The organism is Desulfovibrio biadhensis (genome assembly GCF_055388615.1).
This window is the reverse complement of the sequence record NZ_AP042477.1, coordinates 855544-970886: the sequence shown is the minus strand read 5'-3', so window position 1 is coordinate 970886 and position 115343 is coordinate 855544. Positions and strand designations below refer to the sequence as shown.

General features: G+C 56.3%; 89 protein-coding genes, 1 pseudogene and 1 riboswitch (2 of these 91 only partly in view). Of the genes and pseudogenes, 48 read left to right on the top strand and 42 right to left on the bottom strand.

Annotation, left to right across the window (positions count from 1 at the left end; all coding sequences use genetic code 11):
• Positions 1-724, bottom strand: the 5' portion of a protein-coding gene (locus ACZ5EH_RS04325) for an IMP cyclohydrolase (protein ID WP_464276908.1). The gene continues 554 nt to the left of window position 1, outside the view; 724 of the gene's 1278 nt are visible here — the first part of the coding sequence; its start codon is at positions 722-724; its stop codon lies off the left edge, out of view.
• Between the two features lie 151 nt (positions 725-875).
• Between ACZ5EH_RS04325 and ACZ5EH_RS04320 the strand changes: the two genes are divergently transcribed.
• Positions 876-1304, top strand: coding sequence for a hypothetical protein (locus tag ACZ5EH_RS04320; RefSeq protein ID WP_464276907.1), 429 nt, complete (start codon positions 876-878; stop codon positions 1302-1304).
• Between the two features lie 165 nt (positions 1305-1469).
• Here ACZ5EH_RS04320 and ACZ5EH_RS04315 read toward each other — a convergent pair.
• Both ACZ5EH_RS04315 and ACZ5EH_RS04310 read right to left on the bottom strand, forming a co-directional pair.
• A pseudogene (locus tag ACZ5EH_RS04315) lies at positions 1470-1706 on the bottom strand (transglycosylase SLT domain-containing protein); the annotation flags it as partial.
• A 12-nt stretch (positions 1707-1718) separates the two neighbouring features.
• Positions 1719-2678: a transglycosylase SLT domain-containing protein gene (locus tag ACZ5EH_RS04310; RefSeq protein ID WP_464276906.1), complete on the bottom strand. Its 960-nt coding sequence runs from the start codon at positions 2676-2678 to the stop codon at positions 1719-1721.
• Positions 2679-2950: 272 nt separating this feature from the next.
• Here ACZ5EH_RS04310 and ACZ5EH_RS04305 point away from each other — a divergent pair, with 272 nt between their 5' ends.
• Entirely contained in the window at positions 2951-4234 is a 1284-nt protein-coding gene (locus ACZ5EH_RS04305) for an adenylosuccinate synthase (RefSeq protein WP_464276905.1), read from the top strand.
• Positions 4235-4314: 80 nt separating this feature from the next.
• The gene (locus tag ACZ5EH_RS04300) at positions 4315-5235 is read left to right on the top strand and encodes a DNA polymerase III subunit delta' (protein ID WP_464276904.1); all 921 of its coding nucleotides are present in this window, start codon (positions 4315-4317) and stop codon (positions 5233-5235) included.
• Positions 5236-5378: 143 nt separating this feature from the next.
• On the opposite strand, the gene ACZ5EH_RS04295 is transcribed toward ACZ5EH_RS04300, so the two are convergent.
• Positions 5379-6737 carry an SPOR domain-containing protein gene (locus ACZ5EH_RS04295; RefSeq protein WP_464276903.1) on the bottom strand — a complete coding sequence of 453 codons (1359 nt, stop codon included), beginning with the start codon at positions 6735-6737 and terminating at the stop codon, positions 5379-5381.
• A gap of 120 nt (positions 6738-6857) precedes the next feature.
• Positions 6858-7325, bottom strand: coding sequence for a LexA family protein (locus tag ACZ5EH_RS04290; protein WP_464276902.1), 468 nt, complete (start codon positions 7323-7325; stop codon positions 6858-6860).
• A gap of 53 nt (positions 7326-7378) precedes the next feature.
• Here ACZ5EH_RS04290 and ACZ5EH_RS04285 point away from each other — a divergent pair, with 53 nt between their 5' ends.
• Together ACZ5EH_RS04285 and ACZ5EH_RS04280 are read left to right on the top strand one after the other, a co-directional pair.
• Entirely contained in the window at positions 7379-8161 is a 783-nt protein-coding gene (locus ACZ5EH_RS04285) for a cobalt transporter (RefSeq protein ID WP_464276901.1), read from the top strand.
• A 23-nt stretch (positions 8162-8184) separates the two neighbouring features.
• Positions 8185-8745, top strand: a complete 561-nt coding sequence (locus ACZ5EH_RS04280; RefSeq protein WP_464276900.1) for a hypothetical protein — start codon at positions 8185-8187, stop codon at positions 8743-8745.
• 12 nt (positions 8746-8757) lie between these two features.
• On the opposite strand, the gene ACZ5EH_RS04275 is transcribed toward ACZ5EH_RS04280, so the two are convergent.
• Complete coding sequence (locus ACZ5EH_RS04275; protein ID WP_464276899.1) at positions 8758-9957, bottom strand: heterodisulfide reductase-related iron-sulfur binding cluster; 1200 nt, start codon at positions 9955-9957, stop codon at positions 8758-8760.
• A gap of 236 nt (positions 9958-10193) precedes the next feature.
• On the opposite strand from ACZ5EH_RS04275, the gene ACZ5EH_RS04270 reads away from it, so the two are divergent.
• From ACZ5EH_RS04270 to ACZ5EH_RS04240, 7 genes are all read left to right on the top strand, one after another.
• The gene (locus tag ACZ5EH_RS04270) at positions 10194-10946 is read left to right on the top strand and encodes a TetR/AcrR family transcriptional regulator (protein ID WP_464276898.1); all 753 of its coding nucleotides are present in this window, start codon (positions 10194-10196) and stop codon (positions 10944-10946) included.
• A gap of 84 nt (positions 10947-11030) precedes the next feature.
• Positions 11031-12119 (top strand): efflux RND transporter periplasmic adaptor subunit, encoded by a 1089-nt coding sequence (locus ACZ5EH_RS04265; RefSeq protein WP_464276897.1) that lies wholly within the window; start codon positions 11031-11033, stop codon positions 12117-12119.
• Entirely contained in the window at positions 12116-15289 is a 3174-nt protein-coding gene (locus tag ACZ5EH_RS04260) for an efflux RND transporter permease subunit (protein ID WP_464276896.1), read from the top strand. Before ACZ5EH_RS04265 ends, ACZ5EH_RS04260 begins: the two co-directional genes overlap by 4 nt.
• A 763-nt stretch (positions 15290-16052) precedes the next feature.
• Positions 16053-18536, top strand: a complete 2484-nt coding sequence (locus ACZ5EH_RS04255) for an autotransporter outer membrane beta-barrel domain-containing protein (RefSeq protein ID WP_464276895.1) — start codon at positions 16053-16055, stop codon at positions 18534-18536.
• Between the two features lie 339 nt (positions 18537-18875).
• Positions 18876-19784: a hypothetical protein gene (locus tag ACZ5EH_RS04250; RefSeq protein ID WP_464276894.1), complete on the top strand. Its 909-nt coding sequence runs from the start codon at positions 18876-18878 to the stop codon at positions 19782-19784.
• 56 nt (positions 19785-19840) lie between these two features.
• On the top strand, positions 19841-21391 hold the full coding sequence (locus tag ACZ5EH_RS04245; protein WP_464276893.1) for an autotransporter outer membrane beta-barrel domain-containing protein: 1551 nt from the start codon (positions 19841-19843) through the stop codon (positions 21389-21391).
• Positions 21392-21526: 135 nt separating this feature from the next.
• Positions 21527-22009, top strand: coding sequence for a hypothetical protein (locus ACZ5EH_RS04240; protein ID WP_464276892.1), 483 nt, complete (start codon positions 21527-21529; stop codon positions 22007-22009).
• A gap of 91 nt (positions 22010-22100) precedes the next feature.
• Here the strand turns inward: ACZ5EH_RS04240 and ACZ5EH_RS04235 are convergent, their stop codons facing one another.
• A complete protein-coding gene (locus tag ACZ5EH_RS04235) occupies positions 22101-24236 on the bottom strand; it encodes a methyl-accepting chemotaxis protein (protein WP_464276891.1) in 2136 nt (711 codons plus the stop codon).
• 775 nt (positions 24237-25011) lie between these two features.
• Here ACZ5EH_RS04235 and ACZ5EH_RS04230 point away from each other — a divergent pair.
• Positions 25012-25506, top strand: coding sequence for a C-GCAxxG-C-C family protein (locus ACZ5EH_RS04230; protein ID WP_464276890.1), 495 nt, complete (start codon positions 25012-25014; stop codon positions 25504-25506).
• A gap of 9 nt (positions 25507-25515) precedes the next feature.
• Here ACZ5EH_RS04230 and ACZ5EH_RS04225 read toward each other — a convergent pair whose 3' ends face one another.
• The 4 genes from ACZ5EH_RS04225 to ACZ5EH_RS04210 are packed head-to-tail and all read right to left on the bottom strand — an operon-like array spanning position 25516 to position 29335.
• Positions 25516-26196, bottom strand: coding sequence for a LutC/YkgG family protein (locus tag ACZ5EH_RS04225; RefSeq protein ID WP_464276889.1), 681 nt, complete (start codon positions 26194-26196; stop codon positions 25516-25518).
• Positions 26189-27616: a lactate utilization protein B gene (locus ACZ5EH_RS04220; RefSeq protein WP_464276888.1), complete on the bottom strand. Its 1428-nt coding sequence runs from the start codon at positions 27614-27616 to the stop codon at positions 26189-26191. The genes ACZ5EH_RS04225 and ACZ5EH_RS04220 overlap by 8 nt, the downstream gene beginning before the upstream one ends.
• Positions 27616-28392 (bottom strand): (Fe-S)-binding protein, encoded by a 777-nt coding sequence (locus ACZ5EH_RS04215; RefSeq protein ID WP_464276887.1) that lies wholly within the window; start codon positions 28390-28392, stop codon positions 27616-27618. The genes ACZ5EH_RS04220 and ACZ5EH_RS04215 overlap by 1 nt, the downstream gene beginning before the upstream one ends.
• Positions 28393-28435: 43 nt before the next feature.
• Entirely contained in the window at positions 28436-29335 is a 900-nt protein-coding gene (locus ACZ5EH_RS04210; RefSeq protein ID WP_464276886.1) for a tRNA (adenine-N1)-methyltransferase, read from the bottom strand.
• A 375-nt stretch (positions 29336-29710) separates the two neighbouring features.
• On the opposite strand from ACZ5EH_RS04210, the gene ACZ5EH_RS04205 reads away from it, so the two are divergent.
• The 5 genes from ACZ5EH_RS04205 (at position 29711) to ACZ5EH_RS04185 (ending at position 35227) form a co-directional block, all read left to right on the top strand.
• Positions 29711-30739, top strand: coding sequence for a radical SAM protein (locus ACZ5EH_RS04205; protein ID WP_464276885.1), 1029 nt, complete (start codon positions 29711-29713; stop codon positions 30737-30739).
• 60 nt (positions 30740-30799) lie between these two features.
• Positions 30800-32260, top strand: a complete 1461-nt coding sequence (locus ACZ5EH_RS04200) for an Rne/Rng family ribonuclease (RefSeq protein ID WP_464276884.1) — start codon at positions 30800-30802, stop codon at positions 32258-32260.
• Between the two features lie 57 nt (positions 32261-32317).
• Positions 32318-32905, top strand: coding sequence for an epoxyqueuosine reductase QueH (locus tag ACZ5EH_RS04195; protein WP_464276883.1), 588 nt, complete (start codon positions 32318-32320; stop codon positions 32903-32905).
• A 19-nt stretch (positions 32906-32924) separates the two neighbouring features.
• Positions 32925-34100: a radical SAM family heme chaperone HemW gene (hemW, locus tag ACZ5EH_RS04190; protein ID WP_464276882.1), complete on the top strand. Its 1176-nt coding sequence runs from the start codon at positions 32925-32927 to the stop codon at positions 34098-34100.
• A gap of 158 nt (positions 34101-34258) precedes the next feature.
• Positions 34259-35227, top strand: coding sequence for a chemotaxis protein (locus ACZ5EH_RS04185; RefSeq protein WP_464276881.1), 969 nt, complete (start codon positions 34259-34261; stop codon positions 35225-35227).
• 83 nt (positions 35228-35310) lie between these two features.
• Here ACZ5EH_RS04185 and ACZ5EH_RS04180 read toward each other — a convergent pair whose 3' ends face one another.
• Entirely contained in the window at positions 35311-36624 is a 1314-nt protein-coding gene (locus ACZ5EH_RS04180) for an ADP-ribosylglycohydrolase family protein (protein ID WP_464276880.1), read from the bottom strand.
• Between the two features lie 275 nt (positions 36625-36899).
• On the opposite strand from ACZ5EH_RS04180, the gene ACZ5EH_RS04175 reads away from it, so the two are divergent.
• The 9 genes from ACZ5EH_RS04175 (at position 36900) to ldhH (ending at position 51488) form a co-directional block, all read left to right on the top strand.
• Complete coding sequence (locus ACZ5EH_RS04175) at positions 36900-37568, top strand: histidine phosphatase family protein (RefSeq protein WP_464276879.1); 669 nt, start codon at positions 36900-36902, stop codon at positions 37566-37568.
• Between the two features lie 366 nt (positions 37569-37934).
• Positions 37935-40583 carry a hybrid sensor histidine kinase/response regulator gene (locus ACZ5EH_RS04170; protein ID WP_464276878.1) on the top strand — a complete coding sequence of 883 codons (2649 nt, stop codon included), beginning with the start codon at positions 37935-37937 and terminating at the stop codon, positions 40581-40583.
• A 99-nt stretch (positions 40584-40682) separates the two neighbouring features.
• Positions 40683-42128, top strand: a complete 1446-nt coding sequence (locus ACZ5EH_RS04165) for a sigma-54-dependent transcriptional regulator (RefSeq protein WP_464276877.1) — start codon at positions 40683-40685, stop codon at positions 42126-42128.
• A gap of 449 nt (positions 42129-42577) precedes the next feature.
• Positions 42578-44290 (top strand): L-lactate permease, encoded by a 1713-nt coding sequence (locus tag ACZ5EH_RS04160; protein WP_464276876.1) that lies wholly within the window; start codon positions 42578-42580, stop codon positions 44288-44290.
• A gap of 71 nt (positions 44291-44361) precedes the next feature.
• Positions 44362-45741, top strand: a complete 1380-nt coding sequence (locus ACZ5EH_RS04155; protein ID WP_464276875.1) for an FAD-binding oxidoreductase — start codon at positions 44362-44364, stop codon at positions 45739-45741.
• Positions 45742-45750: 9 nt separating this feature from the next.
• A complete protein-coding gene (locus ACZ5EH_RS04150) occupies positions 45751-47055 on the top strand; it encodes a (Fe-S)-binding protein (RefSeq protein ID WP_464276874.1) in 1305 nt (434 codons plus the stop codon).
• A gap of 202 nt (positions 47056-47257) precedes the next feature.
• Entirely contained in the window at positions 47258-48502 is a 1245-nt protein-coding gene (locus tag ACZ5EH_RS04145; protein ID WP_464276873.1) for an acetate/propionate family kinase, read from the top strand.
• A 198-nt stretch (positions 48503-48700) separates the two neighbouring features.
• On the top strand, positions 48701-49324 hold the full coding sequence (locus tag ACZ5EH_RS04140; RefSeq protein WP_464276872.1) for a lactate utilization protein: 624 nt from the start codon (positions 48701-48703) through the stop codon (positions 49322-49324).
• A gap of 1 nt (position 49325) precedes the next feature.
• Entirely contained in the window at positions 49326-51488 is a 2163-nt protein-coding gene (gene ldhH / locus ACZ5EH_RS04135; RefSeq protein WP_464276871.1) for an L-lactate dehydrogenase (quinone) large subunit LdhH, read from the top strand.
• 221 nt (positions 51489-51709) lie between these two features.
• On the opposite strand, the gene mltG is transcribed toward ldhH, so the two are convergent.
• The 4 genes from mltG to ACZ5EH_RS04115 are packed head-to-tail and all read right to left on the bottom strand — an operon-like array spanning position 51710 to position 57945.
• Positions 51710-52726 carry an endolytic transglycosylase MltG gene (gene mltG / locus ACZ5EH_RS04130; RefSeq protein ID WP_464276870.1) on the bottom strand — a complete coding sequence of 339 codons (1017 nt, stop codon included), beginning with the start codon at positions 52724-52726 and terminating at the stop codon, positions 51710-51712.
• A 3-nt stretch (positions 52727-52729) separates the two neighbouring features.
• A complete protein-coding gene (ruvX, locus tag ACZ5EH_RS04125) occupies positions 52730-53179 on the bottom strand; it encodes a Holliday junction resolvase RuvX (RefSeq protein ID WP_464276869.1) in 450 nt (149 codons plus the stop codon).
• 10 nt (positions 53180-53189) lie between these two features.
• Entirely contained in the window at positions 53190-54332 is a 1143-nt protein-coding gene (locus tag ACZ5EH_RS04120; protein WP_464276868.1) for a glycosyltransferase, read from the bottom strand.
• A gap of 22 nt (positions 54333-54354) precedes the next feature.
• Positions 54355-57945, bottom strand: coding sequence for an FAD-binding and (Fe-S)-binding domain-containing protein (locus ACZ5EH_RS04115; RefSeq protein WP_464276867.1), 3591 nt, complete (start codon positions 57943-57945; stop codon positions 54355-54357).
• A gap of 379 nt (positions 57946-58324) precedes the next feature.
• On the opposite strand from ACZ5EH_RS04115, the gene ACZ5EH_RS04110 reads away from it, so the two are divergent.
• The 3 genes from ACZ5EH_RS04110 (at position 58325) to ACZ5EH_RS04100 (ending at position 62874) form a co-directional block, all read left to right on the top strand.
• Positions 58325-59515, top strand: a complete 1191-nt coding sequence (locus ACZ5EH_RS04110) for a BMP family lipoprotein (RefSeq protein WP_464276866.1) — start codon at positions 58325-58327, stop codon at positions 59513-59515.
• Positions 59512-62571, top strand: coding sequence for a response regulator (locus ACZ5EH_RS04105; protein WP_464276865.1), 3060 nt, complete (start codon positions 59512-59514; stop codon positions 62569-62571). The genes ACZ5EH_RS04110 and ACZ5EH_RS04105 overlap by 4 nt, the downstream gene beginning before the upstream one ends.
• Before the next feature lie 141 nt (positions 62572-62712).
• Positions 62713-62874 carry a hypothetical protein gene (locus ACZ5EH_RS04100; protein ID WP_464276864.1) on the top strand — a complete coding sequence of 54 codons (162 nt, stop codon included), beginning with the start codon at positions 62713-62715 and terminating at the stop codon, positions 62872-62874.
• 69 nt (positions 62875-62943) lie between these two features.
• Here ACZ5EH_RS04100 and ACZ5EH_RS04095 read toward each other — a convergent pair whose 3' ends face one another.
• From ACZ5EH_RS04095 to ACZ5EH_RS04085, 3 genes are all read right to left on the bottom strand, one after another.
• Positions 62944-63315 (bottom strand): iron hydrogenase small subunit, encoded by a 372-nt coding sequence (locus ACZ5EH_RS04095; protein WP_464276863.1) that lies wholly within the window; start codon positions 63313-63315, stop codon positions 62944-62946.
• A gap of 10 nt (positions 63316-63325) precedes the next feature.
• The gene (locus ACZ5EH_RS04090; RefSeq protein WP_464276862.1) at positions 63326-64591 is read right to left on the bottom strand and encodes a [FeFe] hydrogenase, group A; all 1266 of its coding nucleotides are present in this window, start codon (positions 64589-64591) and stop codon (positions 63326-63328) included.
• A 178-nt stretch (positions 64592-64769) separates the two neighbouring features.
• Positions 64770-65366, bottom strand: coding sequence for a hypothetical protein (locus ACZ5EH_RS04085; RefSeq protein WP_464276861.1), 597 nt, complete (start codon positions 65364-65366; stop codon positions 64770-64772).
• Between the two features lie 473 nt (positions 65367-65839).
• Between ACZ5EH_RS04085 and ACZ5EH_RS04080 the strand changes: the two genes are divergently transcribed.
• From ACZ5EH_RS04080 to ACZ5EH_RS04045, 8 genes are all read left to right on the top strand, one after another.
• Positions 65840-66082 carry a TM1266 family iron-only hydrogenase system putative regulator gene (locus tag ACZ5EH_RS04080; RefSeq protein ID WP_464276860.1) on the top strand — a complete coding sequence of 81 codons (243 nt, stop codon included), beginning with the start codon at positions 65840-65842 and terminating at the stop codon, positions 66080-66082.
• 19 nt (positions 66083-66101) lie between these two features.
• Positions 66102-67523 (top strand): [FeFe] hydrogenase H-cluster radical SAM maturase HydG, encoded by a 1422-nt coding sequence (gene hydG / locus ACZ5EH_RS04075; RefSeq protein WP_464276859.1) that lies wholly within the window; start codon positions 66102-66104, stop codon positions 67521-67523.
• A 29-nt stretch (positions 67524-67552) separates the two neighbouring features.
• The gene (locus ACZ5EH_RS04070; RefSeq protein WP_464276858.1) at positions 67553-67882 is read left to right on the top strand and encodes a hypothetical protein; all 330 of its coding nucleotides are present in this window, start codon (positions 67553-67555) and stop codon (positions 67880-67882) included.
• On the top strand, positions 67833-69284 hold the full coding sequence (locus tag ACZ5EH_RS04065; protein WP_464276857.1) for an aspartate ammonia-lyase: 1452 nt from the start codon (positions 67833-67835) through the stop codon (positions 69282-69284). The genes ACZ5EH_RS04070 and ACZ5EH_RS04065 overlap by 50 nt, the downstream gene beginning before the upstream one ends.
• Positions 69281-70321, top strand: a complete 1041-nt coding sequence (hydE, locus tag ACZ5EH_RS04060; protein WP_464276856.1) for a [FeFe] hydrogenase H-cluster radical SAM maturase HydE — start codon at positions 69281-69283, stop codon at positions 70319-70321. The genes ACZ5EH_RS04065 and hydE overlap by 4 nt, the downstream gene beginning before the upstream one ends.
• Positions 70321-71523, top strand: a complete 1203-nt coding sequence (gene hydF / locus ACZ5EH_RS04055; protein ID WP_464276855.1) for a [FeFe] hydrogenase H-cluster maturation GTPase HydF — start codon at positions 70321-70323, stop codon at positions 71521-71523. The genes hydE and hydF overlap by 1 nt, the downstream gene beginning before the upstream one ends.
• A gap of 125 nt (positions 71524-71648) precedes the next feature.
• The gene (locus ACZ5EH_RS04050) at positions 71649-73610 is read left to right on the top strand and encodes an autotransporter assembly complex protein TamA (protein ID WP_464276854.1); all 1962 of its coding nucleotides are present in this window, start codon (positions 71649-71651) and stop codon (positions 73608-73610) included.
• Complete coding sequence (locus tag ACZ5EH_RS04045; protein ID WP_464276853.1) at positions 73610-78112, top strand: translocation/assembly module TamB domain-containing protein; 4503 nt, start codon at positions 73610-73612, stop codon at positions 78110-78112. The genes ACZ5EH_RS04050 and ACZ5EH_RS04045 overlap by 1 nt, the downstream gene beginning before the upstream one ends.
• Here the strand turns inward: ACZ5EH_RS04045 and ACZ5EH_RS04040 are convergent.
• From ACZ5EH_RS04040 to ACZ5EH_RS04025, 4 genes are all read right to left on the bottom strand, one after another.
• On the bottom strand, positions 78106-79437 hold the full coding sequence (locus tag ACZ5EH_RS04040) for a YihY/virulence factor BrkB family protein (RefSeq protein WP_464276852.1): 1332 nt from the start codon (positions 79435-79437) through the stop codon (positions 78106-78108). The genes ACZ5EH_RS04045 and ACZ5EH_RS04040 overlap by 7 nt on opposite strands.
• Positions 79438-79439: 2 nt before the next feature.
• Positions 79440-80312: a mechanosensitive ion channel family protein gene (locus tag ACZ5EH_RS04035; RefSeq protein WP_464276851.1), complete on the bottom strand. Its 873-nt coding sequence runs from the start codon at positions 80310-80312 to the stop codon at positions 79440-79442.
• A 153-nt stretch (positions 80313-80465) separates the two neighbouring features.
• The gene (locus ACZ5EH_RS04030) at positions 80466-81440 is read right to left on the bottom strand and encodes an alpha-ketoacid dehydrogenase subunit beta (protein WP_464276850.1); all 975 of its coding nucleotides are present in this window, start codon (positions 81438-81440) and stop codon (positions 80466-80468) included.
• A 10-nt stretch (positions 81441-81450) separates the two neighbouring features.
• Positions 81451-82431: a thiamine pyrophosphate-dependent dehydrogenase E1 component subunit alpha gene (locus ACZ5EH_RS04025; RefSeq protein ID WP_464276849.1), complete on the bottom strand. Its 981-nt coding sequence runs from the start codon at positions 82429-82431 to the stop codon at positions 81451-81453.
• A 317-nt stretch (positions 82432-82748) separates the two neighbouring features.
• On the opposite strand from ACZ5EH_RS04025, the gene ACZ5EH_RS04020 reads away from it, so the two are divergent.
• Together ACZ5EH_RS04020 and ACZ5EH_RS04015 are read left to right on the top strand one after the other, a co-directional pair.
• Positions 82749-83159, top strand: a complete 411-nt coding sequence (locus tag ACZ5EH_RS04020) for a phasin family protein (protein WP_464276848.1) — start codon at positions 82749-82751, stop codon at positions 83157-83159.
• Positions 83160-84812, top strand: a complete 1653-nt coding sequence (locus tag ACZ5EH_RS04015) for an ABC1 kinase family protein (protein WP_464276847.1) — start codon at positions 83160-83162, stop codon at positions 84810-84812.
• A gap of 202 nt (positions 84813-85014) precedes the next feature.
• Here the strand turns inward: ACZ5EH_RS04015 and ACZ5EH_RS04010 are convergent, their stop codons facing one another.
• Entirely contained in the window at positions 85015-85224 is a 210-nt protein-coding gene (locus ACZ5EH_RS04010) for a hypothetical protein (RefSeq protein ID WP_464276846.1), read from the bottom strand.
• Between the two features lie 38 nt (positions 85225-85262).
• Positions 85263-85472, bottom strand: coding sequence for a hypothetical protein (locus tag ACZ5EH_RS04005; RefSeq protein WP_464276845.1), 210 nt, complete (start codon positions 85470-85472; stop codon positions 85263-85265).
• A 223-nt stretch (positions 85473-85695) separates the two neighbouring features.
• Positions 85696-85796, bottom strand: a riboswitch (cyclic di-GMP riboswitch).
• A 130-nt stretch (positions 85797-85926) separates the two neighbouring features.
• On the opposite strand from ACZ5EH_RS04005, the gene ACZ5EH_RS04000 reads away from it, so the two are divergent.
• Together ACZ5EH_RS04000 and ACZ5EH_RS03995 are read left to right on the top strand one after the other, a co-directional pair.
• Positions 85927-87567 (top strand): glycosyltransferase family protein, encoded by a 1641-nt coding sequence (locus tag ACZ5EH_RS04000; protein WP_464276844.1) that lies wholly within the window; start codon positions 85927-85929, stop codon positions 87565-87567.
• Between the two features lie 82 nt (positions 87568-87649).
• Positions 87650-87946, top strand: a complete 297-nt coding sequence (locus ACZ5EH_RS03995) for a hypothetical protein (RefSeq protein WP_464276843.1) — start codon at positions 87650-87652, stop codon at positions 87944-87946.
• 62 nt (positions 87947-88008) lie between these two features.
• Here ACZ5EH_RS03995 and hpt read toward each other — a convergent pair whose 3' ends face one another.
• The 4 genes from hpt to ACZ5EH_RS03975 are packed head-to-tail and all read right to left on the bottom strand — an operon-like array spanning position 88009 to position 91842.
• Positions 88009-88539, bottom strand: a complete 531-nt coding sequence (gene hpt / locus ACZ5EH_RS03990; protein ID WP_464276842.1) for a hypoxanthine phosphoribosyltransferase — start codon at positions 88537-88539, stop codon at positions 88009-88011.
• A gap of 53 nt (positions 88540-88592) precedes the next feature.
• A complete protein-coding gene (locus ACZ5EH_RS03985) occupies positions 88593-90425 on the bottom strand; it encodes a chloride channel protein (protein WP_464276841.1) in 1833 nt (610 codons plus the stop codon).
• Positions 90426-90479: 54 nt separating this feature from the next.
• Positions 90480-90926, bottom strand: coding sequence for a CoA-binding protein (locus tag ACZ5EH_RS03980; RefSeq protein ID WP_464276840.1), 447 nt, complete (start codon positions 90924-90926; stop codon positions 90480-90482).
• A 49-nt stretch (positions 90927-90975) separates the two neighbouring features.
• Positions 90976-91842, bottom strand: a complete 867-nt coding sequence (locus tag ACZ5EH_RS03975; RefSeq protein ID WP_464276839.1) for an MBL fold metallo-hydrolase — start codon at positions 91840-91842, stop codon at positions 90976-90978.
• Between the two features lie 288 nt (positions 91843-92130).
• Here ACZ5EH_RS03975 and ACZ5EH_RS03970 point away from each other — a divergent pair, with 288 nt between their 5' ends.
• Positions 92131-93411 (top strand): enolase C-terminal domain-like protein, encoded by a 1281-nt coding sequence (locus ACZ5EH_RS03970; protein ID WP_464276838.1) that lies wholly within the window; start codon positions 92131-92133, stop codon positions 93409-93411.
• 108 nt (positions 93412-93519) lie between these two features.
• Positions 93520-94365 (top strand): MBL fold metallo-hydrolase, encoded by an 846-nt coding sequence (locus ACZ5EH_RS03965; RefSeq protein ID WP_464276837.1) that lies wholly within the window; start codon positions 93520-93522, stop codon positions 94363-94365.
• A gap of 120 nt (positions 94366-94485) precedes the next feature.
• Here the strand turns inward: ACZ5EH_RS03965 and ACZ5EH_RS03960 are convergent, their stop codons facing one another.
• A complete protein-coding gene (locus ACZ5EH_RS03960) occupies positions 94486-94644 on the bottom strand; it encodes a hypothetical protein (RefSeq protein ID WP_464276836.1) in 159 nt (52 codons plus the stop codon).
• A 461-nt stretch (positions 94645-95105) separates the two neighbouring features.
• Here ACZ5EH_RS03960 and ACZ5EH_RS03955 point away from each other — a divergent pair, with 461 nt between their 5' ends.
• A complete protein-coding gene (locus tag ACZ5EH_RS03955; protein WP_464276835.1) occupies positions 95106-95438 on the top strand; it encodes a hypothetical protein in 333 nt (110 codons plus the stop codon).
• An 11-nt stretch (positions 95439-95449) separates the two neighbouring features.
• Here ACZ5EH_RS03955 and ACZ5EH_RS03950 read toward each other — a convergent pair whose 3' ends face one another.
• The 4 genes from ACZ5EH_RS03950 to ACZ5EH_RS03935 form a co-directional block, all read right to left on the bottom strand.
• Entirely contained in the window at positions 95450-96298 is an 849-nt protein-coding gene (locus ACZ5EH_RS03950; protein ID WP_464276834.1) for a DUF4405 domain-containing protein, read from the bottom strand.
• A 142-nt stretch (positions 96299-96440) separates the two neighbouring features.
• Complete coding sequence (amrB, locus tag ACZ5EH_RS03945; RefSeq protein WP_464276833.1) at positions 96441-97646, bottom strand: AmmeMemoRadiSam system protein B; 1206 nt, start codon at positions 97644-97646, stop codon at positions 96441-96443.
• 88 nt (positions 97647-97734) lie between these two features.
• A complete protein-coding gene (locus ACZ5EH_RS03940) occupies positions 97735-100389 on the bottom strand; it encodes a response regulator (protein WP_464276832.1) in 2655 nt (884 codons plus the stop codon).
• 112 nt (positions 100390-100501) lie between these two features.
• Positions 100502-101155: a LysE family translocator gene (locus ACZ5EH_RS03935; protein ID WP_464276831.1), complete on the bottom strand. Its 654-nt coding sequence runs from the start codon at positions 101153-101155 to the stop codon at positions 100502-100504.
• Positions 101156-101413: 258 nt separating this feature from the next.
• Here ACZ5EH_RS03935 and msrB point away from each other — a divergent pair, with 258 nt between their 5' ends.
• Entirely contained in the window at positions 101414-102538 is a 1125-nt protein-coding gene (msrB, locus tag ACZ5EH_RS03930) for a peptide-methionine (R)-S-oxide reductase MsrB (protein WP_464276830.1), read from the top strand.
• 81 nt (positions 102539-102619) lie between these two features.
• Here the strand turns inward: msrB and ACZ5EH_RS03925 are convergent, their stop codons facing one another.
• From ACZ5EH_RS03925 to miaB, 8 genes are all read right to left on the bottom strand, one after another.
• A complete protein-coding gene (locus ACZ5EH_RS03925; protein WP_464276829.1) occupies positions 102620-103030 on the bottom strand; it encodes a DUF1987 domain-containing protein in 411 nt (136 codons plus the stop codon).
• Complete coding sequence (locus ACZ5EH_RS03920; RefSeq protein ID WP_464276828.1) at positions 103027-104256, bottom strand: response regulator; 1230 nt, start codon at positions 104254-104256, stop codon at positions 103027-103029. The genes ACZ5EH_RS03925 and ACZ5EH_RS03920 overlap by 4 nt, the downstream gene beginning before the upstream one ends.
• A 14-nt stretch (positions 104257-104270) precedes the next feature.
• Complete coding sequence (locus ACZ5EH_RS03915; protein ID WP_464276827.1) at positions 104271-107852, bottom strand: hybrid sensor histidine kinase/response regulator; 3582 nt, start codon at positions 107850-107852, stop codon at positions 104271-104273.
• A gap of 243 nt (positions 107853-108095) precedes the next feature.
• Positions 108096-110276 carry a PAS domain-containing hybrid sensor histidine kinase/response regulator gene (locus tag ACZ5EH_RS03910; RefSeq protein ID WP_464276826.1) on the bottom strand — a complete coding sequence of 727 codons (2181 nt, stop codon included), beginning with the start codon at positions 110274-110276 and terminating at the stop codon, positions 108096-108098.
• Complete coding sequence (locus tag ACZ5EH_RS03905; protein ID WP_464276825.1) at positions 110276-110662, bottom strand: DUF1987 domain-containing protein; 387 nt, start codon at positions 110660-110662, stop codon at positions 110276-110278. Before ACZ5EH_RS03905 ends, ACZ5EH_RS03910 begins: the two co-directional genes overlap by 1 nt.
• Before the next feature lie 332 nt (positions 110663-110994).
• Positions 110995-111645, bottom strand: coding sequence for a histidinol phosphate phosphatase domain-containing protein (locus ACZ5EH_RS03900; RefSeq protein WP_464276824.1), 651 nt, complete (start codon positions 111643-111645; stop codon positions 110995-110997).
• Between the two features lie 7 nt (positions 111646-111652).
• Complete coding sequence (locus ACZ5EH_RS03895) at positions 111653-112147, bottom strand: bifunctional nuclease family protein (protein WP_464276823.1); 495 nt, start codon at positions 112145-112147, stop codon at positions 111653-111655.
• Positions 112141-113565 carry a tRNA (N6-isopentenyl adenosine(37)-C2)-methylthiotransferase MiaB gene (gene miaB / locus ACZ5EH_RS03890; protein WP_464276822.1) on the bottom strand — a complete coding sequence of 475 codons (1425 nt, stop codon included), beginning with the start codon at positions 113563-113565 and terminating at the stop codon, positions 112141-112143. The genes ACZ5EH_RS03895 and miaB overlap by 7 nt, the downstream gene beginning before the upstream one ends.
• 349 nt (positions 113566-113914) lie before the next feature.
• On the opposite strand from miaB, the gene ACZ5EH_RS03885 reads away from it, so the two are divergent.
• On the top strand, positions 113915-114952 hold the full coding sequence (locus ACZ5EH_RS03885) for an ABC transporter ATP-binding protein (RefSeq protein WP_464276821.1): 1038 nt from the start codon (positions 113915-113917) through the stop codon (positions 114950-114952).
• A gap of 122 nt (positions 114953-115074) precedes the next feature.
• Positions 115075-115343 carry the 5' portion of a hypothetical protein gene (locus ACZ5EH_RS03880; protein ID WP_464276820.1) on the top strand. 229 nt of this gene lie beyond the right edge of the window, so only the first 269 of its 498 coding nucleotides appear in the window; it begins with the start codon at positions 115075-115077; the stop codon falls past the right edge of the window.

Sequence of the window (115343 nt, the reverse complement as noted above, 5' to 3'; positions counted from 1 at the left end):
TGGCTGCCAGGATGCGGTTGCGGAAGGAGAACTGGGCTACGATGCCGCCATCGATCAACGATTTCAGTTCAAGAAAAGGTTCGCCGGCAAGTTCTTCGAGCTTGCCCAGGCCCGGAATACGCAAAATGCGCAGGTTTTTGCTCTTTTGCTTAAGGAGCTCAAGGCTGCCTTCTTCGTAATCAGGGGCGGCGACAACCTCAAAGTAGGCTCTGGTCAGCAGTTTTGCCGTTGCCGTATCCAGGGGGCGGTTGACCACAACGGTGCCGCCGAATGCTGCGATGCGGTCGCTCATGAAAGCCTTGTCCAGCGCAGTGGCCAGGGACTCGTCCCATGCGGCGCCGCAGGGGTTGTTGTGCTTCAGGATGACGCATGCAGGCTTGGCGCTCAGGTATTGCAGGATGTTGGCGCCATTGTCCACGTCCGTGAGATTGATTTTGCCGGGGTGCTTGCCGGCCTGGAGCATGTGCTCTTCACTGATGGCGGCGACCAGTCCTTTTTCCGGAGAGCGGAAGCTGATACCATCGAGTTCGAGACCGCCCCCTACCAGTGTGTAGAGCGCGGCGGGCTGGTCCGGGTTCTCGCCATAGCGTAGACCGCGTTCTTCACCGTCGATTGTCCACGTTTTTTTGGCGAAACGGAGTTCCTGATCTCCCAGGAGGATGCGCATGTCCTGGGGGAAGGGGTCTTTCTGCAGGGTCTTGTAAATTTTTTTCAAATCGCTCATGCTTTCCTCCTGGCAGCGCATGGTGGCTCAGCGCGTATTGACGAATTTTTAAGGTTAGGCTGCTTTGGCTCTTTTTTCAAGAGCGCCCTGTTATGTCCGGCAGGGGCTTGCCGGGCAAAAGGCTGCGATATTTTTAAGGAGACGCAATTTTATGGAAAAAGTGCTCGAAAAGCTGGCGCGCCAGCTCAACGCCTATGATGAAGCTTCACTAATGGCCATGTGGGAGAAATACGCCCAGCAGGTGCAGGAATTCGAGCCCACCAAGCGCTGGGAAGAAGCTGCGTTGGTATTCGGCATGATTCAAGCGCTGCGCTGGAAAAATCAGCTTTTCAACTACAATTGGGCGCAGTCTGCGCGCCCCTCAGGCGAACGCCCCAAGCTCAGCGTGCCGGAACCGCTGGTGGACAGCGAGATGATGGAGCGCCCGCGGTCTCCCCGCAATGGTGAGGAATCCACCTCAGGAGAAGGGTCTGGGAGCCGGGGGAGCGTCGCCGATGGCGACGGAGCCTCCAGCGAAAGCGTCAAGCAGCGGGCCAAGGTGCTCCGCTTCCGGCCGCGAGAGTCTGACGATACCGTGTAATATGTAGTAATAATAGCGGATACTGTCCACAAAGCGCACGGCTTCGCGTCCGCGGCAGGTGCCATGTTTGACCATGTCGCCATAGCGCTTCTTTTCCAGCAGAGGGTACACTTCTTTCAGGTCGCGCCAGGTTTTTCCTGACATTCCCAATTGCCGGGCAAGGTCGATTGCGTCCCGCAGGTGCCCCGGCCCCTGGTTGTATGCCGCCAGTGTGAAGAACCAGCGGTTCCAGGGATCCAGCCCCAACGGTTCGAGCTTCTCGTACACCATGGACAGGAATTCACTGCCTGCGCGGATGCTTTCCGCCGGGTCGTAGCGGTTGGCCAGGGCAAAGTGCTGGGCCGCGGCTGACGTGAACTGCAGCAGCCCCTTTGCGCCGGTGCGGCTTTTGGCCCTGGGGTTGAAGCGCGACTCCTAGTAGATCAGCGCCGAGAGCAACAGCGGGTCGACATTCTCCCGGTTGGCGTGTTCTGCAATGAGGGGGGCGTATGTGGGCAGCTCAGACGCGACAATCTCGTACAGCGCTCCAAGCTCGTTGTAGGGTGTTTTCTCGGGAAAAAAGCCGAAGTAGCGCTCGTTGAGCTCCGCCAGCCTGGTTTGGGTTGCCTGATTTTTCCAGAAGGCTTGCAGCTTTGTGGCGATACTTCCGGAGCCGGAGCGCCACAGCCAGCGACAGGGAACTACTTGCGGTAATATCTCGGCGGGGCGAAGGTTTGGATAGAACGGCTGCCACTGCTTGAAGCGGATGTCTGAAAGCACCGCCATGGGCGCCGTGCCTGCATTCAGGCTGTTCAGAACAACCGGCAGTCCAAAGCGCTGGGGTACGAAGGTCAGGGACGCATGCTGTACTTCCGGCAGCACGCCCGCCAACTCGCCTTTTTCTGGAATGGCGGTCTGCACCAGCACATGTTCCGGCAGGGGGGGCATGTTTTCCGCAACGGGGGGGATTGCAGGCGCAGTCTCATGCATTTGGATCAAAACGGGCTGAGACCATGCGTACACAGGCCCTTCCGTGATGTCGGTAACGTCTCCGTCCACAAGCCCGGAACCGACCAGCAGGTCGGCCGTGCCCTGCCTGAGGGCTTTCAGGGCGCTGGCCGTGCTTTCGGCCTTTTGCCATTGTACTTTGTACCCCGAAGTACGGGCGAAATAGGTCACGAGATCGTGCTCAAACCCTTTGCCGTAAGGTGACAGCGAGCTGTTGACCCGCTCTTGGCCAAGGGCAATGACCCTTATGACGTGCTGGTCAGTGGCGACGGTTGCGGGTATCATATTTCGGTGTGTGCGTTGCAAATGCCAGCCGCCAATGAAGATGGCTGCAATTGCCGCAAGCACCAGAAACTCGCGAAAGTCGCGTTTGACAAATGTATACATAAAAACTCGATTTGTTTTGTGCCGAAAAAAAGCAGGGACTTGAAACTGGATGTGATCAGGCGGCCAGGGCGGCCGAAAAGCCCCGTGGCGCATGGCCTGGAGCTGGTCTTTTCCCGCGGGGCGAATAGTCCCTGCACAACCGGGGGGAGGCACCGAGGCCCCGGCAGGTCTTGACTTTTTACGTGCCCGTATTTTAGGACACGATGCCCTTTCAGCGCTGGAGGGCGCTGCTGGCTACGACGGGAAGATTAATTTGGCAGAAGGAGAAAGGAATGTCAAACATCGTTATCATGGGCGCCCAATGGGGTGACGAGGGCAAAGGAAAGGTCGTCGACCTGCTTACCAGTAAGGCCGACGTCGTCGTGCGTTTCCAAGGTGGAAACAACGCCGGTCATACTTTGGTGGTAGGGGGCGAAAAATGCATCCTTCACCTCATTCCCTCGGGCGTGCTGCATAAGGACAAACAATGCCTCATCGGCAACGGCGTTGTCCTCGATCCTTTTGTCTTCTGCCGTGAGATCGACGGCCTGGCTGAAAAAGGCATTGAAGTCGGCCCTGGCCGGCTGGTTATCAGTAAAAAAACCCACATCATCATGCCTTACCATCGCGCACTGGACGGCGCCCGTGAAGGAAGCATCGCCGCTGAGAAGAAAATCGGCACCACGGGCCGTGGCATTGGTCCCTGCTATGAGGACAAGATGGCCCGCGTGGGGATTCGCGCCGGCGATCTGGCCAACCCCAGCCTGTTGCGCAGTAAGATCATACACGCGCTCAAGGAAAAAAACGCCCTGCTGGAAGGACTGTACGGTGAGGCGCCGCTGGACCCCGAAACCGTGTTCCAGGAAGTGATGGAAGTCGCCGACCGCGTGGCCAGCTATCTGGGCGACGTGTCGCAGGCTTTGCAGGACGCCATGTCTGAGGACAAGACGGTGCTTTTTGAAGGCGCGCAAGGCACCTTGCTGGACATCGATCACGGCACCTACCCGTTTGTGACCTCCTCCAACACGGTGTGCGGCAACGCATCTGCCGGCGGCGGTTGCGGACCGCGCAGCCTGCATAGGATTGTGGCGGTGGTGAAGGCCTACACCACCCGTGTCGGTTCCGGGCCGTTCCCCACGGAGCTTTTTGACGCGGATGGCGAGCACATGCAGCGCACGGGCGCTGAATTCGGCGCCACCACGGGGCGCAGGCGTCGTTGTGGCTGGCTGGACGCCGTGCTGTTGCGTGAAGCGGCCCGTCTCAATGAGCCTACTGAGATCGCCCTCACCAAGCTGGATGTGCTCAGCGGTCTGGATGAGCTGAAAATTTGTGTGGCCTACGAATATGAAGGCCAGCAGGTTTCGTTTCCCCCTCAGGAAGAAAACTCCCTGGCAAGTGTGACCCCTGTCTACGAGAGCATGCCAGGCTGGAAAGAAGATATCAGCGCCGTACGCGCTTGGGACGATCTGCCCGAAGCCGCCCGCAAGTATGTGGAACGCATCGAAGCGCTCACCGGCGTCACCGTCGGGTTGATCTCCGTTGGCCCGGACCGCGAGCAGAACGTCGCCCGCGGATAAGGCGCAGAAGTTTTGCGGGGGAGAGGCTTTCTTAGTAAAGTGTCTCCCCCAGAAAACAAAAATACTAGCCGGGGTGTAATGTGGCGAAGCGTGCGGCTGCAGAAGCGGCAGACGAGTGCCGCAGCTTACTGAGTCTGGAGGAGGCGAGGAGTCTTCTTGCGGGCGAGGAACGCGTGCGTAGCATTCTTTCCCGACTGCTCAATGCCCCCCCGCAGGTGCTGCTTATAGAAGGGGGCACTCCGTCCGCACGTCTTGCAGTGGCCCAGTTCTGGGCCTGTGTGCTCAACTGCCATCAATCATCGCTTAAGGGCCCATGCCTTGAATGTTCGGTATGCGGGCAGATGTTGCAGCGCGCCCACAGGGACATGTTCTTTTTTGACGGCTCTGCCGCCAGCATCAAGATCGACGAAGTACGCGAGCTGCGTCGTGTGCTGGGTGAGCCGCCGCGTGAAGCGCAATACCGACTGGCCATCTTTCATGAAGCCCAGGCCTTGGGCATAGAGGCGGCGAACGCCCTGCTCAAGTCCCTGGAGGAGCCGCGCCCCAGCACGCGTTTTGTGCTTTCCGCACCGCAGCGGGAGCGGCTTCTGCCCACACTTGTCTCGCGTTCCTGGACCATAACGCTGTCATGGGGTGACCCCGTGACCCGCAAGGAAGACGAGGGTGTTGCCGAATGGCTGACAGCCCTGGCCGGCGCTGCTCGCGACGGCAGAGGGTGGATGTCTCGTACACAGGGACGTGGTGCTGCGGACAGGAATATGGCGCAGCAGGTCTTTCTTGGCTGTCAGCGGGCGGTGCTCAAAGGCACATTGCGGCAACAGGGGGCGTTGCAGGACCCGCCCGCTCCTTTGGAGGCGTTCATGGCCGACTGCCTGGACCCAGTACGCCTGCGCCGGCTTGACGAAGCCCTTGCGCAGGGCGCCATGGCCCTGGATTACGGAGCAAATCCCACCCTTTGCCTGGACTGGCTGGCCGTTACCCTCTACCGCATAGCGCACTGATCCTTTCGCTGCGAATACCATTACACAACGTAAGCATTGTCTCTCGACAAAGGGGCGCGGCAGGCGGATGCCACGCCTGGCCGTTTTTGTATGGGGTATAAAAAAGCCGGAAATGCAGGCGCATTCCCGGCTTTGTGGCAGGGTCAGTTCTTTTGCTGCAGGATGATCATGTCGGTGAAGTTATAGGTCTGGATCAGGCGCTCCTTGGCTGCGCGGGCTGACTTGAGATCTGCAAAGGGGCCGAAAAGCACCCTGTGCCAGATGCCGCGGGAGCCGAGATTGACTGAAGCGGTATAGGCCGAAAGCCCTTTTTGGCGCAGGTCGGTAACCCGGGAGTCCGCCTGCCCCTTGGTTTGCCATGAGCTTTCAAGGATGGTGAAGCGGGTGGCCCCGGCCGGCAGGGCATCCACCGTGCCCAGATCGGTTTTCTCCCCTGGGCCCGGCGCCACAACGGGAGGCGATTTCAAGGCCTCTTTGTCATCTTCCGCCGCATGTTTGGCGGCCAGTTCCTCTATGGTCGGCTGCTTTTCCGCCGTGGTTTGGGCTTTGTCCGCTTCAGGGGCGGCAGTCTGCTCCTCGTTTGCAGTGTTTGCGTCTGGCGTCGTTGTTTCACTTGCCGGGGCTTTATCTGCCTGAGCGGCATTGGGGATTTCAGAGCTCTTTTCTTCCGGCGCCGCCTTTTCGGACGCCTTGGCGTCAGGGGCTTCTGCACCCTTCTCTGTGTCAGGCTGGCCGGCAGACTCGTCAACTGACTGGTCGGCAGACTGGTCGGCAGCCGGGGTGGCTTCTGCATTTGCCGGGGGTGCAATGTCCTGCTCCGCTACCGCGTCTGAGTCCTTGGCCTTGTCTTCTTCCTGTGCTGTCTCGGGCTTGGGAGATTCGGTAACGGCCGTGGCGGCTTCCTTGTTCTCGGGGTCGAGAACGGCGGGGGTCATTTTGCTGGCGCGAGCATGGGCGTCGCGCAAAGTGGATACGACCAGTTTTTCCTTTTTTTTACCCCCCAGGTCCAGCGCTTTGTCATGCAGTTCCTTGGCAAGTTCGGTCTTGCCCCGCACATGATAAATGGCTGCCAGAAATGCGTAGGGAACCCAGTGTTTGGGTGCGAGTTCGCGGGTTTCTTCAAAGTAGCGCACGGCATCGTCGAGCTTGCCGATTTGAAAGGCGGACATGCCTGCGCCCTCGTAGGCAATGGCAAGTTCAGGGCTGGCTTGTATGGCTGCCTTGAATTGCTCCAGTGCGGTTTCCCATTGGTCCTGGGCAAAGTAGGCGTATCCCTTGCGGTAGGAGACCGAAGCGATGTCGGCGCCGTCCTTCAGGGCCAGATCATAGTGTTCGATGGCCTTTTGAAAGTTGCCCTTTTGGAAAAGCGCGTCCCCTACACGCTCCTGGTCGGTCGTAATTTCAGGGGGCGTGGGCGATTTTGGCTTTACGCAGCCAACCAAAAGAGTCGCCAACATCAGGGCCAGCGTGGGGTACAAAATATGTTGCGCGCGCAGTGCCATGGTGTCCTCTCTCGTTCTTGCCCGTATCAAAGGGCTCTATAATCTTTTTCCTGGCGATGGCCGCCCCGTGCATTTAGGGAGAAAACGGCCGGCAATAGCAGTCTTTTGTCCAGCAGGGACTCAGACCTTATGGATTACGTGGGTAACCACGCCCCAGACTTCGAAGCTTGCCTCGGCGGTCACCTCGATGGCGTCATAGTCCGGGTGTTCGGGGGCAAGAAACAGCCTCTCCCCCTGTTTTCTGATACGCTTCACCGTGAGTTCGCCGTCCAGCGCAGCAATGACGATGCGGTTGTTTGTCGGCTCCAGCGCCCTGTCCACGATGAGAATATCACCCGTGTGCAGCCCTGCATCGCGCATGGAATCACCGCAGACGCGAACAAAAAAGGTTGCTTCCGGATGTGATATCAGGTGTTCGTTGAGATCGAGTGTCTTGTCGATGAAATCATCTGCAGGGGAGGGAAAGCCGGCGGCCACTGTGGCCAGGTACATGGGCAGATGACAAGGACTGCCGGGCTCGAAACCCAGAATTTCTAAATTTCGCGATATGATGGGGCGCCCCTTGCCGTCTTTATCTGATGGATGCATAACCCTGTCTACGCATAACGTGAGTTTTTCTCCAGAACTTTTTTAGAGTATCCGTGGAAACTATGCAAGTCATGAATGACCGTGAAGACCTAGTGGACAATATAACTGCACTTGCCCCGCGCGGCGGTGGCAAAAAATTGGGGCGCGCCTTGCGTGAATCCGACCCCAGGGTCAAGTTGCTGACTTCCCTGGTGTTGGGTGTCTGCATCTGGTATTCCGGCACGCTGGGGTTGGTGTTTTTTGCATGTATGCTGGCAGTGTTGCATCTTTTTTTCAGGGCGCAGGACCGTTTGAACTGGACGTTAGTGCTTGCCGGCGCGAGCTTTGCTTTTTTCTGGACCCTTGCCGCGTGCGGCATGGCGTATTGGGAAGGGGCGCCCCTGGGCGCCGCCCTGCAACAAGGTGGAGTGCTTGGTGCGCGCCTGCTGCTGTTGCTGCTGTTGGGGCTGGGCGTGGCCATGAGTAGTTCCACCAGGCAGCTTGGGCTGGCCATGGCGTGGGGAATGCGCCCCCTGTTGCGGGAGAGGGCGTGGCAGACCGCCCTGGCCATGTCATTGATGGTTCACTACCTCCCCCAGACCCTGAACACATTGCTGGCCGTGAAGCGAATGGACAGATTGCGCGCCCCAAAGCGGAGCGTGTGGGTGCGGCTGGGGCTTATGGCGCAGACATGCTTGCGGGTTCTTGCCCAGAACACCTGGAAACAGACCGTAGCTCTGGCTGTACGCGGGCAGGACGCCCCTGAAGCATGGGAAGCTGACTTTACGCCGCAGCCTCTGGCCTGGTGTATGGGAGGGGCGCTTACAGTCCTGGGGCTGCTGGCTGCGTTTTTATGATGCTGTTGCAACGGGGAGAAGCAATGAAAGTCCAATGGTTGTGGCGGATGGTGTTGTTGATTCTTTTTTGTCTGCCGGCAGGGTCTGCGTGGGGCAGTAGCGTGGACGGTCTTTTTGGCGTGCCCCTGGATGCCCCGTGCGCTGTCTGCGGGGAAGGGGAAATAATGGCTGCGGAAGAGGCTTCTCCTTTGTTTACGCGCTACAGCATTACGCCCCCTGAACCGGAGCAGGGATTTGAATTGTACCAGGTGCGTACTGCCCCGTTTGGCAAAGGCGGGAGCGCTACCGTGGTGGATGTCTCTGCCGTCGCCATGCACAAGGACGAGGCCGCAGCAAAACAGGTCTTTGATACGCTTAGGCAGCGGTTTACCGAACAGTTGGGCAAGCCGGAGATCAAGGATTCCTATAATGCTACGTCTGCATTTTTCAGGGTGAAAGGGTCTGACCGGGTGGTGACACTGCTGCTGCGCGAGGACGATATGCAGAGCGCGTGGCAACGCTCCTGGGTGGTTTTTATCAATGCCATGGACAGGGGCGTGTTTGGCAAGGCGATAAAAAAGGCCCGCAAAAGCGGGAGCGATTGAAACCGCCCCTTGCTATGTTTCCTGGTCGTTTGCGTTCTTTTTTACGGGAAATCGTGAGAACTTGGGGCGTTTTTTGAGCGCCGCCTTGATGCGTAGCCGGTTCAGATAGGTGAAGGGGGCGCGGGATGTGCGCTCCTTGCCGGCCATTGTCTTTTCCGGGAAAAAGAGCAGGTCCAGGATATGGTGCGCCTCCATGCGGCGCTTGAGAAAAAGCGTACACCCGGCGCAATAGGCGATGACCGGGCGCCCCATGGCTTCCTGCTCGCGCAGCATGGTCCAGTTTTCTGCAAATTCCGGCATCATGTGACTCACTGAGCCGCCTTCGCCACAGCATACGGTTTTTTCACCCTGGTGCGGCATGCTCTGGAGCTCCAGCCCCATGGTCGTGATGAGCTCTCGCACTGCTTCCGGCGTGCTGGGGCGCTCCCGCAGGGGGCAGGGGTCGTGGACGCAGACAGTGCCGTCGACCTGCTTTTCAGGCTTCCATTTATCACGCAACAGTTCATAGACCATGCGTACTTCCAGGGGGGACCCGTACTGTGAAAAGACCTTGTAGCAGTTCGGGCAGGCCGTGAGGACCCTGCGAACGCCCTGCTCCAGGAGCATTTCCCGTAACGCCTGAAAACGGGGTGAGAAAATCTGCTCCAGCCCCAGGTCGTGGGATGGCTTGGCGCAGCAATCCAGAACTACCCCCAGGCTGGGGATGTGACTTTCCAGCCACTGATGCAGGCTGTTGAAGAGCAATGGCTTGGCCCCCGGCAGGGTGCAGCCGGGAAAGAACACCGTATCGCACGCCTCGGGCAGGGCGCACAGGCTGAAACGTGGTGAAGCCCCCCGCGCTTCGTAGCCAAGAATGCGTTTATGCTGCGGCAAAGGGCCACCCCAGCGACGAACCGCCTCGCGCCGCATTTCCAGGAACATTTTGGCAGGGGTTGCCCCGAACTTGCACTGTGCGCTGCATAAGCCGCACAGATGGCAGGCAAAGGGCATGGCAAGATTTTCCGGATTGTCAGGATCAAAACGCAAAGCGATTTCCAGCGGGGTGCCATAGGTGCGCAAAAAGGCGCAGTCCTTCAGGCATTTTTTGCAGGAGGTACACCCCTTGGTCATGGCCAGGAGCTCTTGCTCCAGCCCTTGCCCCACGCGCCCTAGCGCTACAGGTTTCAGGTCCTTGTTTTTTTTCCGGTCATTGGTTGGAGCGTCCGTCTCCATGGCATCCCCACTGCGAGCATTGGCTTGCTTCAGGCGTTCTGTGCTGTTTCCTGGCTAAAGCATGTGTTTTATCGAACTTTTCGATACCAGACATAGAAGGCTGAGACAAGAAAAGGTATGCCTGAATACCTGCTGCAGGGCACAAATATTGGTGTTGACATGGATTCAAACGGTGATTAAATCGACGATTCAAACATCGATTAAAACAAGTTTACAGTTCCGAGGGTATTTGACGGATGATGAAAGCAGGACAGGGAACGGGCAGGATGCCTGACCAGGAGAATGGCGCGAGCGGCGTAGGCCATGGCGACCACGCGAATGGTGAGGATAACAACCACAATACGCGAGAGCGTATACTGCAGGCGGCCCGGGAGGTCTTTCTGGAGCGTGGTTTTGCCAAGGCCACCATACGGGAGATTTGCAGCCGCGCAGGGGCCAATGTCGCAGCAGTGCACTATCATTTCAGCGACAAGGACGGCGTTTACAAAGCCGTGCTCGACGCCCTGGTGCTGGAGGGAATGCAGCGCTATCCGCAGAACATGGGACTGGGGGAAAACGCAACTCCCGAAGAGCGGCTGCATGCCTACATATCTAGTCTCATGCACAGGGTCCTGTTGGGCGGAGGAGATGACTTCGAACGCCAGAGTCGGTTGTTGTCCGAGGCGATGGTGACGCCTTCGCCGTTTTTGGACGATCTGGTGGAATGGTATATTCGCCCCAGCGTGCGTGAGCTGTGGGAAATCCTGCGCGAGATTCTTGGCGAAGATATCAACGAAAAGGTGTTTCTTGCGTGCAGCGCCAGTGTTTTGGGGCAGTGTCTGCATTATTTCTTTACGCGCCCCATACTGGATAGAATGCGCACCGGTCTCTACGAGGGGCCGGAGGATGTGGACCGGCTGGCCCGCCACGTGACCCGTTTTACCCTTGGAGGGATACGGGCCGTGTTGGAAGGGGAAGCCGAGGCGTCCTCACAGGAAGGCGCTGCCTAGTGTAATGTCCGTAAATACTGCGGACGCTTGTATGGATAAATAGACGGTGTGTGATGCGTTGTTCACCGGAGAAAAGGATGTGACATGTCTCGTAATATAGTGGCGTATATGCTGTTGGCCTTTCTGTTCGCAGGAAGCGTTTCCGGATGTGGGCAGGCCAATGGCGCGGATGATGACAAGAAAAGCGAAGTGGCTGCCCAGGACACTACGTCGGCTGCTCCTGCCCGTGCTGCGCGCAAGGAGGTGCTGGTAGAGGTGGAGAACGTGGCGCCCCGTGCACTGCGCGATATTCTCACCTTGCCGGGGCAGACTGAGGCGCTGCATGACGTAACGCTTTCTTCCGAGCGTGCTGGCAGGGTGGAGTGGATTGGCCCTACAGAAGGGGACCAGGTGAAAAAGGGCGAGGTGCTGGTCAAGATCGATCTGGCCGTGCTGAGTGCGGCCTTGGACCGCGCCCAGGCCGAGTATGATCTGGCCATGGCCACGGTCAAGCGCAGGCGTACGCTGTTTGCGGACCGCGTGCTTTCTCAGGAGGAGCTGGACCAGGCCGAGACAGAGGTGTTGAAGACCGAAAGCGTTATGCGCACCGCCAAGGTGGAGTATGAGCAGGGGATTGTGCGCTCACCCATTGGGGGCAGCGTTGAGGATGTGATTGTGGATCCCGGCGAATACGTGAAGCAGGGCGATCCCGTGATTTCTCTGGTGAACATAGAAACGTTGCGCATCAATGTGAACGTGCCGGAAATGGATGTGCGCTACATTAAAAAGGGCGACAAGACCCGTGTTACCGTGGACGCGTACCCTGAGGAACGCTGGACTGGTGAAATAGATTTTGTGGCGCACAAGGCCGACCCCGCCACCAAGACATTCAAGGCGCGGATAGTGGTGGACAATGCCGATAAGCGTATACGCCCCGGCATGATAGCACGCGTTCGCTTTTTGCGACGGCTGATCCCCGACGCGCTGACGGCGCCGCTGTTTGCCGTTTTGGACAGGGGGGGCGAGCAGATGGTGTATGTGGTTGAGGACGGCATTGCAAAGGCTCGCCAGGTGGAGCTTGGAGTCATCGATCGTGACCGCATACAGATTCTGAAGGGGCTGGAAATAGGCGATGCGCTTATAATCGCGGGGCAGAATCAGGTGGAAGAAGGCATGGCGGTGACTACGAAATGATCATCAACCACGCCGCCGTAAAACGGCAGAGCACCGTGCTGGTGCTTCTGTTGTTCATCATCATTGCCGGCGCCTACAGCTACGCCACATTGCCGCGCGAATCCTCCCCCGACATCACCATACCCTATATCTTCGTGACCACGACCTATGAAGGTGTGGCGCCGGAAGATATGGAAACGCTGATCACCATACCCATCGAACGCAAGCTCAAGGGGCTTTCGGACGTGGAGGAGATTCGCTCCATTTCTGATGACGGCAGTTCGTTCATTGCCATCAAGTTCCTGCCAGCGGTGGATATTGACGACGCCCTGCAAAAGGTTCGCGACAAGGTGGACCAGTCCAAGCAGGATCTGCCCCCGGAACTGGAGGACGATCCGGTCATCACCGAAGCCAACTTTTCCGACATTCCGATTATCAATGTGGTGCTCTCCGGACCATTCAGCCTGAAGCGTTTGAAAACCTTTGCCGAGGATTTCGAGGACCGTTTCGAAGGCATCCAGGGTGTGCTGGACGCAGAGATCGTTGGCGGTCTGGAGCGTGAAATCCACGTGCTTTTCGATCTGGACCGGGTGGAATTCTACAATATGCCTGTGCAGAGTGTGATCACCGCCCTTTCGCAGGGCAACGTGAATATGCCCGGCGGCAACATGGATATCGGCGAGGCGCGGTACCAGGTGCGCGTGCCCGAGGATTTTCAGAATCCGGCGGAAATAGACAATATCGTGGTGTTTGTGCGGGACGGCAAGCCCGTGTATCTGCGCGATGTTGCAGTGATTAAGGACGCCAACAAGGACCCGGACAGCAAGAGCCGCATCGACGGACGTCAGAGCGTGACGCTGCAGATCAAGAAGCGCAGCGGTGAAAATATCATCGCCATCACGGATGAATTGAAGCGTGAAGTGGAGGAAATGCGCCCCTTGTTTCCGCCGAATCTGGAGATTGATCTGACGGCGGACCAGTCGGACGACATCCGGTTGATGGTCAAGGATCTGGAGAACAACATCCTTTCGGGTCTGCTTCTGGTGCTTGCCGTGGTGCTGGTTTTCATTGGGGGGCGCTCCGCTTTGTTTGTTGCGTCGGCCATTCCCTTGTCCATGCTGATAACCTTTGCCTTGCTGTCTGTGTTCGGCATCACGCTGAACATGGTGGTGCTGTTTTCCCTGACCCTGGCGCTGGGCATGCTGGTGGACAACGGCATCGTCATTGTGGAGAACATCTACCGCCACATGCAGGAGGGGAAAAGCAGGTGGGACGCGGCCATGATTGGGGCGGACGAAGTGGCCTGGCCTGTTATTACCTCCACCCTGACCACTGTAGGCGCATTTTTGCCCATGATTTTCTGGCCCGGCATCATGGGCGAGTTCATGTCCTTTTTGCCCAAGACAGTGATTTTGTCCCTGTTCGGCTCCTTGTTTGTGGCCTTGGTGGTGAACCCTGTGCTTTCCGCCAGATGGCAGACCGTGAAAACGGGATCGAATTTTACGGGTGCTGTGGATGGGGGCAACCTTTCCTTTACCAAGCGGATGTACAAGGGGCTTTTGCTCTGGTCTCTCAGGCACAGGATTCTGACGGTGCTTTTTGCCTTTGCCTTGCTTGTGGCTTCTGCGGTTTGCTTCGGCAAGTTCGGCAAGGGCGTGGAATTCTTTCCTGACGTGGAGCCCAAGCGCGCGTATGTCACGGTGAAGGCAGCTGTGGGCACCAACCTGGAGACTTCCGACAAGCTGGTGGCCCAGGTGGAAGAACTGGCCATGCAGTATCCGGACATCGAGCACGTGATCGCCAACCCGGGCAAATCTGCGGGGGATACCTTTGCTCAAGGTGGCGGCGGCACGCATCTTTCCAGCGTTACCTTGATATTCAAGGACCTGCACGACCGCTCTCGGCCTTCTTCGGCAATTATGGCGGAAATGCGGGAAAAGCTGGCCGCGCGCATAAAAGGCGCAGAGGTCCAGGTGGAAAAGGAAGAGGAAGGACCGCCTACAGGCAAGCCCGTAAACCTGGAAATCTATGGCAAGGACATCCACGAGCTGGGGCAGCTTGCCCAGGATATTCGCAAGCGCATGGAAGATATTCCGGGCCTGGTGGACATCAAGGACAACTTTGTTTCCGGCAAGCCCGAGATCACCGTGGATGTGGACAAGGAAAAGGCCGCCATCATGGGCCTGGATACCTACCAGGTGGCCTTTACGGTGAAAACCGCCATCAATGGCGCAAAGGTGGGCGTCTACCGGGAGGGCAAGGACGAGTACGACATTATTGCCAAACTGCCCGAAGAAGACAGGCAGTCGGTAAAGGCCCTGCAACGGCTCACCGTGTCTGGCCCCAATGGCGAACCTATCCCATTGACATCCTTGGCGAATGTGCGGGTGAGCAGCGGCCTTGGCGGCATCAACCGCATCGATCAGAAACGTGTGGTGACCATCTCCGCCGATGTGGCGACAGGGGTTTTGGCCAACGATGTCATTCCTGTCATCCAAAGACGCCTGCAGGACATCGCCTGGCCCAGGGGGTACTCCTACGCCTTTACAGGTGAGCAGCAGGAACAGGCAAAGGCCCAGGCGTTTCTGGGCAAGGCATTCGTAGCCGCTGTGTTCATTATCTTCCTGGTTCTGGTTACGCAGTTCAATTCGTTTGTCACACCCTTCATCATCATTACGTCCGTGGCCCTCTCACTCATCGGCGTATTCCTGGGGCTCCTGGTCACAGGGACGGCTTTTGGCGTGATAATGACCGGTGTCGGGGTCATTTCCCTTGCCGGGGTGGTGGTGAACAACGCCATTGTGCTCATCGACTACTTCAACCAGCTGAAGGCGGAAGGCATGGAGGTGCGCGACGCCCTGGTGCGCACGGGCCTTACGCGCTTTCGTCCCGTGATGTTGACGGCCATAACGACTGTTTTGGGACTGTTGCCCATGGCAACAGGCATCAGCTACGATTTCATAGGCCTGCAATGGGACGTGGGGGGTGAGTCTTCACAATGGTGGGGCCCCATGGCCGTTGCCGTGATCTTTGGTTTGGCCGTGGCCACGCTTTTGACCCTGGTGGTCGTGCCTGTGCTCTGCTCTCTGGCGGAAAGCATGACTGCCAGACGCATACGCAAAAAGGCCCTTCGCAAAACCAAAAGAGAAGCAAAACGCGCCAAAAAGATGAAGCCTGAAGCAACAAACTAATCTTTTTGTTTCCTTCTTTTTTAGTATAGTTGCATGAGGGCCCCGCAAGGGGCTCTCATTGTTTTGTGAGCAGCCGGACTTACTGGAATAGGGAGCATGTCCTGTCGCAACAATGACTGTTGCATTTTTCCGGTAAAAACTGTGAATAATGCATAAAACTGCGAAAAAGGTAATTGCACCCCCGTCTGAATTTGATTACCCGTTTGATACATTCTTAAGTGGAAATGCCTCATTGAAAATTTGCGATCCTGATTCTGTGAAATGCGTATTGTGCAGTATATGGAAAGAACGTCGCGTTATTCCAGCAAAGAATAAGGTACCATTCATGTATAAGCTCATTTCTATTTTTGTCATTATTTTTGCTTTGTATTCTAATATGGCGTTAGGAGCTGTAGAAACAATAGATGGTAAGAATAGTGACTGGTACGGAACTGTAGACGATGATGTATACACGACTACAGGGTATGTCATGGGTGAAGTGGACATGACGCAAGGTGGGTCTGATGTCATCATCGTCACAGAAACAGGTGGCGTTTCAGGGTCAATAACTTGTGGCTATAGTATGTATAATGAAGTATACAACGGTGGCTTTGTTCTCGGTATAGCAGGTGGAACTAATAATATAGTAAATGGTGTTTCTGGTCATAATTATATAATCAACACGGGAACTGCTTTTGGAATCGACGGTGTGCAAAATACGGCTCAGAATGCAAGCGGTGGGTCAAACATTCTCATCAATAGAGGGCAAGAAGCCTCTCTGTACATGACTGGCAGTACTAATACTGGAAATGGGGCGAGCGGTGGTTCGAATAGTGTCACCAATGAAAGATTGGCCCTGGAAGTTATCGGCACTTTGAATAACGGTGCCAATTCTTCCGGTGGGGAGAATACCGTACGCAATACCAGTGCAGCCAAGGCAGACGAACTTATCGGGAGTAATAATCTGGGAGCCAACTCAACAGGGGGGAGCAATGTCGTCATCAATGAAGGGACGACATTCAATGCCATAGGAACAGTGAACGACGGCGCCGGTAGTAGTGGGGGGAGCAATACTATCAGAAACAGCGGAACTGTTACCAACGGTATTTACGGCAGTGAAAACACGGGCGTCAATTCCAGCGGCGGCGGCAACACCATCATCAATTTGTCTGGGGCTTACGTCACCAATAATGCGGGAACGACCTACGCCATTCTGGGCAGCGATAATGTTGGCGACGGAAGTAGCGGCGGCTCCAACATCATCATCAACTACGGAACCGCAGAAGACCTCGTAGGCAGCTACAATTACGGTGCCAACTCGTCGGGGGGCAATAACCTTATCCAGAATTTTGGCACCGTCACCGGTGATATCTGGGGGACTTGTAATGACGGCGCCGGTAGCGCTGCGGGCGCAGGCAACACCATCTATAACGCCAGCTATGTGGGCGGTAATATCTACGCCGGCGATGATGACGACCGGGTTGTCATTGTGGCCGGCTCTACGATCGGGGGGAGTGTTGATGGCGAATCAGGGAGCGATACCCTGCAGTTTTCCAACGCCGGATCGCAGAACGGAAGTCAATTCGTTAACTTCGAAGCGTTAGAGGTGACTTTTGGTTTTACTGCGCTTTCCGGATCCCTTGCCATAGCAAACAACTCCACGGTCAGTGCCGGCTTGGCCGTTAATGGCGCTCTTACCACCCCTCTGATGACGGTTACGTCCGAAGGTGTTTTAGGCGGTACGGGCACTGTGGTGGGGAATGTAATCAGCCAGGGAACCATCGCCCCCGGTAATTCCATAGGCACCCTCACAGTGAATGGAGACGTGACCTTTGCTGCCGGCAGCAGGCTGTTTGTCGAGCTCGATACCGACGGTACAAGCGATGTGCTGCACAGTACCGGCACGATAGCCATTAACGGGGGCACTCTCGGCATTGACCTTGAAAAACAATTGCTGCTGCGGACCTACCAATGGACAGTGATGACGGCCGATACCGCAATCACAGGCGTTTTTTCGGATCATGATCTCTCCTCCCATACGCTACGTGTTGATGCCACCTACACGGCCAATGCATTGCAGCTCTCCATCTCCCGTGTCGCCAGCTACAGTTCGCTGGCGCTTACCAGAAACCAACGCGCTGTCGCCAACTCCCTGGACGCCATTCTGTACGAGGCAAACAGCGATATGGCCGATCTGCTCGTGTATCTCGATTTCGTGGGCGATCTTGAAACCATACGAGACGTGTATGACCAGCTCAGCCCGGAAGCCTATCTCGGCGTGTTCAATACCTCCATGGCCACCATGCTGCTGCTGGACAGGTTGAACATGAGCCGGGCGCAACAGCTGCGCAGCGGTGATTCCAGAGCCGCTCCCAATGCCGCTGTAGCAACAGCTCCCGGCGATGCCATGGGCATCAATGCGGGCGCCCCAATCGATGCCGACGCCCGTTGGAGCGTGTGGGGCAAGGGGCTGGGGTCCTGGAGCGAGACTGAATCAGAAGATGACTATATGGGCTACGAGGTGCAGACGGGCGGTTTTGCCATGGGGGTGGACGGCCGTGTCCTGGACTGGCTCACCATAGGAGCGCAGTTCGCCTACACGTCAAGCGACATCGACTGGGACCGCGACAGTCTGAACGGTGTGCAATACGGCAAGCACGTGGGCGTATCGGCCAGCGCAGATTACCTGGGGGCCTACCTGGATGGAGCGTTCAGCTATGGCTACCTGCACAACCGCGTGCACCGCGGATTGGCTTTTGCCGGGAAGCAGGCCGACGCAACTTATGACATCCACGCCCTGCTTGGGCGTATAGGGGGCGGGTACGATTTCACCGTAGGCGACGCCACCTTCGGCCCCATGGGCTACTACACCTGGCTGCACCTGGACCAGCCATCTTTCAAGGAAGACGGCGCCGGCCCCTTTAATCTGCACATGGACAGCCTGGAGCAGAACTACAGCACCACACTGCTCGGGGCGCAGGGCAACTATCGCCTAACCTTTGAGCAATTTTCCCTGCTCGCTCGCCTGAGCGCAGGGTGGCAGCACCAGTTCAATGATTCCCCCGACTTGACCGCACGTTTTCAGGACTATCCCGGGGCAGCCTTCTCCACCGCCACAAGCGACCCCCAGGCCGACGGGTTGCTGCTCCAGGCCGGACTGACCCTGGTGGCGAATGAGAGCTTCACAGCCTCCCTTGACTATACGGGGCAACTTGGCGAGCGGGACCAGAGCCACTCCCTTGGCCTGAGCATGGGCGTGCGATTTTAAACAGTACCGGCACTGTTTATTTTATAGGGAAATACGTTGTGAAGGGGCGCAACAGGTCTGTATCAGGCTTGTTGCGTCTTGTTTTATGGTGCTTGAAGTGTGGCGTCACATTTACTGCCATTCAGAACGCAATTGCAGGCTGAAAATGAGTTTGCTAACATACAGTAGGTACACACTAATTGAATCGTGAACCAATGGATATTTAAAAAAGGCTGTGCGTATTATTTGGGCATGCAGATTTTGCAGGTACTCTGTGTTCAGGGAGAGTAGTTCTGTATAAATATATATACCGCAAGGGGGGTGCGGTGTTTTCTGGTCTAAAAGGCATAAGGTGGCACGGTGAGAATTTTCATAATCATTTATATAGTGTTTTTTACGTTTAATCCGTCTATGTTGCTTGCTGACGATTTTGTTAACAATAATAACATGCCCTCGAATTGGGGTCCGAATGGGAGCGGCAATACATGGACAAACAACAATATCGTTTTAGGAAGTATAATCGCATCGATACCATCTTTTGGTGATTTTGGTGGATTTAACACTATCACTAATAATGGCACTGCATGGGATGTTTATGGTTCATCTTTGCCCAACGATAGTTCATCTGGGGGTGGTAACTTAATTGTTAATTATAACGAAATTCATGGAGACGTCTTTGGAGTGTATAACACAGGATCATCGAATTCAATTTATGGCAGTAAAATAGTGAACCATGGCACTATTGATGGAGATGTGTATGGAAATGCCAATATGTTCCCGGAAGCTGCTATTGGCGGCGATAATGTGATTGAAAATTATGGAAAAATAGGCGGCAGTGTGTATGGTATATATTCCATGTTCTATGCCAGTGGCTCAGATGTCGGCAATTCCATTATTAATGATGGTGAAATCGTTGGTAGTATTAAAGCTGGGATGAAGGATGATACGGTAACCATCAAGTCCCATTCCAGTGTAGGGGGATATATTGATGGGGAGGACGGTGATGATACCCTGCAGTTTGAAAGTGCTGGTGAACAGAATGGCGACCAATATCTCAGTTTCGAACATCTTGAAGTGGTAGAGGGAGACAACACGATTACAGGAACTCTCAACATAGCATATGAGAGCACGATTGACAGTGATGCGTCCCTTACTGTTGCAGGCGCACTTGATACAACGAGCATTAACAACTACGGGACACTTGTCAATGGTGGCGTTATTACGGGAACTGTCAAAATTATGGATCGTATACAAACGATGGTGAATTGACCGGTACGCTTTTCAATTATGGAGAATTCAACTCAGACAATATTTTTATCGGAGACATGACAAACGATGGAACCTTGCGGGGCAACGGTACATACGTTGGCGCTTTCACCAATTCCGGTACCATTTCTCCGGGCCACTCCATCGGCACCATCACCGTCAACGGCAACGCCATATTCGAGGCCGGCACAGTATATCAGGCGGAACTGGCGGCCGACGGCACCAGCGACCTGATCGATATATCCGGCACCGCCACCATCAACGGGGGCACGCTCTCCCTCGTTTTTTTGGAGGGGGCAGACACCAGTAACATGGTGTGGACCATCCTCACTGCGGACGGTGGTGTTTCCGGCGAGTTTGACACGATGCAAAGCTCCTTGGTGTTGGATATCAGCGTAAATTACCTGGCCAACAGCATTACTGTGAACGCTGTAAGAACAATGAGCTATGTGGAGCTGGCCGATACCCCTAACCGGCGTGCAATTGCCGGAGCTCTGGATGCGATTCGCCCCATGGCTGTGGGTGATATGGCGACGTTTCTGGGTAATTTTGATTTTATAACCGATCTGGACCAGGCCCGACGCGTTTTCGACCAGCTCAGCCCGGAAGCCTATCTCGGCGTGTTCAACACCTCCATGACCACCATGCTGCTGCTGGACAGGTTGAACATGAGCCGGGCGCAACAGCTGCGCAGCGGTGATTCCAGAGCCGCTCCCAATGCCGCTGTAGCAACAGTTCCCGGCGATGCCATGGGCATCAATGCGGGCGCCCCAATCGATGCCGACGCCCGTTGGAGCGTGTGGGGCAAGGGGCTGGGGTCCTGGAGCGAGACTGAATCAGAAGATGACTATATGGGCTACGAGGTGCAGACGGGCGGTTTTGCCATGGGGGTGGACGGCCGTGTCCTGGACTGGCTCACCATAGGAGCGCAGTTCGCCTACACGTCAAGCGACATCGACTGGGACCGCGACAGTCTGAACGGTGTGCAATACGGCAAGCACGTGGGCGTATCGGCCAGCGCAGATTACCTGGGGGCCTACCTGGATGGAGCGTTCAGCTATGGCTACCTGCACAACCGCGTGCACCGCGGATTGGCTTTTGCCGGGAAGCAGGCCGACGCAACTTATGACATCCACGCCCTGCTTGGGCGTATAGGGGGCGGGTACGATTTCACCGTAGGCGACGCCACCTTCGGCCCCATGGGCTACTACACCTGGCTGCACCTGGACCAGCCATCTTTCAAGGAAGACGGCGCCGGCCCCTTTAATCTGCACATGGACAGCCTGGAGCAGAACTACAGCACCACACTGCTCGGGGCGCAGGGCAACTATCGCCTAACCTTTGAGCAATTTTCCCTGCTCGCTCGCCTGAGCGCAGGGTGGCAGCACCAGTTCAATGATTCCCCCGACTTGACCGCACGTTTTCAGGACTATCCCGGGGCAGCCTTCTCCACCGCCACAAGCGACCCCCAGGCCGACGGGCTGTTGCTTCAGGCCGGGCTGACCCTGATGGCACGCGAATACTTTACCGCGTCCCTGGATTACACGGGGCAAATAGGCGAGCGTGACCAAAGCCACTCCCTTGGGCTGAGCATGGGGGTGCGGTTCTAGCACCGCCAGCGCCCTTCGCCCTAAAATGCGTGTGCGAAAACACACGTCTTTATGCACGCTTGTGGTCGCATACAGAAGGGCCTATTTCTGTTGTTTCATCATATTTATGGCAGCGTTCATGGTGGAGGCGAATAAATGCGTGGAAATGACAGGAACATGGCGGCATTGATAGATAAAGCCATTGCCGTGGCCCTGCTTGCCCATTCCGGCGCTGTGGACAAGGGAGGCAGCCCGTACATTTTGCACCCCTTGCGGGTAATGCACAAAATGCAGACACCAGAGGAGATGGTGGTCGCCATTCTGCATGATGTGGTCGAGGATTCGAACATTACCCTGGAAGTGCTGCAAGAGCAGGGCATGCCGTCCGACATTATCACCGCCTTGGATCACCTCACCAGACGAAAAGGCGAAACCTACGCAGCCTATCTGCGCAGATGCGCGGAAAACCCCTTGGCTCGTACTGTTAAGCTGGCAGACTTAAACGATAATATGAATTTGAAGCGCATTCCTGTCCCCACGGAACAGGACGAGCAACGCATTGAGCGCTATCGCAAGGCCCGCGCCTTTCTTTTGCAGCTCGACGTGCGCTACGCCATTGATAACCCCCTTTACGAGTAAGTTTCCCCTATTCGAGGGCGCACCAAAAAGAAAACCCGGGGCATGCACATGTGATGCGCGCCCCGGGCAGTGTAGGTTTGGTGGAGGATGGCTATTCCTCGCCCGAGACCATTCTGTCGATCAATGCCTTGAGGTTCATGGCCTGGTTGGAAAGCTCCGTTACGGCCTTTGCGGCCTGCCCCATGGCTTGGGACGTTTCTGAAGAGATGGAGCTTACCTCTTCAACGGAGCGGCTGATTTCCTCGCTGGCTGCAGATTGCTCCTCTGCTGCGGTGGCTATTGTCTGCACCTGGTCATTGACGTCTTCCACAAAGGTCACGATTTCATGCAACGATTTGCCGGAATCAGTGACCAGCTTGGTGGCTTCGGCTATTGTGGTGACACTGCGCTCCACGTTGTGCACCGTCTCTCGGGTCCCGTCCTGAATGCCTCTGATGGCGTCGCCCACTTCCTTGGTGGCGGTCATGGTTTTTTCCGCCAGCTTGCGCACCTCGTCGGCAACTACGGCAAACCCGCGGCCTGCTTCCCCCGCGCGCGCCGCTTCAATGGCGGCGTTCAACGCAAGCAGGTTGGTCTGGTCTGCAATGTCGGAAATGACGTTCATAATCGCGCCGATACTTTCAGCCTGATTGTCCAGCTCGCTCATATTTTGCTTCATCACCAGAGACTGTTTCTGGACTTCATCTATCTGCGTCACGGCTTGCTGTACGATTTGCGCGCCATTCTGCGCTTTTTCTCTCGTGTTTCCCGTGGCCTGTGCGGCGGAGGCAGCGTTGTTGGCAACTTCCATAACCGAAGCGGTCATCTGCTCCATTGCCGTTGCGGCTTCGCTGGACCGCTGGGTTTGCAGCTCTGCGCCTCGGCTGGATTGCTCCACCTGGGCGGAAAGTTGCTCGGAGGCAGAGGTCACGACCTCAATCACACTTTGCAGTTCTGCGGCGGCTTTATGGATGGCCTGTCGGCCAGCTTCGGCGCGTTGGCCTGCTTCTTCAGCCGTAATCCTGGCTTCGTCTGCGGCTTTGGCGGCGCGGTCGGCTTCTTCGGATATGTAGGCAGCTTCGTCCATGCGTTCCTTGAGGCTCGTCACCATGGAGCGAATGGAGGTGGCCAGTTGTCCCAACTCGTCCCCGCGTTCTTCGGTAAGGGTGCTGTTCAGGTCACCAGTGGCGACATTGTCAGCAAAACCTACAACACGCCCCAAGGGGCCTGTGATGTTACGGGTGATGATTACGGCAATGAATGCAGCCAGGATTACCGCAAAAGCAAGACCGATGAGCAAGGTGTTCACGGCTGTCGCCAAGCTCGTAGTAGCTTCATTTGCAATGTTAGCGGTGTTCTGGAGTCCAGCTTCGGAAATGGTTTTTACGATGGAAAGGATGTCTTGGGTTGTCTTGGCTCCGGCAGCGCCGATACCCCTGATCTTGTCAATGCTTTCGGCAAGAATGATGACGCTTTCTTTATAGGCAAGGGCGGCTTTATGGGCCGTTTCCAGTGATTGAAGGTCAATCTGAGAGGTGACTAGTTTGCCCACAAGGCCGAAAAGTTTCTCAAGTCTTTCAAAACTCTCAAGCGGTTTTTTGAAAAGCTCAGGATTCCTTTCACTGTATGCAGTGAGAGAGTTGATGCGGATTTCGTCACCAAGCGCCATGATGTCGGTAAAGATGTTGTTCTTGTCCAGATGCTGCTTGAGCTTGACGGAAGAGACGCGTTCTTCAATGTCCCTGGCGAAGCTGGCGCCTTGGCTAATCTGAAGGCTCCTTATCTCCATTGAAAAAGAGACTGCTTGTGTGCCCATGTCTTTACGTGCTTCGCTGATCGCGTTGTTGAGGGTGACGGTATCGTCAACGAGTTTTTGGTAGTCTGTAAATTTGGATTGAAGCTCTTCTATTGTTGTCGCCAGTTGCTTGAGTTCCTTGTGGGAATTGGCCAACTCGACTGCCTGAGGCAGCAATTCGTTGGCTTTGTCAAGGTACATTTGAGCTTCCTCAAGCTGGGCCTCGTTTCTGGAGAGGGAGTAGCCACGCATTGAATACATCATGAGCAACGCTGTACGCTCAATTTCGTTGGCTAAGGATACCTCAGGTACGTAGGCTGAAGATAAAAGTTGTGATTTCTCTTCAACATCGCGCATGCTGAGAACCCCGAGAATACCAAGGGCGAGGGTCAGAATTATCAGCAACGCATAACCACCGCCAATTTTGAATGAAAGTCGAGTATCCTTTAACATTGTGTTTCCTTTTGATTTCCCTTTAACACCAGTGCATATCAAAAAACTATAATAAGAATTTTTTGCAATGTATAAAGAGTTCTGTGGAAGAGAAAGACGGTAAAAACCGTAGCAACAGTTTAAATAATAAATCACAAAAAGAAGTGAGTGTAGTCAAAAATCCTTAGAGAAGTATAGAATAAGGAGGTGGCGATGGGAAGTGTAAAAATTATATAAACTGTACGGTTAATTAGCGATATTTGTTGAATGAAAATGCAAAGAGTTGTTCAAAATATTGTAAGGCATACCTTTTGAAGAAGATTGGAGAAGGATGTTGCATGATGCAGTTTTATTGTAGAATGAAGGATTCAGGCAGTAATTATGATTGAAACAACTATGTTGTTATATGGTGATGAAGGGTGTTTCCTATTAGTGGTGCACTGATGAAGAATTATGAATAAAACATATGCGCCATGTTGTCATGATATGCCGGCAGGCAAATTAAGTATTTGTGTATACGATGACTGAAGCCCATTCCAAAAAAGAAAAAGCAGGGCGTGTTCGCAGAAGGACTATGGGTTCCTGTGATATGGGCGTTAAAAAGAAAAGAAAGGGAGACAATTGCAGGCGGGCTTGCGTATGGCAATGGAAAGTAACTTGGAAAAAATAGCAAGAAGAGCTTTTTTTATTTTACTTGATTCTGTACTTGTATAAACCGAAAAGGAAAGCGGGTAGGAAATGGAGCTATAACGATTAAGCGCTCCAAGTATGGTAAAGCACAAACAGGAAGACTTGTATGAAAGAGGTTTCAGAAGAAAAAAGAAGCGGGAATGTATCGGATCAGTCTCCCGAAGCCGTTGGCGACGCAGCAGCCTCCATGGCAGGGGGCAGCCTGTTCTGCGCAGAGAGCGTAGTGCTGGCGGTGGCCGCGGCCCATGGCATAGAAAGCGCGCTTTTACCGGGCATCGCCACGGGGTTTTGCAGCGGGTTGTCCAGAACCTCTGGCCCCTGCGGCGCGCTCATGGGTGGGGTCATGGCCTTGGGTATGGTCAAAGGGCGGCCTTCCCCTGGGGGGGAGTTCCTGCCATGCTATGAGATGGTGCAGGAACTCACAGCTACATTCGAAGAACGCTTTGGCGCCACCACATGCTACGGCATCACTGGGTTTGACCTTTCCACAGCTGAGGGGCGCAACGCCTTTGCCGAACAAGCCATATTCGAGAAAACCTGCAAAACCCTGGTGCGTGAGACCACGACTCTGGTTCAGGAGTTGTTGCAGGCGGGCGCCTAGCAGAAGGCGCTACAACCAGCAGAGACCAAGCACGATCACTTTGGCAGGACCATGGGCGGGGCGCACCAGAGTCTGTTCGATGTCTGCTGTGGAGCTCGAGCCTGTAATCATGTGCAACGCGCTGGGCAGGCGCCCTTTTTCCGCCAAACGCTGCCGGAGCAGGGCGGGCAGGCTGGAAAGATCCTCGTAAAGCGCGCTTTGCGGCAGACAGGCGATATGCACCGGCGGCACGAGTGATGCGCTGCGAGGACGCCCTTCCCCTGCCATGACCACTAACGTGCCGGCCAGTGCAAAGGCTGCGTCGATGGCGGTAATCCCGACACCAAGTTCCGCCAGGGCTGGGCAGATGCGGTCGCCCGTTGCTTCATGCAGTTCAATGCCGGCTTCTTTGATGCAGGCGTCAAGCTCCAGCGTATCGAGCAGGGAGTGGCTCCAGCGCATGGCGCCGCCTTTTCCGTATTCGCGCAGCAAATCAACTAAAATGGCGCGTGCAGCCTCGGGTGTCTGGGCAAGGTGCAACGCACCGCCTATGGGGGACAGCTCTTTGCCGATGTTTTCCCAGGCGTTTTCCGGTGCGGCGCAGGGTTGAAGCACATGTTCAGGCGTAGGGGCAGGGGCGGGGGTAAAAGGGTGACGCCCCAAACCCTGGCGTAGCCGTGAAAGGATATTTTGTCTGGCGGTATCAGCCATTGCTGCCTCCGGAACGTTTGCGCCACAGCGTATAGAATGGGGTTCTCAGGCAGGGCAGGGTGCGCCCTGCAGCGTAACGGCGGAATGTATTCATGCCGGGAAGGCGGCGGGTGAAACGCATTTCCGGGTCCAGCTTGCACAGGCACCGCCCTATCGCCATGGCGGCGCGATACGGACCGGGGCGCGTGGCAACCCTGGTGTACAGGTCCAGGGCGGCGCGTTGGGGCAAAGGTGCAGCGCCCCCCCATGCCGGATCTTCGCGATAGCGGCGGCGCATGGTCAAAAGCATTGCCGGATGGTCTATGCCGACTGGGCAGACCGCGTGGCAGTTGCCGCACATGGCGCAGGCCTGGGGGTAATCCCTGGTTTCCTCCGGGGGGAGGAGCTGCGGCCCCAGCAGCGAGCCGATGGGGCCGGAATATGCCCAGCCGTAACTGTGCCCCCCGATGTTGCGGTAGACGGAGCAGGCAGCCAGGCAGGCGCCGCAGCGAACGCACAGCAGGGTCTCACGCAGTTCGGGGTCGGCAAGCATGCGCGAGCGCCCGTTGTCCAAAATCACCAGGTGCATGTGTTCAGGTCCGTCCACTTCATCCGGCAGCCGCGCAGAACTGAACATCGAAACATAGGAAGAAAGCTTCTGCCCCGTTGCGCTGCGAGGCAGCATCTGCAGGATGGCAGCGGCTTCATCCAGCCCCGCCACAACCTTTTCGAGGCTCATCACCGCCACATGAACACGGGGGCAGGTGGTGCTCATACGGATGTTGCCCTCGTTTTCCACCAGCACCACGACGCCAGGATCGGCTATGGCCATGTTGACGCCGGTAATGCCCATGTCGGCCTTGAGAAAACGCTCTCGAAGCGCCTCACGGGCAATGGCCGTCAGAGCCACGCTGTTGTCCGCCGTTTCCCCCAGTTTTTGCAGAAAGAGTTCGGTAACGTCCTGTCTGCTTTTATGCACGGCAGGGGCGATTATGTGGGAGGGGGGCTCACCAGCGAGCTGGATAATGTATTCGCCGAGGTCGGTTTCGCAAACATCTATGCCCATTGCCTCCAGCGCGGGATTCAGGGCGATCTCCTCGGTGATCATGGACTTGCCCTTGACCACACTCTTGGTACCGTATTCCCTGGTCAGGCCGCTGATAATCTCCCTGGCCTGCGCCGCATCCTCCGCCCAGTGCACCTTTACGCCGCGGGCGGAAAGATTCTGCTCCAGCTTTTCCAGCAGCGCGGGCATTTCCGCAAGAGAGCGCATCCGCGCCTGGCGGATGCCTTGCTGGTAGCCGGCAAAATCGGGCAACAGTTTCATGGCTTGGGTGCGCTTGACACGGAAGTTGACGGAAGCACGGCTGAGTGCATTGCGCAACTGTCTGTTTTCAGTGGCTTTGGCAGCCTGTGCAGCAAATTCGCGTGGGGTTCTCATTATTGCCCCCCTTCAAATGAATGCGCTAGAAAATGTGCGGCATGCAGGATGCGCGCACCAGGCTTACAGGCGTCCAGGGCGCTTCTTATGTTGATCATGCAGCCGATTTCGGCTGTAACAGCCATGCGTTTGTCACCCGTTATGTCCGCCTGGCTCCAGGCCTTGTCCAGGGCAAACAGCTTGTCCTCCAGCATGGCGTGGGAAACTTCAGGGTACTGCAGGCTGAACGCGCCGCCAAAACCGCAGCAGGCGTCCGGATCGTCGAGATCGAGAATCTGCAGGCCGGGCACGCGAGCAAGTACGTTGCGCACAGCAGCGCCCACGCCCAGGGTCCGGGTCTGGCAGGATTCGTGGTAGGCCACTGCTCCGGCGTATTCCGGAAAACAGAAGTCAGCAGGTACGTTGGCATCAAGAAATTCGCACAGTTCATACGATCTGCTGGCAAGGGCGTTTGCGCGGTCGCACCAGTCGTCGCCATATTTCTTTTGGGCAAAGAGCTTGGGATAGTTGCGCAACATGGCCGTGCAGGAGGCGGAAGGCGATACCACAGGCAGGGGCGCCAATGGTTCAAAGACTTCTATGGCGTGTTTGGCCAGTTGAATGGTGTGGTCAAAGGCTCCCTGTTTGTACAGGGGCTGGCCACAGCAGGTCTGGCCTTCGGGCGCCAGAACCTGGAAGCCCGCAAGCTCCAGAGCCCGGGCCGCGGCCAGCGCGGTCTCCGGGCAAACATCCTGGCAAAGACAAGGAACAAAGAGTGCGACGGTGGGTGTCGACATGAATATTCTTCCTCAAGCTGCATGACGCAGCTATGGAAGGCGGCTATTCGCCGTCTTGTTCTGGTGTGGCGGTCTCTTCTGGTTGCATGTCAGGAGCGGTGTTTTCCTCTGCAGCGGGCGCAGCTATCTCAGGTGCGGCTGCTTCTGCAGCAGGTTCTTGGGACGCTATGGCTTCAGCCTGGGGCGCCTGCTGCCGTGCAAAGACCAAAAAGCCGGTGTGCGCCACCATACGGTCGTCAGGGCGCAGGCGATCAGGCACGGGTTTCCAGCGGCGCACAAGTATCTCAACCACCTCGATTCCGGCAAAAGGGCCTTTTTCCAAAGCACTGACAAGGTCGCTGACCTGATTGGTGGTGGGCAGCAGAAAACCAAGGGGCGCGCCAGGCGCTACCGCCGCGGCGGCATGGTCCAGGTAATCCCAGGGCGTACGCACATCCAGGAACAGGGCGTCCACATTTTCATGCAGAAAACCGTCTGCAATGTCATGGTTATGCTGCTCCACGTTTTCACCCACGCCAGCCCAGTCCAGGTTGCGGCGGCACAGGTTGAAAAACTCGGGGCGCTTTTCATAGGTGTAAATCTTGCCAGTGGGGCCGGCAAACCAGGAAAGCGCAAGGGTCAGACTGCCGGAGCCACTGCCGGCCTCGATGACACGGCGTCCAGGGCCAACCCCCAATTTGATGCAAATATATCCAATATCCTTGGGGTAGATGATCTGGGTCTGGCGTTTTACGCCTTTTACCAGGTCATACAAGGTGGGGCGCAGCATGCGATAGGGTTTGCCTATGTGCGTGTTCAAGGTGGCGCCAAACTGGGCAGCCGCAATGGTTTCCATGGGGATAACGCCGTCATGGGTATGCAATGCGTCCCCAATGCCTACCCGTATCAGATAACGTTTGCCCTTGGGGCTTACCATCTGGACCAAATCGCCTTGTTCTGGCATGTCGCGCCTCCGATTCTGACGGGAGCTCCCGCCTCGTTACAATGTCCGGTTGGCCTAGTGTTTCCCCGCGCAGGTGTCAAGCTGACGAACGCAGTGCGGAAGGTTCTCTGAAGATTTTTCAGGAGTATGCGAAACCTGTGGCTTGATACATACCCTGTTTTTCCCGTATGCTGTAGATGGTTTCGTGGATAAATCCGGTTGCAGCGTTTGGATTTTGTTATTGCGCAGCCTGCCCGCATACCGCGTGCTCGCCGCCAACTGGCGGATTCTAAATATATTTGTGAGCGCTACAATGCCTTTCGTAGTGCGCTCCTGGCAATATGCCCACGTGCAAGCCGACCTTTTGCCCGGCCTGTACCTGTAAGGAAACAGAACGTGTCCGATTGTCACATTTTTGGTCCCGTGACCTCGAGTCGCCTGGGACGCTCTCTCGGCCTGGACCCTTTGGACGAGAAACGTTGCACCTTTGACTGTCTCTATTGCGAAGTCGGCCCCCAGCCGGAACGTGTGGTCGAGCGTGGGGTGTTCGTACCCACGGAAGTGCTGCTGCGCGAATTGCGCAACTGGCGTGAAGGGCATACCTCCAAACCCGATTTCGTCACCCTGAGCGGTTCAGGGGAGCCCTGTCTGCATAGCGACTTGGAGCGCCTGATTCAGGAGCCGCGTAAAATAGTTCCAGACACGCCGATTGCGGTGCTGACCAACTCCTCCCTGTTGCCCGACCCCACGGTGCGCGCCGAACTCGCCAAGGCTGATGTGGTGCTGCCTTCCATTGACACCCTTGTGGAACGTGAGTTCAAGATTCTGGACCGGCCGCATGAATCCCTGAAGCTGGAAGCCATTGCCAAGGGATTGCTTGATTTTCGCAACGAATTTCAGGGGCGCATTTATTTAGAGGTTTTTTTGAGTCAGGGCATAAACGACAGTGAGCAGAATCTGGCGCTGCTGGAAGAGTATGTGCGCGAACTCCGACCTGAGCGTGTGGATGTGGTGACGCTTTCGCGTCCCGGTGCATATGAAAAGGGAAAAACCGCATCTGAAGAGAGTCTGGAGCGCTTTGCCAGAACGCTGACCGACGCCATTGGGGGCAAAGGCGGGAAAGCGGAAGCCAAGGCGGAAAGCGGTGTGAATCAGGGGGCAGGCATTGCTTTGCGTCATGCTTTGGGGCAAGAGGGGGGCGTTTGCGCCTCTTCGCCTGAATCTCCGGCGCCATCTGCGGCGTTGCAGGTTTTGGCGGAAGAAGTCTACCAGAGCTTGCGACGCAGGCCCCAGACGGCAGCACAGCTTGCCACCGCTCTGGACAGTGCGCAGCCTGACGTTGCGGCTGCCCTGGAGGAACTGCTCGACAAGAAGAGAGTCAGGGCTTTGCCTGACGCTGAACCGCCTTTTTTCAAGGCGGTGTGAGACACGTTCGCAAGAGCCCCTTATGCAGGGGAATGAACCATATTTTTTTGAGGAATGGATATGACGAGAGGAAAAAAGAAAAAACGCAAGATGTTCATCAGCGTTCTTCCAGGAGAGCAAGTGGAGGTTGTCCTGGCGGAAGACGGTAGGGTGCAGGAATATTACGTGGAAATGTTGCACCAGGCCAAAACCAGGGGCAACATCTATAAAGGCACCATCCACAACGTCGATACCTCGCTGCAGGCGGCGTTCATCAATTACGGCGCGGAGAAAAATGGTTTTCTGCAAATAGATGAGGTGCACCCCGAGTACTACATGCAGCCCCACGACTCCAAGAAGGGGCACAAGTATCCCTTGATCCAGCGCGCTCTTAAGGCCGGACAGGAAGTTCTGGTGCAGGTTGTCAAAGAGCCCACCGGGACCAAAGGCGCTTTTCTCACTACCTATATTTCCTTGCCGGGGCGCTGTCTTGTGCTGACCCCCGGGCGGGAGCAGGTGGGCGTCTCCCGCAAGGTGGAAGACGAGGCCGAGCGCCTGCGCCTCAAAGAAATCATGGACAGCATGTCTCTGGATCAGGGGTTGGGCGTTATCGTCCGTACGGCAAGCATAGAGCAGAGCAAGACGACTTTGTCCAAGGACTTGCAATTTTTGAAACGCCTCTGGAAGGAAATCCGCCGCAAGGGAACAACGGAAACGCCCCCTGCTCTGGTGTATGAAGAACCCGATCTGGCTTCCCGCGCGATCCGGGACTATCTCACGGTGGATGTGGGGGAGGTCTGGGTGGATGACGAGGAAACGGCGCAGCGGGTGGAAGAATTTGCCTCGCTCATTTTTCCCCGGCGCGGCAGCCTGGTGAAGCTGCACGACCATGCGGATCGCACCATGTTCGAGCGCTTCAATATCCAAAAGCAGCTGGAAAATATCTATTCGCGCACCGTACCGCTGCCATCCGGCGGACAGCTTGTCTTTGACCAGACCGAGGCCCTGATGGCCGTGGACATCAACTCCGGAAAGATAGGCGGCAAGAGCAATTTTCATGAGATGGCCTTGAAGACCAACCTGGAGGCCGCCGAAACCATTGCCCAGCATCTCAGGCTGCGCGATGTTGGCGGACAGGTTGTCATCGATTTTATTGAAATGAAGGACCGCAAGAACTGGTCTGAGGTGGAAAAGACCATGCGCCAGGCCATGAAGGGGGACCGTGCGCGCCACGATGTGGGTAAAATGACCAAGTTCGGGCTGCTGCAGGTGGTGCGGCAGCGGTTGGGGTCCTCGGCCATATCTCTTTCCACAGAGGCGTGCCCCTGCTGCGGCGGATCTGGCGTGCGCCGGAACCTGGAGTGGCAGGCCATGCAGGCCCTGAAAGAGGTGCACAGACATTTGCTGCAGGATAACCATCCGAAACCCTTGACCTATACCGTGCCAAGAGAGCTGGCCTTCTACATGCTGAACCGCAAACGCGGCAAATTGACGGAACTTGAAAAAAAGTTCGAGACCGATATTTATATTGAGCACTCCTGAGCCGGTTTCCCTGGAGGGCTAGTAGCTGCGCGGGGAAGCAGGTAACGGAAAAAGGACATGGCACGTATTCTTTTACATATTTGCTGCGGCCCCTGCGCCATAGCACCGGTGCGCCGGCTGCAGGAGCAAGGGCATGCTGTGACGGGGGTGTTTTTCAATCCCAACATCCACCCCTTGCAAGAATACCTGCGCCGGCGGGAAGGGCTGGTGGAAGTCGCGGCCAGGCTGGATTTTCCCGTGATCTGGCTGGACAAGGAATACGACCCCAAACGCTGGTTTCGGGAAGTGACCCTGCGCGAGGCCAGCCGCTGCCGGTTGTGTTACGCCATGCGGCTGGACAAGACCCTCAAGGTTGCCCGTCGTGGCAAGTTCGATTGCTTCAGCTCAACTCTGCTGTACTCCAGAATGCAGCGCCACGAGGAAATACGCTCCCTTGGTGAAGATATGGCAGGGGGCGGTGACGTTTCCTTTTTTTACCAGGATTTTCGCGAAGGCTGGCAGGAAGGCATTGAAACGTCCAAGGAATGGGGCATTTACCGGCAGCAATACTGTGGCTGCCTCTACAGCGAATACGAACGCTATCAGGGTGATCTGGCAGCGTTGACGGCCCCTGGCGGCTCCCGCAATCCCAACGAGCGGGAGTGAGCCACACTGGATAGTCTGCATGCTGCTCTACGTTCACGTTCCTTTTTGCCGCCGCAAATGCAACTACTGCGGTTTCTACTCTGAGGCCTACACAGAGGAGGGCCGCGAGGCCTATGTTTCCCACTTGCTGCGGGAAATCTCCTACTGGGGGCGCACGCTCAAAAAGCCCGAAGTGGAGACCGTATTCTTTGGCGGCGGCACCCCCAGCATGCTACCCGCAGCGGATGTCATGGATATTACCCGGGCCATCCGCAAGCACTTCCGGCAGGCCAAAAATGTCGAAGTCAGCTTTGAATGCAATCCTGACAGTGTGGGGAAGCCGGAATACGCTCAGGCTTTGAAGGTCGCCGGCATCAATCGCATAAGCCTGGGCGTGCAAAGTATGGATGACGCCCAGTTGGAATTGTTGGGGCGCCCCCATAGTGCTTTGCAGGCGGCGCGCGCCTTTTCCGTGCTGCGTCAGGCCGGCTTTGCAAATATCAACGTCGATCTCATCTGGGGCTTGCCCGGACAGCGGTTGCGGCTTTGGAAAGAGCAGCTCAAGCGGATTTGCGAGCTCAAGCCCGACCACCTCTCTTGCTACGGTCTGACTGTGGAAGAGGGCACGCCCCTGGAGCGCAGTTGCCTGGCGCAGGAGGTGGTGCTCCCCCATGAGGACGAGCAGGCCAGAATGTTTCTGTACGGGGCAGACTACCTGGAATCGCAAGGCTACCTGCAATATGAAATCTCCAACTTTGCGCGCATGGGATTCTTTTGCCGCCACAATCTGGGGTACTGGGAAGGGCGCGAGTACCTTGGCGTAGGGCCGGCGGCAGTCTCCACCATTGCCTCGGAACGCTGGGAAAATCCTGCGGATCTGAAAAAATGGGTGGAGGCTGTGCGCAATGTGGATCTGGGCCGCGAAAGGGAGCAGCTCGACACGCTGACCCGCGTCAAGGAGATGGTCATGCTCCGCTTGCGCACCTCGCGCGGGCTCAGGCTCAAGGCTTACCGCGAACTGACGGGGCAGGGATTCACCAAACAGCATGCCGGACTGGTAAAAGCCCTGCACAAGCACAACCTGTTGCGGATTTCCAAGGGGTATTTGCGGCTGACCCGAAATGGCATGCTGGTATCGAACACCATCATCGAAAATATCTTCCGTAATCAGGAGGCCTTGGCTTCCATAGAAGAACAATCCCGCGAGCTGGAGTAAATTCTGACCAATCCAAGATTTTTGACTTAGAGTTATGGAAAAACCGTACATTACCTGCTATGGACAGTTTGTAGGTAAAAATAGCGGTAATTTACGGCATGGCTGCTGTGGCGGAAATTTTATTCCGCTTGCGCTGCATTTATACGGGAGGCGGACCGGTGAGCAAGAAAGAGATACTTTTAGAGTCCGGAACCAACGAGCTGGAGATTCTGGAATTCTATATTGATGCCCCCCCGGCCGACGGTCTCAGCGTCAAGGCGCATGTGGATGAAGAGCGCTGCGTGCTGGGTGTAAACGTTGCAAAAGTCCTTGAGGTCATTGAAAATCCTGGCCTTACACGCCCTGAGTTCGCCCCCCACCCGTGCTTTATGGGCATTTTACCCTTGCGGGGCAAGGTGCTGCCGGTTTTGGACCTTGGCGTCTGGCTTGGGCTGGATACGCAGCCCCACCCCCATGATGTTATCATTGTCACCGAGTTCAGCCAGACCACGGTTGGCTTTTTGGTTTCAGGGGTGGTGGATATTCACCGCGTGTTCTGGAAAGACGTGGAGCCCCCCGGAGGCATGCTGAGCCAGCTTGAAGAAAGCTGCATCGTCGGCATCACCCAGATTGACGAAAGGTTTGTACAGCTCGTTGATCTCGAATCCATCATTGCAGAGTTCGACGAACGTTCCCGCCCCTCTGATGAGTATGATTCCTTTGAGGGAGACACGCGCTACAAGGTGCTCATTGCCGACGATTCCATGGTGATCAGGAATCTGATGGAAGAGACCCTGGCCCGCGCCAACTTCGAGTATCATGTTGTGAACAATGGGGAAGACGGGCTGAAGTACGTTCTGGACATGAAGCAGCGGTCCGAGGCGGAAGGCAAGGCTCTGAAGGAATACATCGACATTGTTATTTCCGACATCGAAATGCCGCGCATGGACGGATTCACCATGACCAAGCGCATCAAGGACGACCCGGTGCTTTCAAAGCTGCCTGTTATTCTCTACTCCTCGCTCATCACGCCGGAGCTGCGTCATAAGGGGGAATCTGTGGGGGCGGACGAGCAGGTCTCCAAACCCGACCTGGACACCATTCCCTCTATCGCTCGCCGACTCATAGCGCAGTACGCAGAAGCCTGAGCCTTAGGCTGACACTTTTTTACGGGGAGGAAGCACCGGGGCTAAGCCCGGTTTCCTCCCCGTTTTCTTTTTGTGTTCAGGCGTCAGATACCTTTTCCGGAAGCGGCCACATCCGCAAAGGCCGTGATTTCCTTTTCCAGTTCCGCAGCGTCCTTGAGACCCTGGATCAAATGCTCGGGGGGGCGTTTAGCTGCGCCCAAAAGCAGCCCCAGAAGCATCCCGCGGTGTACGTTATCGCCCCCCATGTTGGCGTTGGAGAGAACCGAAGGCTCGAAATCAAAGAGTTGTCGCCGGGCCAGGTAGAGCATCAAGGGCACCCCGTGTTCCGGATAGCAGGCTGTCGCCAGTCGTCCGCCGACAATAGTGTTGGCGTCGGCAAGTTCCGCCATGGTCTCCAGGTCAAAGGGCAGGGTGTCAAAGGTGGTGTGCATGCGCCACATGTCTTCATCCGGAATGTTGCCCGGTCCATTGTGGGCGCGGTACGCCTCGAAAAGCTCCTTGCCGGAAATTTCCGGCAGGCGGATCAATCGGGAAAAGCGGGGGATGACCGACATGGGGTCTTCGCCTGTGAGCAGCGACTGGAGCATGGGCACCAGCACAAAGAGGGCCGTGCTGCAGTTTTCGGAACGGTGGGTGATATTCTGGTGTTCTATGGCGAGGCCCATGCCCTGGTAGGCGGAGGGGGCCAGCATGCTAAGCACCAAGGGGCGTATGACGCCACCGTGTGACCCGATGGACCAGATGTCGCGCTGTCGGGCGGCACAGGATTCCGGCGCCACACCTTTGGCGTAATTTTCAAACCAGCGACGGATGTAGATTTCCGTGTAGGGATCGCGGTTGGCGCCCGGGGTTGTCAGATGCTCGATGAAGCCCTGGATGAAGCCATGGCTCTCGTAGGCGTCTTTTGCTGCAACACAGCGCATGAGCACACGTACAAGGTGCGCACCCAATGTGTTGTCCCCGGCGTCCAGGCCGTGATGGTAATGGTAGCGCTCCTTTTTGGCAGGCGCAGGATTGCCGTGGGAAGGGTCCTGCTCATCGCGGGCAATGGCCAGGTCGGAATAGCTGGTTTCATAGAAGCGGGCGTTTTCATGCAGAATATCCCAGGGGCGCCCCAATTCTTCGGCACGGGCGACATCTGGCTGGTATTCCATGCCAACCATGAAACTTTCCGGGTGTGGATGCGGTGGGGCGGTATACCCCTTGAGTCCACCGTCAAATGTGTCGTAGATGTTCTCCATGCTGTAGAACCAGTGGGCAGGCATGGCCAACGCGTCAGCCACGAATACTCCCCAGAGGGCATTGATAATGCGCTCGCGTCGTGCGCGGCGTTTGGCTTCGGCCTTTTGCGCTTCCGGAGACAGGTCGTTTGTCTGGGACTGTTTGTCTGTAGTCATATGCCATACCTTGGAAAATGGTTGTAAATATGTTTGCAGCAAATAAAGCAAGGGGTGGGTTGCAGCGTTTCAGGAAGTGGTTACCATGCCCTTGCCAATGCTCATCTGCATGACCGCAGCGCCAAAAGACAACGTGCGACAGACACAGGAATGTCGTCAACCTTCTTGCAGCATGGCAAGGAGCAACGACAAAACTGCCGTATAATGCAAAGTGCTGCTGCCGCATGTTTTAAAGGGGCGGATGCTCCTGTGGCAAGTTACGCAACGGAGGTGATATGTCGGAAAAAGAATATAAAGCGACCATTCTGCTTCTCAGGCATGGGCAGATTCCCCAATCCCACCCGCGACGATTTGTGGGGCAGCGGGACCTTCCCCTGGATTCCGAAGGCGAGCGCCAGGCAGATCTGGTGGCCTCATGGCTGCGGCTTGTATTGCCGGGCTTGCCACCCTTTGAGGGAATTGTGCACAGCCCCCTTGCGCGCACAACCAAAACGGCCTCCATTCTTGCCGAAGCAGTGGACGCGCAACTAGAGCCTGAACCGGCCCTGCGTGAGATTTCACTTGGAAAATGGGAAGGTTTGAGCAAAGTGGAGGTGGAAGCGCGCTTCCCCGGCGCCCTGCAGAAACGAGGTGACGACATGGCCGGCGTAGCCCCGGAAGGTGGTGAAAGCTTCCGTGATGTGCAAAAGCGGGTGATGCCTGCCATCGAAGATATTGCCGCCCGAACAAATGGAACGCGTATTGTCGTTGCCCATGGTGGGGTCAACAGGGCGATCTTGTGCACGCTTTTGGGCATGCCTCTGGCAAACATCTTTCGGCTGGGCCAGGACTACTGCTGCTGTAACGCGCTTGTGAAAGGGCAGGACGGGCTGGAGGTACAGGCTGTCAATCTGCTGCCGTGGAGTCCGGGAGGGCTTGTTTCGCTCTCTCTGATAAAGACTTGAGCGTGTAGTCAGAAATAAAACTTAATGAAAATAAACGCTTCAAGATGTCCCTTGCGTTTTTTCCGCGCTCCTTTTTTCGTTTCCTTATGCTTGCCGCTGCTTTTTTTTCCTGCTTTAGCGGTGGTGGCTTCCCCCGCGTTTGGGTAGTATCCTTTTGTCCGAAAAAAAGGACTACAGGGTGAGCTTGAACTGCAGCGTAATTTGTATGGTCTGCAAAATTCTTTTATTCAGGTGCGTTACAGTAAGGTTTGTGTGGCTTGGCCGGGCGGTCTGTTTTTTGCTTTATGTACAGATCCCTTAATTGCGGCCTTCAAGGACCAGATACATACGCAACCTCTGCCTCTGGCATTATGAGATTATAACAACATGATCCGAGTATTCTCTTTGCTTTTGTTGTGCTGCATGCTGCTCCCCTCATCTGCATGGGGTATGCGCAAGCCTTCAGTATTGTTTCTCAACTCTTATCACAATGGCTATCGTTGGTCGGACAATATTCTTGAAGGCGTGCGCAGGTCGCTGGAAAAGGAGGGCATGGTCCTCGACCTTTACATAGAGTACATCGACGCCAAGCGTCACAACGACGTGGGCGTGCAGGAGGCGAACTACAGGCTCTTCAAAGAGAAGTATCCCGGCATTTCTTTTGACGTTGTAATTGCCTCGGACAATAACGCCTTTGACTTCGTCACACAGCATTACAATGAATTTTTCAAGGATACGCCCATAGTTTTTTGCGGTGTGAACGACTTCAAAAATGACAAGTTGCAAGGCATGCGGATAACCGGCGTTGTGGAAGATGCCGGTATCAAGGAGACGCTGGATGTCGCCATAAAGCTGCACCCGAATGTGGAGCGTGTTGTGGTGGTTGGTGATGATTCGGTGACGGGGCATGCTATTCGCGCCCAGGTGCAACTGGCTGCGCAGAGTTTTGTGGGCAAGTTGGATTTTGATTACTGGCATACCTTGCCGTTCAAGGAAATCCTCAAGCGTGCCGCATCGTTGCCTGAGGACACCATTCTCTTTTTCATACCCTCCTACTTTGAACTCGACGGGCAACTCTACGACCCTGCAGAGTCGCAATCCATGCTGGCGGAGGCAAGCCCTCGCCCCATCTATTCGAGCTGGTCCTTCCTGCTCGGGCACGGCATCATCGGCGGCAAGATGGCCAGCGGGTTGATACAGGGCGAAGCCGCGGGCAAGCTGGTGGCTAAGATTCTGGCAGGGCAAAATCCGTCGGACATCCCCATAGTGGAGGAGGTTCAGCGCCCTTATCAGTATGATTATATTGAAATGAAGCGCTTCGGCATCCATGAGGCCGAATTGCCGCCGGGAAGTGAAATCATCAATGCGCCCAAGGTCTTTTATGAAATCAGCCGTGATGTGCTGTGGACCTTGGGAATATCTTTTGTACTGCTTTCGCTGGCTTTGATGATGCTGGTGGTGAACATTCTGCGCAGAAAGCGCATTGAAGGCAAAATCATCAACCAGCTTTCTTTTCAGGAACTGCTGATGGACACCATTCCGCAGCTGGTTTGCTGGAAAGACAGAAGACAGCGGTACCTGGGCGCAAACAGAACCTTTGCCAAGTTTTTCGGCATAGATGACCCGCAGGAGCTGATTGATAAGAACGATTCGCACATCATCAAAGAGGGCTATTTTTCCGAGTGGTTTTCCGCTTTGGACAGGGAAGTGATTTTTGCCGAGCGCCCCATTGTGCGACAGCGCATCAGCCTCTCGGACCAGGAGGGCGAGCAGGTCTGGCTGGAAGTGAACAAGGTGCCCCTTCGCGATGCCTCGGGTAATGTTGTTGGATCGCTTTCCACGGCAGAAAACGTGACCCGCGAGATCAATCTTGAACGCCAGTTGTTGCAGTCCCAAAAAATGGAGGCCATTGGCGCCTTGGCAGGTGGTATTGCCCATGACTTCAACAATATTCTCACGTCCATCATGAATTCCACGGAACTTGCGTTGATGGATGTGGAAGAGAAGTCCGATACTGGAAAGGATTTGAAGCGGGTGCTCAGGGCTGCGGATCGCGGCAAGCGTTTGGTGCAACAAATTCTGGCCTTCAGCCGCCCTTCGCAGGAGGGTTTTCGGCCTACTGATCTGGCCGAGCTTGTTCGCGAAACCGTGGGCTTTCTGCAGCCTTCGCTGCCGCGCAACATCTCCATTAATCACGAAATAGATGTTTCTCAGGCGTATGTGATGGTGGACCCGACCCAGATATATCAGGTGCTGATGAACCTTTGTACTAATGCTTTCCAGGCCATGCGGGACACCGGCGGGCTGTTGCAGGTCAGGCTCGATGAACTATCTTTGGAGGCGGACAAGTCTGCGATGCTGAACATGCGCCCTGGTCAGTGTTTTCGATTGAGCGTATCAGATGACGGGCCGGGCGTGCCGCCCGAACTGCTGGATAAGATTTTCGACCCCTTTTTCACCACCAAGGGCAAGAAGGAAGGTACGGGACTTGGACTCGCGGTGGTTCTGGGCATTGTAAAAAACCACGGCGGCGCTGTGCAGGTGCGCAGCACCCATGGTCCTGTGGAAAAGGGAGAAGGGCTCAAGGAAAAAGAGTACGGCGCGACTTTCGAGGTCTTTATCCCGGCGCGGATTGTGGCTTCCGACACTGTGGAGCACAAAGGCATGCGCCCGATGCACGGTCAGGGGCGCATACTCTTTGTTGAAGACGACAAGGACCAGTTGGCAACTGTGCCCCGCGTGTTGCAAAGCCTGGGGTACAAGGTCATATTTGCCGGTGGCGCAGGGGAAGCACTGGCAGTGCTGGAAGAAGACAGCGCCTTTGACCTGGTTATCACAGACTTTGACATGCCCGAGACCAATGGCGCAGAATTGGCCCATATTCTTTTGAGCAAACTTCCCGGCGTGCCGGTCATTCTGGCCTCAGGCAGGGCCCAGGCATACGAGCAGGCCAAGAACAGCAGCAACATCCGTCTTGTTCTGCCCAAGCCTTTCAGCAAGAGCGATCTGTTCAGCGCTATTCGGGAAGTTTTGTAATGCAACTGCAGCCACGGGCGTCTGGCATGGAATAATTGCCAGATGTCCAATAATGACACTCCTCTGGTGCAAGCTGCAATCGTGAAAGGAGCAGGTAGCATGTCCCGCATCCTCGTAGTGGACGACGATCCAGAAGTTCGCGAAACCATGGCCAGCCTGATTCGGCGGCACAAGATGGATTACGATACCGTTCCCAGTCTAGCGGATACCAGGCATAAGCTTACTGAACAGGCCTACGATGTTATTTTACTGGATGTGTCCCTGCCCGATGGTAACGGCCTGGACCTGCTGCAGGAAATTCGCGAAATTCCGGATGCGCCGGAAGTCGTCATTCTCACCGGAAGGGGGGATCCCGACGGTGCAGAGCTGGCCATTCAAGGCGGTGTCTGGGATTATCTCGTAAAGCCGGCCTCCATAAAGCAGATCAGCCTGACCCTGAACAGGGCGCTGAAATATCACAACGAAAAACGCTGCAGCAGCGAATTGCGCGCTCTGGACCTGGAAGGGGTGGTGGGCAACTCGTCTTCCATGCGCACCTGTTTCGATCTCGTGGCTCAGGCGGCCGTGTCCGACGCCAACGTGCTCATCACAGGTGAAACCGGTTCGGGCAAGGAACTTTTTTCCCGCATCATACATCGCAACAGCCGCAGAAGAGATCAGGCTTTTGTGGTGGTGGACTGTGCCGCCCTGACGGATACACTGGTTGAAAGCACGCTTTTTGGTCATAAGAAGGGCGCCTTTACAGGCGCTGTCTCAGACCGCATGGGCCTGGTGCAGCTCGCAGACAATGGCGTGCTTTTCCTGGACGAAGTTGGAGAGCTGCCCCTTGCCATCCAGAAATCCTTTTTACGCGTTCTGCAAGAGCGCCGTTTCCGTCCTGTTGGTGGGGCCCAGGAAGTTACGAGTGATTTTCGTCTGCTGGCCGCCACGAACCGCGACCTTGACGCCATGGTCGAGCGCGGGGAATTCCGCAGCGATCTGCTGTACCGGATCAAAACAGTGCACCTGCACCTGCCTGCGCTTCGCGAGCGTTGCGAAGACATCAAGCCGCTGGCCTTGTCCATCATCGACAGCTTGTGTGAGAAGTACGGCATTGCCAACAAGGGCGTTGGTACGGATTTCTTCGATATGCTTATGGCCTATGACTGGCCCGGCAATGTCAGGGAGCTGAATAACGTACTGGAGCAGGCCGTGACAGCGGCGGGGCACGAGAAAACACTGTACGCCATGCACCTGCCCCAGGAACTGCGCATCAAGGTTACGAGAGAACAGTTGCGTTCCTCAAAATCCTCCTGTGGCATGTCTGGACAAGGAAACGGAGATGCCGCAGCGGCGGCCCGGACCGAAAGCGAAGGTGTGGAATCCGTTTTTAATCTTTCGGGAAATCTCCCCTCCATCAAGGAATTCAAGGATATGGCTGAGCGCCACTATCTTGAACGCCTTGTCTTTAAGACAGGGGGCGATGTTCCCAGAATGCTCGAGCTGTCCGGATTGTCACGCTCCCATTTATATGCGCTCTTGAAGAAAAACGATATCGGCTTGTGATGCGCATGGTCAGGGGGTGTCCGTTTTTCCGGAATTCCGGATAGCGGAACAGTCGCTTGGGAATTTTGACTGTCTGAAATTGCAGACTACCGCCCTGGTCGGAATCTCGTTGTAACATTCGTCGTTCATCTAACCCACCGGCTTAATGAAACAGTTTGCCAAAAATTCAAAAACGGCACGATTTTTGGTTACAAACTGAAACGGTCACTCGCCCTTTTCTTCATTTTCGGCTTTCTTTGGACATCACAGGGCGCAAATCTGGCAGGCAGGCGATGTGTGCGAGCGCTACGCTAAAAGCCCTAGTGTGCAGGGCGCCAGAACGCGTGTTGCTGAAAGCCTGCGTATGAAAGGCGTGTGATTTACCATTGTCCGGGGTGTGTTCCCGGGCGGCGGCAGAGGAAGCAAGGAGAAGTGGTTTTTCGGGAGTAGAACAGTCAAAGGAGACAGTCATGCCAATTGGAGTGTTGGCCCTCATCGCATTTGTACCCATCGCAGTAGCGCTGGTCCTCATGGTAGGTCTGCGCTGGCCCGCAACAAAAGCTATGCCCCTCGCCTGGCTGGCAGCAGCTCTTGGCGCCATTCTGGCGTGGAAGCTGCCCACCGGCTATGTCATGGCCCTTTCGTTGCAGGGTGTTGTCACGGCAGTTGGTATTCTTATCATCGTTTTTGGCGCTATCCTCATTTTGTATACGCTGAAATACAGCGGCGGCATGGAAACCATCCAGTGCGGTTTCCAGAATATTTCACCGGACCCGCGCGTTCAGGCAATCATCATCGGTTACCTGTTCGCAGCCTTCATCGAGGGCGCAGCCGGTTTCGGTACACCTGCGGCTCTGGCCGCGCCGCTGCTTTTGAGCCTGGGCTTTCCCCCACTGGCTGCCGCGGTCGTCTGTCTGGTCTTTAACTCCTTTCCAGTCACATTCGGTGCAGTTGGTACGCCCATTGTCCTTGGCCTGAAGTTCCTCAAGGAACTGGTCATGGCCGCCGTGAACGATCCTGCCGTGGTGACCAACTTCACCAGCATGGAATCCTTCAACGCCCTGATCGGTCAGTGGTCGACCCTGATGCACCTGCCCATGATCTTCATCCTGCCCATTTTCATGCTGGGTTTCATGACCCGCGTATTCGGTCCTGAAAAGTCCTGGGCTCCCGGTCTTCGCGCCTGGAAATTCTGTGTGTTCGCTGCCGTTGCCTTTACCATTCCTTACCTCATCATGGCCTGGATCCTGGGCCCCGAGTTCCCCTCCCTCATCGGTGGTCTGGTTGGCCTGGGCATCGTGGTTTGGGGCGCCAAGCGCGGCATCGCCGTGCCCAAGGATTCCTGGAGCTTCGGTCCGCAGAGCGGTTGGGCTGCTGACTGGGTTGGTTCAGTCCGCCCCGAAGAAGATTGCCAGTTCAAGGCACACATGAGCCAGTTCAAGGCCTGGTTGCCTTACGTGCTCATCGGCCTGATTCTCGTAGTTACCCGTATTCCCGAACTCGGCCTCAAGGGTCTCCTTGCCGCCCAGAAGATTCCTTTCACCAACATCCTTGGCTATGAAGGCGTTAACGCCGCCATCGCCTACCTGTACCTGCCCGGCACCATTCCTTTCATGCTGGTCGCCATCCTGACCATCGCCATCCATGGCATGAACGGTCAGAAAACGAGCGCCGCCTGGAAAGAATCCATTGCCAAGATGAAGAACCCCACCATCGCCCTGTTCTTTGCGGTGGCCCTGGTTTCCATCTTCCGCGGTTCCGGTGCTTCCGCCGGCGCCATGAACGTCAACGACTACCCCTCCATGCCGCTGGCAATGGCAGAGGCAGTTGCCGCCCTGGCTGGACAGGCCTGGCCCATGTTCGCCTCCTTTGTTGGTGGTCTGGGCTCCTTCATCACCGGCTCCAACACGGTGTCTGACCTGCTCTTCGCCGAATTCCAGTGGGGCATGGCCAGCACTCTTGGTCTGCCGCATCAGATCATCGTGGCCGCCCAGGCAGTTGGTGGCGCCATGGGTAACATGATCTGCATCCATAACATCGTGGCCGTGTGCGCCGTGGTTGGCCTCTCCGGCATGGAAGGCGCCATCCTGCGCAAGACCTTCTGGCCCTTCGTACTGTACGGCGTGGTCGTGGGTATTGTCGCCACGCTGTTCAGCTTTGTGTTCTTCCCCACCGTATTCTAGCAAACGACGGCAATCGTCGGGCGGACCGCATGGTCCGCCCGACATTATCGCTGCAAGGAGCGTAAATAATTATGTCCACAAATGCCCTGATCAAGGAGTTCGCGGCAGTCGTAGGCGAAGAGAACGTCCTGACTGGTGAAGCCGAACGTCACTCCTATTCCTATGATGCAGCCGTGCTCGACGCCAAGGTGCCGGCATTGGCCGTGCGCCCCATGACCAGTGAAGAGCTCGGCAAGGTCGTTAAGCTCTGCAACGACAATAGCCTGCCCCTTACCGTGCGTGGCGCTGGCACCAACCTTTCCGGTGGCACCATCCCCAGTTCCGGCGGTGTTGTCGTGCTGACAAATGGTCTTTCCAAAATTCTGGAAATCAACACCGAAGACCTCTACGCAAGGGTGCAGCCCGGCGTAGTCACTGCCAAGTTCGCTGCTGCTGTGGCCAAAGAGGGACTTTTCTATCCCCCGGATCCAGGTTCCCAGGCTGTTTCCACCCTGGGCGGCAACGTTGCCGAAAACGCCGGTGGTCTGCGCGGGCTCAAGTATGGCGTTACCAAAGATTACGTCATGGGAATTAGCTTTTTCGACGTTAACGGAGAGCTGGTGAAGAGTGGTTCCAAGACCGTCAAGTGCGTGACCGGTTACAACCTGCCCGGTCTGATGGTTGCTTCCGAAGGCACCCTGGGCGTGTTCAACGAGATCACCCTGAAGCTGGTGCCGCCGCCGGCCGCAGCCCGCTCCATGCTGGCGGTTTTTGATGATATTCTTGCCGCTTCCAGAACGGTGTCGGCCATCATCGCCAGCAAGATCGTTCCTGCGACCCTGGAGCTGATGGATAACTTCACCATCCGCACTGTTGAGAATTTCCGCAAGGCTGGCTTGCCTGTCGATGCGCAGGCCCTTTTGCTCATCGAAGTGGACGGCCACCCCGGACAAGTTGAGGAAGATGCCGCCAAGGTTGAAACCATCTGTAAGGAAAACGGCGCCAAGAGCGTGGAAGTGGCCAACGATCCGGCCCAGCGTAACCAGATCTGGCAGGCTCGCCGCGACGCATTGCCCGCACTGGCCAACCTGAAGCCCACCTGTGTTCTGGAAGACGCCACCGTGCCTCGCTCCAAGATTCCGGCCATGATGGACGCCATCAACAAGATTTCCAAGGATTTCAACTTGACCATCGGCACCTTCGGCCACGCCGGGGACGGCAACCTGCACCCCACCATTCTTACCGACAAGCGCAACAAGCAAGAGTGGGAGCGTGTGGAAAAGGCCATTGACGCCATTTTTGACGTGGCTCTCGGTATGGGGGGAACCCTCTCCGGCGAGCACGGCATCGGCATGGCCAAGTCCAAGTATATGGTGCAGGAAACCAGCCGCGCCACCATCGAATATTACCGCGCCATGAAGAAAGCCCTGGATCCCAAAGGGATTCTCAACCCGGGCAAGATCTTCAGCTAGGAGGCGACAATGGCCGACATTCATGAACTCGCCGTCATGCTCAAGGAGCTGGACGATCAGCTCGTAAGCTGCATGAAGTGCGGGATGTGCCAGGCAGTCTGCCCTATCTTTTCGCAGACCGGGCTCGAAGCCGATGTAGCCAGGGGCAAGCTGGCCCTTCTGGAGCATCTGTCCTCGGAAATGCTCCGGGACCCTGAAGGCGTCAACGAGAAGATGCAGCGCTGCCTGCTGTGTGGTACTTGTGAAAAGAACTGCCCCAGCGGCGTTAAGATTACGGATATATTCCTTCAAGCAAGGGCTATTCTGACGGGATACTTTGGCCTGTCTCCGGCCAAGAAAGCCATCTTCAGGCAGTTGCTGACCCGTCCGAAGCTGTTCAACCATCTGGTGCAATACGGCAGCAAGTTTCAGGGGATGTTCTCAAAGTCTGCCAACGAGTTGCTGGGCACGTCCTGCGCTCGTTTTCAGGCCCCTGTCATTGCGGACCGTCACTTCCCCAGCCTGGCGGACAAGCCCTTCCACAAGTTGGTTCCGTCACTGGATGAGCCCGCCGGCGCCTCAGGCATCCGCGTGGCCTTCTATCCCGGCTGCGTTGTGGACAAGATATACCCCCAAGTGGGGCAGGCCGTGCTCAAGGTGCTCAGGCATCACGGCGTCGGCATCTATATGCCGGAAGGCCAAGCCTGCTGCGGTATCCCCGCTCTTTCCAGCGGCGACCGCGACACCTTTGACAAACTGCTGGGCATGAACATGAAAGTGTTCGGGCAGGGCGGCAAAAGCGAAAGCCCTGACTTCCAGTATGTGCTCACGCCATGCGCCACCTGCACTTCGACACTCAAGGAATTGTGGCCGCATATGTCCCGTGACGCGGAACTTGGCAACATTGCCAAGCCCTTTGCCGCAAAAGTCATGGATGTAAGCGAATTCCTGGTGGACGTGCTGGGGGTCAAAGAGCTCGAAGGCGGCAATAATGGTAATAAAACCGTCACCTACCATGACCCTTGCCACCTGAAGAACTCCCTGGGCATTACCGCCCAGCCGCGCACCCTGCTCAAAGGAAGCAAGGGCGTTGCCTACACAGAGCTGCCTGACGCCGGCGTCTGCTGCGGCTGCGGCGGCAGCTTCAACCTGCAGCACTATGAACTGTCGAGGAAAATCGGTTCGCAGAAAGCGGACAATGTCCTCGCTACGGGTGCGAGCATCGCTGCCACGTCTTGCCCGGCCTGCATGATGCAGATTGCCGACCAGCTCTCCCAAAAGGAGGGACAGGTGGCAGTGAAACACATAATCGAAGTTTACGCAGATTCCCTTTAAGAAACGGACCGCCGTCTGTCGTGCCCTTTGCCGGTGTTTTTGCACCGGAACAAATCGGGGGCAGGCAGGCGGTGGTCTTGTGTTATAGGTGGAAAAGCGTCTACAAAGAACAGTGAAAACTGAAACGTGGTAGTCGCATGTGTGTTCGAACCCACGCGCCCTCTTATAATGATGTCGGGCGCGGCAACAAGGAAGCGATCAAATGAAGATACTCGTGCTCAATGCTGGTAGCTCATCCCTCAAATACCAACTCTTCACCATGACAGCCGAAGACGGCGGCGTCCCCGTGGGTGATGTTTTGGCCCAAGGGCTAGTGGAGCGCATCGGTGAGGAAAGCAGCAGCCTCAAGCACAAACGCATCAAGGATGGCAAGGCCGACACAGTAACCGGGGAACTCCCTGTGGCAGACCACAGAGTGGCCCTCGAACTGGTTATCGAGGCGCTGACCGAGCCCGGCAAGGGCGTGATCAGCGATACCTCTGAAATCGAAGCCGTGGGTCACCGTGTGGTGCACGGCGGCGAGCACTTTACCGCGCCCGCCATCATCGATGAAAAGGTCGATGCCGCTGTGGAAGAAAGCATCCCGCTGGCGCCTTTGCAAAACCCAGGCAGCCTTATCGGCATGCGCGTCGCCAAGGACCTGATTCCTGACGCGGTGCAGGTAGATGTTTTCGATACCGCCTTTTTTCAAACCATCCCGCAGCATGCGTATCTCTATGCGTTTCCTTACGAAATGTATAAGGAGCTGGGCGTACGTCGCTACGGCTTCCACGGAACCTCGCACCAGTATGTATCTGCCGAGGCGGCCAAACTGTTGGGCAAGCCCCTGTCCGAATGCAACCTGATCACGGCGCATCTGGGCAATGGCTCCTCCATGTCGGCCATCAAGAACGGCAAATGCATTGATACTTCCATGGGCATGACTCCCTTGGCTGGTCTCGTCATGGGCACCCGGACGGGCGATTTTGACCCTGCCGTGCTCTTCTATCTGGCCGAGCGCAAAAACATGACCATAGAAGAAATGTCCCACCTGGTTCACAAGGAAAGCGGTCTCAAAGGCATCTGTGGCTACAGCGATCTGCGCGACGTTCACGAACAGGTCGAAAAGGGCGATGAACGCGCCAAGCTCGCTCTGGAGATGCTCTGCTACCGCAACAAAAAATACTTTGGCGCCTACTTTGCGGTGCTGGGTCGTGTCGACGCCATCATCTTCACCGCTGGTATCGGCGAAAACGATGCCGAGGTCAGACGCGGCAGTGTAACGGGTCTGGAACATCTTGGCATTAAGATCGATCCCGAGAAGAATAACGGACGTTTTGGCGAACCTACACTTGTCAGCGCAGATGACAGTACTGTGCAGATATGGGTTGTGCCTACCAATGAAGAGCTGGAAATTGCCCGCCAAACCTTTGCCCTTGCTGTTGGAGCCGGAAAGAAGGGTAACTAGTCGCCCCAAATAGTGGGAACACTGCTTGGTAAGCATACTTGTTCCAGCTCGTGTGAAAAATACGCACCGTCGACGGGCACAGGATGTGCCCGTCGAGCGCGTAGCGAGCGATAGCAATGCCGGGATCAGGGTCCCGGCGGCGCGCTTCATGAATAACTCCAGGATGGGAGTTTTCAGGAATACAAAACAGGAGGACGCATGACCAGGGAACAGACTGTCCAGCTGTTCAAGGAAAAGGCCAAGCTGGTCTCGGCCGTCGTCGAGGAGGTCGCTTCCCTCGATCAGGCCTTTGACTATGTCGTTGACCTCTGCGGCAAGAAAGAAGCTTGTCAGATTCTTGTCTCAGGCTGCGAGGCCGACCTCTCGAAAAAGGCCGAAGACTTGTGCGACACAAAACAGCAAAAAATCGTAGCTGCACCGAATCTTAAGAAAAAAGATTTCACCAAGCTCGAAAAAAGCTGTGAAAAAGGTGGCTTTGCCTGCGTAGATAAAGGCCTCAGAGAGCATCTGGGCGGTATCGACATAGGTGTCACCATGTGCAACGGCGCTATTGCCGACACAGGCACCCTGCTGCTGGAGTCCAACAGCGAGGAAACCCGCCTGGCGACAATGATTGCCGAAGTCCACGTTGCGCTGCTCAAAAAGTCCGACATTAAAGAGGACTTGTACAGTGCTGAAAAGGACCTGGCCAAGCTGGTCAACAAGACCCCGTCCTATACGGCGTTCATTACCGGCGCCAGTCGCACAGCAGACATCGAGCGCGTTCTCGCACTTGGCGTACACGGCCCCCTCGAGCTGCACATACTCCTGATGGAGGACTAGTATGCAAACTGCCAAGGATCTCAAAGAATACAAAGAAAGTGTTAAGGAAGCCCTGGGCAACGACTTTTTGCGCCAGGCCATGGACAAATTCGCCGTCGCCTATCCGCAAGGGCGCGCCAAGGCCTTTGCCGGCATGGATGTGCGTGGTCTGATCAAGGAGATCGGCCAGGCCAAGGATGCTTCCATAGCGCGGATGGATGAACTTTTCGAAGAATTCAAGAAGAACGCCGAAGAAGCCGGCATCCACGTGCACCTCGCACATACTGCCGGTGAAGCCAACGAAATCATCGCACGCATCGCCAAGGACACGGGCTGCAAGAAAATCGTCAAGTCCAAGTCCATGACTGCAGAAGAAACGTTGCTGAACCACCACCTGGAAGCCTACGGGCTGGAAGTCACCGAGACCGACCTGGGTGAATGGATCATTCAACTCCGCCACGAAGGCCCCACCCATATGGTAATGCCTGCCATCCACCTTTCGCGGGATCAGGTTGCGGGGCTTTTTACCCAGGTTACGGGCAGCCAGCAGACCAACGACATCGAAAAGCTGGTCAAGGTCGCGCGCCGTGAGCTCAGGCAGAAGTATGTAGAGGCCGACATGGGCATTTCAGGCGCCAACTTCTGCATTGCAGAAAGCGGCTCCATCGGCATTGTTACCAACGAGGGCAACGCCCGCCTGGTGACCACGCTGCCCCGTGTGCACGTCGCCCTGGCCGGTCTGGACAAGCTGACACCGACACTGCACGACGCTCTGCGCGTGCTCCGCGCTCTGCCCAGGAACGCTACGGGCCAGGCTTTGACCTCCTATGTGACGTGGATTCATGGTCCCAACGAGTGTCAGGCTGCGCCGGACGGGAAAAAGGAATACCACATCGTATTCCTGGACAACGGTCGCCGCGCCCTGGCCAAGGACCCCGACTTCCGCCAGGTATTGCGCTGCATCCGCTGCGGCGCCTGCGCAAACGTCTGCCCGGTTTATCGTATGGTTGGCGGCCACGAATACGGCCACATCTACATCGGCGCCATTGGCCTGATTCTGACCTACTTTTTCCACGGGCGCGAAAAAGCGCGCCAACTGGTACAAAACTGCATCAACTGCCAAGCCTGTAAGGCTGTATGTGCAGCGGATATTGATCTGCCCTGGCTGATCAAACGCATCCACGCCCGCATCCAGGATGAATCCGGCCGCAGCCTGGAAAACACACTGCTTTCCATGGCCATGCGTAACCGCAAACTGTTCCATGGACTGCTGCGTTCAGCGCGTTTTGCCCAAAAGCCTTTTGGCGAGAAGAAGGACGACAAGGGCGGCAGATTCATCCGCCACCTGCCGATGATGTTTTCCAAGGATCAGGGCTTCCGCGAACTGCCGCGCATTGCGGAAAAACCCTTCCGCGATAGTTTTGACAAACTCAACGAGCCTGTTGAAAGCCCCAAGTTCACCGTGGCTCTCTTTGCAGGGTGCGCTCAGGATTTTATCTACCCCGAGCAGCTTGAAGCCGCCATGAAGACCTTCAAGGGGCGCAACATCAACGTTGTCTTCCCCCAACAGCAGACCTGCTGCGGCCTGCCCCTGATGATGATGGGCTCTACAGAGACCGAACGCGAAGTGGCCCTGCAGAACATCCAGGCCTTTGACCCGGCCGATGTGGATTACATCATCTGCCTGTGCCCGTCCTGTGCGTCGCACTTGAAGCATTATCCCAAGGTGTTTCCTGAAGGGGACAAGTATCGCCTGCTGGCGCAACGTTTCGCTGACAGGGTCATCGATTACTCCAGCTTCATGAACGATGTGCTGGAAGCTTCGCCCGAAGACTTCCGCTCCTCGGCCACCAAGGTCGCCTACCACGCTCCGTGCCACCTTTGCCGTGGTCTGGATGTGCACAAGGCGCCCCGTGATCTGATGCGTACTGGTGGTGTGGAATACATTCACACGGACGAGGAAGAGGTTTGCTGCGGCTTTGGCGGCTCCTACTCGCTGAAGTTCCCTGAAATCTCCAACCAGATTCTGAACAAGAAGCTGGATAACCTGGAGAAAACAGGCGCCGATGTGGTCGTCACCGATTGCCCGGGTTGCGTGATGCAGATCCGCGGCGGTCTGGCCAAACGCGGCAGCAAAATCCGTGTGCGCCACATGTCGGAACTTTTAGACGAGCAGAAACGCTAAGACAGCAATCCACCCTGTTCAAGAGCGGGGTGACAAGAAGATGCCATCAAAAGGGAGTCCGCAAGGGCTCCCTTTTTTATGGGCAGGTGCGACAGGAAATAATAAGGGGTGTGTTGCTTCTCAACCACACGAGTCAAGAATACCGTAACCATCCGCTCTCAAACATGGAAAGGAGAAGTCGCCGTCAGATTACGGCCTGCTATTGATTGCGCCTGCTTCAGCTACTTCCGTAACTGGTATTTCCTGACGGCGTTGTTGTGCTCGCGCAGTGTCTTGCTGAAGTGGTGGGTGCCGTCGCCCTTTGCTACAAAGTAGAGATAGTCGTTGTCTTCGGGGTTGACGGCGGCCTTGATGGACTCCAGGCCAGGCGAGCAGATGGGGCCTGGCGGCAGGCCGGGAATCTGATAGGTGTTGTACGGATTGGTGGCGTCATTTAGGTGTTTGCGCGTGAGATTGCCATCAAAGGTCTCCCCAAGACCATAAATAACGGTTGGATCGGCCTGCAGCAGCATACGCTTTTCCAAGCGCTTGGCGTATACTCCGGCAATTGTGGGGCGTTCTTCAGGCGCAGCAGATTCCTTCTCCACCAGGGAAGCAAGGATCATGATCCGTTTCAGGTCCTCGGCAGGGGGAGGTCCCTCAGGCCAAATCTTGGCAACCTGTTCCCAGTACATTTTCAGCAACATCTCCACAATGGGGCGCGCGTTCTTTTCCTTGGCGCGTCGCAACATGTAGGTTTCCGGGAAGAGAAAGCCCTCGGCCGTGTCAAAGGGAATATTGTATTCGGCGAGCAGGGCGGGATTGCGGATGGTATTGGCGAAATCCTGAAAAGTGGCGTAGCCGGCCTTTTCCACAATGGCTGCAATCTGCCACCAGGTAAGCCCTTCCGGGATGGAAAGCCGGTACAGAATGGGTTGCCCTGTGGCCAGCGTCTCCAGAACTTTTTCAGGGGGCCACCCCGTATCCAGTTTGAATTCACCGGCCTGGATGGCTTCAATCTGCTTTTTATAGCGGGCCAGCAGCCGAAAGTACTGGACATTGGTGATGAGGTCCTGGTCGTGCAACCGTTGGGCAATCTGATAAAAAGTCTCGCCAGGCTCCACTGCGAAGAGCTTTTCCTCACCGGGGGACTGCGGCGGGATTTTCATGAAGCTGTACGCTTCGTATCCAATATAGCCAGCAGCGCACATAATGGCGATGAACAGCAGCGATACCGCCGCCAGGAGAAATCTGCGCATGTATTATACCATCTCGAAGTTTCCGCTTCCTTCCGGATCACTGCCTTCCAGGAAGGTTTCGAGTATCAGGGCCGCCGCCTGTTGATCCAGAACTTCCTGCAGACGCTTGCCGGTCAGTCCGCTTTCGCGCAATTGCTGTTCTGCCTCCTGGGATGTGAAAAACTCATCCACCAGGTATATTGGAAGATTGGATCGCCGTTTCAAACTTTGTGCAAAATTGAGAACTTGTCTGACTATCAAGGCTGGCGTGCCATCAGCAGCCACGGGGCCTTCGGGCAAGCCAAGCACGATGGCGTCTACGGATTCGCCCTCCAAAATAGCGACCAGTTCCGAAAACAACTTGTCTCGCGTGGTCTTGTATATTGTTTTATAGGGAAATGCCAGCTTGCCGGCCGGATCGCTGATTGCCAGCCCGACGCGCTTTATTCCGAAATCAATGCCAAGATATTTCATGTGCTTGTATTTACTTTGACTGTGCGCTTGCGAGCAGCGCGCGCAGGATGTCCTCAAAACGCTCTTCAATGGTCTCCTGACGAAAATCCTGGAGAATACGGGTGCGCGCTGCCTGCCCCATGAGGATACGTTGTGGAGCGTCGTTTGCCAATGATTCAAGGCAGTGGGCCAGCCCCTGGATTTTGGAAGCATCATCGCCCTCTGCCGGAGCAAGCAAGCCTGTTTCCGTGTGACGTACGACTTCCGGCATGCTGCTGATGGCAAAACCAACAACAGGTCGGGCTCTGCCCATGGCTTCGAGCACGGCATTGCCCATGCCTTCCCATAGCGAGGGGAAAGCGAAGACGTCCAGTTCGTCGTAAAAGGCCTGCATGTTTTCGACAAACCCGAGATAGCGAACATTGTCTGTAATGTCGCACGCAGCTGCCTGCTGTTGCAGGGCTTTTTGTAAAGGGCCCTGGCCTGCAATGCGCAACTCAAACGCAACGCCCCTTTTCTTGAGCTGGGCGGCGGCGTCCAGCAACAGCCGGTGCCCCTTTTGCTCCACAAGGCGGCCCGCGGTACCAATGACAAGAGCGCCCTTGGTCGGAGGGGGCGTTGGCCCCTCGCACCAGGAAGCAGGAATGCCATTGGGAAGCAAGTGCACTTGCGTTTGCGGCAGCAGGTGCGGATTGCGGGCAAAAAGCGTGCGCCTGGTATCCTCGGCATTCACAATGACGCCATGGGCCACATTACGATAGAGGTGGCGGTTGAAGACGGTATCGCGCACGGGCAGCCCCATGCCGCGGCGGTAGAGGACTGCAGGTACTCCGGCAAGACGCGCCGCCTGCCCCGCGGCTTTGAGATCCTGAGGCAGTCCCAGGATAACCGCATGGGGCCTTTTGGCGCGGAAAAAGGTGTAGAGTCGGGCCATGAGCAGGGGGTTGAGGAAGCCGAGCCGCCCTGCATGTATGGGAGTGACGTCCACCCCCAGCCTGGTGGCGCGTGCTTCCAGCTCACTAGCTTTGGCCGCAAGCATAAAGGTATCGTGCCCGCGTTCGCTCATGCGGCGAGCAAACTCGAGGTGCCAGTGCTCGCCACCACCCCAAAACCGGGTGGAATTGCAGAAGCAGATGCGCCAACGGGCGCGGCCAGACTGATTGGCTGGAATCATAGCCGCGCCTTGGCTCCTGTGCTTAGCTCCGCTTCACCGGAATGGGCCTGATGGGAGAGCCCGCGGTGATGGAGTCTTTGGCAGCTTCCAAGAAGTCCTCCTGCCAGGTATCGCCAAAAAGGTGCTGCGCCATGAACTCGACAGTATGCAGCACAGGGCGCTCCTGCCCAATGGCCATGAGGTTGCGTGCAATGCCAACCTTACACGACGGGCAGCCGACAATGATGGGCTTATTCGGTTCGTAGCGCTGCAGGTCATGGGTGAGTTGATCGCGCTTTCTTTGTTGCAGACGCGAATAAATCTCGGGCGATGTCATGGCGCCCAGGCCCGATTCGCCACAGCAGCGAGGGCTTAGGGTCACGTCTGCATGCATGAAGTCCGCCAGCGCCTTGCTGTATTTGTTGGGCGCCTTGTTCGAAGGCACGCCGCTCCACTCCGCATGGCAGGAGGCATGGTAGAGCAGTTTCCCTGGATCCTTTCCTTCCATGGCCTGGGAAAAGGATTTGGGCATCAACTCATAGAGGTACTGCATGGCGTCCAGTGTCTGGAGCTGCTCCTGCATCTGGGGGTCCAGGTCGTATCGCTGGAGCCCGTCGCGACAGGAACCGCAGGCAGTGATCAGGGTGCGTACATGCACGCCCTCTGCTTTGGCTTCGTCCAGAAGCTTTTTGAAGGCAAAAATGTTGCGGGCCTGGTTGGTGGTGTAGGCTTCCTCGCAGCCGCTGACCAGCAAGGGGTAGCCGCAGCAGAGGTGTTCCTTGGGCACGATGACACCCATGCCGGCTTCCAGCAACAGCTTGATGGTGGCCAGACCAATGGAGCGGTAGAACAGGCTGCCACCGCACCCCGGGAAGTAAAACACGGCCTCGGTGCGTCCCGGTGTACGGGGGGAGGGCAGGAAAATAGAGCCCTTATCCAGCTTGAGCGTCTGTCCCAGGTTGGCAAATCCCGTGGCGGGACCTTTTCCTGCCAGCAGGGGATTTTTGAACCTGCGCCGCCAGGCTGCAGGCACCAGGCCGATGGCCTTGTTCTGGATATTCTGCCCTACACTGGCGCCTTTGGCGGCCAGGGGAACACGTTTGGCGGGCGCCGCCGCAAGATACTCCAATATCTTGGCTTTGACCGGGTGCCCGCCGGAATGCTTGTCTTCCAGAAAAGAGCGCAGGTGCAGCATGACCTTGGGCGAGTCGATCTTTACGGGGCATGCCGCGGTGCATTTGCCGCACCCGGTGCAGTGCTCCATGAGCACGCGCAGTTCATCGAGCAGGCGTTTGTCCGGGATGCCGCGGTTGACCTGGGTGTAGTAAATGGCCTCGATAAGCGCGCCCAGGCTGATGTTTTTATTGCGGGGGTGGAAGATGAGGTTCTGCTCCGGATAATACATGGGGCAGAACTGCTTGCACTTGCCGCAACGGGTGCAGACCTGAATATTCTGCAGCAGGTTGATAAGCCGTTCCTTCTCTGGCAGGCCGCTTTTGCGGATATCCTGGATCAGACGGTTGAAAGAGAAGGTGTAGGGCTTCACGGGAAGCTCGCGCTGCGTCAGCTTTCCCGGGTTGAGAATGTTGTTGGGGTCGATCCTGTGCTTGAATTCCCGCAACGCCTTGATTTTTTCTTCGGCAAGGAAGTTGATCTTCGTAATGCCGATGCCGTGCTCACCAGATACCTGGCCGTTGAGCGCCAGCACCTTTTCAAAGACTTTTTCCGCGGCTTCTTCTGCGGTGTGCAACATGTCGGGGTCGTTGGAATTGACCGGGATGTTCACGTGGCAGTTGCCGTCGCCCGCGTGCATGTGGCTGGCAAGCACGATGCGCGTGGCCTGCATGTCTTCGTAAATCTTGTCCAGCTCGGCCTTTATGCCGGGGTAGCGCGAACGCAAATCCTGGAAAAAGTAGAATACCTGCATTTCCAGTTCCTGTTCGCTCAGTTCCTTGGCAGTGATCTCACCCTTGAGAATGGAAGTGGAAAACTCGAGCTCCATGGTGACGAACTCGTCGTCCACAGCAACCCAGGGCAGGGATGACACCATCTGCAGCGCCTGGCGGTATGCCTTGGCCAGGTAGAAAAGGTTCAGTTCTTCAAGATATGCTGCAAATTCGGGGATGACATCAGTCGGGATGACGATGTCCTCGTTGATCTTAAAACCCGAGGTGCGCTTTGAAATGGCCGAAAGCTTGTGGCGGTCTTCCCAGAAGCGCTCTGCTTCTTTTTCGTCAGAAGCCACGAAAACGTCCACGTTGTCATAGGGCTGCACAATATTGAGAATGGCGCCAACGCTGTCTTCCAACGCGTTTTCATCGTCGGAATCAAGCTGCACCAGCAGCACGGATATGGGCATGCCCTCGTATGTGCTGCTCTTTTTGGCGTAATCAATAGCCTGCACGTATTTAATGTTGAATTCTTCGAGGGCGCTCATCTTCACGTGGTCGCCCTGGGCGCGAATGACGTCGCGCAGGCCGACCAGGTCCTTGATGACCAGCATGGCGTTGTGCATTGTGCGACCAAAGAATTCTAGGCAGAGAATGCGCGAATGTTCCTGTTTCGGATGCAGTGTGAAAACGCCTTCCGTGATGATGCCGTCCACGCCTTCCTTCTGCACGCCGGGTAGACCGCCCAGAAACTTGTTCGTTACGTCTTTACCCAGGCCGGGGCTGCGGATGTCCTCACCGGAAAGGGTGACGGTTTCCTGCAGCGTTTCCGTGCCGTCATCGGCCACGGCAAAGACCTCGAAGATAACGGTTTCGCCAGGGAGGATCTTGTGGCCGGGGTGGTTCTTGCGGCGCACCACCACAACCTCCGCCGTGGGCATGACCATGGTGTAGCTGGAAATATTGTCGATGGTGGTGCCGTATTCAAAGCAGAACGGACCGCCCGAGTTTTCCGAGATGTTGCCCCCCAGGCTGGAGGCTGTCTTGGAAGCCGGGTCCACGGTGAACAGCAGCCCCTGTTCGGCGGCCGCATTGATGGCATCCATGGTTATGACGCCTGCCTGGGCCGAGAGCAGCATATTGTTAGGGTCTATATCCAGAATCTTTTTCAACCGCGACAGGCTCAGGATGACGGTGCGGCGCATGGCCGGGATGGCTCCGCCGGTGAGTCCGGAACCGCCCCCTCTGGGCACCAGTGCAAAGCCGAGTTCATTGGCCAATGCAATGACATGTTTGATCTCTTCTGTGCTGCTCGGCATAATTACGGCCAGGGGCAGCTCCATGCGCAGGTCTGTTGCGTCAGTGGAGCACTCCACCAGCATGTTTGGGCGGGTGGCGATGGCTTCTTCTGGCAGGAATTTGCGCAGCCGGCGCATAAGCTGGTCTTTGAATGCCTGATCCTCTTTATATTCTTTCCAGAAGCCTTGAACGCCCGCATCGAGGGTGTCGGCGTATTCCTGGCTAAGAGAGGGGATGCTCTCACGGAGCCTGGACTTGACGCTGATGTAGACCAGCCCCGGGTCGATAAAGGGGTTGTAGCGCAGCAGAAAAAGTTCTTCTGCAAGGCGCAGGGCCAGTTCGCGAACGTCTTCTGGCCAGCTCGCCATGTCATCTGGTGTAAGCCGCAGCACCCGCGAAAGCAGGTGGTCGGAAGCGATTGATATATGGGGACCTTTCGAAGGCATTGGTGAAATATTCCTTTATGCTGAATTAGCGACAAAGAGTCAATGTTATATCAGCGTTTGACGGCTGACAAGTGCGGGATTTTGCCTGTGGTCGGAGGCGCTTGCATAGGCAGTATATTTTTATTTCTATATGATGCGTGTTGCTCTATGCCCTTTGTAAAAAAGGGGGCTCCACCATCAACGTCATTGAAGCCATACATAACGCAGATATGGACGAAGTCGACCCCCATATAAGATTCATTTTCTCTCAGAGGAATTATATTCGCAAAGCTTGCCAGAGGGCACCAGGGGGTTGTAACCAATACGCAATGAAGTTCGTGTAGGATATTCCCGACCCTGTAAGGGGCAAGCCGGACACTCAGGTAGAGGAAAAAAGAAGATGAAGGCGGAAGTGAAATTGCTTTCTTCTCACATGGCAAGGCATCTGCGATTCTGCAGGGCAGGGGCGTGGCTGTGTTTGCTTCTTCTTGCCTTTGGTCTGTCTGTTCTTGCAGGCTGTGATGACGGGCAGCGCTCCAAGGAGAAAGCGGAGACCCCTGCGGGCAAAGTCACGGCTGTTGCAGGCGGGCAGGTGCAAAAAGACGTTGACGCCTCGGGCAAAAAATCTGACGGCGAAGCACAACCAATCATCGGTTTTCTTGTGGATTCGAGCGGTCTGGGGGATAGAGGGTTTCTGGACTCCATTTACCAGGGGCTTGTCGTTTCCGCCGAGAAACATGGCCTGAAGCTGGAGCTGGCCCAATTGCCAGCCGGCGAGGTCACTTTTGAAGTGCAGACCGCCAAGTTCAATGAGCTGGTGGGCAAAGGGTGCGTTTTCATCGTCTGCACAAGCGCTACTATCCGTAAGGCCATGGATAGTGTGGCGCGCGAGAATCCAGACGTTTTTTTTGCACTTATGGATACGGAGTGCAACCATCACCTGCAGAATGAATGTAGCGTGACCTGCGCCTCTGAGCAAGGGGCGTACCTGGCTGGAGCTCTGGCTGCCGCCATGTCTCAAAGTGGGGTTTTGGGCGTGATCGGCGGTTATGAGATTGCACCGGTCATGGATTTTGTGCTGGGCTTTGAGGCCGGCGCCAAAAAGCACGACAAGAACATAAATATCGTTACCGCCTTCATCGAAGATAAAGACGCTTCCACAATCGCTTGGAATAACCCTGAGCTTGCTGCTGCGATTGCCGCGGAAATGTACGAAGAACAGCTGGTGGATGTCTTTTTTCCTGTTGCGGGTGCTTCTGGTGTCGGCGTTTTCAATTTCATAAGCGAACATGGACTGTATGCGATAGGCGTGGATACGGATCAGGACTATATGGTCGAGGGGCGCATTCTTACCAGCGTGCTCAAACGCATGGATGTCGCCACGGAACACCTGGTGGAAAAATACCTGGCCGGTACCATCGAAAACAAACATTATCGCTTTGGCATGGCCGACGGGGTAGTGGATATTTCCGAAATGCGCTACACCCGGGCCATTTTGCCGGTTTCCGTGCTTGAAGAGTTGCAGGAACTCCGGCGCTGGATCATTGCCGGTGACATTGTTCCCCCTTCCTCCCGGCAAGAAGAAAAATGAGCAGGCGCAGTTTTACATCGCGGCTTCCTGACATTCTGCAGAGAAATCTCTCGTTGAAAATCAACGCAGCCATCGTCGTCTGTCTGCTTTTGATGGTTGTTCTTCCCGCCATTTATTTTTCCAATGCATTTACCAAAACCCTTATGCGCAACTCACGGGAAGGCGCAGAAGCCATGGTGGAGCTTTTTGCCGAAATGTGCAGGGAGCCCCTGGCCAGACAAACCTACGGCGTACTCTTCTATAACGCCAGCAACCTGCTTAAGCGGGGCAATGTGCTTTCCGTAAAGGTGGAAAACGCTTCCGGTGGAAACGTCACCCCCATGACGACACGTGAAGTGGCAGACGACAATGGCACATTGCTGGTGGAGCGCAATGTCTACGATGAGCAACTTGGCAAGGGGTACGTGGGAAAGGTGAGCGTCTTTCTCAGTCTGCAATCGGCCATGGAAAAGATCGAGCAACTGCGTATGCGGATGTTTGTGGGGGCCATACTGGGCGGATGCGCGATCCTGGCCGTGCTTGCCTACTTGCTGCGGCGGTATGTTTTGCGCCCCATCGCTGTGCTAGAAAACTCCGTTCAGACAATAGCCACAGGGGATTTGAAACATACGGTGCCGCCCCTGGGAAGAGATGCATTAGGCGCGCTGGGACAGAATGTGAACTCCATGACTGCCAACCTGCACAAAACCATGCAGGAAAAGGAGCAGGCGGAAAACGAGTTGGCAGAACTCAACCGTGACCTTGAAGGTCTGGTGAAAGAGCGCACCATAGACCTGGATCGCAAAGCCTTGGAGCTCGAACAGGTCAACAGGCTGCTAGAAAACTCCAATCGCGCCAAAAGCGAGTTTCTGGCCAATATGAGCCATGAGATACGCACGCCCATGAACGGCATTCTCGGCATGACAGATCTTGTCCTGTACACCGATCTATCCCCTAAGCAGCGTGAATATCTTTCCGTCATCAAATCGTCAGCCAATACTCTTTTGAGTCTCCTGAACGACATTCTCGATTTTTCGCGTATCGAATCAGGCAAACTGCACATAGAAACCATTGTTTTTCGGCTTGATGATCTGATCGATGAAATAACAGATCTTTTTCGCAGCAAACTGGCCAGAAGCAAGGTGGAGTTCATTCTGGACATCCCCCTGGAGGTGCCGCGCGGGCTCATGGGCGACCCGTTACGGATCAAGCAGGTCCTATCAAATCTTGTGGGTAATGCCTGCAAATTCACGGAAAAAGGCGAGATCACCCTTTCCGTAAAATTGCAGCATTACATGGACGGCAAGGCCTGGCTCGAATTTACGGTTACGGATACCGGCATCGGTGTGGCAAAGGAAAAGCAGGAGCACCTTTTTGAAGTGTTTACCCAGGCTGACGGCTCCATTACCCGCAAATACGGAGGGTCTGGTCTTGGTCTGGCCATTTGCCAGAAACTCGTGGTCCTCATGGGAAGCGGGGGGCTTCATCTGGAAAGCGAGCATGGCAAAGGCAGCAGTTTCAGTTTCTCTCTCCCTTTTGCCACGGTGGATATTACGGCCCCGGCCGGGGATGATTGCACCTCCCTCCTGCAGACTCTGCGTTTGCTGCTTGTGGAGCAGAACGAAAGCAGCGCGAACATGTTGCAGCGGATGTTGGGCTCCTTTGGCATTGCCTGCCACACCGTCGGCAGCGGAAAAGCTGCCGCAGAATGGGTGCGCACGGCGCGCAGCGGCCCAGGAGAACGGGTCCATGGCGTGATAATGAACTTCATGCTGCCGGACATGACCGGCCTTGAAGCCATCAAGGCCTTGCGCTCCATGGAAAACGGCTCGCCAGGATTGCCGGTGATAATGATCACGGCCTTTGGCCACGAGCTGGAAGCCAAAGAAGCCATGGAAGCGGGCGCAAGCGAGACTTTGTTCAAACCCGTCAAACAGTCCGACCTGTTCAATGTTTTGTTGCGCATTTATTGCGAGCCTTTGACAAAAGGCGCTGATCGCTCCTCCAGGGCATCCTGGCAGCCCGAGGCCATTCCTTCATTGCAAGGGGTGCGGGTGCTGCTGGCTGAGGATAACGTCATCAATCAGAATGTGCTGCGCGAAATCCTGGCCTTGGCAGGCGTTACGCTGGATATTGCCCGCGACGGGCATGAAGCTGTCGAGATGGCCATGGCCGGAAAGTACGATATTATTTTTATGGATATACAGCTGCCAAACCTGGACGGTTTTGGCGCGACCAGGGCATTGCGGCAAAGCGATCGCGACATGCCCCCTATCGTGGCCATGACCGCCCACGCCATGAAAGGGGACCGCGAAAAATGCCTTGAAGCCGGAATGGACGATTACATCACAAAGCCCATAGACCGCGAGCGCCTGTTCCGCGTCATGCAGCACTGGCTTTCGGGAGAGGGCGCACAAGAAGGCAGTCTCGCAGCCCAGGACGTGCAGGATGCATTGGACGAGTCACCGGTCGTGTTTGCCAAGGATGCGGCAATGCGCCGCCTGGGAATGGAGGAGGGCGCTTTCCTCGCTCTTTGCAATAAAAGCCTGGTGGAGCAGCAAAAGGTTCTGGAAGCTCTGGAAGTGGCCATCGATGATGGCGAACGGCAGACCGCCCTTGTCCTTGCGCACTCCTTGGGAGGGGGCGCTCGCAGTCTCATGATGCAAAAACTTGCGAATGTCGCCAGAGAGCTTGAACAGACCCTCGAGGCCGGGAGCAGCACGGGTAAGGAGCAGCAAAAGATCCTTTTTGCAATGGTGGAGCGCGAGTATGCGCTGATTGTAGAAACCCTGAAGGCGTTATGTCCTGAAGATGAAACGTTTTCCCCAAATATAACTGCCGCCCCTGGCGCCCCATCTAAAATACAGCTCAGCGCAGAAGACCGCGATGCGTTTTACGAGACCCTGGCGGAGGCGCTCCGCCTGGCGGACCCCGTGCGCTCCCGTGAAATTATGGAGAAACTTCTTGAGTATGCCCATCCGTCGCAGCGTTACGCAGCGCTTGTGAGCATACACGAATGCGTGCTGGATTTTGATTTCGATACAGCTCTGGACAAGCTGGATGCGTTGCGCTCTTGAGCCGTGCAGCCAATTCCGCACCACGTTCACGTGCTGTCTATAAAGCTTCCATAGCCTGTAGGGCGGACAGCTTCCTCTTTTTTAATGATTGTCCTGACCCGAGGCATGACAGCAATCCATTAAAACAGGAGCGGTATTCTTATGGAGGCAGGGCGCTTGCTCAACCTGCTCTACCTGGTTTTGTTGCTGGCTGTGATTCTGCTGGCCTGGCGCTGGCCGCGCATCAGTCATCGCAAATTCAACTGGCGCAGCCTGAAAAACGACAAAAAACGGGAAAACCACCGGGAAAACAGGGAAAAGTAAATGGTCTGAAGTGCGACCCTCGAATCAGAAACGCTCCTCATCTCAGGCCGAAGGGATGGAGGGCGTTAGTTATTCGTAAGGGTAGCCGCCGGTGAATTCGTCTGCGCGCGGATTGGGGTAGACTCGCTGCGCGATCAGCTCCTGAACCCCCTTGGAACGATCGGTCCAGTGCATGTGCAGAAACTGCTCGGCCTCATGGCTCATGGGGTGTTCCAGCCAGACTTCGTACAATTTGATAACCTGGGGGTTATCCTGGGATGCCCGGATGGGGAAGGCCTGGTCCGCGGCATACACGCCGTTTATGCGGTCCAGCATGTAATCCTTCAGTTCCTTGGAGGCGGCAAGGGCCTTGTTGGTGAAACGCAGGCCGACAATGGCGCCGCCGCATGCGATGCAGCCGACCTTGAGGAATTGGCGCCGGGTGAAATCAGCAAAACTCATGGCGTTCTCCTTATGCCTTGTTGGCCGACATCATGGCCAAACGCTTTTTGAATCCAGCATAAACCTTCGTGGTCCGGCGATCCATGGCCTCGAGCACTCCGGGCATGATGGGCTGTCCGCCGCCACATACACAGCCGCCAGGGCAGGCCATGAATTCTATAAAATGCCAGGGGCTCTTGCCGGTTTTGACGATGTCGCAGACTTCGCGAAAGCGTTTCGCCCCATGCAGTACGGCTACGCTGACCTTCACATCACCCACGGTGACGGTGCCTTCTTTGAGGCCGTTCAGACCACGCACCATCTTGAAGTCCCAACTCGCCGGCTTTTCTCCTGTTACCGCCTGGTAGGCATAGCGCAGGGCCGCCTCCATGACACCGCCGGTAACGCCGAATATGGTGGCGCCGCCAGTGGAGTCGCCCATGAGGGTGTCACGCGCACCATCGGGCAGGTTGGCGAAGTCGATGCCTGCCTGCTTGATCATGTAGGCCAGCTCGCGAGTGTCTATGGTAGCGTCGATGTCCTTGTAGCCGCTTGACCAAAGATCAGGGCGCATGCCTTCGTACTTCTTGGCCGTGCAGGGCATGATGGAAACCGTGTAGACCTTGGCGCGGTCGTACTTCATGGTGTCAGGGCCGTATGTCTTGGCAAGGGCGCCCATCATTCCGATGGGAGATTTGCAACTGGACAGGTGCGGGAACAGCTCGGGATAGAAGCTCTCCACGTACTTGTGCCAGCCCGGACAGCAGGATGTGAACTGCGGCAAAGGCTTGTCGATCTGTTTGGTCAGGCGCTTCACGAACTCGGTGCCTTCTTCCCAAATGGTCACGTCAGCAGTGAACTCGTTGTCCCACACATGGTCAAAGCCCAGTTCCTTCATGGCGCTGAGCATCTTGCCCGTGGTCACGGAGCCGACAGGCATGCCGAAACAGTCGCCCAGACCGTAGCGAACGGCAGGTGCGGGCATGGCGATGACCTTGATCTCCGGATCCTTGATCTTTTCGACTATTTCGCTGACCCAGGATTGGACCTCGTAAATTGCGCCCACAGGGCAGTGGGTGAGACACTGGCCGCAATTGATGCACAGTTCGGTATGGGGGATGGAATGCTCTTCCCCACTTTCACCGAAGATGGCGCCTGTAGGGCAATAGCTTTGACAGGTGTCGCACCCTATGCACTTCTCCGCATCTATCTGGATGAAGAACAGATCATCCGGATTGGCTTTTGGATCAGGTGCATGATCCTCGTAAAAAACCTTTTCCATTTCGATTCGACTCATAATCGACCTCCCGATGTTATGGTTTTGGGCTGCGGTCCTTCGCGGCATTTTACGCCGGAAAAAAGACCGGTGGACCCGCATGTCCTGAAGTGCGCTGCAATGAACCTCCTGGAGTGAGCGTGTTATTACGTATAATGCGTAGGCTTGGTGTGAACATGCTCCTGCTTCGTAAACATCCTTACAGTGTCGTTTTCAGCCAGGGCATGGCGTATAATCGGGCAACGGATGTGCCTTCGCAGCAACGCCAGTCCCTCAGTTGGGAAAGAATACGATGCACCACCTTTCTGGCGGTTTTTCTCCCATTCCATGAAAGCGACGCCTCTGTCTGATTGAGGGCAACACCTGCTAAAACAAAACGGATTTGAGCCGGTACTGTTCCTGCAAGCGTCGGGGCGATCAGCATTTTGGCCAGTGGTTTCAACGCAACGGATTCCGACCCTCCGGAACAGGCCAGTGACAGAAATTGCTGCATATCCAGGCTGGAGATACAGTCCTTGTCAGGCGGGGTGGCGGCAAACATATAATGGAAAATGATAACCGCGCTGCGGTCCTGGAACAAGGACGGCAGGTGATGATATGCGTCATCCATATAGTGGAGTTCTGTCTCGGGAGGGAGACTCTCCTGTTTCAGAGCTTCTATGACATGCAGCCCAAGGCTGCAGTCCCCTTGTAGCAGGTTGCCAAAAGCGATCACGGAAGCATGGGGCAATGCCCTGGATTCGGGGGCATGACCTGCGCCCGCGGCAGATGGGGAAGCGCCAACAGGGTCTCGCATACGCACACCAGTGTAGTATGTATATAGTGTATAAAAAATTGAAATAAGTAATACGTGAGGCAAAATACTGCACACCGCAAAAGAAAGCAAGCGTAGCACATATCTTTTTTCTGTCACAGTGGACATAAATCAAAGGTTTCACCAGAATTACCCTTATTCTCCCTGGATATGCGCCGAGAAAGGATATGCCTGATGGAGAATGTAGGTGTGAGCGGAAATAATATGTAGTCTTTTAGTGTTACCAATTCTTGACAAGTAACACTAATAGCCGTAATTCTCCCTCCGAAAGAATCACGTGAAGCTACGCAGCCTGCGGCAAGGGAATTTCTGAACCTCAGGGCGAAGACGAATTTTGGTCTTGCCCTTGTGGCAGGAGCACCTGCAGCTTTTCGCTCTGCGCTTCGCTCCCAAATAGGAACAGCATGGTAAGGTCATGCGGTTGCGTTCTTCCAGTCCACAAGGAGAGTGCCATTATGGAAAGACGTACCGGCATTGTTGGTATCTTCATCAACGAGCGGGAAAAAGCCGCCCACGAGGTGAACGAGTTGCTGAGCTGCAACGCGGGACGCATCGTCGGGCGGCTTGGTTTGCCGTTCCGGGAGAAAAACGTTAGTGTTATTGCCCTGATCGTAGAAGCCACTACCGATGAGGTCGGGGCCCTGACGGGCAAGCTGGGCATGCTGGAAGGCGTGCGCGTCAAATCCTTTGTGATCTGATTCCAGGAGGGAACCGACAATGACCAACGCAAAATCTGCTGACGATCTGTACAATTTCATAGATGAATCCGCCATCTGGGGCGACATTGAAAAAGCCAAGAATCCTGCGCCGAGTCTGGTGCGTGAAGTGCTGGACATGGGGCTGGAGAAAAAGGGCCTGATGCCTTTTGAGGCCGCCGTTCTGCTGCAAAATACCGACAGGGAATTGGACGAAGAGATTTTTGAAACCGCGAGGAGCATCAAAAAAGCCATCTATGGTAACAGGCTTGTCCTGTTTGCGCCGCTGTACATCACCAACGAATGCCGCAACCAGTGCGCGTATTGTGGATTCAACGCCTCAAACAAGGAGCTTCAACGCAGAACCCTGAGCAAGGAGGAGCTGCGTAAAGAGGTAGAGGTGCTTGAAGACTTGGGGCACAAGCGCTTGCTTTTGGTTTATGGCGAACACCCCAAGCTCGGCGCGGAGTGGATCGCAGACACGGTGCGCACCGTATACGATGTAACTTCGGAAAAGAGCGGTGAAATCAGGCGTGTGAACATTAACTGCGCCCCCCTTGATGTGGATGGCTTCAAGCTTCTGCACGATGTGGGCATTGGCACCTACCAGTGTTTTCAGGAGACCTACCACAGAGACACCTATTCCAAGGTGCATATCGCCGGCCGGAAGACCGACTTCCTCTGGCGGCTCCACGCTTTGCACAGAGCCCAGGAAGCCGGCATCGACGATGTCGCCCTCGGCGTACTCTTCGGACTCCATGACCCGGTCTTCGAGGTACTGGGTTTGCTGCACCATGCACAGCAACTGGAAAAAGACTGGGGTGTGGGGCCGCACACCATTTCCTTCCCCAGACTGGAGCCGGCGCTGGGCGCAAAAATGGCGTACGATCCGCCATTTCCCACTACAGACCACCAGTTCAAGAAGATTGTAGCCGTGTTGCGCATAGCAGTGCCCTATACGGGGCTTATCCTGACCACGCGGGAGTCCGCGCCCTTGCGCAAGGAAGTGTTGGAAGTGGGGGTTTCACAGCTCTCGGCAGGTTCGCGGACCTATCCCGGCGCGTACCAGGACCCGGATTATGATCGTCCCGATGTGCAACAGTTCTGCGTGGGCGACAGCCGCTCATTGGACGAAGTCATTCGCTCCATCGTCTCGGACCATGGGTATGTGCCTTCCTGGTGCACGGCCTGTTACAGGCTGGGGCGCACGGGCGAACATTTCATGGAGCTGGCCAAACAAGGCTTCATCCAGCAGTTTTGTTTGCCCAATGGACTGCTGACCTTTAAGGAATATCTGGAAGACTACGCTTCCGCAGATACGCGCAAGGCCGGCGAGGTCCTGCTGCAAAACGAGGTGGCGAGCTTCGCGGATGAAAGGCGTAAAGATTCCCTGTTGCGAAGGCTGGACCGCATCTCCCACGGAGAACGTGATCTGTACTATTGAGCAGCCACAGAGCAAACAGGGGGCATGCAATGATCATTGCATTGAACAAGAAAACCCTGGGAATGATCAGCACATTTGCCGGGGAGTATGACACTGACGGCATCTGGATTACGGACGGGGCGGATATGCAGTGCCTTTTCACTCCAGATGTGTGCACCTGGCAGGATAACGCGTGCAACAATGGCGCTCTGGCCTTGAAATACCGCCTGACAAGCGGACTCTCCCTGCTCATATGGACCAGGGAGTGCCGCCAGCCGGACAGGCAACAGCGCGTTAGCATCGACAACATCATCCTAGCAGTGGAAAACCATGCCGCAACAGAACGAAAAGCAAAGGACGGAGAAGGACGCGCTGGGTGAGCGCACACTTCCGGCCGCTGCCTATTATGGCATTCACACTACAAGGGCGCGGGAGAACTTTCCGCTTTCCGGGCGGTCTTGGCCCGCGCCCTTTATCACCGCGCTGGCCCAGGTCAAGCTGGCCTGCGCCCGGGTCAATCTGGCCTTGGGGTGCCTGCCGCAGGACAAGGGGCAGGCCATTTGCCGGGCATGCGAGGAGCTGACCACACCCAATGGCGGCCTGCAACAGCATATTGTGGTGGACCCCTATCAAGGGGGCGCCGGCACTTCCACCAACATGAATATCAACGAGGTTCTAGCCAACCGCGCCATAGAGTTGCTCGGGGGAGAAAAGGGCGACTATGCGCTTGTGCACCCCATTGAGCATGTGAATCTGCACCAGTCCACCAATGACGTGTTTCCAACTGCCCTGAAAACCGCATGTCTGGCGCTGCTGGTGCAACTGGAAGAGCGGGCGGCGCGGTTGCAGGATGCATTGCAACGCAAGGAGCATGAACTGCGCGACGTGGTTTGCCTCGGGCGCACACAGTTGCGGGACGCCGTACCCATGACGCTGGGGATGACCTTTGGCGCTCATTCAGAAGGGGCGGCCCGGGATCGCTGGCGCATCTTCAAGTGCAGGGAGCGTTTGAAACAGGTGAACCTCGGGGGGACTGCCCTTGGTACGGGCCTGGGCGCGCCGCGTCAGTTCATTTTTCGCGCTGCGGATGAACTGCGCACCATCACTGGTTTGCCGGTTTCCAGGGCGGAGAACCTGGTGGACGCCACCCAGAGTCAGGATTGTTTTGCCGAGACGGCCGGCATTCTGGCCGCCTTTGCCGCCAATCTACTGAAGCTTTCGGGTGATTTACGGCTGCTGGCCAGCGGCCCCGCAGGCGGAATAGGTGAACTTGAATTGCCCCCCTTGCAAGCCGGCTCCAGCATCATGGCCGGCAAGACCAATCCCGTCCTCCCCGAGGCGGTGGGGCAGGTGGCTCTCAGGGTCATGGCCGCGCAGCAGACCGTGACCATGGCGGCCGGTTCCGGGCAACTGGGGCTGAACCAGTATATGCCGCTCATTGCCTTGGAAATGCTCGAAGCCCTTGGCCTGCTTATAAACGTGCTGCCGCCCTTGGTGGAAAAGTGCATTAACGGTGTGCGTCCAAGAGAGGAGCGCATAACCGAGAACCTGGAGCGCAGCGAGGCCTTGGCAACCGCTCTTGCGCCACATATCGGCTACTCCCGTGTGGAGCAGGTGGTGCTGCACGCCCGCAGCCATGGACTCACGGTGCGGGATGCCGCTCTGGCCCTTGGCGTGGCGGACGCCGCCACTCTGGACGAGCTGCTTTCACCGGGGCGCATGCGCAGGCTGGGGCACGATCTGCCCGAGACGTCAGCCAAAACCGACGGGGATGATGCGTGAGCCAGACCACTACCCTTTCACTGGGCGAAATCATTGACGCACTTATGGGTGACGACGACGCCGGTCTCTATGCCGCCGCCTGTGAAGCCAGGTATGATGTTTTTGGCGATTTTGTCCATCTTCGCGGTATAGTGGAGTTTTCCAGCCATTGTGTCCGGCACTGCAAGTATTGTGGCTTGCGGGCGCCCAACGCGCAGCAACAGCGCTACAGGATGACGCCAGAGGAAATACTCGATGCCGTGCGCTTGGCGCCTGAACTGGGATTGGGCACGATTGTGCTGCAATCCGGAGATGACCGTGCATTTGCGCCTTCTGCCATTGAAAAGCTGCTAGTGGAAATAAAGTCGCTGCCAACGCCATGGGGCGAGCCTTTGGCCGTAACCTTGAGCCTTGGGGAGCGCTCGGAAGAAGAACTACGCCGCTACAAGGAGTGCGGGGCGGATCGCTATCTTTTAAAGCTGGAAAGCTGTGACGCGGCCCTGCACGACAAGGCGCGCCCCGGCGAAAGCTTTGCGGCGCGGCTTGCCTGTCTGGAGACGCTGCGCAAACTTGGTTATGAAGTGGGATCCGGCGTTATTGTAGGCATTCCGGGGCAGAGCATGGAAAGGCTGGCCAAGGATTTGTTATTCCTTGCAGAGTTGGACCTGCACATGCTGTCGGCAGGACCTTTTGTGCCCCACCCAGAAACGCCGTGGGCTGATGCGCCATGGGGTGACCTGGATGTTGCCCTGCGGGCAACTGCGCTCATGCGTCTTCTGGAGCCACGGACAAACATCCCGGCCACCAGCGCCCTGGATTCCGTAGTGCCCCCCGAAATCTCTGGCAAGCGGCTTGGGCTCGATGTCGGCGCCAATGTGTTGATGCCCTCCCTTACGCCTGGGACCGTCCGCAACAGCTACTCCATATACCCAGGCAAGAACCGCCGCCATGCAGATGCCATCAGCGCGGTGGAAGATACCATCGCAGTGATAAGACGCGCAGGCATGGAACCCGCCCAAGGGCAGGGCGCTTCACCCAAGATGGAAAGGAAAGAATAATGTCAGATAAAGCGCCACGGGGCGTACGGCTGGTCATTACCCTTACCGGCCGGCGAAATGCCGGGAAATCCTCGCTTATCAACGCCATTGCCGGCCAGGAAATAGCCATTGTCTCGGATACGCCTGGCACCACCACCGACCCGGTGGCCAAACATTACGAACTGCTGCCCCTTGGCCCGGTGACCTTTTATGACACCCCAGGGCTGGATGATGCAGGCGATCTGGGGGCCTTGCGCGTGCAGGCGGCGCGCAAGGTGCTACTGCGGACGGACATGGCCGTGGTTGTAGCCGGGGAGAACGGGCTGGAGGCCCCGGAGCGTGAGGCTCTGAAGGAGTTGGCCAGTCTGGGCGTGCCCGCCATTGTGGTGCTGAACAAGGCGGATATTGCCCCGCCAGCCGCAAAAGATCTGGATTTTTGCACAGCACAGGGGGTGACGTGCTTGAGTGTCTCCGCCAGAACAGGGGATGGAGTGGACGCGCTCAAGGAGGCGCTTATTCGCGGGGTGCCGGAAGAATTCAAGGACGCTCCACCCCTGGCCGCCGATTTGATCCATGAAGGTGACTGGGTGCTTTTGGTCACGCCCATTGATCTGGCAGCGCCAAAGGGGCGGTTGATTCTGCCCCAGGTGCAGATGCTCCGGGAGGTTTTGGACTGTGACGCCCTGGGGGTGGTGGTCAAGGAGCGCGAAATCGAGGAGGCTTTGCAGAATTTGCAGCGCCCGCCTTCCCTGGTGGTCACGGATTCCCAGGTTGTTTTGAAGGTGGCGGGCGATGTGCCGGATACCGTGCCGTTGACTACGTTTTCCATGCTTTTTGCCCGTAACAAGGGTGACTTGAACGCCCTGGTGCAAGGGGCGCGGAAACTGGACGCCCTGCGTGATGGCGACCGTGTGCTCATGGCGGAAGCATGTTCCCATCACCCTGTGGCGGATGACATCGGTCGGGTAAAGCTGCCGCGCTGGATAACGCAATATACAGGGCGTGATTTGGAGTACGAGATGGTGGCGGGGAATGATTTCCCCGAAGATCTTGAGCGTTACGCATTGGTTGTGCATTGCGGCTCCTGCATGCTGAACCGGGCGGCCATGCTGCGCCGCATCCGGGAATGCAGCAGGGTTGGCGTGGCTGTTACCAACTACGGAGTGGCGATCTCCAAAGTGCAGGGGGTGTTGGACAGGACGGTGCGGCCCTTCGGCCTGTAGGGTATGCGCGCGGCGCCTGAAAAAGTCTCAGGATTGTCAATCTCTGAGAGTTGCAGGTGAAAAAATGTGCTTTAGGTTGCTTCCACCCTCTGCTAAAGATATAAAAAGGGGCTCGGAGCACTTACATGCACACACCGAACATACTCGCCGCCATGATCAGGATGCCATCTTTTTTTGCTTGTATAACGCTGGCTTTGACGCTGTGCGTGTCATTTTCCGCCTGGGCGCAAGGCGCCGCGGATTTGGACTTTGCATTTGGCATTGCTCCTGGTGTTACGCGTTCGCTCGATACTCAGAATTCGAATGCTGGTAAGGAAAGCACGGCTTCGGAGGCCACACCGCGGGCCGTTCGCACAGGGCGGGAAAAGATCGGTGGGTATGAGCCTGTAATCAGGGGGACTTTGAGCGATGACCTCCGTGAGATTGTGACGCAGTCCATCGATACCTTTACCCTGCAGGAGCAACCGCCGCCTACCCGAAATCTGCTCAAGCGGCGTATGCATGACGACATCCCCACCATTGAGAAGATCCTGAGTTCTCTCGGATACTTCAAGGGCAGTATTAAGATAAAGATCGAAAAAGGCGACGACGGCAAGCTCCGCGCCATTTTCCGCATCGATCAGGGGCCGCGTTTTGCCTTTGGCAAGCTCCAGATTGCGCCGACAGAAGGCGCGGCGACGGACGCACCGCTCCCTTCGCCGGAGGAAGCCGGTTTGTTCAAGGGGCAGGCCTACCGCGCCAAGGATGTGCTCGACGCGCAATCCTATATCTTGAAAAAGCTTGAGAACAATGGCTACCCATTCCCTAAAATCGCCAAGCGCGATGTGATAGCCAACCATAAAAATGACAAGGTTTCAGTGACGTACTTGGTGGATAGCGGGCCCAAGGCGGCATTCGGGCCCGTGACGATAAAGGGGCTGAAGTATGTGGACGAGTCCTACGTCAAGTTCAAGTTGACATGGAAAGAAGGGCAGCCGTTTGATGCCCGTGTATTGGAAAACTCGCGCTCGGCCTTGATTCAGACAGGGCTGTTTTCCATGGCGACCATGAGTCGCGAAGCTGTGACCCCCGAAGGCGAAGTGCCCATTACGATAGACATGGTGGAACGCAAGCCCCGCACCGTGCGGGCCGGTCTGCGTTACCGTACTGATACAGGCATCGGCGGCAAGGTGGAATGGGAGCACAGGACGCTTTTCGGCCAGGGCGAACACTTCAATGCTGCGATAGACGCCGACCAGACCATCCAGATGCTGAATCTTTCCCTGCGTAAACCCTCCGTGGGGCACGACGATCTTTCCCTGCTGGTAGAGCAGAAAGTGGCCCGGGAACGCAGCGACGCTTTTGATGGCGAATGGTCTCTTTCTTCTGTAGGGCTCGAATACCGGATAAACGACCATCTCACCTCTGGCGCAGGTGTCGCCTACCGTCTTTCGCGCATAGACAGTGGCAGCGACGGCGAGGACGCCGGCGAAGACGGCACATTCGGGCTGCTTTCCTTTCCGGCAAACCTGACCTGGGACAGCCGCAATGACATACTCAACCCCACCAAAGGGTGGCGGTGGCAGGTGTCAGGCGCGCCTTACATCGATACCTTGGGCAATGCCGCTCATTTTTTGCAGGGACAGGCGTCCTTTACCCATTATCTGAACCTGGTGGGGGAGGACACTTTGATCCTGGCCGTCCGCGCACTCGCCGGCAGTACACAGGGCGCATCGCTCTCTGACGTCCCTTCCGATGTCCGCTTCTATGCCGGCGGCGGCAGCTCCGTGCGCGGGTTCGACTATCGCAAGGCCGGCGACCTGGACAAAGACGGCGACCCCATCGGCGGGCTTTCGGTCTTCGAGTCCTCCGCAGAATTGCGCTGGCGTTTTCTGGGTGATTTCGGCCTGGTGGGCTTTGTGGACGCTGGCCGCGCCTATGAGCAGGAGGTCCCCGACATCGGCGATGAACTTTTTGTCGGCGCCGGTATGGGCGTAAGGTATTACAGCTTTGTGGGCCCCGTGGGCGTGGATGTCGCCATCCCGGTCAATGGCAGGGATGAGGACGATAATTACCAAATCTACGTCAGTTTGGGGCAGTCTTTCTGATGGCACTTTCTCCCCGCGTAAAAAAATGGTTGAAGTGGACGGGCCTGAGCCTGCTTGGTCTGCTGTTGCTCGTGGTGCTGATTCTTGGCGGCGCCATTGGCGCGTTGCACACCCAATGGGGGCGCGACAAGGTCGCCACCCTGGTGCAAGACCTGGCGGACAGCCCGGACATGCATATAGAGCTTGGCAACCTGGCCTCTGTCATGCCCTGGGACTTGCGCTTGGGGCACCTGGCCCTTGCAGACAGCCAGGGCGTCTGGCTCGAAGCCGATGAATTGGCTGTAAGCGTGGACCTGTGGCCCTTGTTGGATGGCGCCATCGCCGTGAACTGGGTCACTGCAGACAAGCTTGCCTATTTACGGGCGCCGGTTTCCACACAGCCCGCTCCAGAATCCACTGAACCCGTATCCTTGCAGATTCCCAAAATCCCGCCCGTGCGTCTGGACGAATTGCGTGTGGATCGCCTGCTCTATGCCTTTCCGCCGGCTGAAGGGGAAGCAGAGGGCGTAACCAAAGCCTACCGTGTCGGGGGATCCATCAAGCCTGAAGACGGTGACTTTGTACTGGACCTCGCCGTGGTGGAGCTGCCGGACACCATGGTTACGGGAGATACGAACACCCCTGCCCCAGAGGACTTCCGTCCGGACAAGGTGAAGCTTTTGGCCCGGCTGGATCAGGAAGCGGGAAATCTCTCCGTGGACGTCTCGGTTGCGGAAGGCTCAGGCGGGTTGATCGCCTCCTCTTTGGGCCTTGCCCCTGGCACGTCCGTGTCCGGCGGTTTGAAGGGAAGCGGACCTCTCAAGGATTGGGCCGGTGACTTGAAATTCGACATCGGAGGGCAGTCCCTGCTTGACGGCAGGGTGACACTCGCCCTTGACCGTATTGAAGACAAAGACAAGCTGCATGTTGGATTGACGGGTGATCTGGCGGATGTCGCCAACCTCGTGCCCCCGGATGTTGCCGGCATAACCGGCTCCACGGCGCGGCTCGATCTGGCTCTGCTGCTTGATGATCTTACCGGCGCTCCGGCAGTTACCATCGAATCGCTGGCCCTTGCCACCCCCACCTTGGGACTGCATGTCGCTGGCGCTCTTGTTGATGAAAACGTTACTGCGGCGGTCAAGTTTGACGTCAAGGACGCTTCCCTCCTGCAAAAGCTCTCCGGAGGGGCGCTGCACGGCGCTCCTGTGGTGCACCTTGATATTGAAGCCAACCAGGAGAAGGCGGTCGCCAACCTCGACGCTGGCCTGGGCGCGCTTGCCTTGCCGCAGCTTTCCAGTGATGCAGCCCGGTTGACAGCCAAGCTCGAGGCAGCGCACCCCATGGATGACGCCAAACGGGTGCTGGATTTGACAGGACAACTCCTGGTGGAGGGCTTGCAACCCCCGGAAGGGGTGGCGCTCGACCCTCATCTGGCAACGGATTTTGTCGTTCATATGGAGGAGCAGACACGGCTCACGGTGCGCTCACTGCATGTGGACAACGGGGAGAACACCATCACCGCCAAGGGCGATGTGGACCTGGAAGCGCTGCAGGTGGACGCACACCTGGCGGCTTCTCTTCCCAATGCGGGGGCGCTGTTCATGCTGCACCCCCTGAATGCCGCCGTGAATCTGGAAGCCGATGCAGCCGGCAGCATGGAAAAGGGAATTAATGTTTCCCTGAGCGGCGACGTGGACAAGCTGCAGGGACTCGACCCGCAGCTTGCCGCCTTGGTGGGCGAACATGTGGCGCTTACGGCCAAGGCGGATATTGACGAAAAGATGGTCGTCCTTGACTCCTTGGAGGTGGACAGCCTGACGGACCTGCGCGCCAAGGGGCGTTATGGTTTGCAGGATGGCAGTGTGGATGCGGCTTTGGACGTGACGCCACCTGATGATCTGGCGTTGCCGGGGGAAGCTGGCGACGCCGTGCAGCTTGCCGGACTTGAGCCCCTGCAGTTGACCGTAAAGGGCGATCTGCAGCGTCTGGATGTTACCGCCGGGGTGATGGCCGCGGCTGTAGACCTGCCGGACAGAAGTTTCCATGACCTGAAATTGCAGCTGGATGCAGGTATACCGCTTACGCCCCCTGCCGAGCAGGCTGCGGCCGACAGCTTTGCCCTGACCGTGAATACCCGGGAAGCCGACGTGGCGCTTTCCAGCAAGTATCATCTGGAACCGCAACGTCTTGCGCTTTCCAGTATAGATCTGACGGCGCCCGGCGTGAAAATGACGGGGAGTGTGGACCTGGACCTTGAGACCACGCTTGCCCAAGGCGGCATCAAGCTGGTGGCTGACAGGCTCGCTTCGGTGGGCGCTCTTGCCGGGGTGGATATGGCTGGCAGCCTGACGGCGGATGTCTCTTTGAGCAAGGACGCAGGAACACAGGGCGCCGTGCTCAAGGCGTCTGGTACGAATTTGGCTTTTGCCGACGCCACTGTGGAGAGCCTGCAACTGCGCTTTGAAAGCGGCAATGTCATGGGGCTGGCGGATGGCAGCGGCAATGCCAAAGTAGCGCTGCAAACAGGTAAAGCCGGCACGCCCGATGCTTTTGCCAGCAATGTGAAGCTGGATGCCAGCATGGGCAAAAAAATCGTGCAAATAGTGCTGGATGTAACCGGCCAGGCGTTCAAGCCCTTCGATCTCAAGCTGCAGGCCGCCCTGCAGCCCTTTGATGATGTTTTCTCCATGAATCTTTCCAGCCTCAAAGGAACATTTGCCGGGTTGCCCATTGCGTTGCGCAAACCCGTGGATGTCTCATTGCCGGGCGGGGGCGTAAAGCTTTCAGAACTCGCCCTGGGTGTGGATGACGCTCTTATCGCGGCGCAAGGCGCGTGGGGGCCGGAGAATGCCGACCTCACTGCACAGATCAAGAATTTTCGTCTGGCGATTTTGGAACAGATCGACCCAGAAGCCATGGCGAGTTTGCCCGAAGGGATAATTGACCTCGATGTGCGCGTGCAAGGCCCCATGGCCGCGCCAAAAATCAATGCCAAACTGCTGGCCACCAAGCTGGAACTGCCGGATGTTGAGGAAGGCGCCGACCTGGAATTGCCGGCGCTTGATTTTGACGCGACAGTGGCCTTTGCTTCCAGCAAGCTGACGCTGGATGCGCTGTTGACGGATGCCATTGATGAGAAAGCCGCGCCCCTTTTAAAGGTGAATTCTTCGCTGCCCATGAAACTGGCGCTGGAGCCTTTTGACTTTGCACTGGAGGAGAACGCGCCGCTGGAAGGTACGGTTGAGGGCAGGATTCAGCTTGCCATGGTGCAGCGTATGCTGGGCATGACGGATCAGGTTTTGGGGGGCAAAGCCTTGCTGGACGCCAGCATCGGGGGGCGTCTCAATGATGTTGACGTGGACGGCAAGCTGGCCGTGAAGAATGGCAGCTATGAAAATCTCAAGATTGGCACGGCGCTCATAGACCTGGAAGTGGAGGTCGTGGCCAAGGGAGAGAAGGTCAGCATCACAAAGCTCACGGCATCCGATGGTTTAGGGGGCAAGCTGAACGGAAAGGGCTCGTTGGCTCTGGAAGGGGACAATCCTTTCTCTGTCAACATTACCCTGACTTCGTTCACACCCATGCACCAGGATATTTTTACGGGCATTCTGAGCGGCGAAATCAATGTTGATGGCGACACAAAGCAGGGGGCCAAGGTTGACGGCGACATGACTGTGGATGAAGCCGAACTGGTTTTGCCCCAGGGACTGCCGCCATCTGTTGTAGTGGTGCCCGTGGAGCAAAAGAACGTAAAAGGGCAGGAGCCGCAGGAGAAAGAAGAGGAAAAGCCGGAAAGCGCCGCCTTCCCTGTAGACCTGAATATGCACATCTCCATCCCGGCGCGCTTCTATGTCAGCGGTCACGGGTTGGAATCCGAATGGCAGGGTGACCTGAAGGTGACAGGCGATGCCAATGACCCGCGTATCGTGGGCACCTTGGATGTGAAGCGGGGCACGTTTGATTTTCTGGATAAGAAGTTCGAGATCGAAGAGGGCAACCTGACGTTTACTGGCGCGTCGCCGCCCTCCCCGACTATACGCGTTGTAACGGCCACCCAGGCTGCTGACATCATTGCCCGTGTGATTGTGCAGGGGACGCCTGAGAACCTGAATATCAGCTTCAGCTCCGAGCCCTATTTGCCGCAGAATGAAATTCTGGCCGCCGTGCTCTTTGGCCGCAGGCTGGACAGCCTTACGCCCATGCAGGCCGTACGCTTGGCCAGTGCCGTGAACCAGTTATCCGGCGGTGGGGGCGGTTCTTCATTCAACGTGATAGATGACGTCAAGGACGCCCTGGGTGTTGACGAACTCACCGCTGGTGAAGGCAAAAGCGGCGGCACTACCCTGGAGGCTGGCAAGTACATAACAGATGACGTGTACTTGAAGGGCAGCAAGGGGCTTGACCCCCGCGACGACAATGTGAGCGTGGAAGTGCAGATCACCCCCAACCTGGGGTTGGAAAGTGAAATGGGTGCGGATTCTTCAGGCGGTCTGGGCGTGAACTGGCGGTACGATTACTGATCGGCGACCATGTTTTTGGAAGGCGATGCGTCTTCCATGGCGTCACCGTCTCCAAGTTCCAGGAGTTGCGCCAGGGTCAGGTTGTGTTCGCTGCCGGTAACTAGCTGGTCCAAAGCTGCCAACTGTGCATCTACAAGGGCATAGGCCTTGCCATCGCGCACGGGCAGGTTCTTGCTATCAGCATACATGAAGGCGTCGATGACGTGTTTCATGCGGAGCGTTTCGGGGGAACGCGCCATTGTCCATGCCTCACGTTCTTCATCATCCACCCGCACAAGAATACCCTGCGTGGCCATTTCCTCCATGATTCTGCGTAAAGGAATCAAAGGGGCGCCAAGGTCTTCAACAAGGTCTTCCAGCGACAGGGGCTTTTTGCCTTCCCAGAACGCATACCCCACGGTCACCAGGGCCTTGAGAGAAAGCTGTACGCGTTGCCCGGGGCTGACGTTTTTGAATTTCGCCTCGCCCATCAGGTTTTTGCCATTCTGCAGCACAAAAGAGACCTCCGCCCCTAAGAGGACGATGACCCAGCTCATGTAAACCCACACCAAAAAGAGGGGCAATTGCGCAAAGCTGCCATAGATGGCGTTGTATTTGGCGGCGCCGATCTGGAAGGTGAGGTAGGCCCATTGGGCCAGTTGCCACACCGTGCCCGCCACCACAGCGCCGACAATGGCGGGGGTGAAGCGCACTTTAGCCTGTGGCAAAAGCATATAGATGAAGAGCAGCACGCCCCACATGATGCACCAGGGGATGATTTTCAGCACCACTATGTAAAGCGCGCCGATGACGGTGTATTCCAGCAAACCCTGCACCACGGCATTGTTTTGCAATGTGGCGGAGATGCTGATTGCGGCTACCGTGGCAAGAGGGATGATGATTATTGCCGAAAGGTAGTCCGTAAATTTACGCAGCAGGCTGCGTCCTTTATTGAGTCCCCAGAGTGCGTTGAGGGAGTTTTCTATGTTGGAGATGAGCATGACGGCGGTGACCACCAGAAAGCTCACACCCACAACGCCCAAAGTGCGTACGTTGGTCTGGTTGATGTAGGTGATGATATGCTCCACCACCTGTTCGCGCCCGGCGGAGACTCTGAGCAACAGGTCGCGGATGAAGTCGGTGTTTTGGAAGCCGAACCCTTTGAGTACGGAAAAGGCCACGGCAAGAAACGGCACGATAGACAGCACTGTGGTATAGGTCAGGGCGGACGCCCTGAGAAAAAGCTGGTCGTCCAGGATGGATTCCACCAGCAACCGCCCCCAGGCGTAGACCATGTGGGCGGGCTTCCATTCCAGCAGTCTGTCTATCTGGTGCCGTATGTTCACGCTTATTGCTCCCCGTTGTTACCCATACCCTGGGGCTGCGTGGCGGGCACGTAATGTACAGTCTGCTGTGGGAGGGGGATGGTGATGCCTGCTTCGCCAAAGCGGTTCTTGATCGTTTCCAGCAGGTCCCAGCGCAGGGTCCACAGGTCGCTGCCTTTAACCCAGGGGCGCACGAGTATGTCCACCCCGTTGGGGGTCAGTTCACCAACGGCAATGGTGGGGGTGGGGTCTTTCAGAACGCGGGGGTCTTCATCCAGAATAGTCTGCAGCAGGGTCTTGGCTTTGCCGATGTCGTCCTTGTAGCTGACGGAGGCAACCAGATCGAGCCGCCGGGTGTCGTGCCGTGTCACGTTTATAATGACACCGTTCAGGATGTTTCCGTTAGGTACGTAGATTTGCTGATTATCCGGGGTGGTGAGTTCTGTGTTGAAGACGTTTACCGACTTCACGGTGCCTGATGTGCCAGCTACCGTGACATAATCCCCCACACGGAAAAATCGAAAGATGAGCAACATGACGCCTGCGGCGAAATTGGAAAGAGAATCCTTGAGTGCAAGACCAACGGCCAAACTGGCAGCGCCGAGAACGGCCAGAAACGAGGTGACGTCGACGCCAAGGGACCCCAAGGCTGCGATGACCACGGCCGTGATGAGCAGGTAATAGACTATGTTTTTGAGAAACGGTCCGATGGTGGGGTCAACCTTGCTCCGCATGAGCATGTGCTCTGATAAACCGGCCAGTTTCTTGCTTATGTAAAGTCCCACCAGCAGAATGGCTATGGCGGCGAGAACGCTCATGCCGTAGTCGACTATGTAGGAAATGAGCACATCTGGTAGGGATTGGATGTATGCAAGGTCTATCCCTGTCTGGGCCATGAGTTCCTCCGGAATATATTTGTTGGTAAATGGTTGTACTTGCAGATGACAGAACCAGTACTGTGAGCTAGCCCAGCTACGGTATCATGTCCAGTCTGTCACAGTTATAAAAAAATGGACCGCAGACAATGCCTGCGGCCCAGTCGCTGGTGGTCATAGAATCTGTTTGATTGCGGCGGCTATTTTTTCGGCATTGGGTTTGTAGAATTGCTCCTGGGGGGGAGAAAAGGGCACTGGAATATCGAGCCCGGCCACCCGCCTGACAGGCGCCTTGAGCGATGCAAAGCCCTCTTCCGCCACCATTGCCGCCAACTCTGCGCCATAGCCGCAGAACTTGGTGGCGTCATGCACCGTCACCAGGCGGCCTGTACGAGAAACGGATTCGAGGACGGTTTCTTTGTCCAAGGGAACAAGCGTGCGCAGGTCTATGACCTCCACGGAAACTCCCTCGGCTTCCAGAGCAGCCGCTGCGCCCAATGCGGCCAGCACTGCCCCGCCGTATCCCACCACTGTCACATCCGTTCCAGGGCGTTTGATGGCGGCCTTGCCCAGGGGCACACGCGCATCACCCTCCGGCACCGGCCCTTGCATCCAGTAGAGCCCCATCTCCTCCACAACAATGACCGGGTCAGGATCGAATATCGCCGTAAGCAGCATACCCTTGGCATCCGCTGGGGTGGAGGCGAAAGCTAACTTCAGGCCGGGAATATGGGCCATCCAGGCCTCTAGGTTGTGTGAATGCTGGCACCCGGCGGTAAACATGCCGGCCTTCACGCGGACAGTCAGGGGAAAACCGCTCTTACCGCCGCTCAGGTATCTGAGCTTGGCGGCATGGTTTACCAGCATGTCCGAGGCAAGGGTGATGAATGGAAAAAACATTATTTCCACCACAGGCAAAAGCCCCATGTTGGAGGCGCCCACGGCAAGGCCGGCAATGGCTGCCTCGCTCACAGGCGTATCCATTACCCTGCGGGGGCCGAATTGTTCCAGCAAACCGTGTGTCGGCATCAGAGGGTTGTCATGGATGGAGACGCCAATCCCTTCGCCTGCTACAAAAACACGCTCGTCCATTTCCATGGCCAGACTGAGGGCCTCTCGTATCGCAACACCTGTATGCAGTTCGCGCATGGCCGTCTCCTCAATATTCTTCAGGGCTTGCCCATAGGTGATCCAGGGCAGCCTCGGGTGCGGGGTAGGGACTGTCTTCAGCAAATGACTGTGCGGCGGCAACGGCTGCTGCTGCCTGCTGCCGCATGGCGTCGGCGTCTTCCTGTGCGACGAGGGATTCCTCTGCAAGCCGTTTACTGAACAGGGCAATGGGGTCGCGCTCTGCCCAGAATTCGATTTCAGCAGGGTCTACATAGTGCTGTTTGTCGTATTCGCCGTGCCCCCGCATGCGGTAGGTGGCCAGTTCCATGAGCGCGGGCCCCTGTTTTTGGCGGCAGTGCGCAATCAATTCCTGGGCAGTGTGCAGTATGTCGTCGGGATCGTTTCCGTTCACCAATTCGCCGGGCATGTTGTAGGAGGCCGCGCGTGTGGCGATGTTGCCTGCAGAGCAGTGTTCGGCAAAGCTTTGCGCCCCGGCCCAGCAATTGTTTTCGCAAACGAACAGCATGGGCAGTTTCCACAATCCGGCCAGATTCATGGCCTCGTGCACAGAGCCTTCCGCGGCTGCGCCATCGCCGAAAAAGACCATGGTGATGGCTTCGCTCTCCTTGTATTGCTGTGCAAAGGCCGCCCCCATGGCCAACAGGGGGCTGGCGCCCACCACGGTGGAGGTCATGAGCGCGTTCACTTCCGGGACGATGAGGTGCAGGGTGCCGGATTTGCCATGGTTCACGCCTGTTTCCTTACCCATAATTTCCGCAAGCAGGGTTTTGGGGTCTGCCCCCCGTGCAAGGAGGTGGGCATGGCTGCGATGATTGGTGACAATGACGTCATCATCCCTAAGTGCGAGTACGGCCGCCACCACGGCTTCCTGCCCAGTGGCGAGTATCTGCATGCCGGGCAGTTTGCCTTGTTCTGCGGCCAGGGTGCTCAAACAGTCTTCAAAGGCGCGCGTCAGGAACATTTTTTCAAGTATTGTCCGTCGCAGCGTCGTATTCGGCTCCGCAGCCATATGCGCCTCCTTATATGAGGGTGGACTCAAGTATTTTTATTTTTTCATGGATAACGTGGTTACGCAACATATATCGATTAAAAGGGCGACATGGTATGGTGCGAAGAACGGAAAAAGCTGCGAAGTAGAGTCACGCTGCATTCCAGGTGCGAATTGCACACAAAGAAATGGAACCTGGAGAACCTTGGCTGTGGATGGGGAGCGTCAGGGATTTCTTGACACTGACGTGCAATATGTAAGAATCTAAAATGATGGTGCTTAGAGTAGCCAGAACGTGTGCCGCAGGCACCTTGACGTAGCAGAGAGGAGGTCCCCCCATGCCTACACCGTCGCAACGCACCCGCAAGGGCGCAGATGAAAGGAGCAATATCGTGAAGGACTTTATCAAGGAAGGCCTGTTTGTAGGGCTGGGCGCAGCACTGCTGACCCGAGATAAGATAGAGGAAAATCTGCGCAAATATGTTGAGGAAGGCAAGCTTTCCTCCCAGGAAGCAAAAAGCGCTGCAGAGCGCATATTTGAAAAAGGGCAGAGCGAACTAGGCGAGTTTCAGGAAGTGTTGCAAAAGAACCTTTCCAGTAAACTGCAAGGCCTGGATCTGGCGTCACGCAGCGAGCTCGAAACCATGCAGCAGCGTCTGAACAAGATGGAAAAGCAAATGCAGGCCTTTGACATCCGCATGGCCGCGGCAGAACAAAAGGCGGAACAAAAAGGAAAGGAAGAGTCCTAAATGGACTTGAATACCTTCAGGCATCTGGGGCGGTTCAAGGAAATCGTCCTGACACTGGCGCGCTTCGGCTTTGATGAAGTGGTGGACCGGCTGGAATTGCCAGCCAAATTCCTGCCGTTTCCCTCTACAAAAGCGCATCTGGACCTGCCTTTTGAGGAGCGGTTGCGTTTACTGCTCGAAGCCTTGGGCCCCACGTATATCAAGCTGGGGCAGGTGCTCAGCCTGCGGCCCGATCTTGCGCCAGCCAAGCTCATAGAATCCCTGCGCAAACTGCAGGATCAGGTGGCGCCTGTTCCTTTTGAGGATATTAAGCCCGTGGTGGAAGCGGAGCTGGGCGCCCCTTTGGAAGAATTGTTTGCCGCTTTTGACCAAAAGCCTTTGGCCACCGCCTCGCTGGGGCAGGTGCACCGCGCCGTGTTGCCCGATGGCAAGACTTCCGTGGCGGTGAAGATTCTCAAGCCCGGCATCCGTGAGCGCATGGCATCAGATCTTTCCTTGCTGGAAAGTCTGGCCGAAACCCTGGACGGCAAGGTAGAAGCGCTGCAGTTGTACGACCTGCCAGGCATGGTGCGCGAGCTTTCCCAGATATTGAGCAAGGAGATCGATTTTCTGCGCGAGGCGCGCAACATAGGCATTGCCCGCGCCAATCTGGAGGGCCTGCCCAGGCTGCGCATCCCCATGGTCTTTGACGAGTACTCATCAGAGCAGGTGCTGACCATGGAGTTGCTGATCGGTCAAAAGCTCAATGACGTGAAGACCAGTGAACTGAAAGACCGTGAGGAGATAGCCAAGGCGGGTTTGCACGCACTGCTCAAGCAGATTCTCGAAGACGGCTTTTTCCACGCCGATCCGCATCCCGGCAACCTTGTCTTGCTGGAAGGCGGCGTGATCGGCCTCCTGGACTGGGGCATGGTGGGGCGTTTGACCAAACGAATGCGCTATTCCCTGGTCAGCATGGTGCACGCAGTGGAGCACAATGACAGCGAGCGCGTCATTCAGGTGCTGTTGCAGCTTTCGGATGCCGACCCCCCACCGCAAATGGAAATGCTGGAGCGCGAAATTTTGGACGTCATGGACGCCTACAGCCATGTGCCGGTTGGTGAGATTCGCGTGGGTACGCTGATGTCTGAATTGATCAATGTATTCCGGGAGTATGGCATCAGGGTGCCCCCTGGATTGGCGAGCGTGGTCAAGGCGCTTCTGAGCGGGGAGGGGGCTGTACGGCTTCTGTATCCCGAGTTGGATGTGATCGCCGAGGCTGAACCCATTGTGCGACGGCTGGCTGTGGAGCGTTACAGGCCGCATCGGGTTATGCACTCCCTGTTTCGGACATTAGAGAACGCCTGGCAATTGCACAGCCAGTTGCCCAACCGCATCGACAGGCTGATTCGCAAGGCCGAGCAGGGCGAGGCCACCATCAAGCTGCGTCACGAAAACCTGGGTGGTCTGCGCGAAACCCTGGATAATATTTTCAACCGCCTGGCCCTGGCCATAACCCTTGCGGCCATGTTCCTGGGGTCGTCCATCATTATCACCACCAAGGTGGAGCCATTCTTGTTCGGCTACCCCGCCTTGGGTGTTATTGGGTATGTGATTTCAGGAATTTTAGGGCTTTGGCTGGTCGTCAACATTCTGCGCCACAAGAAGTACTGACGGCAGCGCGCCAACTTACGGTGCGCTGCGTAAGCGCCCTGGAAGACCAACAGAAGAACAGCAGTAGAGCAACGGCCAGCGGAATCGCGCCTGGATACAAGACATTCTCCTGAAACAACGCATCATGGCATTGTCTCAGGCATAAGACGCAACGCTGCGCGCCGTCTGGGGGTAAAAATCTCCTGGAGCGGTGCTGCCGGCGCTACGCACTACTGCTGACGATTTTGCCACTCAAAACTTCGGCCATTGACGGGCCGGGCAGATCCTGTGGCACAACCTGTGGCGCAGCGGACTGCACTTTGTGCGCAGCATCCAGAACAACCCGCAGGGACTGGTCCGCGATGGTGTTGCTTCTGCTGGTGAAATCAGCGTTCAGGTCTAGTGCCTGCAATTGCTTGTCGGTATAAGGCATATCGGTCTCCTCCTGGTGCGTTCGGGTAGTGTGTAGCCTTAGCCCACGCTATCCACGACCTTGCCGCTGGTGGCTTCAATGGTCGGGGTGACATGAACTTCCCGCGGCAAGACATCTGGCCAGAGAGCCTGTTGGCTCTTCTGGGAGCTGACGAAATCACGCAGGCTTTGCGATGCGACGCTGTGGCTGATGCCCGAAAGATCGCTCACCATCCCCAGAAATTTCAATTGTCCTTCAACCACTTTCATAACAAAGGTTCCCCGTTGGTGTTTGTGCAAGCCCTTGCAACAGGCCTGGGGTTGGAGTTCAATAAAAAATACAACATTTCCGGCCGCCTCAGAAAGCACAACACGCCACGATACGGACCGTGGTATGTTTCGCATGCTCCCGGCGGCAGCCTTCCATGGCTTGTTTGGGGGCTTTGGGGAAGGAAAGCAGTGGTAAATATGGGGCCAAGAAGCTGGGCTTCTCATTGGCAACCCGGCTGTCTCAAGACCGCTCCGTCCATGGAAACGGGCTGGAGATCCGTGGCTTTCCGCCCCTGCTTCACAGCAGGTTAGGCTTTAACAATGAAACGACCTGATAGATAAAATAAGCCTGCCACGTAGTTCCTGTCAAGGCGTGCCGCCATCTGTTGTCACTAGAAGCAAAGGCGTTTAGAAGGGGGAAACGTCTTCAGCATCAGGAAAATCAAACGTTCAAATGAAAATTTGCTCTCTTTCCCAATCCATTGGAAAAGCCCTGCAGGCCCTGGGGCATGAAGTTTTGATCCTGCATCAGTACGAGTTGCCACGGGTTTTGGACATTGCAGCCGAGCTCAGAAAACGGAATTTTGCGCCCGATCTGTTGTTTCAGGAAGAGCTCCTGGGTGAAAGGGTGCTTTTGCAGGGGCTCAAGGAGCTGGATTGTCCAAAAGTCTACTGGTCGGTGGACACCCATTTGAATTTGTTCTGGCATGAGTGGTACACAAAGCTATTTGACGGGGTGGCCACGCCCCATGTCTCCTTGCTCAAAGAGGCGAATTGCATCGACAGGCCAGTGTTGCGACTGGCGCGCGTATGCAGCGGGCGCCCCTGGAAATCTTTTGGGGAGCGCGCCAGAGACATAGGATTTGTAGGGCGTATCACCAGGCAACGCCCCCGCCGGAAGTGGCTGTCGGATTTTTTGCTGGATGGCTACGACGCCGCGGTTGCCCAGGACATGAGCCTGGCCGAGATGTTTGCGTTCTACTTGGATTCACGTTTGGCGCCCAATGAAAGCATCATGCAGGAGGTGAACTTCAGGCTAGTGGAAGCGGCGTCTTGCGGTTGTCTGGTCCTTTCGCCCCCGGTGGGCGAAGATCAGGATGCGCTTTTCGAGCCTGGGCGCGAGTTCTTGGAGTTCCATGACGTGCTCGAACTGAAGTCCCTGCTTGATTATTATACTGTACATACCGCCGATGCAGAGAAGCTGGGGCACGCTGCCTGGAGGCGGTTTCAGGCAGAGCATTTGCCTGTGCACCGCGCCCAAGCCTTGCTTGATTTTGCAAACGCCCTTCCTGCCCGAGCGGCTAAAGGCATTGAAGCGGAAAGCATTTTCGGGGTTGTTCTCTGGCGTCTATACAAAGGAGGGCGGATCGAAGCCGCACCACAACGTCTGGACGATTATCTGCGGCGCATGCCCTTGAGTAAGGATGTTTTTCTTGCCCTGGTTGGCCTGCATGTTTTCGAAGGACGTTTGGATGCTGCCATGGCGCTTACCAAAAAGGCGCTGGCAGCCAGAAGCTGGCAGGAATCCCTGTGTTGCAATGCTGCCGGCAGCGCGGTGGCGCTGCTTGCCGGGGATCATGAACTGGCCCTGGTGTTCTGGTACCGCCATTGCAAGCTCAATAAAATAAAGCCCGTGAAGCCTGCCACAGGGTGCTCCCTGATGCTTCTTTGGGCGCGTGAGTTCGAAAAGGCGGGACGTGTCGTCCGCCATGGTGAAATGATAGCAGAGAGGGCGATTATCCCGGATACCGCCTATGAATGCCTGGTTTTGGCAAAGCAGCTCGGACAAGGCGGGCCCGAAGGCCTTGAAGCGGTCATCGCCATGGACAGGCTTTTGGGCAAGGATTCTCGACTGGACTCCTACCGCCGTGAAATCCTCGATTTTTTAAAAGAGCTGCACCCCCAGGATTGGCGCATGGCTCTGGACATGGCCGGTCTTGAATTGCGCGCGTTTCGTATGCAACAAGGGGTGGAGCTGGCAACCCTGGCGGGTGAACTGGCAGCAGCGGACAACCAGAGCCGCGCCTTTGCGGCAGCCCTCAAATCGATGGACCATAGTGGGGCGCTGACCCGCCTGCTGCACGCCGCGGATTGACTTGTGGTCTGGCAGCCCGTAAAAAATAGATAGGGAGCAAATACCCTGGTGCCCATATTTCATGTCCCGAGGAGGCGTTTTTATGAGAGTCATGGAATACAAGGCCGAGCATACAGCCGGTTTCGGTAAGTTCTGGACGGTTTTTATACCCGTAGGCAAGGGGGTTGAGAACCTGCCCCAAAACGTGCGCGAAGAATTGGGGCAGTTGTATCCGGAGGCCGAGTTGGATGTGGAGAGCGACCGGTTCTTGAGCGATGCGCAAAAGCGCCAGATACTGGACGCCATCCACAAGCAGGGCTTCTACGCCGAAGAAGTGACCATCAAATTCGCTTCGCCAGCCTCGCTTGCAGATGATGACGATGTGGAGCTGGAGATCTGACCGGGGGCGGTCCCCACGGACACCCAGGTCAGGAAGTCAGGCCAAGATATCGGGAAAGGATATCAGGAAAAGACGAGTTCGTAGATGGCGGGCAGCTCGCGGTAGCGTTCGGCATAGTCCATACCGAATCCCACCAGAAAGCCTTGCTCGATGTTGAATCCTTCGAAATCTATTTTGATGTCGTGGGCTCTGCGCTCGTGCTTGCTGATAAGGCTGCAAACGGCAAGGGCTTTTGGGTTTTGCAGCATCAGGGCATTGTGCAACACCTGCATGGAAAGCCCCGTGTCCACGATATCTTCCACCAGCAGCACACGCTTGCCTTCCACGTTGATCTGCTTTTGCTCCAGAATTTGCACCTGCCCGGAGGTGCTGGTGCCGGAACCGTAGCTGGAGGCGCGCATGAATTCGACATTCATGGGTTCTGCCAGTTGGCGCACCAGGTCGGAAAAAAAGAGAAACGCACCTTTAAGTACACAGACGGCGACCAGGGGTTCCCCCTGCCGCCAGGCTTCCACTTCTTGCGCCATTTCAGTGATGCGTTTGGCGATGGTGTCCTTATCCAAGACCAGATGCAGCGTTTCCTTGCCTTCCATGACGTCTCGCTCCTTGTCTGGCCGTGTTCCTCGAAAAACCCTTTTATCAACCGTCAGAGCCGGGGCTTTGAGAGAATACGGTCTTTAAGTACTTTTTCTCTATATGCCTGCAGAAAATCATCTCTTTTCAATACACCGACCAGCTTGCCCTCCTGCCTGGAGGAGACCACGGGCAGTGAGGAAATGTGCAACTGGTTGAAGTAGCGCAGCGCTTCTTCCAGGGAATCCTGAGGCTCCAAAGTGGCGGGGTTGCGCGTCATCAGGTCCGCAGCCACCACTATGCCCGCCAGATCGCTTATTTCTCCCAGGGCAGGCTTTATGTCGCGCAGGGAGAGCATACCGACCAGCTTTCCGGCCTTGTCCACCACGGGAAAATGCGGAAATGTCGATTCAATGAGTTTTTGCACCACCTCCATGACAGGCGCGTCGATGCGCAGACTCTCAATATTGGTGGACATCAACTCGCCTGCACGCAGGGAGCGCAAAACGCCTACGTCATGCCCCCTGTATATGTCCACCCCTTGACGCAGTAATTTCATCTCGTAAATGGAATAGCCAAAGAAGCGGCGGACCACCAGTGCGCTGGTGATACAGCACAGGAGCAGCGGCAGGATGATTTGCTGGCTGTAGGTCAGTTCGAAAATGGTGAGTACTGCAGTGATGGGGGCCAGTGTTGTTCCGGCCACCACGGCTCCCATGCCGGCCAAAGCGTAATGCTGGGGCAGCAGTCCCGAATCCGGAAACAGAAGCTGCGCCGTGAATCCCACAACAGTGCCTACTGCGCTGCCCAGCACAAGGGAAGGCGCAAATATGCCGCCGCTCATGCCGGAGCCTATGCACAGGGAGCTGGCCAGTATCTTGCCCCCCACAAGGGCCAGGGCCAGAAGCAGCGGCAGGGCGCCGGTAAGGGTTTCGTTAACGGTCTCATATCCCACGCCCAGTACCTCGGGCAGGGCCAGGGCCAGCAGGCCCAGCAAAAGGCCGCCAAGGCCGGGCTTGAGCCATTCTGGAATCTTGATCCTGGCGAACAGTTTCTCCATGGAAGTGATGCTTTTGGCCAGGGTGATGGCGGCCAGGGCCGCAAGCACGCCAAGGGCCAGGTATATGAGCAGCTCCCAGTGATGGGCCATGGCGAAGCCTTCGGCCCTGAATGCCTGGAAGTCTCCCCAGAACACCCGCGAAAAAACGGACGCCGTGACTGAAGCCACAACGATGTGGCTGATATTGGCCACCTCGATATCCAGGAGGATGACTTCGATCGCAAAGAGGGTGCCAGCGATAGGGGCATCAAACGTGGCGGAAATGCCGGCTGCTGCGCCGGCAGCCAGGCAGACCCTGCGTAATTCCTGGGGCAGCCCGAAAATACCGGCCAGGGTCGCGCCTGTGGAGGCGCCTATCTGCACAATGGGGCCTTCCCGTCCAACCGAGGCGCCGGAACCGATAAGCAGGGAGGTGACAAGTGACTTCAGCAGGGTGACGCGGTGGCGCATGGTGCTACCATGTTTGGCCACGGACAGAATGACCTCTGTGACGCCTGGCCCTTTGGCTTCGGGCACCCAGCGAAAAATAACATAGCCGGCCAGAAGTCCTCCCGCGGCAGGGGCGCAGACCACCAGCCACCAAGGGGAGTCCATCACCTTATCCAGAAAAGTGCTGGAAATGTCGTAATGCAATCCGGGAAGCGCCCCCCAAAATAACCACTGGAAAAGCTCGATCATGGTGCGGAACAAGAGCGCGCCCATTGCGCCGAGAACACCGATGGCCATGGAGAAGAGCAGCAGAGAAGGGTGGAAGACTCCGGTGGTGACGAGCTTTTGGTGTATGGACGCGCCAGTACGCTTTATTGCGCTGCGCGTTTTTGATTTGGCTTTGGAAGTGGACTGCATGCCGGTCGTTATTGCGTCTGCTGTTTGATTCGCGGGCTTTTGTCAGCGCCCGCATCAGGAGTTGTCGGCTTTTCCGGCTGGCAGCCGCATGTGCTCGATCTTGGTGCATTTGTTCATCACCACATCAAGTCCGGCAGCCCTTGCTTTGTCCGCGGCGTCATTGTGGGCCAGCCCCAGTTGCATCCAGACGGCCTTTGCCCCCACTTCTATGGCCTCGTCCACAATGGCGGGAATAGCGGTGGGGCGGCGGAAAATATCCACCATGTCAGGAACCTCTGGCAATGAGCGCAGGTCAGGATAGCACGGCTGCCCCAGGACTTCCTCACAGGTCGGGTTTACGGGGTAGACCCGGTAGCCCTGGTCCATGAGGTACTGGGCAACCCGGTGTGAGGCCTTGGTGGCGTCGGTGGAAAGGCCGACCACTGCAATGCTTTTTGCCTGTCGCAATATCCGGACAATGTCGGTATCACTGGCATTTTCCCTGGGAAATTCACAGTCCATGGCGTTCTCCCTGTTGTTTTACTGGTGCAAAAGTACTGGATGGCGTGGATTACTGGTAATCCAGCACCAGGCCCACACCGGCCTCGCGCACGGGCAGGGTGTGGGAAAGGGCTATCTTTGCCGCCAGGTCCGTACAGTGGCAGGCGTGCAGCGCATCCAGCCCCAGTCCTGCAAGATAGGCTGCGGTTGCTTCCAGCCGATGGGCAGGCGCGTCCAGCAGGTGCAGCCCCCCCACTATATCGGTGATGGTGTCCACCCCGGTCAGCTCGCAGGCGTGGGCTGCAATATTGCAAATGCCGGCATGGGAGCAGCCGGTCAGCAACACCACTCCCTTGTCCCCTATCCAGGCAAGGGCGGTGTCGTCTTCAAGCGTATCGGGTACGTTTTTGGAATCGCCAGTTGCAGCAACTCCAAGAGGCGGTGTGTGCTCGAATTCGAAACGGCGGGGAACCTGGCCGAGAAAAAGCAGTTTCTCGCTGAGCCAAAGGGGTTCACTGCTGAGGCGCAGCCTGAAATGGCGTTCCAGCATGGCAGGGGGGAGCATGCAGCCGATCTCCACAAGGCTTCCCTGTTCCTGAACCTGTTTGGCGTCCATGGCCAGCGGGTGCGCCACCAGTTCGGGGGGTGTTTGACCCGTGGTGGCGGGCAGCAGGCCCTCCATGACCGCTTCATTGCGACGTGTAAGCAGATGGCTGAGCCCCCAGCTGTGGTCCAGGTGCCCGTGGCTGAGGACAACACGCTCCAGCTGTAGCAGGTCTTGCCCCATTTTGGCGGCATTGGTCAGGAATATATCGGAATAGCCCGTGTCGAGCAGCGTGCGCTGCCCTTCGTGTTCGAGTAGCAGGCAGAATCCCGGCTCGGCCAGAAAGTACCTGTCAGTAAGGGTGCAGTTGTCTACGAGAATTGTGGCGCGCATTTATACACCTTACCATGCGCCATTCCCGGGTGTCACCCTCCAAAAGACCGGGGCGAAAGGGAGTGAGAAGAGGCGACAACTATGGACAAGTTGTGGTATGGTGATTAGCATAATAAGTTTGGAATGTTATGTGTTGTGATGATGCGTCATGAAGACGCGTCTGGAAGATGTAAAGAATTTTGAATTTCAAGCAAAGTAGCCATCATTTTGAACAAGCAGACCGCATCCAAAGCCTGTACCTCTCGCGTTGTTTCGATGCGAATTGTCCCCGTTGCGGGGCATGACAGCATGGTCTTGAATCTCAGTGGCGCCCATGCGCCGTACTTTTCCAGAAATATCATTATATTGCAGGATGATGACGGCAGAACTGGCATAGGAGAGGTGCCAGGGGGCGAGCGAATCAGAAAAACCCTGGAAGCCGCGGCCCCGTTGGTCCTGGAAACACCCCTTGGGCATTGGAACTCCGTCCTCAGAACCGTGCGGGAGCGCTTTGCCCACCTCGATGCCAACGGCAGAGGGGAGCAGACCTATGACCTGCGCATCATGATCCATGTGCTCACGGGAATTGAGACTGCTTTTCTTGATCTGTTGGGGCAGGTTCTGGATGTCCCCATCGCCGCGCTGCTTGGAGAGGGGCAACAGCGTGAGCATGTTTCAGTTCTTGGGTATCTGTTTTTCATAGGAGACAGGAACAAGACTGATTTGCCCTATCTTTCCGGGGAGAACGCTGCTGATGACTGGGAAGCGTTGCGCCATGAGGAAGCCCTCACCCCTGCGTCTATTGTCCGCCTGGCTGCTGCTGCACAAAAACGTTATGGTTTCAGGCATTTCAAGCTGAAGGGCGGCGTGCTGTCAGGAGAAGAGGAATTCGAGGCGGTCCTCGCCCTTGCAGAACGTTTTCCCGAGACGCAGATCACCATCGATCCCAACGGCGCCTGGTCCTTGAGCGAAGCCGTGCGGCTGTGCAAAGACCTGAAGGGCGTTCTCGCCTATGCCGAGGACCCCTGTGGCGCAGAGGGCGCCTACTCAGGACGCGAAATCATGGCGGAATTCCGGCGGGCTACAGGCTTGCCCACGGCCACAAACATGATCGCCACCGACTGGCGGGAACTGCACCACGCCATACAACTGCACGCGGTGGACATCCCCCTGGCGGATCCCCACTTCTGGACCATGCGCGGCTCTGTACGTGTGGCCCAGTTATGCAATGACTGGGGGCTCACCTGGGGGTCGCACTCCAACAACCATTTCGATATTTCCCTGGCCATGTTCACTCATGTTGCCGCGGCGGCCCCTGGTGAGGTTACCGCCATAGACACCCATTGGATTTGGCAGGACGGACAACATCTGACCAAAAAACCATTGCGGATAGAGAACGGGCAAATTGCGGTGCCCACCAGCCCCGGCCTGGGGGTGGAGCTTGATATGGACGCCCTGGAAGCCAGCCATGAATTGTATTTGTCGCAAGGGTTCAGCGCCCGCAACGACGCCGTGGCCATGCAATACCTGATCCCCGGCTGGCAGTATGATCCCAAACAGCCGTGCATGGTACGCGCCGGTCAGCCATAGCCTCGTTTCTCCATGCTGGAATACCATGTCCTGTTAACAGAAGAATAGTTGCCTAATCCATGCTCTACGGTGCACTATTGCAGGAAAATAGAGCAATGGGAGCGTGACATGGCAAAACTCTGGGTGTTGCAAGACAATACAGTGAGCGGGGAAGCTCCAAACAAGGGCGCTTTGGTTAGCGCCCATGGGCTGAGCATGGCCTTGCTCACAGAAGAAGAGAAACTGTTGCTATGGGACACCGGGCCTGACGATGGTTTCTTGCGCAATGCCGCAGTATTGTCTGAGGCGGATCCCGAGCTTCCGCCACTTACAGACGCGGATCTGATCGCATGCAGCCATGGCCATTATGACCACAGCGGCGGGCTGCCGGCTCTGCGCAAGGCAGGCTGCACTGCGCCCATTTATGCGTACCCGCGCGCCCTGCATGCCCGGTATCGCAAATTGCCTGATGGCGGCAAAAGGGAAATAGGGTGGCGCGGCGGCGAAGAGGGCGCAAAACTCCATGCCGTGGGCGATGTGTTGCGACTTCTGCCTGATGTGGAAATGCACACGCACTTTCCACGTGAGCCGGGGCGATTCCAGGCCGTGGATAACTTTTTCCTGGATAGGGATTGCACCGAGCCCGATACTGTTGAAGATGACGCCGCGCTGCTGGTGGAGGGGGAAAACGGTGCGTCCGTGATTCTTGGATGCTGCCACAGCGGCCTGCGCAACACCCTGCAAGCTATGTGGCTGCGTAGCGGCGCCGCAAGCATACACACGGTCGTCGGCGGGCTGCATTTGTCAAACGCGCCTGAATACGCAGTGGAAGAAACCGTCCAGACCCTGTTGGATTATGGTGTAGAGCGCATATTTGCCGGGCATTGCACTGGCGACGCTGCACGTAAGCAGCTGCAGGAAAAACTGCCCGGTAAGGTGTTCCCACTGGGTGTCGGGCAAAAGATAGCGCTGTAGGGAAGCCTGATCTGAAAAGGGCGCGGTAATGGGTAAAAGAAGACCACCCTCCAAAAGGTTGTGGCTATGCATCCACAAAACCCCGGAGACAACAGTTGGTGGCTTCAGTTGATATGCTGTTTACAGCAGGCTTTCATCGCCGATTTCTTCGCGGGCTTTGGCCTGGTCGAAATCAAAGCGGGTAAGCTTGGGCTGGTCGCTGTTTTTGTCAGGCTTGAGCAACCAAGCACTGAAAAGAACGGCAAGCGCCAGCATAGCAATATGCAGTGCGTATTCCATCGCATCACCATCTAGCCCAGGTTCACGGGCTTTTGGCGCTGTCCGAGATTCCCCTGAAGCTGGACAGCACCCCCTTGGTTGTAGCAAAAAGCGTTCAGTGGCGAGCATGTTGAAAGCAACAGCAGGAATTGCGCCCCTTTTCGGGTGAATTCTACAAAACAGGCCAGAATGGAGCAGGAATTCCGGGGCCACGATCGCTGAATTGTACATTAGCCTTGGATGAACTTGATGGCTAAATTGGCTACGGTCGATTGCAGAGCGTAGGGAAGAAAACTTTTCTACAGGGTAAAGGGCTTAATTTTTTAGGAATGTTCGTAAAGTTGTGGATGGCGCATCTCTGAAGAACGGCAACCTCCAATGGTGACAAGGATTTTGGGGTGCTCACCCAAGCCCCAAAGCAGGAGTTTTCCACAGGGGGTAGTTTGATTTTCTCCAAATTACGCAATGAAGAAAAAAATTAAATGAAGTTGTCTAAAAAAAGTCTCGCAGATACGCGGTTGTTTTCGCAAAAAGCGGCTCCCTTTTTCCTCAAAGTGGGGCTGGCCGTGTGCTGCTTGCTGGTGCTGCCTGCCATGGGTAGGGCATGGTGTGTGTATGCCAATCCCGAGTACAGTGAGTACAACCGGCTGCTCAAAGTGGATGTCATCCGGTTTGACGTGAATGTAGGGGAAATCCGCTACTCACGTCAGTTCAGCGGGTATTACGTACGCTGTAAAAAGGGCGGCATTCCCAAGAAAAACTTTTTTGCCCGCGCCAGGGACGCACGTTGGGCGGCCTGTGATCGCTGTTATTGATCAACCGCTGTCTATTCGTTTTTCCCGGTCGCGCCAGCCTTTAGTATCTCGTATAAGTCATATGGATTTTTGCCGGCATTTGTCGCTATAGACTTGAGACTTTTGTCCGGTGCTGCCTCCACACCCTCCTTGGCCAGGGCTGCCACCATACCTTCCAGGGAGATTCCGTACGTTTGCGCCACAGTTTCCAGCGTGAGTTGGCCAAATCCCGGAGGCGGGGAATCGGGCAACCCTCCTGCCAAGGTGGACGCCGTTTCTGGCGCCAGTTCCTTTTCCAATACCTGATACACAGCCTGTGGCGTGCGCCCGTTGTCTTGGGCAATCTCAAGGAGTGTCTGGTCCAGGCTTGCCGCCTGCAGTCCGGATTCCTGCAGGGCCTTGAGAACTGCTTGCGGCTCCCACCCCATTTTTTTGGCAAAGACGTTCAGGGAAGAAAGTTCCGCATGGCCATAGGGCGGTTCACCATATTTTTTGGAGAGATCTTCCTTGATGGACTCCGCGAAGTCCAGGACTGTGGAAAAGGGGGGGATTCCCAATAAAGTGCCCGCAGTGAAAACAAAAGCCAGCAGCAAGGCTCCATTCATTTCCCTGGTGAAGAACGTGAGTTTTTTTGCCGCGTTTTGGAGGTATTTGAGGATGGGCTTCCAGTTGTAGTAAAGATGCAGCAAGAGGGCCATGAGCATGAGTATGCCCAGGTTGATATGTATGTCTGTCCACTGGGTTTTGCTGAGACTGAGGAAACGCCAGTCAGACCAGTAGGCGACACGACCGTGTGGCGTTATGTACAGCACAACACTGGTGATTACGACGAGAATGAAACTGACAAAAGCCGTAAGTGAAGTCAGTCGCCGGATGTTCATAGCCCCCCCTTCGTTCCTATGAAGCACTGCCGAGACGGCGCAATTGCGCATGTACGGTCTTGTATTCTACCGTGTCAGGATATCACGTATTCTCGTCCGCTATCAAGAGCGTATGCAATAGGTACCCCTGAGTGGGGCGTTATCAGTCCATGGTGAAGGTCATGGCGGCATAGCTCACGGCCGAGGAAGTCGGCTCTTCGTTCCATATCTCATAGCCCAGCTGGTTGCCGCTGCAGTCGGGCAAGACCTCCAGCATGGTGGCCAGAGCGGAGAAACCGCAGACATTATACTTGTCGCGGACACGCATGGATTCCTCCCAGAAGGCGTCGGCGTCGCAATCGCAAAGCGCATTCAGAAGCTCGCGGTCATGGTTGCGTGTTTCGCTTTCCAATTCACGGGCGGTCTCCTTGTGCCCGAATTTTGGCCCTACATGGCAAAAATCCACGCCTGCCACGAGAAGGGTGCCGGGATCGTCCACCGCCTTGCGCAGTTCTTCAAGAAAGGGGCCGGCCGCATTCACGAATGCCTCGCGGGTGTAGTCCTCCATGCCGTAGAGCAGGGAGCCGCACAAAATAGGCACGAGTTTGAAGGGGGTGGGCAAAAGATGCTGCAGGAAGAGCAGTTGAAATTCTATGGAATGTTCGGAACGATGGGCAAAGTCATCTGCCGTGGCCGCGTTGCCGGCTGCCTCGGCCAGGCGTTGGCTCAAGTCGGTATCGTTTGCAATGGAGCCTAGCGGTGTTTCGAATGTCTTCTGGCTGAAGGAAAACATTCCGCCCGTCATCTGGTGCCCCACACCCAGGACAATGACCCGTTCAGGCTGCGCCGGAGGCAATGGCGCGTAGGCGCGGGCATAGACGCCGGCGCCAATGCCGGGATCAATGTGCGGGGCGACAATGGCCTTGATCCGTCCCTGTGTGTTGGGGTTGCCGCCTAGCAGGGTTGCCTCGAGCCAGGCGCGGATTTCTTCGGGGTCACCGGGGTAGGCGCGCCCTGCCATGATATACGGGCGGCACGGGTCCTCCACAAAGTCGTTCACAACGTCTTCCTTGGCTGTGAAAAAGGCTGGAGACGCCAGGAGATAGGCCTGATCCAACTCGTTGACCAAAGCGGTGACCTGCTCGGTGGTGATCTGCTCTCCCCCGGCCTGTTCGGACACGGTGGCCTGCAGGTCGCTGATGGTAGCCCCTGGCTTGAGGTTGGCCATGAGGTGGAAAAGAGGCATGGGGATTCCCTGCCCTTCACGGACGAGACCCAGGGGGTCGCGCACCATCACAAACTGTTGCCCTTCATGTTCTATGGGAATGTAGTCAAGGTCGTTGCGTAGCGGCGGCAAAGGCTGGGACATGGGGCGTCACTCCCTGATGGCGGCCTGTACCGCCTGGTGGCATAGTTGATTCCAGATGCTTGGCATCGTCTTAACAAACGGTCTCTTTTTACGTGCTCTGGCCCTTTCCGTCCAGGATCACGGCGCGGGTAACGAGACTGCGCAGTTCATGCAGCCTGAACGGTTTCGCCAGGGAATAGGTCGGCGCGGCATCATCCTTGTTGGCGGCAAGAGAAGACGGTGCACTGAACTCGTGTTCGTTATCCGAAGCAAGCAGTATCCATGGAATATGCTTGTTGCGGCTCATTGCTCTGGCCTCCCGCAGCAGTGCTTCGGCTTTGATGATCGGGTTGTCGCAATCGCAGATCACGCAATCCACTGTCAGCTCCTGCAACGCATTAAGGGCATCCTGAGCGTCTTGCGCTTCCTTGATGCGAGTGCACCCCAGTTCTTGCAGCAGCTTGCGGATAATGGTCCTGCTTATGGCGGATTCGTCGATCACCAGAAACAAGGGATCAATAGAGCACTCGCGAGTAGGCTTTCCTTTTGGCGTCCCCATTTGCGCCAGGGTCTCCAGCAGTTCGCCACGGCGGAATGGCTTGCTTAACAAGCCGTTGAACCCTGCCTCTTTGCAGGCGGTTTGGTGTTCATCCAGGGCGCCCGCGCTGCAGGCGTAAACAGGGGTGGAAGTGCGCGAGTTTTTGGTTTCGATGTCACGGATGCCCTGCAGGGCTTCAAAACCGTCCATGATGGGCATTTGCAGGTCCAGCAGCACGACATCGAAACTTTCATCACGGAAAAGCGCCAGGGCTTCCGCCCCATTTGTGGCGGTACGCAGCAAATGCGGCGTCAGCTTCAAGAGCTCGGAGATAAGGGTCAGCGTCATGCTCGAGTCGTCTGCAACCAGGATACGCAGGGGCTCCAGGTTGCGGTGGCGCTCCAGTAAGTCGTTCATGTCGTCATCATGCTCGCGTTTGTAGGCAAGCACTTCCTCATCGCGGGCCAATTTTAAAGGCAACGCCACATGGAAGATGCTTCCCTGTCCTGGTGTGCTGTCGACCCAGATGCGGCCGTCCATGCGTTCTGTAAGATGGCGGCAGATGGATAGACCAAGCCCGGTGCCGCCAAAACGCCTGGTGGTCGAGGCGTCTGCCTGGGTAAAACGCTCGAAGATGGATTCATGCATTTCCGGTGGGATGCCAATGCCAGAGTCCTGTACGCACAGGTGCAATACGTCCTCTCGCACCCCTTCTGCGCTGGGAAAGTGCAGCAACTCCAACTGGCAATCTATGCTGCCGGATTCGGTGAATTTGATGGCGTTGCCAAGGAGGTTGAGCAGAATCTGGTTCAGCCTGGCCGGATCGCCTTTGAGTACTTCAGGTACGTCGTCCGCAATTGTGCAGGTAAGCTCCAGCCTTTTTTCCTGGGCGCGCAGGTGCATTACATCACAGGCTTTACGGAGCAGATCCCGTGGCGCAAACGCGATTTCCTCAAGGTCGAGCTTGCCGGATTCGATGCGGGAAAGGTCAAGGATGTCGCTGATCAGTTCCAGAAGGTTTTCGCCGGCGCTGCGGATAATGGACACATAGCGTTTTTGGTCCTGGTTGAGCGCCCCTGACCAGAGCATGTCGGCCATGCCCAGGATGGCGGTCATGGGTGTGCGTATTTCATGGCTCATGGAGGCCAGAAATTCGCTTTTCGCGAGATTGGCCGCATTGGCCTGGCGGGAAGCCTCGAGCAAAGCGACTTCGAGGCGTTTGTATTTTGTCGTATCCACTATGATGCCGATAACACCGCCCGTGGATCCATCCGCCAGATGAAATATCGCTTTTTTGAAAAGAACGTGGCGGTTGCTGTCGTGCTGGGTCATGAGTGGCCCTTCGTACTCCTGACGCCCGCCACGCTGCAGCAGTTCCTTGTCTCGCCTGTCATAGATGGAGGCAAAGTGCTCGGGCCAGCATTGAAAAACGGTCTTGCCGACAATTTCGTCCTTTTCTCGTCCGACGAATTCGCAAAAGGCCTGGTTGCACCCAAGGTATATGCAGTTTGTATCTTTGTAATACACAGGCGTTGGGATGGAGGAGAGCAAAGTCTCCATGAACATTGTCTGGTTGATCAGCGCCTGTTCGATGCGTTCTCGTTCTGCGATTTCTCTGCTCAGCCGGGCATTGGCTTCGCGCAAGGCAGCGGTTCGATGCTCCACCAATGCTTCGAGGTCCTGTTCGAAACGTTCGTTTTCCTGCTCCAGGAGGTGCTTGGATTCCAGTGCGCGAGCATGGCGTGCGGCGCTGGAGACAGCCTGGAGCAAGCGGTCTTTGCCCACAGGTTTGGGGATGTAGTCGAATGCTCCTTTGCGCAGCGCCTGGGCGGCGTCATCCACATTTGGCACGCCACTGATGCAGACCACGCAACAAAACGGACTGAGCATGCTGACGTGATCCAGGATTTCAAGGCCGGAAGCGTCGTCAAGCACCACGTCGGCGACAATGACATCGAAATCCTGTTGCTGCAGTGCCTCCAGGCCTGCAGCAAGCGACGCAGCCATGACGACTTCGCAGCCGTTGTGCACGAGGATGTGGCGAAAGGATTCCTGGAGACCGGGTTCGTCGTCCAACAAAAGAACCCGGATAGGTGGTGATAGGCCCTTCAAAAGCGAGTTGCCGGCAACGCCTGGCCGCAATGCAGAACCACGATCCTGGCCCGATCGCTGGCCCTTTCTCGCGTATTGCAGGCCGCGGGAATTGGCTCCGGCGTTTTTGTCCATGAAGTGATCCCGTTATGCTGCTTCTTCAGCAAGAAGTTGGTGGGGCTCGTCTGGGGGCTGCTGCGCAGGGGGTATCACAGCATGCAATGGAAGTGAAGGCAGGGAGAGATCCTTACATCCGGCGGAAAGCGTCCCACGCGCTCCATGCCCCTGCTGCAAGACAGGCGCATGCGCCGCCGCGTCTGAGTATTTTGCCTCTTGAGGCAATGCCCCCGGCCAGGCCGACCTGGCGTACAGACCCGGCAGCCAAGGCGAAGGAAAGGGCATTGAAAAAGGAGAGCACGAGAAATGTGCTGCCCAGCAACAAAAGCTGGGGCGCTACGGGATACTCGTGCTGCACGAACTGGGGTAAAAAGGCGACAAAAAAAGTGATGGCTTTGGGGTTGAGCGCTGTCACAAGCCAGGCCGTGCGCATCATGGATCCCTTTTCGGGGGGCGCCCCTAGGGATGATTCCGGGGTTTTCTTTTCAGCGGTGGGGCGCGTGCTCTGCTTCCATAGTTGCACCCCCAGAAATCCCAAATAAATGGCGCCCAGGAGCTTGAGGACGGTGAATAAAACGGCCGATGCAGCAAGCAGGGCGGAAAGCCCCAATAACGAAAGCCCCATGGCGGTGAAATCCCCCAGCACCACGCCCGCGGCGCAATGCAACGCAGCCCGGCGGCCGTGCCCCAATCCATATCCGATAACCAGCAATACCGTGGGGCCGGGTATTATCAGTAGCAGTACGCTGGCAAGAATAAATGCGAAATAGATATCAAGTGGCATGATTTCTTCCTGGGGTGGACACGATTGCTGCACGTACTGTTATCCAAAATGCCCTATTCCACAAGATAAGCTTGCCCTTCTGCCTGTAATACTTATTTCAGGTACAGGGGAGTCAGATTCTGCGCAGTGTGAAACAGTGCTGCAACATGGCTTTTTCTGAACCCCATCGACATCCTTTTAGGGAATTACGCATGAGCATCAAGGCTTTTCCAAACCCGGCATGCTCTAACAGTGAGGTCCGTCATCATGAAAAGCATCATGGTTTTATTCATAATGATCTGGGTGATGGCCGTGCCGGCCTTTGCCGCATCAGGGAGTAATGAAATGAGCGATACAAAATACAAGGAAGCGATCTTTGCCGGAGGCTGCTTCTGGTGTGTGGAAGCAGACCTGGAAAAAGTGGATGGCGTTGTGGATGTTGTTTCCGGATATACGGGAGGGCACGTGGAAAATCCCGATTATCAGGAAGTCTCCTCTGGTACGTCCGGGCATCTGGAGGCAGTGCGCGTCCGCTATGACCCGGCCAAGGTGCGGTATGAGCAGTTGCTCAACGCCTTCTGGCGCAGCATCGACCCCACAGACCCAGAGGGGCAGTTTGCAGACAGGGGCGAGCAATACACCACCGCCATCTTTTATACTGACGACACGCAAAAGCAGCTTGCAGAAGAATCCAAGAAGGCTCTGGAGGCGACCAATCGATTGAGCAGGCCGGTGGCCACGGCAATTCGCCCTGCCACGACCTTTTACGAGGCCGAGGAATACCACCAGGATTATTACAAAAAGAATCCCTTGCGCTACAAAGGGTACCGCTTGTTGTCCGGAAGGACAGGGTACCTGGAACGAACCTGGGGGGATGAACCCCTGACCACACCGATTGTCTCCACCGGAAGCGGGGGCAGTGTCTCCACCACGACCGGGGGGGCAAAAGAAAATGGCAAAGCCGCCTATGTGAAGCCTCCGGATGATGTGTTGCGGCAGGAACTCAGCGACCTGCAGTATCGCGTCACCCAGAAAGACGCCACAGAACCGGCTTTTCACAACGAATACTGGGATAACAAGGAACCAGGAATATATGTGGATGTGGCTTCAGGTGAGCCCTTGTTCAGCTCCACGCACAAGTATAAGTCCGGCACGGGGTGGCCCAGCTTCTACAAGCCCCTGGTGGACGAAAATATTGTGGAGCATGAGGACAGGTCGCTGTTCATGACGCGGACAGAAGTCCGCAGCAAGTATGGCGATTCCCATCTTGGGCATGTCTTTGATGACGGGCCCGCGCCGACAGGTCTGCGCTATTGCATAAACTCCGCCGCGCTGCGGTTTGTGCCGGCAGAGGAGCTCGAGGCGCAAGGATACGGGCAGTTTAAAAAGCTCTTTGAGAAATAGGTACGCCAGTACCGTTGATGCTGACAAAGGGGAAATGCCGGTGGTGTTTCCCCTTTTTTCGTGCCTGCAGGATTGGATACCCTAGAAATCAGGCAGGTCGGGAACTTCCAGCATCGTGAACGGTACGTGTTGCAGGTCTTCCTTGAATTCTTCACCACACTCGTGGGCGGACTCGTTTTCAGGGTGGTAGCGCCAGGTTATGGAGGTTTGCAAGCCTTTTGCCGCGGCCTCGTCCAGCATATCGAAAAGCATCATGAAGACCTTTGAGCTGGAGCTGTTGAGGTAGATGATCTCCAGTTCCAGGCTGAAGGACGCAGGGGTACCGGTTCCCATTTCCTGGATGGCTTGCTCCATGCCGTCGAAAAACGGCTGGTAGAACTGGCTGGCGTTTTCCGGGTAGGAACTTCCCTTGAGCATTGCTGTCCCTGACTCGATATCCAGATTGATATACGGCGTGCTGCGGGTAGCTTCTACGACAAATGCAGTGCTCATTGCCCCCCCCGGGGTGTTATGGTGAACCCGATTACTGTAACATCATCAACCTGAGGTTCGTCCTGTTTATACGCCTCATATTCCTTTTGCAGTAAAACCTGTTGCTCTGCAAACGGCAGCATGTGGTGCTGCAGTATGAAGTCACGAAAGCGGCGTTTACCGAAACTGAACCGTCGCTGCCCGCCGAGTTGGTCAAGGTAGCCATCCGTGGTCAGGTAGAATCGCTGGCCGGGGCGCAAAGGGATGACGTGATTTTCAAACTGGAAATCCGGGTCGGAGGAGCGGTACCCCACGCTGTGGCGGTCGCCCCTTATTTCCTGCACCTCGTTATTTTCCACAAGGAACAGAGAAATACGGGCGCCGGCGAATGTCAGGGTGTTTTGTTGCTCGTCAACATGACAGATACCGATGTCCAGTCCGTCATCAGCAAGGGGGCTGGTCTGGCGTCTGGAGAGCGCGGCCTTTATCATCCGGTTGAGTTCCATCAGCGCATCTGCGGGCACGCTCTTACCGAAGTCATTTATGACGCGGTCCAGGCTGCTGCCTGCAAGCATGGTCATGATAGCGCCGGGAACGCCATGGCCGGTGCAGTCCATGATGGCCCAGTAGAAGCTGTCCTGCTCCCCTTCGAACCAGAACATGTCGCCGCCGATGATGTCCTTGGGCTTCCAGATCACACACCAGTCCACGATGTGGCGGGTGATGTCCTCTGGCCGGGGCAGAAAGGAGCGCTGGATGCCTTGCGCGTATTCTATGCTCTCCATGATTCTGTGGTTGGCGGCTTCGAGCTTCTTGTTGGAGTCTGATAACCGCCTGGTGAGCTGCATGCGCTTGTCCATTTCCTGCTTCAGGGCCAGAACGGCACGGATGCGCGCCTGGACAATGGGGATGCGGAAAGGTTTTGTGATATAATCCACGGCGCCCAGCTCGAGACCTTTTGTCTCGTCTTCCTCTTCACTCATGGCCGTGATGAAAATGACGGGAATATCTTTGGCCTGCTCGTGCTGCTTCAGCACGCCGCATACCTCGTAGCCGTCCATCTCCGGCATGATGATGTCCAGCAGGATGCAGTCGGGAGGGGTGTCCGAGGTTGCGATGCGGACAGCGTCTTTACCGTTGGTGGCGACGCTAATGTCATAGTCTGCGCCGAGACTGCCCCCTAACATGGTGATGTTGGCGGGTTGGTCGTCAACGATGAGTATTTTTGGTTTGGGAGCGCTGCTCATTGTTGTCTCCAGGCTCAATCCTGCAGGCTGACGCCTGCGTCCTTGGCCAGTGTACCGAGCTCTGTACGTGCTGCAGTGAAGTTGAAAGAGGCCACAGCAGTTTCCAGAGCCGCATAGTTTTCAGGAGTGGTTGCGGCGCGGAGCAGGGCTTCGTGCTCCTGCAAGGTCTGCCCTGCGGTAAAAGAATTTTGGGCTAGCTGGCTGTCCAGTTCGCGGAGGGCTGCCTGCAATTTTTCCGGGTCTGCCTGTGAAGAGGGGGCGGCGGAGTTCGGTGTGTCGGTGGTGGCGAAATACTGGTTCAGTCCCTCCATCACAGTACCCAACGCCTCGGTGCAGGCCGGCAGGGCGTTCTTTGCCTTTTCCACATCCTGTGGGGTGGGCGTCTCGGCCTTCAGGGCAAGCTCCACTTCCTTGGCAAGCTCATGAAGCTCGTTGGCGGCTATGGCGCCGGCAACGCCTTTCAGTGCGTGGGCCTCGTGGGAGCACTGTTTGTACTCCTGGTTCTGGAACAGAGATTCCAGCTTGGCGTCATATTGCTGGAAATCGCGGGCAAAATCCTTGAGCAGCCTGCGGTAGAGCGAGGTGTTGCCCTGCACGCGTTTGACGCCTGCTGCAATGTCGATTCCCGGCAGGGATTCGGGCAGCCGCTCTTGTTTGTGGCGGGGAGCTACCGGCCTTGGTGTCTCTGCGTCTGCGGCGGCATCTGCGGCAACCGACCCCTCGGGCAGGAGATCGGCCATGGCCGCATAGAGGGTGGGGGCCTCGATGGGTTTGGGCACATGGGCGTCCATGCCCATTTCCAGGCAGCGCTTCTTGTCGGACTCCATGGCATGGGCCGTCATGGCGATGATCGGTATGTCATTGGGCACGGACAACGCCGGATGCTCTTTGGACGTGCCTGCCAGGCGGATAAGGCGAGTCGCCTCATAACCGTCCATGACGGGCATCTGCACGTCCATGAGAATCAGGTCGCAGGGCATGTGCTGCAAAAGCTCCAGGGCGCGCTCGCCGTTTTCAGCTTCTATGACTCGCGCACCTGCGTATTCCAGAATTTCACGGGCGACCTGACGGTTGATCTCGATGTCTTCCACCAGAAGCACACTGGCGCCGGAAAGTCGCTTCATGCTCTCCTGGGCGGCTGCGTCAGAGGTGGGGCCTTGCTCGGAAATCGCCAGTTCGCTGGAGCACACCGCCATGATCGTATCGAAAAGATGCGAGGGGTTGATGGGTTTGTCCAGGTAGGCGCTGATTTTGATGTCTTCGCCCTTGTCCACGGCGTCCTCGCGCCCATAGGCGGTCACCATTATGATCATGGGCAGCCGTTTGAAGCGCGATTCTTCCTGGATGCGGCGCACTGTTTCGATGCCGTCCATGCCGGGCATCTTCCAGTCCATGAGCACCAGATCGTAGGGTTCCTCGGTATTGCGCAGTTCTGCCAGGGCCTCAGTCCCGCTCTTCATGGCAACGGCATTGAAACGCAAAGATTCCAGCGTCTCCACAAGGATTTGGCGGGCGCTTGCATTGTCGTCCACCACAAGCACACGCAAGCCCTTGATGCTGCCGCGGGCCTGGGGCAAGTATTCCTTTTCCTCGTCCTGTCGTTTCAGCTCCAGTCGCACCGTGAACGTACTGCCCACACCGGGTTCACTGGTGACGTCCACGCTTCCCCCCATCATTTCCACCAGGCGGCGGGTGATGGCCAGACCAAGCCCCGTGCCTCCGTATTTTCTGGTGGTGGAGCCGTCCGCCTGGGTAAAGGACTGGAACAGCCGGGGGACTACATCCGCAGGAATGCCGATGCCCGTATCGCGGACAGATATGACCAGCTTCACGTGCGCATCGGTTACATGGTCTGGAACGCTTTCATCCAGGCTGGCGCGCACCGTGACTTCGCCTTCCTGGGTGAATTTCACGGCGTTGTTCGCCAGATTGATGAGAACCTGCCCCAGTCTGAGCGGATCGCCCTGCAAGGAGCAGGGGACATTGTCCGCAATGGATGCGAAAAATTCTATGCCTTTTTCCGCTGCGCGCTGTCCAACCATGTCCGTGGTATGCTCCATGACCTCCTGGAGCTGAAAGTCAACATGCTCTATGGAAAGTTTGCCAGCTTCGATTTTGGAAAAATCCAGAATGTCATTGATGATCTGCAAAAGGGAGCGCGAAGCCGTGCGGATCTTGGAAAGATAGTCTTTTTGCTTGGGCGTGAGCGCTGTCTTCAGCGCCAGGTCGGTCATGCCGATGACGGCATTCATGGGGGTGCGGATCTCATGGCTCATGTTGGCCAGGAAATCGCTTTTGGCCTGGTTTGCTGCCTCTGCGGTACGGCGCTCCTTTTCTGCCTGTTCCCTGGCAAGGCGCTCGGTTATGTCGTGCACCATGCCCTCGATAAGCGGCGTTTCTCCCTCTTCGCGCAGCAGGTGGGCGTGCAGTTCCACCCACACAAAGGAACCGTCCTTGTGCTTGAACTGCAATTGGACATTGCGAACCTGCCCCTCTTGCTGAAGGGTCTGCATGATTTCTTCGCGTTTGGTCGGCTCCGCGTACAAAGAAGCTATGGAGCTGCCCATCAAATCCAGCAGTTCATCAGGGGTGGCATAGCCGATCATTTGGGCCATGGCTTTGTTGCAGGTTATCATTTCACCCTGCATTGTCGTCTGGAAAATACCTTCCACGGCGTTATCAAAGATACTGCGGTACTTTTGCACCATCTGTTCAATGTTGCGTCTGCTTTCAGCCAGATTGACAGTCATACTGTTGAAAGAGGACGCCAATGCGCCGATTTCGTCTGTGCGTGCAACTTCGATGCGGCTGCTCAGGTCGCCGGCGCCGATGCGTTCAGCGCCCTCCTTAATGCGGATGATGGGGGCCGAGATGTGCCTGCCCACCCACAGCCCCATGGGGATGATCAGGAGGAGCATGGCCAGGAAAATGCCGCCGGAAAGAAAGAGGATTTTTCGCTCGTATGCGCGGACTTTGGCTGCTTCTATGTCAATGGCCAAAATGCCCACACGCTTGCCTTCAGAATTGCGCAAAGGGGCGTAGCCTGTGATCCATTCCCCCCAGTCGTCCCGATAGATGCTCTCCTCCACAGTCGTCTTTTCCATGGAGTCAAAGGTCCGCTCCAGCAGCGGGCTGGGCTCCTCGTACACCTCCCCCATGTGAGCCACGCTTTCCGGATTGGTTTCGGCGTCCACCCAAAAGACGATTTTGTCCTTGAAATCAGGGAGTTGTGAGCGGCGCATGGTGTAGACGAAGCGAATGTCCGACGTGGCAGCCTTGATTTCACGCAGGACTTTGGCGATACGCAGATATTCTTCAGATCCTTCCTGATCGGGACTTACCAGTGTTTCGTGCAGATCAGTATCAACTTGCAAGGCGGCGATGCTGACGATGTCCATCAGGCGATGGCGAATGTCCTGAACGACCTTTTCCTTGGCGACCTGGTAGACCAGTGTCAGGGTGGTGCCCATTACCAGCGTTGCAAAAAGAATAAAAAAGAGGGCGAGTTTATGGTGGAGTTTCAGTCCGGAAATCCTGGTGCCGGACTGTTGCTTTTGCTGCGCCTGGTGTTCAGGGGTGTTTGTTGCGTTATCCATAGAGTTGCATGAGTTGAAGCGTTGCAGGAAAAAAAGACACTGCCACGAATGCACAAATGATAATTAAGGAATAAGCAACAGTTATTATCGTGTTTCAAATTTCCGGTCAAAGATTTGTTGCATTGTAGGCGGACCATGCGCAATAAAACCGCAAGCAGAATACAATAACCTTCTGCAATGCAAGATAATAATATGTTGAGGGCTACTTTTGGGATGAAAGAAGGTGGGAAATCAGTCGCCCTTTCAGGCGTCCATCTGCTGCCCCAAGCTCTGCATGTCTTTGAGCAATTTGTCCCAAATGTTTGAGACGACTTCTGCGTCCTCTGATTTGGCGGCGTGCTCCAGCGCGCTGGCCCGTGATGAAAAACACAGAGCCCCAATGCTTGCAGCCACGGTACGCATGGTATGGGCTGCCCGGGCAAGACTGTTCATGTCCTTATCGGCAACGGCCTTGGTCGCAATCTGGAGTTCTTGTTGCAATTCTTTGAAGGCCGTGGGCAAGAGCATGGCGAACTCGTCTTCCAGAAGTCCCTGTTTTTCACGGGCACTTTGGGCATCCAGCACGGGAAGGTTGTCGGCATCCGGCAGCGGACAAATGCCGTTGCGCTCGGACGTGGCCTCTATGATAACCCGCGCCATTTCGGCGCGCTTGAGGGGTTTGCTCAGATAGCCATCCATGCCGGCGTTCAGACATTGCTGCCGCACTTCTTCAAAAGCGTGGGCCGTCATGGCTACAATGGGGACTTGGGGGTTGCGCACGCCGTGCTCACCAGCACGGATGCTGCGCGCCACGTCAATACCATTGATATCAGGCATTTCCACATCCATCATCACCAGCTCGATATTACTGATGCGGGACAGTATATCCAGAGCCCTGCGGCCATTTTCCGCCTCGAGCACCGTGTGGCCGAGACTTTCCAGGTTGAGGCGCGTGACCATGCGGTTGGCGGCGCTGTCCTCCACCATGAGCACCCGCAAGGGGGACTGGTAGGGCACCTCCGGCATGACGGTTTCCCGTGTTGGGCGTGCATCGGCTGCATCGAAACAGGCGCTGAAAGTGAATTCGCTCCCCTGATTCTTTTTGCTGGTAACCCAGATTTTGCCGCCCATGAGTTCAACCAGTTCGCGACAAATGGACAACCCCAGCCCCGTGCCCCCGTATTCGCGGAAAATGGAATCACCGGACTGGGTAAAATCCAGAAAAATGGTTTCGATGTCTTTGGGGTCGATACCGATGCCGGTGTCTTTGACAGTGAAGAGCAACTGATGCCCTGTAGATTCCTTGTCCCGCAACGTATCCAGGGATACATCCACCACGCCGCTGTGAGTGAATTTTATGGCGTTGGAAAGCAGATTGTTGATCACCTGGCGCAACCGGACGGAGTCTCCCTTTACAATAGTCGGGGAATCAGGAGCAATGTGCAGGGTGAGGCTGATGTTCTTGTTTGCCGCCGCTGGCTGCATGGTGCGCATGCACGCCTGCAAGAGTTCGGGCAGGTTGAAATTTACCTTTTCCAGCGTGATGTTGCGGCTTTCCAGCTTGGCGAAGTCGAGAATATCGTTGATAATTTGTAAAAGATGCTCGCCGGATTCATGGATCATGTCAAGATAATCGCGTTGCTGCTGCGGCAATTCGTTGCGGAGCATTATCTCGGCCAAGCCGAGGATGGCGTTCATGGGCGTGCGGATTTCATGGCTCATTTTGGCGAGAAAGCGGCTCTTGGCCATGCTGGCCGCTTCCGCTGCCTGGCGTTCGCTTTCCGCCTGCTCCACGCGCAAGCGCTCGGTAATGTCTGTGAGCAACCCTTCACAATACGCCACGTTATTCATGCGATCAAAAATCGCCCTGGCGGAAATGGAACAGACTATGGGCTCGCCGTCCTTACGGCGCAGGGCTATGCGTTTCCCGCTCAGTGACCCCTGAACGTTGAGTTGCTTCTTGAGTTCCTCGCACAGTGCAGGGTCAACAAAAGCATTGTAGAAATTGAGCGGGTCGCGGAAAAATTCTGCTGTGTTTTCATAGCCCAGAATATGGGCAAAGGCGGTGTTCGCCTCGGTGACTTCGCCAGAGGCAGTGCTGCGGAAAATGCCTTCTACGGCGTTGTCGAAGATGTCGCGATATTTTTGTTGGGAGGATTCCAGCGCCACGGAAAGCTTCTGGGAATACTCCTCGAGCTGGGCGTTTTTGAACTGAATTTCTTCGTTGGCCTCGTTCACGCGTTCATTGAGCGTGTTGAGGTCCTTCTGCATCATGTCACTGATGTTAACCAGGCTTTTGCTCTGCCTGTAGAGCTTGCCGTATTCGCGCGCAAGGGTCTTGAACCCCTCCAGCAGTGCTGCCGCATCTTCTGGGGGTGTTTGGAGCAGCTTCTCGGCATTGGCCAGTGTCTGCTCTTCGTGATGGAAAAGATTGCCGTTTTTCATCACGCTTGTGCGATCTCCACAAAATTGAATTCCAGATTTGCAATATCCTCAGCAAACTCCTCCCCACACTCTTGCAGAGTGAAGTTGCCTTCCTGATATATCCATTGAACAGTTACGGCAACGCCCTGTTCGGCTGCAGCATCGAGCATGTCCAGCAGGTTGAGAATTATCTTGGAACTGGAGCTGTTGATATATGTGAGCTTTAGCCTGAGGGTGAGCGAAACCCCTGGTTCCGCGAGATAACGTTCAATCCACTCAAACACTGGAGCGTAAAATTTGGCGGCGTTTTCAGGATATGACTCGCCACTGATCTCGAATTCCCGGGTCACGGGATCAAAGCGGACACAGGGGGAGTCTTTGGTGGCTTCTATGGACAGTGCTTCCATTCTTGTCTCCCGACGCAAAAACGCCGGTTTGGCGTGATCATCAAGTTGCTATATGCGCAAAACACAAAGCCAGATACAGCCCCCTTGCAGGCGCAACCTACCTGCCTTTATGGGGAGTAGCAAGGGGGGGGGGAGTAAGATTTTTGTTGTGATGTTGAAAGAATGCAACAGGAAATGCGTGTATTGTATACTTGCCAGGAAGCGGATGAAGGGCCTGGCCTGTTACAAGTACTGCATTTGGCCTGTTTTCCGCCGCATTGATCGTACCGCGCCCTGTTTTATTGGAGAGGGCGCGGCTGCTGGGCTATTGAGCCAACAATGAAGCAATGCGTTTATCCTCGCAGCATTTTTTCCACCAGCTTGCGGGAGTTGTGCTCGGCAAGCTGGTATTCCTCTTCGCTAAGCGATGCCCCCAAAGCAACATTGCGGCGCAGTTCCGCGCTGACGAAATCGCCCGTGTGGGCGTCGTTATTGACCACAAGGGAATACCCGAATTCACGGGAAAGGGCGGCCACGTGTCCGTTACTCAGGCTGTGTCCTTTGCGGGTGGTTATCTCCACGTGCACGCCTTTTTCCGCGGCCAGGGCCGCGTCTTCCTTGCGCAGCAGGCCAGGGTGGGCCAGAACGTCAGCGCCCCCTTGTATGGCGGCAAGGTTGGTGCCGTCTTCCACGGGCTCCACCAGGGTCTGGCCATGGACCACCACGAGTTGTGCGCCCCTGTCCCTGACTTCGGTGATGAGGTCTGGAATCAGTGCGGGGGGCACATGGGTGATTTCCACGCCGGCAAAGAGTTCGATACCGGCAAAAGGGCCAGCAGCTTTCACAAAGCGCAGGATGTTATCCAGCACCAGGGCGTAGTTGCTGTGGTCGGCGTGGTCCGTAAAGCAAAGCGCCTTGTAACCGGCAACACGGGCGCGTCTGGCTGTTTCAGCGGGGATCAAGGCGCCGTCGCTGAATGTTGTATGCACGTGCAGATCGATCATGTCTCGCCTACATCTTGTATTTGGTGTCGTCCACGTTCAGCTTGTCCAGAAGCTCGTTCCACTGCTTGGCGTCATCGGTCTGCAGCACGGCCTTGGGCTGTGGCTTGCCTTCGGCGTCCGCCGCAATGAGCACGCCTTCGTCCACGGCGATGGGGGCCTCGGCCCGCAATGCCAGGGCAATACCATCAGAAGGGCGGCAGTCTATGCGCTTGCGCTGTCCTTTCTGGTCCACTTCGACCTCTGCGTAGTACGTGCCTTCCTTGAGGGAAACCACGTTCACCGACACGATTTTGCCTTCCAGCGCGTTGATGGCCGAGAGCAGCAGATCATGCGTCATGGGGCGGGGCAATTTCACCCCGTTCAGGGCCAGAGATATGGCCATGGCCTCCATTGCGCCGATCCAGATGGGCAGCACGGCCTTTTCATCGTTATCCTTGAGAACAAGCACAGGGACCTGGGAATCTTCGTCCAGGGCCAATCCGAATACTTTCATTTCTACCATGGCTCACCTGTCGCTTTCCCATAAAGGGAGTGTTTCTTCGCTTCCGTAATGGAAGCTGTTATGAGCATGCCTGGTTCCAGGCGTTTAAAGAGTGACAGTTCCTGTCCATGGGGGGCGGTGACATTCACCACACGGTTGTAAGTGTCGCGCCCCTTCCAACTTTCCACAGGGGTTTCCCAGTCAGGGTGGCCGGAGGGCATCTTGCTTGGCCCTTCGAGCAACACCTCCAGTTCGTCTCCCACGGCTGCAGCCAGATCGGCTTCGGAAAATTCCCGCTGCAGCGCCTGCAATATCTCCAGTCGCTCTGCGGCTACCTCGCGGGGCACCTTGGGCGACATTTTTTCGCTACGTACACCAGGGCGATCTGAATATATGAACGAAAAGCTCGACTCGTAGCCCACCTGGTGCATGGCTTCGAGGGTTTTTTGGAAGTCCTCCTCGCTTTCTCCCGGAAAGCCCACAAGCAGGTCCGTGGACAACTTTATTTCCGGGCGCGCTGCGCGCAGTTCCCGAACGATACCAAGATAGCGCTCCATGTCATACTTGCGTCCCATGGCGGCAAGTATCTTGTCCGAGCCTGATTGCAACGGCAAATGCAGCTGCGGGCAAAGGTTCTCCAGGTCTGCAAAGGCCTTGATGACTTCCTGGCTCAAGTCCTTTGGGTGCGAGGTGGTGAACCGTACCCGGCGGATGCCATCCACGGCGGCCACTTGTCGCAGCAGGGCGGCAAAGCTCGTGGCGTCGCCTCTACGCTTTGCGCTGGAATCGAGCCCGTAGCTGTTGACGTTCTGCCCCAGCAGGGTCACTTCGCGCACGCCCCGTTCGGCCAGGCTTCTGCATTCATCCAGAATCGCCTGGGGGCTGCGGGATTTCTGCCGCCCCCTGACATAGGGGACGATGCAGTATGCGCAAAAGTTGTCACAGCCTTGCATGATGTTGACAAAGGCGCGGCCGCCGGAAAAACGCGCTGGCGCTCCCTCGTCGGGTGCATGCTCTCCCTGTTCAAGGTGCAACGGGCGCTCCACAGGCTCTTCGCTGAAGTCCAGCAGGCTGATGCGCATGTTCGGCTCGTGGATCAGCCGCTCAATGGCCTGAGGCGCCATGGCCAGGGAGTCGCCCCCGAATACCAGACGTACGAAATCGAAACGCGCGCCAAACCCGTTGCCGATTTGCTGCGCAACGCAGCCGCCAACGGCTACAAAGGCGCCGGGCGTACGCCGGACGAACTTCCGCCAACGTCCAAGGAGGCTGTAGACCTTTTGCTCGGGCTTATCCCGTACGCTGCAGGTTATGACAATGAGCGCTTGCGCCTCTTCCGGAGGGGCCTTACGCAGCCCGCGGGCCAGAAGCGCACGTTCCAACCATTCGGCTTCATTCATGTTCATCTGGCAGCCAAAGGCCAGAATATGAAACGTCATCTAACTGCGCCCTCCAATGCTGTGGAGGGAGATTGCCAGTTCTATTTTGAAATGTAGCATGCTGCTGTATTGCCTTCAAGCGGGTGTAGTGGAGCGGATATGTTTCCACGTGGATGTCCTGGATGCACTCACCATGTGCGCAACGAGCCGGACTGAAAAGAATATCGGCACGCACCGGGGTAAAGTCAAGGGCTGACGCCTCTCTGCACCCCATTGCAGGCGCATGCAAAAAGATGAAAAAGCAGGAAAACTTTTTTGATTTGGAGCCGTGTCATGCTACATCCGATTACGGCCGCGGGCTTTGGGTTTCCTCTCGACAGCCGCATATTCCATGGGCTAGACAAGAGCCATGACCGCACAGTCAATCGCTCCCGATTTGCAATCAGAAAATCCCCACGGCCAACAGCATGAAGATGCTGCAGACGTTTTTTTGCGTTTTGAGAACGTAAGCCGCCATTTTCAGGTAAGGGGGCGCTCCTTTGAGGCGCCTATGGTGCTCAAGGCCGTGGATCAGGTCAGCCTTGATGTGCGCAAGGGCGAAACCATGGGGCTGGTCGGCGAAAGCGGTTGCGGCAAAAGCACCATGGCCCGGATGGCCGCCAGATTACTGCCCCCCACGGAAGGGCGCATCCTCATAGAAGGCAAGTCCATTTGGAAAAAGGACTCTGCCATGCGCACCATGCTGCCGCGCAAGGTGCAGATGATTTTTCAGGACCCGTTTTCTTCATTGAATCCCAGACAGAAGGTGGGCAGCGCCATTGGCGAGGGGTTGCGCATCCACAAAACGGGCAGCGCCAAGGAGCGCAAGGCGCGTGTGGAGCAGTTGCTCGACTGGGTTGGGCTATCCGCGGATTACGCAGGGCGCTACCCCCATGAGTTTTCCGGCGGGCAGCGGCAACGTCTGGCCATTGCCCGCGCTTTGGCCCTGGACCCGGACTTGGTTATTTGCGATGAAGCCGTCTCCGCCCTGGATGTCTCCATTCAGGCCCAGGTGCTGAATTTGCTGGTAGGTCTCCAGGAACGTCTGGACCTCACGTATTTTTTCATTTCTCATGATCTGAGCGTGGTCAGCCATATTGCGGACCGCGTAGCCGTCATGTATCTGGGGCGCCTGGTGGAGCTGGCTGCAAGCACCGAGCTTTACGAGCACCCTGCCCACCCGTATACACAGGCGCTGCTCAAGGCCATTCCCCGGCCGGACCCGAAACACCGTGGTCATGGTGAAAAGTTGGAGGGGGACATTCCCTCGCCTGTTGATACGCCGGCCGGATGCCCTTTTCACCCCCGTTGTCCGGAGGCGATGCAGGTCTGTTCGGAGCGCAAGCCCGAGTGGCTGGAGATCGCTCCTGGCCACTGGACCGCCTGTTTTCTGCACGGAGGAGCCTGATCCGTCCCCCTGGAGGCTCACTGCACCCTTGACGCACGTCTTTTGGATGCGCATGTTAGCAGTGCGTGTCGCGGTGCAACATTCATTGCGCCACAGCGCAAAATCCACCACAAGGAGCCGTTATGCTACAGTCTTTCAAGGAAGCCGTGGCCGATATCTGCGAAATTATGCAATTTGAAAACTGGCTGCGCTTCTATTTTATTCAAGAAAAGAACGATGAACTTTTCATTGAAGTCCCTGAAAAGGCCATGGAGCACTTTCAGGAAAAATACCCCAATCTTGCGCCCTTGGCCGAGAAAATGAATCATGAAGTCATTACCTACGAAAAGTCGGTAAATACTGTCTGCGAGTATGTAGTCACCTCGCTTGATGGCAAGAAATACAAATCCGG

Bases quoted from the DNA above. Each gene is read 5' to 3' on its own strand.
- ACZ5EH_RS03905 (WP_464276825.1), bottom strand. From the start codon at position 110,662: ATGGAAGCACTGTCCATAGAAGCCACCAAAGACTCCCCCTGTGTCCGC.
- ACZ5EH_RS04195 (WP_464276883.1), top strand. From the start codon at position 32,318: ATGGCACGTATTCTTTTACATATTTGCTGCGGCCCCTGCGCCATAGCA.
- ACZ5EH_RS04180 (WP_464276880.1), bottom strand. From the start codon at position 36,624: ATGACTACAGACAAACAGTCCCAGACAAACGACCTGTCTCCGGAAGCG.
- ACZ5EH_RS04245 (WP_464276893.1), top strand. From the start codon at position 19,841: ATGACAAACGATGGAACCTTGCGGGGCAACGGTACATACGTTGGCGCT.
- hydG (WP_464276859.1), top strand. From the start codon at position 66,102: ATGACCAACGCAAAATCTGCTGACGATCTGTACAATTTCATAGATGAA.
- ACZ5EH_RS04140 (WP_464276872.1), top strand. From the start codon at position 48,701: ATGACCAGGGAACAGACTGTCCAGCTGTTCAAGGAAAAGGCCAAGCTG.
- ACZ5EH_RS04120 (WP_464276868.1), bottom strand. From the start codon at position 54,332: ATGATTCCAGCCAATCAGTCTGGCCGCGCCCGTTGGCGCATCTGCTTC.
- ACZ5EH_RS04105 (WP_464276865.1), top strand. From the start codon at position 59,512: ATGAGCAGGCGCAGTTTTACATCGCGGCTTCCTGACATTCTGCAGAGA.
- ACZ5EH_RS04020 (WP_464276848.1), top strand. From the start codon at position 82,749: ATGCCTACACCGTCGCAACGCACCCGCAAGGGCGCAGATGAAAGGAGC.
- ACZ5EH_RS04215 (WP_464276887.1), bottom strand. From the start codon at position 28,392: ATGTCGACACCCACCGTCGCACTCTTTGTTCCTTGTCTTTGCCAGGAT.
- ACZ5EH_RS03915 (WP_464276827.1), bottom strand. From the start codon at position 107,852: ATGGATAACGCAACAAACACCCCTGAACACCAGGCGCAGCAAAAGCAA.
- ACZ5EH_RS04240 (WP_464276892.1), top strand. From the start codon at position 21,527: ATGCGTGGAAATGACAGGAACATGGCGGCATTGATAGATAAAGCCATT.
- ACZ5EH_RS03950 (WP_464276834.1), bottom strand. From the start codon at position 96,298: ATGAACATCCGGCGACTGACTTCACTTACGGCTTTTGTCAGTTTCATT.
- ACZ5EH_RS04005 (WP_464276845.1), bottom strand. From the start codon at position 85,472: ATGAAAGTGGTTGAAGGACAATTGAAATTTCTGGGGATGGTGAGCGAT.
- ACZ5EH_RS04295 (WP_464276903.1), bottom strand. From the start codon at position 6,737: ATGGCACTGCGCGCGCAACATATTTTGTACCCCACGCTGGCCCTGATG.
- ACZ5EH_RS04115 (WP_464276867.1), bottom strand. From the start codon at position 57,945: ATGCCTTCGAAAGGTCCCCATATATCAATCGCTTCCGACCACCTGCTT.
- ACZ5EH_RS04095 (WP_464276863.1), bottom strand. From the start codon at position 63,315: ATGAGTTTTGCTGATTTCACCCGGCGCCAATTCCTCAAGGTCGGCTGC.
- ACZ5EH_RS03975 (WP_464276839.1), bottom strand. From the start codon at position 91,842: ATGCGCGCCACAATTCTCGTAGACAACTGCACCCTTACTGACAGGTAC.
- ACZ5EH_RS03960 (WP_464276836.1), bottom strand. From the start codon at position 94,644: ATGGAATACGCACTGCATATTGCTATGCTGGCGCTTGCCGTTCTTTTC.
- ACZ5EH_RS03955 (WP_464276835.1), top strand. From the start codon at position 95,106: ATGAAGTTGTCTAAAAAAAGTCTCGCAGATACGCGGTTGTTTTCGCAA.
- ACZ5EH_RS03940 (WP_464276832.1), bottom strand. From the start codon at position 100,389: ATGGACAAAAACGCCGGAGCCAATTCCCGCGGCCTGCAATACGCGAGA.
- ACZ5EH_RS04065 (WP_464276857.1), top strand. From the start codon at position 67,833: ATGCCGCAACAGAACGAAAAGCAAAGGACGGAGAAGGACGCGCTGGGT.
- ACZ5EH_RS03910 (WP_464276826.1), bottom strand. From the start codon at position 110,276: ATGAAAAACGGCAATCTTTTCCATCACGAAGAGCAGACACTGGCCAAT.
- msrB (WP_464276830.1), top strand. From the start codon at position 101,414: ATGGTTTTATTCATAATGATCTGGGTGATGGCCGTGCCGGCCTTTGCC.
- ACZ5EH_RS03970 (WP_464276838.1), top strand. From the start codon at position 92,131: ATGGTCTTGAATCTCAGTGGCGCCCATGCGCCGTACTTTTCCAGAAAT.
- ACZ5EH_RS04310 (WP_464276906.1), bottom strand. From the start codon at position 2,678: ATGTATACATTTGTCAAACGCGACTTTCGCGAGTTTCTGGTGCTTGCG.
- ACZ5EH_RS04145 (WP_464276873.1), top strand. From the start codon at position 47,258: ATGAAGATACTCGTGCTCAATGCTGGTAGCTCATCCCTCAAATACCAA.
- ACZ5EH_RS03900 (WP_464276824.1), bottom strand. From the start codon at position 111,645: ATGATCGATCTGCACGTGCATACAACATTCAGCGACGGCGCCTTGATC.
- ACZ5EH_RS04090 (WP_464276862.1), bottom strand. From the start codon at position 64,591: ATGAGTCGAATCGAAATGGAAAAGGTTTTTTACGAGGATCATGCACCT.
- ACZ5EH_RS04275 (WP_464276899.1), bottom strand. From the start codon at position 9,957: ATGGAGACGGACGCTCCAACCAATGACCGGAAAAAAAACAAGGACCTG.
- ACZ5EH_RS04010 (WP_464276846.1), bottom strand. From the start codon at position 85,224: ATGCCTTATACCGACAAGCAATTGCAGGCACTAGACCTGAACGCTGAT.
- ACZ5EH_RS04320 (WP_464276907.1), top strand. From the start codon at position 876: ATGGAAAAAGTGCTCGAAAAGCTGGCGCGCCAGCTCAACGCCTATGAT.
- ACZ5EH_RS04015 (WP_464276847.1), top strand. From the start codon at position 83,160: ATGGACTTGAATACCTTCAGGCATCTGGGGCGGTTCAAGGAAATCGTC.
- ACZ5EH_RS04000 (WP_464276844.1), top strand. From the start codon at position 85,927: ATGAAAATTTGCTCTCTTTCCCAATCCATTGGAAAAGCCCTGCAGGCC.
- amrB (WP_464276833.1), bottom strand. From the start codon at position 97,646: ATGTCCCAGCCTTTGCCGCCGCTACGCAACGACCTTGACTACATTCCC.
- ACZ5EH_RS03885 (WP_464276821.1), top strand. From the start codon at position 113,915: ATGACCGCACAGTCAATCGCTCCCGATTTGCAATCAGAAAATCCCCAC.
- ACZ5EH_RS04150 (WP_464276874.1), top strand. From the start codon at position 45,751: ATGGCCGACATTCATGAACTCGCCGTCATGCTCAAGGAGCTGGACGAT.
- ACZ5EH_RS04280 (WP_464276900.1), top strand. From the start codon at position 8,185: ATGAAAGTCCAATGGTTGTGGCGGATGGTGTTGTTGATTCTTTTTTGT.
- ACZ5EH_RS04160 (WP_464276876.1), top strand. From the start codon at position 42,578: ATGCCAATTGGAGTGTTGGCCCTCATCGCATTTGTACCCATCGCAGTA.
- ACZ5EH_RS04080 (WP_464276860.1), top strand. From the start codon at position 65,840: ATGGAAAGACGTACCGGCATTGTTGGTATCTTCATCAACGAGCGGGAA.
- ruvX (WP_464276869.1), bottom strand. From the start codon at position 53,179: ATGAAATATCTTGGCATTGATTTCGGAATAAAGCGCGTCGGGCTGGCA.
- ACZ5EH_RS04265 (WP_464276897.1), top strand. From the start codon at position 11,031: ATGTCTCGTAATATAGTGGCGTATATGCTGTTGGCCTTTCTGTTCGCA.
- ACZ5EH_RS04070 (WP_464276858.1), top strand. From the start codon at position 67,553: ATGATCATTGCATTGAACAAGAAAACCCTGGGAATGATCAGCACATTT.
- ACZ5EH_RS04045 (WP_464276853.1), top strand. From the start codon at position 73,610: ATGGCACTTTCTCCCCGCGTAAAAAAATGGTTGAAGTGGACGGGCCTG.
- miaB (WP_464276822.1), bottom strand. From the start codon at position 113,565: ATGACGTTTCATATTCTGGCCTTTGGCTGCCAGATGAACATGAATGAA.
- ACZ5EH_RS04270 (WP_464276898.1), top strand. From the start codon at position 10,194: ATGATGAAAGCAGGACAGGGAACGGGCAGGATGCCTGACCAGGAGAAT.
- ACZ5EH_RS04210 (WP_464276886.1), bottom strand. From the start codon at position 29,335: ATGCCAGAACAAGGCGATTTGGTCCAGATGGTAAGCCCCAAGGGCAAA.
- ACZ5EH_RS03925 (WP_464276829.1), bottom strand. From the start codon at position 103,030: ATGAGCACTGCATTTGTCGTAGAAGCTACCCGCAGCACGCCGTATATC.
- hydF (WP_464276855.1), top strand. From the start codon at position 70,321: ATGTCAGATAAAGCGCCACGGGGCGTACGGCTGGTCATTACCCTTACC.
- ACZ5EH_RS04260 (WP_464276896.1), top strand. From the start codon at position 12,116: ATGATCATCAACCACGCCGCCGTAAAACGGCAGAGCACCGTGCTGGTG.
- ACZ5EH_RS04085 (WP_464276861.1), bottom strand. From the start codon at position 65,366: ATGCGAGACCCTGTTGGCGCTTCCCCATCTGCCGCGGGCGCAGGTCAT.
- ACZ5EH_RS04220 (WP_464276888.1), bottom strand. From the start codon at position 27,616: ATGAGAACCCCACGCGAATTTGCTGCACAGGCTGCCAAAGCCACTGAA.
- ACZ5EH_RS04230 (WP_464276890.1), top strand. From the start codon at position 25,012: ATGAAAGAGGTTTCAGAAGAAAAAAGAAGCGGGAATGTATCGGATCAG.
- ACZ5EH_RS04025 (WP_464276849.1), bottom strand. From the start codon at position 82,431: ATGGCTGCGGAGCCGAATACGACGCTGCGACGGACAATACTTGAAAAA.
- hpt (WP_464276842.1), bottom strand. From the start codon at position 88,539: ATGGAAGGCAAGGAAACGCTGCATCTGGTCTTGGATAAGGACACCATC.
- ACZ5EH_RS04100 (WP_464276864.1), top strand. From the start codon at position 62,713: ATGGAGGCAGGGCGCTTGCTCAACCTGCTCTACCTGGTTTTGTTGCTG.
- hemW (WP_464276882.1), top strand. From the start codon at position 32,925: ATGCTGCTCTACGTTCACGTTCCTTTTTGCCGCCGCAAATGCAACTAC.
- ACZ5EH_RS04200 (WP_464276884.1), top strand. From the start codon at position 30,800: ATGACGAGAGGAAAAAAGAAAAAACGCAAGATGTTCATCAGCGTTCTT.
- ACZ5EH_RS04225 (WP_464276889.1), bottom strand. From the start codon at position 26,196: ATGGCTGATACCGCCAGACAAAATATCCTTTCACGGCTACGCCAGGGT.
- ACZ5EH_RS03995 (WP_464276843.1), top strand. From the start codon at position 87,650: ATGAGAGTCATGGAATACAAGGCCGAGCATACAGCCGGTTTCGGTAAG.
- ACZ5EH_RS04035 (WP_464276851.1), bottom strand. From the start codon at position 80,312: ATGGCCCAGACAGGGATAGACCTTGCATACATCCAATCCCTACCAGAT.
- ACZ5EH_RS04110 (WP_464276866.1), top strand. From the start codon at position 58,325: ATGAAGGCGGAAGTGAAATTGCTTTCTTCTCACATGGCAAGGCATCTG.
- ACZ5EH_RS03895 (WP_464276823.1), bottom strand. From the start codon at position 112,147: ATGGTAGAAATGAAAGTATTCGGATTGGCCCTGGACGAAGATTCCCAG.
- ACZ5EH_RS04290 (WP_464276902.1), bottom strand. From the start codon at position 7,325: ATGCATCCATCAGATAAAGACGGCAAGGGGCGCCCCATCATATCGCGA.
- mltG (WP_464276870.1), bottom strand. From the start codon at position 52,726: ATGCGCAGATTTCTCCTGGCGGCGGTATCGCTGCTGTTCATCGCCATT.
- ACZ5EH_RS04155 (WP_464276875.1), top strand. From the start codon at position 44,362: ATGTCCACAAATGCCCTGATCAAGGAGTTCGCGGCAGTCGTAGGCGAA.
- ACZ5EH_RS03985 (WP_464276841.1), bottom strand. From the start codon at position 90,425: ATGCAGTCCACTTCCAAAGCCAAATCAAAAACGCGCAGCGCAATAAAG.
- ACZ5EH_RS03935 (WP_464276831.1), bottom strand. From the start codon at position 101,155: ATGCCACTTGATATCTATTTCGCATTTATTCTTGCCAGCGTACTGCTA.
- ACZ5EH_RS03920 (WP_464276828.1), bottom strand. From the start codon at position 104,256: ATGAGCAGCGCTCCCAAACCAAAAATACTCATCGTTGACGACCAACCC.
- ACZ5EH_RS04255 (WP_464276895.1), top strand. From the start codon at position 16,053: ATGACTGGCAGTACTAATACTGGAAATGGGGCGAGCGGTGGTTCGAAT.
- ACZ5EH_RS04050 (WP_464276854.1), top strand. From the start codon at position 71,649: ATGCACACACCGAACATACTCGCCGCCATGATCAGGATGCCATCTTTT.
- ACZ5EH_RS04165 (WP_464276877.1), top strand. From the start codon at position 40,683: ATGTCCCGCATCCTCGTAGTGGACGACGATCCAGAAGTTCGCGAAACC.
- ACZ5EH_RS04175 (WP_464276879.1), top strand. From the start codon at position 36,900: ATGTCGGAAAAAGAATATAAAGCGACCATTCTGCTTCTCAGGCATGGG.
- ACZ5EH_RS04235 (WP_464276891.1), bottom strand. From the start codon at position 24,236: ATGTTAAAGGATACTCGACTTTCATTCAAAATTGGCGGTGGTTATGCG.
- ACZ5EH_RS03965 (WP_464276837.1), top strand. From the start codon at position 93,520: ATGGCAAAACTCTGGGTGTTGCAAGACAATACAGTGAGCGGGGAAGCT.
- ACZ5EH_RS04170 (WP_464276878.1), top strand. From the start codon at position 37,935: ATGATCCGAGTATTCTCTTTGCTTTTGTTGTGCTGCATGCTGCTCCCC.
- ACZ5EH_RS04030 (WP_464276850.1), bottom strand. From the start codon at position 81,440: ATGCGCGAACTGCATACAGGTGTTGCGATACGAGAGGCCCTCAGTCTG.
- ACZ5EH_RS03980 (WP_464276840.1), bottom strand. From the start codon at position 90,926: ATGGACTGTGAATTTCCCAGGGAAAATGCCAGTGATACCGACATTGTC.
- ACZ5EH_RS04305 (WP_464276905.1), top strand. From the start codon at position 2,951: ATGTCAAACATCGTTATCATGGGCGCCCAATGGGGTGACGAGGGCAAA.
- ldhH (WP_464276871.1), top strand. From the start codon at position 49,326: ATGCAAACTGCCAAGGATCTCAAAGAATACAAAGAAAGTGTTAAGGAA.